Here is a 114,143-nt window from a genome sequence, read left to right as displayed (position 1 = left end):
GCGCATGCACTTGAAGGAAATCCCTTTGGGTTGATGTCGACTTTTTCTTTAGTTCAAACCAGTAGAATGCGATTACATATATCCACCAGCCTAAAAGCATACAGATCATAACATCGCTAAATAGAGGACCTTTTTCGATATATAGCGGAGTATAAAAACGGGTTTGGCCAATATATTTAGCGACAAAATGTACAAAAAACAGAGGTAAAAATTGGGTCAGGAATAATCTTTTTCTTTCAGATGTCGGCAGCGAAGAAGAAAAAACCCAATATAGCATATAACCGCTCAATATCCAAGCAATCGGCGTTTCCACGAAGAGTAGCCAGATCATTTCGGATCACCTTTCTTTCGTCTTGGTATTATTGTTTTTTCGGGTTTTTGTTTCGGAGTGGAATTTTCTCCGACAATTCTTACACTTCCAGTAGCTTCTGCTTCTCGACGTTTTCTTTTTCTTCCTTTTCTGGCTGAAAGTTCTTCTTTGCGGCCAGGCAAAACTCCTGCCAAGACTTTATCGGAATAATAAGGTTTAAGAGCATGATGCAAATCTCGCGCAGCGCAAAATTCCGCTCTATCTTTGTCCCATTTCTGCGCTCTAGGCATCTAGATTTATCTCCTCCTTCGACGTTTATATCCATTATACTTTCTCCTGGATTCATCGTTAAGTTTTTGGATTAGCTCAATCATTTCTCCATTACCGAAATTTTGAATTACCGTAGCAACCTGGCATTCTGCCCTTAATCTCGCAAATTTTTTAGAGCGCCGCATTCCTTTAGCTATCGACTTCATCCCCCTTGTTTTTAATAAGTTGTTAAAGTCCTGGAAATTATCCTAATTATACCTCAATTTAAGCACAAAAAAAAGAGCCCCGAATTTTCGGAGCCCTTTTTTTATTTGATATTTCTAATTTTTGTTAGTGAATTACGACCGGAGTACCCATTGGCGCCCAAGTGTAGATGAAGGCAGCATCGCCGTTAGTCGCGTTGATACATCCATGGCTCATGGGGTGACCGAAGTTGCTATGCCAGTAAGTGCCGTGAATTGAATAAGGGCCGTAAAATCTGTTAACCCATTGAACATTAGGTAAATAATAGTCAGGGCCAGACATTAAAACAGAACGTGATTTTGAATAGATGGCGAACATACCAACAGGAGAAGGGTGACTTGCAACTCCAGAAGAAATTAAGAACGATCTGACTAAAGTTTGTCCATCAAAAGCATATAAGGTTTGTTTAGAAAGCACAATTTCAATGTATTTGCCAGGGAATAAACCAGGAGTCCCAGCAGGGTAAATAGTGCGAACCGATGGTTGAACTGGTGATACCGCTAAAGCGATTTGGTCTGAACCCTTACCGGCTAAAGCCGCTTTAACCGCCGACACTGCCGCAGATTGATTAACTGCTTGACCAGCCGCACCTTCAGATAAAACTTGTCCAGCAGGAGTGACTTCTTTAGCAATTGCCGCTTTATCAATATGACGGGCAGCAGAACTCACAAAACCGGCAATGGTTTGGCTAGAAAGGCTTAAACTGAAATCTTCACCATTTTTAGTTAAAATTAACCAAGTGAAAATTTCACTTTTTGAAGCCACATAATTTTGATTTTCATAGGTTAAAGAAATTGTATGGGCTAAATAATTATCCGCAGTTTGGGTAATTTGAGCCGCTTGATCATCAGGAACTGCAATTTGGCTTTTGGTCACTGGAGCTTGAATCTCATCTAAAGTGCCAGCTTGAGCTTTGGTAAAAATTTGGTCTTTTAATTTATCAGTTTCTAAAGTAATGCCAGTTTGGCCTAAAACGATCTTGGTTTTACCATTGGCTAATTCTAAGTGGGGATCTTCGGCCTTTTTTTCAATTTTAGAACTTAATTGATTTAAATAATTGTTCCATTTCTTTTTACTAATATTATAGGTAGGATTAAAACTAACTTCGTTGAAAGCTAAATTCACCGTTGATTTGGCGTTTTCAAACCAATTTTGACTATGACCAACCGCAAACGCTTTATCAGCTAAGTCGCCAGGGCTATAACTAACGCCGATGTTGGTTAATTTTTCCGTCACTTTGGTATCACCAACTGCCACCGTCATTTTTTGGCTTGACCATTCTTTGTATTTTTGGCCTAAAAGCTGAAGCGCTTCGTCTTTAGTTTTTCCGCCCAAATTAATTCCGGCCACATTAACACCCGGATAAATCTTGTGTTGAAAAGCATAGGCGAATGAGCCATAGCCTAAAAGAGTGACAGCTAAAAAGGTCATAATGCCTAAAGTAGGTTTAACCGCTTTGTGATTCCAAAAAGTAACCGCTTTTTGATTTTTTACATTTTGTTTTTGAGTGATGACTTTGGAATTATTGCCAAAAGTCAAACTGCCAACTTTCACGTTCATTTTTTTCCTTTTCTATTTTTGTTTTTGACAGCCCCCTCCTTATTGAGGACCGTGTCTCAATCAATGGTTGACGAGACATTTTTCAAATTATACCATTATAGCAAAATAAAATGGGTTTGTCAAGCCCCACACCAGAGCTACGCACGGAGCGGGGCGTAGACCCCGCATATATGACGCTTGAGTCGAGAACGTAGATCTTCGCGAATATTAAATATTGTGCGGGGTCAAGGAGGTAAAATCGGGATTATCGCCATCGAGTTGAATCACCCCGCAAAGTTACCTGTCATAACGCTTGGAAGGCGGGATTATGGGCACCGAGCCTATAAAAAAATCCCCGCAGGGCAAAAAAGTGTTTTTAGCCTCACGGGGCAGGTGATAATTCTAATTATGCAGCTAGGCGATGGCGCCTAAAACCTTCATTATAATAAGCTTCGTAGGTCCGAGAAATACAAATGACCAATTGTCGAAAATCATCGGTGACAGTCAGGGTTGGGTTATGCATATAATTGAAAAGGGCCAGTTCGAATCTCTGCAGAAGTTGGGTCAGAGGTTCGAAACCATCTTTATAATCTTTGATTTCGGGACTGAATTTATTGTCAAAGGTGTGGGCGAATCTGACGAAAAACTGTATCATCTCAAAATGATTAAAGGTTGGCGGGATAGAACTTCGTTCGTTCGGATCAGTCATAAAATGTTTAAAGGCGCACCCTGAGGCAATTAGAAATTGGCAGAGAATTTCAAATTGTGGGACAACACTTTCGGGATAATCTCTAATAGTTTGATCTTTAATAAATGCCGTAGTTCGAAATATTGCCATTGCCGCTTCGTGTGTTTTCCGAATCAACTCCTCGCCATAAAGTTCTGGATACCTTTCGGGTTTATGCTTCTTCTCAAGCTCTCGCTGATCCATTTCAGCTCACCCCTCCACTCCAAGAGTTTGTTTGGCTTGGTCTCGTAATTGACTTTCAAGCGCTCCTAAGGAATTACGAAGCTCGAATAATTTAGTTATGATTTCGGGGACGGTTTTTAATATTTCAACTAAATTCAGAAGATGCCGATAAGCCTGCTCAATATCTTTAATTTCATTTTTCTCAAAAGCAGACTGAACTAATCTGAAGTTATTACAAAAGGTATTTGCTGAATCACCTTCGTATCTAGTAGCTTGGCCTGGGTCAATAATTATTTCATAACCGATTATTGCCGATTCAAGAAACGCAGTAACGTGTGATAATCTTTCCAATCGATTAGCTTCATATTCTGCCGCCCCACCTTTAGCATGTCCTTGACCGCTGAAAAGTGTCTCCCAATCTTCATAAAGAATCGCCTCGACTACTGCAGCAAGATTAAAAGCATTAGCAACTTGCGATACTGCGTCATTATCTGCCATCTCAGCTCACCTCTGCTGGTTGCTCGCGGTGCGCATCAGGCGAAATGGATAACGTATGAAACTATTTTCTGTCAAAGGGGTCAGATCCTTCCTGAATCATCGCAGTTGCCCAGACCAAGAACCCAAGAAGTCCTTCCAAGAACTCAGTTAAAATCTTAACTTCGTTTTCATCTGTTTTATCTGCTGGACGTTCCAAGAAATTGGTCAGGGCCAGTTGATAGGGCCAAATCATTTCGCTAAAATGTTTTTCCGGTAAACCAAGCGTGCCGCGGCGACCAAGCGTGCCATAAAGAATATTGTAGGCTCGGCAGGCTTCTACTGCTGGACCGATTGCCAATCTAAGTGGAGAAGTGGGCTGGTTGATGATCCGGTCGCCCTCTAAAGCTTGAAGAACCATCTCGAGCAAAGACTGATACACCACTTCGCGGTTTAAGTCAGATATTCTAAGGGACAAGGCAGGGTATTCAGGATTCAGATCGTGCAAGATGTATTCGGCCAAGTCACCAATTCCAAGCAATTCGCCAATTTGGGTTAAGGGAGTTCTTGGGTTTGACATCGCGGTTTACCTCCGGGTTTCTGGCGTTACGGCAGGTGTCGCGGGATTAAATAAATCATAGCATGATTATTTGATAAAGACAATAAAAAATTGCCTTTTAGAGCAATTTTAAGTATAATTAGGTATAAATGGGGGCCTGTAGCTCAGTGGCAGAGCGGACGTCTTATAAGCGTCATGTCGCAGGTTCGATCCCTGCCAGGCCCATTTTTTGTTTACAATTTTACCAGCTGCCGCCACCGCCACCGCCAAAACCACCGCCAGAAAAACCACCACCACCCGAAAAACCAGACGAACCTGAAGCTGCTCCGGAAACTGCCCCAGACCAAGTGCTATTAAAACCATTTAAATTACTTATAAAAACCATGGTGTTAAAAGTCGTCCAATTACCCTCATACCAGTCGGGTTGTTCTTTGTAAATATCTTTAAAAGTTTTTGCCCATTTATCACCCACGCCAAACAAAATTGCGTATGGCAGAAAATCCAAGAAAATATTTTCATCTTCTGCCCAATGCGTGCGATATTTTTCTACCTTAGTAATATATTCTTTAAAACCCAATATTTTTTGCAAAGCCGCTACACCTTTTAAGGTTTTTCTGGGCATAAAATAGCCAAAAATCATCACGGTTGCGGCAGTTAGAAATAGGGCAATGCCCAAAGTATATGATAAAAGTAACGGGCCCGCGATCGCGGCGGCAATGATAATGCCAAGGCCAATCCAAAGATATTTTTTTCGAATTTTATCTGGATTTTGGGGAAAATACTTTTCGATCATTAAATCTGTATAAATTTTTTGTGAAATTTCTCGCCACTTTTTATAAAAAGTGGTTTTTACTTTAAGTTCGGAAAGCTTCACTTTTTGTTGGTTTTCAAATAAGGCTTCAAAAAACATTTTTTCAAAAGATTTGGCATGTTGGGGCAGATCCTTGAGTTTGATTAAAGTATAATTTTGGCCCCGCAAAAAGGTTTTTTCTTCCTCTTTGATTTTAATATATCCTTTGGTGGCCCAAAAAATTATTTGCGAAGTCAAATCAGCAGGTTCGACGCGGTCATCCAAAATCGTGCCCATTTCCGGAATTGTCAAATTTTGCGGTGGCGAAAATTCCGGGGCAATGGTGGTGATTTTTTTGGGATCTCGGCCAAATTTTAATAATATATAGGAAAAGAGCAAAAAAACCACAAATGGAATTATCATTAACCACCAAGAATTAAAACCGGAAAAAACATATTCTCGAGCGGGGATTGTGACTACCCCTTTTTCCCAGCCTACCACCACGGTTAAATTTCCGCTGGCTGAAAAATCGACCAGATTTTGATTGATACTTTTTGAACAATTTTCATTTGTGGCACCTTGTGAACCAGTGAAACAGCGATCTTGAAGACTGGCGGGATTTATCACATCTGGTAAAACCACTCGCGCTTGGGCTTTTTCAATTGGTACTTCCCAGCCAGTGCCGGTGACATTCCAGTACAGCTCATCATGATCTGAAAAACTATTGATTACACCAGAAATTTGATAATGAATTTGATATTGATAATCACCATTAACCGTTTTGTTGGCATCACCGATTTTAATTTCTAAATTATCGCCATTTTGACTAGTGGTGTAGGGGATAGACTTCCCTTTTTCATTCTTAATTTTTAGAATTTTGAGCTCAGTTTTGAATTTGCGGCCAGAGCTCTCTTTGAATCGATTTGGAATATAGCGATAAATGCCATGTTTGGCAGTAGGAAAATAATAGTCAATTGTTTCCACAATATCGACTAAACCTGTTTTTTCAACTGTAATTTCGGCGTTAAGATTTCTAATCGCTTCTGTTTGGGCATGTGATTTGATAGGTAAAATTAATAAAATCGCTAAAAAAACAAAGTTTAATAAATTTTTCGCAATTTTATTCAGCATTTTCCCTCTTGATTTCATTTTAACATAAAAGTTTATAATAGTTTAAAATAACTAATTTTCGTTTTTGGTCTTAACTTTTTAACTGAGCTATGCTAAAATATGGACAATTCTCGCTAAGTGCGGGATGCACCTATAATCCCACTTTCGTGGGACAAAATCCACTCCGCCAGCTGGCGGAAGGTGGAAAAGGGGAATTCCAATCGGCAATTTAACCTCCCAACTTTTCGCCAATATTTATCTTGGCGAGCTGGATAAATTCATAAAGCACTATTTGAAAATTAAGTATTATCTTCGCTATTGCGATGACTTTGTGTTTTTAGACGCTGACAGAGATAACTTAATAAAGTTATTAAATCCTATTATAAATTTTTTAAACAAAAAACTCAGCTTGAATTTATATCCAAACAAAATCATCATTCGTAAATTAAGACAAGGTATAGATTTCTTGGGCTATGTGGTTTTGCCACATTATCGGCTCTTAAGAGCTAAAACCCAAAAAAGGATGTTTAAAAAGATTAATCATAAAAATTTGTCTTCTTATCTGGGCTTATTGGGGCATTGCAATTCTTATAAAATAAAAAATAATTTACTCAAGTTTTTTTAAAACACAATCTGGGCAGATGCCTTCAAAAATAATATCAACTTTTTGAACCTGGTAATTTTTAATCGCCAGGCGTTTTTTAATGTCAATAATTTCGGCTAGAGGCAGTTGGATCAATTTTCGGCAAAAAAGGCAATAAAAATGGGCGTGATCAGCACCAGCATGTTCAAAATGAATTTTTCTATCCGGAGTCTTAATTGAGCTAACCACTCCTTCTGATTCTAAGCTTCTCAGGTTCCTATATATAGTTGATAAACTTAGCCTGGCTAAATATGGCCTGATAGCTTGATGGATTTCTTCGGCCGTGGGGTGGTTTAAATTCGTTTGTAAAAATTCCAAAATCTGCGTGCGTTGGTTAGTCAGCTTTTGCCATTTGTATTTATTTTGAAAGTTATCCATATAGTTATCCACAGGTTAATTAATATTCTGCAAACTATTCCCAATTGCATTTTATTTGCAAAATAAGGTTTTGGCAAGTGGATAACTTGGGGATAGCCTAATTTTAGCTTCGTTTTTAGTGATCATTAAAAATTTAAAAATTGCGATAATTCATCTTGGGTTGACAAATGATAATTTTTTTGATATAATAATATAATGTTTAAAAACCCCAATGGAAGGTTGAGGGCCGATCCGGACAGGGTTTTTATGAATTCTCAAAACAAAAATAAAATTTTAAACCAATTCAAAGTCGTTGCTCTCTCGATTTCTTTTATTATTGTCGGTTTAGTTCCTCAAACTGTTTTGGCGCAAATTAGCACCAATAGTATTTTTAGTTTAACTAACTCGGCTCGCTTAGATAATAGGGTTGCTCCCTTATCAATAAATTCAAAATTAAACCAAGCCGCTGCCGCCAAAGCCAATGACATGCTTGCCAAAGATTATTTTGCCCATGCCTCTCCCGAAGGTTTAACTTCTTGGTATTGGTTTAAGCTTGTGGGTTATAATTACCGCACTGCCGGCGAAAACTTAGCGATTGATTTTGAAGATTCCAATACCGTTTTTGCGGCTTGGATGAACAGCCCTTCTCACCGTGCCAATATTTTAGATCCTGATTTTAATGAAATTGGAATTGCAGTTATGAGTGGTGAATTTTCAGGTTCTAATACCACGGTGGTGGTGCAAATGTTTGGGACTCAAATTGGTCCAGCTCCTCAAGCCGCCAATCGCGATATTACCAAATCTGTTCCAACTCATTCAAGTTCAGTATTAAATCAAAATACTTCTATCCCCACCAATCCTCAAGGTGATAATTTTAATGAATTTAAAATCTGGGGAAAATTTATGGAAAAATATGCAAATTCATGGTTAGACACTGCCACTAATTTTAGAAAAATTTTTACTAAAAACCTTTTATTAGTTTTTAAATAATCTGTGGATAAGTCAGGCTTGACAGTAGGAATATAAATAATACAATTAAATTGTAAAAAAGGTTTTATAATAAAGGGAGGGGAAACCTCTTTTTTTTGCGTCTTAGGACACCAGTCTTAGGGTGAGATTGAAAAATTTCGTGGTTTAACTTTAACCTATGATTCTTTATTCGGCCACTTGGAATTATGGGTGCAAAATAGTGAGACCAACCACAAATCAGTTTGAGCAGCCAAGGTTGCTTTTATTGATTTGTGGTTTTTGAAGCTCTGCCAAGTTGGAGCGAAAACCTCGCCTAAGCCCCCGGCTGTTAGTGGGGGACGAAGGCGGGTTAAAAATTAAAAATAATCTCTCGACTAAGCTCGAGATGAAGGAGGAAGTGGTGAAAAAATTATTATCTTATTTATTAGCTTTGAGCTTAATGAGCCAATTTACTTTTGTGGGGGTTGCGAGAGCGGCGGTACAAAATATTGGGGCTGTAAAAAATCTTGCCCAATCGGAAAATTCTGAAGCGAATTTAACAAATGAATCTCAAACAAATGATGATTTTGAAACTTTACCGCAAGTTAAAGATGTCGACAACCAGCCGACCTTACCCAAAGTTAAAGACGTACCCATCAAATCAATTACTGCCTCAACCCAACCGACCCGAACTATCTCATCAACCCTGCCAGTCAAAGCCAGCTCTTCGCAAATTCAACCCCAGGTAGTTTCTTGGGTGGGTTCGATTTTGATTGACGGCGGAGCCACTTATGCCACTGATATTAATAGGGAAGTGGTTTTAACTATTTCTGGCAGCCGAAACGACGTGACGCCCGATGAAATGAGATTTTCAAATGATGATATCCATTTTTCAGTTTTTGAGGCGTATTCGACAACTAGAAATTGGACATTAGCTGCTGGCACAGACGGGCCAAGAATTGTGTACGTTCAATTTAGGACATTTATTAGCTCAGGATATAGTTATTCACCGCATTATTCAGCGACCGTTTTTTTAGATATTACCACGCCTCAAATTAGCCAAATCACCTTTAATCCCAGTTCAGCCTTATTGGGAATTGGTGGTCAGATTCAAATTACCATTACGGCTGAAAATCTGGAAGCAGGTCTAACCGCTAATGGTTCTTTTAACGGCCAAACTTTGTCATGGACAGATAATGGCGATGGCACTTATTCTGCCACCTACACGGTCTTGGCAAGTGATTTTTCAGCAGATAATGTTGAAATTTTAGATGCTACTTTAATCGACCCTGCCGGAAATATTTCTGATGTGGGCCAATCTTCTGGTAATAATCTTGATATTGATACGGTTTTACCCGAAATTTCCAATATAATTCTTACCCCCAATACAGTTAAAGGTAATGGTTCTCAGCCGGTTTTAATTACTGCTGAAATTACTGACAATATTAGTATTGGGAGTGTCAATATTGATTTAACGGCTGTGGATAGCGGTTTGGGTATTTCGTCGCTCTATGACGATGGCACCAATGGTGATCAAACTGCTGGAGATAATATTTATTCTCTTGTTTTTTACCCAAACCTAATAAATAACACGAACCAGATTTATAGTTTGACAATTAATATTTTAGATTCAGCTAATAATCTCTCACAAAGCACCGCCGATTTAACTATTGAGGATAATGTTCCGCCGCAAGCACCACAAAATTTATTGGCTATTTCTGGTGAAGGATACATATCTCTTTATTGGGCTGATGACTTAGATGCGGCATATTATATGATTTATCGTAGCGGTAGTCCCTTTAAATGGATTGCAGACACAACCGATAATTTCTATAAAGATACCAGCGTCATTGGCGGTAAGACCTATATTTATAAAATTATTGCCTTTGATTTAGCCGGTAATAAATCTAATGAAGTTACCATCTCTGCTACTCCAAAATTAATTATAATTGCGCCAGATATGCCGGCCAGCGTCACCCGGGTTGGAACTGAAACTCAACAACCCCAAATTGCTTCAGCAGTGGTTGAAACTAAACCTGCTCCCGCTGTTGCTGAACCAACCCCGACACCCTTAGAAGACGAAGGCACAGTTGAGGGCGAAAAAACAACCGAAGAGGCACCCACAAATTGGCCACTTATTATTGGCATAATTTTAGCTGCTTTAGTAATCGCTTTTTGGGTATACTATTGGTATGTTGGCTGGCAAGAAAATAAAAAAGCCTCATCTCGAAAAAAATAATTATTTCTTCATTGCAAATTAAATATTTTGGTAAATTATAATTTCCAAACCAATTTTGGGCTTGATTTTAAATTGAAATCATGGTATTTTTAAGAGAGCGAGGGGAATTTGTCAAACAATAGAAAAGCTTTTAAAAAATTCATCCCAAAACTACGTTTGGTACCATTTTTTTTGATTATTGCTTATATTCTTTTTTTGCTGGGAAAAGCAGTTTGGCAAAACTATAATATTAATCTTGAAGTTACTAATTTAGATAATGAAATGCAGCAGCTCCGAGATCATAATCAGGAATTACAAAAGCAAATTGAATATTATCAAAGTAGTACCTACAAAGAACAACAAGCTCGTTTAAAGCTTGGCTATCAAAAACCGGGCGAAAAAGTTTTTATTGTTTCGGCAAGCAACAACCAACCTGTGACTGAAGAAAAGACTGAAATTGCTAATAACCAAACACAAAATAATCGCTCAAACCTGATTCGTTGGTGGCAGTTTGTTTTTAAATAATTTATAAATTATTAGCGCTGCGGGGTGGAGGAGTAGTACCTCGACTGTCTCATAAGCAGTAGACCCTGGTGCAAATCCAGGCCCCGCTATATACAAATTCGAAATCTGAAAAAACCAAAAATCTTTGATTTTTGGAAAGGAACGACACTATAGCTAATGAGCTATGATGTATTATTTGCACATCAGAGCGAACAATGTGGAGGTTGTCGCGACATGGCTGGGTAGCTCAATGGTAGAGCAACAGACTCATAAGCTGTAGGTTGTGGGTTCGAGCCCCACCCCAGCCACAAATTTCGAGCCGAAAGCCAATAATTAAACTTAGAGGAGATTTATAATGCAAAAATATTGTTCGGGTAGAACTATTTTATATTTTGTCGTTTTATTGCTCTCGTTATATGTAATTTATAATTTATTTTTTGTGAAAAATACAAATCAGCAAACCGTGCCTTTAAATCAAGTCATTGATGAAGTAAAAAAGAAAGAAGTTAACAAAATCACGGTTAATGGTCAAAATTTACAAATTGTTTTAAAAAATGGCAATTTGCAGAAATCGGCGATTGAACAACAATCTTCTTTTGTCCAAATTCTCAAAGATGCCAATATTAATCTTGATGCCGTCCAGCTTGATATCAAAAGCACCTCCTCAAATAGTATTTGGATCGCGGTTTTATCTGGAGTTTTACCGGTATTATTAATCGCCGGTTTTATTTATTTTATGCTCAGATCAGCACAAGCCGGAAATAATCGGGCGATGTCTTTTGGTCAATCTCGAGCCAGACTTTTAGGAATTGGCCAATCCCGAGTTAAATTTTCCGATATCGCGGGTTTATTGGAGCCGAAACAAGAGCTTTGGGAAATCGTTGAATTTTTAAAAAGTCCACAAAAATTTAAAAAACTGGGCGCCGAAATTCCCAAAGGCGTTTTGTTGGTTGGGCCTCCTGGCACTGGTAAGACTTTATTGGCCCGAGCTGTGGCTGGTGAAGCTCAAGTGCCATTTTTTTCAATATCTGCCTCTGAATTTGTGGAAATGTTTGTTGGTGTGGGTGCGGCTCGGGTACGTGATATGTTCGACAAAGCTAAGCGTAATGCACCAGCGATTATTTTTATTGATGAATTAGATGCGATCGGTCGTCTTAGGGGCGCAGGTTTAGGCGGCAGTCATGATGAAAGGGAACAGACCTTAAACCAAATTTTAGTCGAAATGGATGGTTTTGAAACCGATACTAATGTCATTATTATGGCTGCTACCAACCGACCCGATGTTTTAGATCCCGCTTTATTGCGACCAGGTAGATTTGATCGCCGAATAGTATTAGATTTGCCTGACTTTAAGGAACGTTTGGACATTTTAAACATTTATGTTAAGAATAAGCCTTTAGCTGGCAACATTCATTTAGAAAAAATTGCTCGAAGCTCAATTGGATTTTCTGGTGCGGATTTGAAGAATTTAGCCAATGAAGCCGCAATATTAGCGGCTCGCCGCAATCAGAAAAAATTAGAAATGCATGATTTAGAAGATGCGATTGAAAAAGTGATGCTTGGACCGGAAAGAAAATCCAGAGTTTTGTCTAAAAAAGAAAAAGAAATCACTGCTTTTCACGAAGCAGGTCATGCGGTTGTTGCTCATGTTTTGCCAGATTGTGACCCGGTTCATAAAATATCTATTATTTCCCGTGGTATGGCCTTGGGCTATACTTGGAATTTACCCTCTGAAGATTCACATTTGTACTCTAAGAGTAAGTTTGAAGACGATATTGCTTCATTTTTGGCAGGTCGGATTGCAGAAAAGATTAAATTTCACGAAATCACAACTGGTGCTGAAAATGATTTACGTCGGGTAACCAAGCTCGCTCGAAAAATGGTGACTGATTTTGGGATGAGTGAAAAACTAGGTCCCGAGACTTTTGGCGAAAGAGAAGAAATGACTTTTTTGGGCAAGGAATTAGCCGAACAAAAAACATATTCTGAAAAAGTTGCCGCGGAAATAGACGATGAAGTAGCAAAAATTATCCGGATTGCAGAGAAAAAATCCAATGCAGTTTTGTTGAAGTACCGATCGGTTTGGGAAAAAATCGCTAAAACATTACTCGAGAAAGAAACTATGTATGCTGACGAATTTAATAAATTTTTTCCAAAATCATTAGCAAAAAAATAAAACTAATTTGCCAAAATAAGCAATAATAAGGAATTATAAAGTTGTGATTAGATTTTTTCGTACTCTTTTTATGAGAAAAAATTCGATTAAGGGCGCGAGCTTAATATTAATGGCAACGCTGGTGAGCTCTAATATTTTAGGACTTTTTAGAAATCGTTTTTTAGCCCAAAAAATTACTCCAGCCAATTTGGATACTTATTTAGCAGCCTTTCGAATCCCAGATTTAATTTTTAATTTGCTAATTTTAGGGGCGATTTCTTCAGCCTTTATTCCGGTCTTTGTAAATTATTTGCGTCGTAAAGATTATCAAACCGCGTGGCATGTTGCCAGTTCGGTGATAAATATCGCTATCATTGTTTTAACAATTGTGCCAATTATTTTAGCAATTTTTATGCCTCATATTACTCCTTTATTGGTTCCAGGTTTTAACGAATCTCAGCAATTACAAACTACCCAGCTTTCACGTTGGTTATTGCTGACACCTTTATTTTTCGGTATCAGTTATATTATGGGTGGCATCCTAAATTCCTTTAAAAGATTCATTGTTTACAGTTTATCACCATTAATTTATAATTTATCAATTATTATAGCTACTTTATTGTTAGCGGATCACTATGGCGTCATGGGGGTAGTGTTTGGAGTCGTAGGTGGTGCATTTTTGCATATGGTAATTCAAATTCCCACGGTAGTAAAATTAGGTTTTCATTGGCAACCGGTGGCGGATTTTCGCCATAAATCAGTTCGGCGAATTGGCAAATTAATGGTGCCTCGTATGATCGGTTTGGGTGCCAACCAGTTAATTTTAATTGTGGTGACGTTTTTAGCCTCAACCTGGAAGGGGAATGTCACCTATTTCAATTTTGCCAATGATATTCAAACCTTTTTCTCGGTGGTTTTTGGCGCTTCTTTTGCAATCGCCGTCTTTCCCTTTTTAGCCGATTTTGCCGCCGATGGCGATAAGAAGAAATTTTTGGAATCTTTAAATTTAGCCGCAAAGCAAATTTTATATTTTATTATTCCTTGTTCGGTATTGCTCTTTTTGTTAAGATCAGAAATCGTCAGACTAACCTTAGGAACTGGTCATTTTAGCTGGTCGGCCACAGTGGCAACTGCAAACTCTTTGGGCGCCTTCGCGATTGGGATTTGGGCGGCTAGCTTAGTGCAGTTATTGGCTCGAGCCTTTTATGCTTATGAAGACACTCGGACCCCGGCAATTGCGGGGATAATTTCTGCAATCGTCACCATTATTTTAAGCTTTGTTTTAAGCCGAATTAATCTTGGGCATTTATCATTTGCAAATCTGAGCTTAGACTTTCCCTTAAAAGCGGTTGGTTTAGCTTTAGCCGTAAGTTTAGGTTCAATTTTTAACGTGGTAGTTTTGGCGATTTTATTGAGGATAAAATTAAAATACGCGGATGGTTTTGATTTTGCGAAAACGGTTTTTAAATATCTTTTTGCGAGCGTAGTTTTAGGCTTTGTGGCTCAGCTGATAAAATATTACATTGGTTGGCAAGTTAACATGCAGACTTTCCAGGGAGTATTATTAAAAACCACAGCTACGATTGTAATTAGTTTTGGGTTTTATTTATTAATTACCTATTTGTTAAAATGTGAGGAATTTTCCGCATTTTTAGAGGTTTTTAAAAAAAGAGTTACCCCGCCCGATGATATTGCCGTTGACCAGACTGTTGGTGCTAAACAATCCCAACAAGAATAATACGCATATAATATAAAGGAGCGTTTATGCCTACATGCCAAGATTGCCAAAATTTTAAATTCAAAGACGATTTGATGGGTTATTGTATGGCTTCGGAAGACAAATTAATCGAAAATGATCGCAGTTCTGAAGATTGTATTGCCAATTGTTTTACTCCCAAAGAAGATAATGCCGAAATGACCCCATAATTATTAATTAGAAAATTGATTGGAATATGGATCAAAATAAGATTCGAAATTTTGTGATTATTGCGCATATCGATCATGGCAAATCCACGCTCGCGGATCGTTTTTTAGAAATTACTAAAACCATTCCCGAAAATCGGATGCATCCTCAATATTTAGATAGTTTAGAACTTGAGAAAGAAAAACAGATTACGATTAAATTAGCGCCGGTCCGAATGCAATATCTTTATAATTCCGAGCCGTATACTTTAAATTTAATTGATACCCCGGGACATGTTGATTTTTCTTATGAAGTTTCTCGCAGCTTGGCTGCCGTTGAAGGTGCAGTTTTGTTAGTCGACGCCGTCAAAGGCATCCAAGCCCAAACTTTAGCCGTTCTCGAACAAGCCCAGAAACTAAAGCTTGAAATTATCCCAGTTATTAACAAAATAGATTTACCTCAAGCCGAAACTGACAAGAGACAAGCTGAATTAGCTAAATTATTAAATGTCGAAACTAAAGAAATTTTAAAAATTTCCGCCAAAACCGGCCTAGGAGTAGGGGAGTTATTAAATAAAATAATTACCAATATTCCCGCTCCAAAAATTGATTGCAGTTCAGATTTCAAGGCCTTAATTTTTGATTCAATTTATAATCCATATCAAGGCGCAATTGCTTATGTGAGGGTTTTTGCAGGTGAAATTTCCACCAATCAAAATATTAAATTTTTAGCTACGGACACTGAAACTAAAGTCGGCTCAGTGGGGGTCTTTGCCCCGGATTATTTAGAAAAAGGAAAATTATCAGCCGGCGAAATCGGTTATCTTGCCACTAATATTAAAAAAACTGAAAATTGTCAAGTGGGCGATACGATTGCCCTCTCCCCTATCCCGAAAAATTTTAAAAAATTACCAGGCTATTTAGAGCCCCGACCAAATATTTTTGTTTCATTATTTTCTGAAAAAGGGGAGTCAGAAAAATTAAAAAATGCCCTCTCGCAATTAAAATTAAATGACAGTTCTTTGCAATTTCAGCCTGAGCACTCTTCCCTGTTTGGCTCTGGATTTCGTGGTGGTTTTTTAGGCATGCTGCATTTAGAAATAGTGAAGTTAAGAATAGAAAGAGAATATCACTTAGGGATTGTCTTTACCACGCCTTCCGTGTCGTACAACGTTTTGACAACCCAAAAAGAAATCCTTAAAGTTAACAATCCAGATCAATTTCCAGACCGTTCGCAAATTTTAGAAATCTCAGAACCAATTATGGAGATTACCCTCTTGGTCCCAAACCAATATTTGGGACCGGTGGCTGAATTGTTAAAATTACAACGAGCTAAATTTTTAACCTCTCAAAATTTAGCCGAGGACCGAAGTTTATTAACCTATGAGATTCCCTTATCAAACTTGATTTGGGGTTTTTACGATCAATTAAAAACCTTAACTTCGGGTTTAGGTTCATATAATTGGCGTTTTTTGCGATATCAACCAGCCAATTTGGTTAAATTAGATTTTTTAATCTCCGGACAAAAATTCCCTGCTTTTTCCCAAATTGTCTATCAAGACGATTTATTCCGATTAAGCCGAGCTCAAGTTGCCAAGCTTAAAAAAATTATTCCCAGACAGTTATTTGAAGTTTCAATTCAAGCAGTCACCGGTGCTAAGGTTATTGCCAGGGAAAACATTCCCCCACTCCGCAAAGATGTGATTGCCAAATTGTATGGCGGGGATTATACCCGCAAAAGAAAACTTTTAGAAAAACAAAAAGCTGGCAAGAAAAGAATGAAAATGGCGGCAAATATAAAATTAGACAAAGATGTTTTTTGGAAATTTCTAAAATAGACGGACCAGGCCTCGGCTCGCCGATGAGGCGAGGCGGGTTGACAACTCAAAAGAGTTTGATAAAGTAAAAATATAGTTAATTAATAATCAACACCAATTCAGAGCTTTGAATTTTAGGTGTTAAATTAAGGAGGGCAATGTTTTCATTATTAGCGCAGTTGACAGACACTTCTACTGAAGCTACTGATGCTGCCGCGGCCGCTGCCGGTGCTACTATTTTGGGTGGAATGTTAATTTTTTGGATCATCGCCGGTTTAATAGGTCTGTTATTTTTTATCTGGTGGATTATCCTGGTAATTGATTTGAGTAAAAGAGATTTTCCTGAAAAAACCACTTGGTTAATTGTGATGATTTTGGGATTATTATTGGGTTTCCTTTGGTTAGCCGACTTACTTTACTACTTTATGGTGGTCAAGAAATATGGCAAAGTCGGTTCTGCTCCGGCTGCCCCCAAAACACAATAAATGATTTGATAAAATCTTCTTAATAAATATGGCTACCTTCGGGTGGCCATATTTTAATATCCACGAATATCAAAAAAATAGATCATAAATTTCTGTTTTGAATGATATTTTGTTTAATATATTGCTTATCGCCAGCGAGTTCTCGCCACACCTAGCATTTTTCAGAAAAACCTCAAAAGAGGTTATTCTTGAAAAAGGGCCCGGCGGGGATCGAACCCGCGACGCACAGCTTAAAAGGCTGTCGCTCTACCACTGAGCTACGGGCCCTCGTTAATAATAAAAAATCTCCAAATTCAAAATTATAATACCAAATTTGGAGACTAAAGTCAATTTATTGTTCGGATTGGGAATTAGATTTTTTGCGAAAACCAGCCACAATTAAAATAATTGCCGGCAACGCGATCCAATAATTTTGATATTTAAAAATCATTTCTGCGGCTTGGGATTGCAAAAGTAGGTTAGTTCTCGCCGCTTCATCCATAAATGAAATTATTGTCGCCACAATCAAGCCAGCATTTAAGAAACTATATAGGAATAGAAGAATCGTTGAGCCGACGGTGCCGGTTCTGGAACTAAGATACTCCCCTTTTAAGGAGAGCAAAACAATAAAAGCACCAAACATAATCGCTTTAACCGTAAAGATGCTTAAATGTGATTGAAACCAAACCTGATTAAATAAAATGGTGTTGCCGGATAAAATATTATAAACCGCTTCGCCCCAAACCGAGGTGACAGCTAAGGCGATATAAGTGCTGATTAAAGTCGCGGCGGCTTTTTCTTTTTGCAAAATAAAACCATAGCCGGTGGCAATTGCTAAAAAGATAATAATAAATAAATCCCAGCTGGGAGAGTTCAAATCCCGCTCCTTTCTTTCTCTTTTTATCTTAATCTATTTAGAATAATTGTCAATTTGTAAAAAATATTATGAAGATTGATTAATTTCACCAGTCGCCGCATCAACCTGAACCTCAAGTTTTTCGCCAGCTTTGGGTGCATTGTACTTGATAATCCAAGTCAAATAATCATTGGGGCCGCCATGTGTAAGATTGGCAGAAATTTCCAGATCATTGGGATATTTTTCTCGAAAGGCTTTTCCAGATTCTAAATCGGCTTTTTGAAAAGCCGTTATCCAATCAGTTTTCCAATATTTTGTAAAAATTTCTTTAGGACTTCCGTTTTTTAAAAAATCAGTTTTGGGAATAATTGCTCGAATATATTCTCCAGCTAAATTTTGAGCAATCGTCCAATAATTTGAGGGTGATTTTGCAGAGATAAAAACATAAGTTTCATTAGCTTTATCTGGATTTAAATTATTTGGCAAATCTATTTGTAAATATACAAATTTAGCATCACTTTGCCATTGGCTAGCTTTTTGGGAAGCGGTATCAAAATTTTTTTGAAGAGCGTTGTCATAATCTTGCGGATTGACAGTGATTATCGTTTTAATTTCAGTACTGGTTGTTGAGCTCCCATCGTTTGTAGGGGGGGTGGTGTTATCAGTGGTCGTGTTAGTCTGAGTTGTATTTTGCTGCCTTTGCATATAAAAATAATATCCGCCAAAACCGACAATCCCTATTAATAAAATCGTGATTATTATTTTAACCGTTCGTCCCAATTGCCCTCCTTTAATCTCTCTTTCATTTTAGTAAATATTCGAAGTTTCGTCAAATATGTTAAGATAATAATAATGAAAAAAATTGGCAAATCAAGATATTTGTTAATTTCTTCGGCGGCATTACTATTTGGTATCTTTGCGGCCTCTTTTTTGGGTTATAATAATTTGATTATGGTCTTGGCTCTAATTTTTTTATTGATTTTGCTAATTTCATTTTGGAAAGATCTTCAAATTCGCCTTATGGTCATTGCCGGTTTATTTTTCTTGTTTGGCATCTTTTATTCACATTTTTATGAAATGCGCCATCCAGATCAGCTTTCGAGCTGGCAAAATCAAACTGTTCAGATTCAGGGTCAAATTGTCAAAACCCCAGATATAAAATCAGACCAGCAGCAATTTGTTATTTTGACATATCGAATTCATCCAGAAAATCAAAAAGATTTTCAAAATGCTCAAGGTAAAATTTTAATCAAGCTCAGGCGATTTCCAGAATATCAACAGGGCCAGTGGTTAGAAATTTCCGGGGAAATTTTAAAGCCAAAATCATCTTCGGAATTTGATTATGGTCAATACTTAGCCAAGTCAGAAATTTATTCACTAATGTCTTATCCTAAGATTACCGAAATTGAAAAACCCGTCGATCTTAAGCAAAATTTTGTTGCCTCCAGCTGGCAAGCCTTACTGAGTGCTTTGTCAAAAGCTAAACAGAATTTTTCTCAAAAAATTAATTTAATTTTACCGGAACCGGAAAGCTCATTTTTAGCCGGCTTGCTCATCGGCGCGAAAAATTCAATTCCTGAAAATTTAATGTCTGCTTTTAATTTAACCGGTACTACCCATATTGTGGTAATTTCTGGTTTTAATATTACCATTATTATTAAAGTTTTTATGTCCTTAACCAAAAGGTGGTCGAAAAAATTGTCAATTATCACCGCGGTTCTTGGTGTTTTTCTTTTCACGGTTATGGTTGGCGCTGAGCCACCTGTAGTCAGGGCAGCGGTGATGGCAATGTTTATAATTTGGGCAGAAAGATTGGGACGAAAATCTGATATTAGTTTAGCCTTAATAATTACCGCGCTGCTGATGGTTTTAATAAATCCGCGTATTATTCGGGCAGATTTAGGTTTTCAACTTTCATTTATGGCCGTGGCAGGTTTAATTTGGTTTGTCCCGATCTTAGAAAATTATTTTTCTCGTTGGCGTTTGTATCCTAAAATTCCTAAAATTATTACCGAACCTCTGTTAGCCACATTATCTGCACAAATTTTAACTACCCCTTTGATTTTATTTAATTTTCATAGGATTTCAGTGGTCGCGCCGATTGTGAATGTTTTGATTTTACCAATCATTCCCTTAGCGATGCTTTTGGGTTTTTTGGCAGTTATGTCATCTTTTATCTTTATCAGTTTTAGTCAAGTTGTCGGTTGGTTTTCTTGGCTGGTATTGAAATATATAATTTTAGTCGTCACAAATTTTGCTAAAATTCCTTTCGCTTCTTTAGAACAAATTACAATTTCGAGTCCAATTTTATTTTCTTGGTATTTATTAATGGCTGTTTTTCTAATTTGGTATTATCAAAAAGATAAAAAAATTATTAAATTACAAAAGAAATTAAATGCCAAAAATATCTAATAAAATTATGGCGCCATTTTTTGGGTTTTTAGTGGGAATTGCAATTTTAATTTGGTTGTCGGTTTTTCAAAACCAACAATCGGAAAATAATTTAGAAATAGTTTTTTGTGATGTTGGACAAGGGGATGCAATTATTGTTGAACCTGGATTAAATGAACAAATTTTAATTGATGGTGGTCCGGATAATTCTGTCTTATCGTGTCTGGGCGAGAATATGCCATTTAATGACCGAAAAATTGAGTCAATAATTATTACTCATCCGCACGCAGATCATATAGCTGGCTTGATTGACGTTATTAATAAATATCAAATAGGAAATATCTGGTTAACCGGTGTCGCCTATTCCAGTCCAGAATACACTGAAATTTTAAGTCTTATAAAAAATAAACAAATACAAACAAAAAAAGCTCAAATAGGGCAAATAGTTTTTCAACAAAACCAAATTAAACTAAAAATTTTATATCCAATTAAAAATTTACAAGGCAAAACTATGAATAACCCAAACAATAGTTCGGTGGTGATAAGATTAGAAGATTCAAAATTTTCCGCGATTTTTATGGGCGATTTAGAACAAGATGCACAAACCGAATTTTTAAGTCATAATCAAATGGTTAAAAGTACAGTCTTGAAAGTCTCGCATCATGGTTCGTCAAACGCTCTTATGACCGAATTTTTAAGTCAAGTAAATCCTGAAGTGGCAATAATTTCTGTGGGTGCAAATAATCGATATGGCCATCCCACCAAAAAAACTTTAGATTTATTAAAACAAATTCCAAATATTAAAATATTGAGAACAGATCAAAACGGAATCATAGAGATAAATACTAACGGTCAAACTTATCAAGTTAAAACCGCCAAATAATTTCGCTCAACATACTCCACGAAAAGACGCTCCGATAATTTTTTCTTGTTTGATAAAATTTTCTCGATCATCACTTGACTTTCGCCAAACCATAAACTTTCAACTTATTTAAAAAATTCCCTCGGGTTTGGCTCGAGACACTTTTCTTAGGAGACGCCTCGCTCTATATTCTCAATTTATTTTTTGAAAACGAAAAGGAGCTGGGTCTGATTTTCTGCCGGGAGGCAGATAGCGGTTTGCCGCTAAATCATAACCTTGAGGTTATGATCATCAGATCCAACTCCAGGTAGCGAGACCGCTAATGTTAGCCGGCCTCGATGGGTCGGGCGAGGATGCACACGATGTACTCACTTGCGACGAGACGTTAGGACTTGGTAGAGGTGGGGCGTTGGAGGACGCAGATATGGTACCCGTGGTACTCGTCGGGGAGCATGCTGCTGAGTCCTTTGACCTCCCAGCCTTCGGATCCAAGCAGTGCAATATCCACGGCGAGTTGTTCGGTTGCTGCCCTGACGCCCCTACCTTCAGTTTCTACAACGACTACTCTAGTTTCGAAGTGCATTGTTTCACCTCCCTTAGGGAGAGATTGGTGGAGCTACTGCTCTATGGGGATGGTCGGGGTGAGACTGCGGGCGGAGTCGCCGGGGCGGCCAAGATCAGGAACCGAGCTGCGAAGTACTCGACAGGATGCTCGGTTGTCTGAGCGGACAAACTCGACCTCAACCTCGGCGATCTGACGATTGTCTCGCCAAATGCCGAAGCGGTCGCCCTCGGAAACTTCCTGACCATAAAGCATTAGGAAAATGTACCGGGGGGTTGACGTTTGCGCGTCAGCGCTTGTGAAAGCTGACGAACTGGTTGTGGGAGCCAGTTGGCGTGGCGCTTCAATACCCCGAAGGGCATTTTCGATGGCGCCTCGTGCGGCGGCTCGTCCGGCGTCTTGCCAATCAGTTAAACCAGCTTCGAGAGCCTGGCTTGCCAATTGAACAAGACCACCCCAGAAATTCCGCGAGGACTGGATACCCAAGCGGACGTCTTTGACAATCCGCTTCGAGCCGTAGCCCTCATAGACCGCGGGAACCTCCCGGGTCCGCGTTGACGAACGCCGGATAATCGCCTTCACCCGTAGGTCCGAGAGTCGGACCGAAGGATAGGCATCATCCAGCCAAGCCGCGAGTTCAAAATCGCGGCCGCCAAATGTGAAGGCGGAGACAAGAAATGTCTCTGTTGCTCCGGTGAAATCACCGATAGGTTGGCGATTTCTGCCGTTGATGCCCCATTCGGAGTTCTCAAGAAGCAACTCCTCCTGGGTCGGACCGACGTCCGAGGCATTGAGCAGAACCAGCCAGCCGCGCTCGCTGAGCGCAGCCTCCAGTTCCTGCTTGGCGATCTGGGAGAGTTGGGAGCTGTAATAGTAGCTCCCGTCGTACCCCCCATAACCGCCGTAGCCGTACTCGGCCTGCGGGTCAACGACGACCACGCAGGTTGGGGCCGACTGCGCCAATGTGACTGACGCAGCAACAACGAGCAACACGACGATTGCAAGTGCCAACCTCACGGTTAACACCTCCTTCTCCGCCGCAGAGGCGGAAAGTTTAACCCCGAAGGGTTTTGTTAACGAACAATATCACGAACGAAGCTAAAGTTAGCCTCGAATGCCTATATTATAACACATCAAAATCAAAAAGTCAAGTAAAAACTGGACTTTTCATCAAAAGAGAGTAAAATAAAAGAGCAAAGGGCAAAAATTAAGAGTAAATTTCAAAAATTGCATATCGTTTTTTATATTCATCTTGAATCTTTTATTTTTAATCTTTAATTTTGAGCGACTGAAGGGAGCGAAGATGTCGGGTCATTCAAAATGGTCAAATATAAAATTTAGAAAAGAAATTGCTGACAAGAAAAAAGGTAAAATTTTTACCAAATTAGCCCATCTTATTGCTATCGCTGCGCGCGAAAAATCCGAAATCAAGCTCCGTTTAGCCATTGAAAAAGCCAAACAAGCCAATTTGCCCTCAGTAAATATTGATCGAGCGATTAAACGCGGCACCGGTGAACTGGGTGATGTCAAATTTGAAGATGCCACTTATGAAGCCTTTGGTCCAGAAAAAGTGGCAATTTTAATTTCTATTACCACTGATAATAAAAATCGCACCTCTTCACAAATTAGAAACATCCTCGATAAATCCGGTGGCAAATTAGCGGGTTCAGGTTCAGTCAGTTGGATGTTTGAACAAAAAGGAATTATAAGGATTGTCCCAAAGGGGTCCCATCGGGAAGACAAAGAAGAAATAGAATTGATCGCCATTGACGCCGGCGCTGATGATGTCACAGATGAAGGAAGTGAAATCCTAATTTATACTAAACCCGAGGAATTAGAAAAAGTTAAAAATGAACTCCAAAAACAAAATCTCGCAATAATTAATTCAGAAATCAGCATGATTCCCAAAAATATTGTCAAGGTAGAAGATGCGAGTGCGGCGAAAAAAATTTTAAAACTAATGGACGAGTTAGATAATATTGATGAAGTTGTTTCTGTGGCGGCAAATTTTGATATTCCTGATGATTTAATCAAAGAGACCGAGGCTTAATATTAAAAAAAGAGATTTGATTTTAATTTTTTGATAAAATGGAGTCAGATGATAATTTTAGGGATTGATCCTGGCACCACCACTACTGGTTTTGGTTTAGTTAGACTGGAAAAACATTGTTATAAATTATTAGATTATGGGGTGATTGCCACCAAGCCGAAAATTCCCTTGCCGGAAAAATTAATTGAAATTTATCAGGATATTAGCCAAATCATTCAAGAGACTTCTCCTGATTTAGTTGCCGTGGAAAAGCTTTTTTTTCTCAATAATGCCAAAACCGCGATGGCAGTCGGCCAAGCGCGTGGAGTCGTTTTATTAGCGGCGGCAAAGGCCAAAAAAGAAATTTTAGAATTTACTCCGCTTGAAGTCAAATTATCGGTTTGCGGTCATGGTCGGGCTGATAAAGTCCAAGTTCAAAATATGGTTAAAGCAATTTTGAAATTAGATTTTTTACCCAAACCAGATGACGCGGCTGACGCCTTAGCAGTCGCTATTTGCGGGCATAATAATTGCAAATACTAAAAATTATCATGTTAGGGCTTGAAAAAAATATCAAAAAATATTAAAATAAACCAAATGCCTAGCAAGGAGACGGATGCCAGTTTTAAGACAAAATATTATTACTGGGGATTATTCAATTATTGCCCCAGAACGTGCGAAAAGACCAAGAGATTATGTTCGCGCTAAACCCCCAAAGGTTCCAACTCAGGATTGTCCTTTTTGTCCAGACAGTGCCGCCAGAAAAACTGTTATTGCCGAAGTATCAACTAAAAATGTACTCGTGATTCCCAATAAATACCCGGTTTTTACTATGGAAAAGAAAATTATTTTTCAAGCTTCAAACCTTTATTTTTCGACCAATAGTGTTGGCGCTCATGAAGTTTTAATTTTTCGAGATCATTTTCGTGACTTTTCCGAATTAAGTCCACGATCAGTCGACGAAGTTTTAATGGCTTATCAAAAGCGTATGAAATATTATTATAAAGATCCAGATATTGAATATGTGATGGTTATTCATAATCATGGTCCAGAATCTGGGGCGACTGTCGCTCATCCTCACTCACAACTTTTCGCTTCCTCGGTAATTCCTATTAATTTGACCAAAGAAATGGATGGTGCTAAAAATTATCACCAGCGACACCATCGATGCGTTTATTGCGATATTATTCAAGAAGAAAAAAAGCAAAAAGCCCGCATTATTTTAGAAAATGATGATTTTGTCGCTTTTGCCTTTTTTGCCCCCAGATTTCCGTTTGAAACTTGGATTGTTCCAAAAGATCACATCCCGCATTTTGAAGATATTAGGGATGCTAAAAGAAAAAACATGGCCAAAATTTTACACGAAGTCTTAGCCAAAATTGATATAAAATTAGGTGATCCGGGATATAATCTATATATTCACAGTACTCCACCTGATATTTTAGAAGGTAATAATTTTTATCATTTTCATATTGAGATTACACCGAGAATGTCTTTCTGGGGCGGTTTTGAATTAGGCGCCGGCATCCCAATTGATATTGTTTCGCCAGAACGCGGCGCCCTTTTCTTAAAGAAAAAATAAGCAAATTCGATTTCATAAACAAAATAGTTAATAAATTTGGAAGGAAACCTCGCAATGAAAATTGCTATTGTTTCAACTATTTGGGAAAAAGTACCGCCAGAAAAATATGGTGGGACAGAATTGGTCGTTTACAACCTCGCGGAAGGGTTGGTTAAAAATGGGCATAAAGTGACAGTTTTTGCTTCTGGCAATTCTAAAACCTCCGCACGTTTAGTTTCGGTCGTCCCTAAAACTTTACGAGAAATGGGTATTGGCTGGAATGAATTTTTATATCCTTTATTAAATTTAACCCAGGCTTTAGATATGGAAAAAGAATTTGATATTATTCATGTCCAATTTAATACCCGGGTTGACTATTTTGTTTTGCCCTTTGCCCGGTATTTAAAAACTCCAATTGTCTCAACAATGCATTTTGAAATGCCAACTACACCGGATAAAGCAAATCGAAAAATCTTTTTAGAAAAATATCGAGAGCATCCTTTGGTCACCATTAGCAATGCTCAGCGAAAAATTCCTAATCTAAATTATGTGGCCACAGTTTATAATGGCATCGAAGTTGATAAATTTGATTTTAATGATCAGCCCGAAGATTATTTATTTTGGATGGGCAGATTTTCAGAATCCAAGGGTCCCAGGGAAGCGATTCAAGTGGCCAAAAAAACTGGCCAAAAATTAATCTTGGCTGGCAAAATTGACGAAATGAACCCAGAATATATGGAATATTATCATCAAGAAGTTGAGCCGCATTTTGATAATAAGCAAATCATTTATTTTGGCGAAGCAAATCACGAACAGAAGAATAAATTATTGCGAAATGCCAAAGCTTTATTAAATTTAATTCAGTGGGACGAACCTTTTGGTTTAGTGCCGGTTGAATCCATGGCGACTGGTACGCCTGTAATTGCCACCAAGCGTGGTTCAATGCCAGAATTAATCAAAGATGGCGAGACCGGTTTTTTAGTAAAAGATGTTGATGGTGCAATTGAAACTTTAAAAAAAATTGACCAGATTGATCGAAAAGTTTGCCGTCAGCATGTCATGGAAAATTTTTCAGTTTCTAAGATGGTTGCAGATTATGAAAAAGTATATCTTGAAATAATTAATAATTTTCCGAGGGAAAAAAGGAGTTGAAATGTGGACTCTGAATTCTCTAAAAAGATTAGTCAAGGACCAGTTTAAAGATTACAATTTAATCGTTGTTTCCTTTCGAGAACCGTATCAGCATTATGTCAGCAATGGTAAAATACTTGCCCGCCGAACCCCAGGTGGCGTAGGAGCGTCATTAGATTTGGTGATGCAGGCAACCGGTGGGACATGGGCCGCAATTGGCAATGGTGAAACGGATAAAAAAGTGGTAGATGTTGATGACAAAGTTGGTTTGCCGCCAAAAAATCCCAAGTATCAGCTCAAAAGAATTTGGTTAACCAATCAGGAAATTAATGATTTTTATTTTGGTTTTTCCAACCAAACCCTTTGGCCATTGTGTCATATTGTTTATGTACGGCCGACTTTTGATGAAAAATATTGGCAAGCTTATAAAAAAGTTAACGAAAAGTTTGCCGAAATTATCCTCAAAGAAGTTGGTTCAAAAAAAGCCTTAATTTGGGTTCAAGACTATCAATTTGCTTTGTTGCCAAAATTATTAAAAGAAAAAAATCCAAAGATTAAAGTTGCCCAATTCTGGCACATTCCTTGGCCAACCTATGAAATTTTTCGAACCTGTCCTTGGGGTCGAGAAATTCTTCAAGGTTTATTGGGAAATGATTTATTAGGTTTTCACCGAAATTATCATATTAATAATTTTCTCAATAGCATTGAAAGATCATTTGAAGCTCGCGTTAACCGTGAAGATTCATACGTTAGATATCATGGTCGCCGGACGTATATCCGTTCTTTTCCAATTGGGACAGATTATAATTTATTTGCCGGAACCGCTAAAAAAATTAGAGAAAGGATAAGCCCTTTTATTAAAAATGTGGTCAAGAGTCCTTACAAACATTTAGCGGTGAGCGTGGATAGAATTGATTATACCAAGGGAATTTTAGAAAGGCTCGATTCCATTGATCGTTTCCTGGAAAAATATCCCAAGTATCAGAAAAAATTTGTTTATGTTGGTTTAGGGGCAACTTCGAGAGAAAAAATCCCGCAATATCGTCAGCTTCGAAAAGATGTCTATAATCGGATTGATAAGATTAATCGGAAATATAAAAAGGGAACATGGGTGCCGATTTACTTTATTGAGGAAAAACTTAATTTTCGAGATATTGTTTCTTTTTACAAAAGCGGCGACCTTTGTCTGGTGAATTCTTTAGATGATGGCATGAATTTAGCTAGTTTTGAATATGTCGCGAGCTGCCGACCTGAAGGGGTTTTGATGCTCTCAAAATTTGCCGGTGCTTCAAAAGGTCTCACTGAGGCGGTGATGATTAACCCTTATAATATTGAACAAACCGCCGATAAAATTAAATTAGCCCTAGAAATGCCCCGTAAACAAAAAATTGAACGTATGCAAATTTTAAAGCGATCTGCGGCGGAAAATAATGTTTTTCAATGGGCTGGGACATTTCTTGAAGAATTGTTAAAAATATAAAACGAGGGAAAATGAAAATTGTCGTTATTTCCAGTTTGCGCGAAAGAACTCCCCCACCTTTATATGGTGGTGCGGAAAGAGTTGTTTCAAATTTAACCGAAGAATTGGTTAAACGCGGTCACGATGTCACCTTATTTGCAACTGGAGATTCAATTACAAAAGCAAAATTAGTTTCAGTTTATCCGCGCGCCTTATATCGTGATGGGGTTGCCTGGACAAGCTATGCTGATAGTTTAACAAATGTGGCTAAAGCTGTTGAATATGCGATTAAAAATAAGGCTGATATTATTCATAGCCACGCTGTTAATTATAGTTCAGTTTTCAGCAAAATTAGCAACGTTCCAATTATTCACACCCTTCATGGTAATATTGATCGCGCCGAAAATCCACCTGAAAGAACCAGACTGCTCAAGACATTTAGGGATAGTTTATATGTGAGTATTTCTAATGCTCAACGTGCCTTAAAAGATTTAAATTATATTGCGACGGTTTATAATGGTGTTGAAGTTGATCAATTTGCCTTTAAAAATCAGCCCAAAGACTATTTATTTTGGATGGGACGAATAACTTACGAAAAAGGTACAAAGGAAGCGATTTTGGTGGCTAAAAAGTTAAAAATGAAATTAATTATGGCAGCCAAATTAGATCAAGAATCAAAAGCCGATGTTGAATACTATAAAAAAGAAATAGAACCCTTAATTGATGGCACGCAGATCCGCTATGTCGGTGAAGCAGATTTTGAGGAAAAAAATAAATTATTAAAATACGCAATTTGTCTTTTAAATCCGATTTTTTGGGACGAACCCTTTGGTTTAGTGCCGGTTGAAGCCATGGCTTGTGGGGCGCCGGTCGTTACTTTTAATCGCGGGGCATTATCTGAAACCGTTGTTGATGGTAAAACCGGGTTTTTAGTTGAGCCTGGAAATATTGATGCGATGGCAGAAGCAGTCAAAAAAATTGGTCAAATAGATCGAAGAGCTTGCCGAAAGCATGTTGAAGATAATTTTACTATTCAAAAAATGACTAATGATTATGAAAAAGTATATAAGCAGGTTTTGGATAGAAAGCTAAAATGAGCGAAACGTTATCAAATACTCCCGAAGGAGCGGAAAATTTTAAAGCCCCACAAAATACTAGCAAAGTCGCTCAATCAGAAAGATTTCGGACCCCAGAATTAGAAAGACCTCTCACCGTTGAAGAAAGTCTAGATAAATTTGAGCATATATTAAAAACTGCTCAAAGTTTAGTCTTTGCGACAGACTTAGATGGTACCGTGCTACCATTTGCTCAAGATCCGCGCGACTGTAAAGTTGATCCTTTAGCCAAAGACTCATTAGTACGCTTACAAAATTCAGGAATTCCAATTGTGGTTATGACTGGTCGGAGCGGGGCTGATGGTGCAGCTAAAATTGAAGTTCCAGGTTCAATAATCGTTGGGACTGCCGGTTGGGAAGTTTACAAAACAGACCCCAATAATCCATCTCAAGGCGAAAGCATAATTGATGAACAATTCCAGCCGCATTCACAACAAATTACAAATTTACTTGGCGGAATTCGAAATGAATTTTTAACCTAAACTGAGGCTATAATTGATACAGATCAGCCTGAATTAACCTCGGAAATTCAAACTAAATCCGGAAAAGTCATTCTTGAGAAAAAAGCGGTTAATACTGATTTTTCTGAGGGATTAACGCAAACCTACAATTTAAATCAAGTTGATCCAGCCAAATGGGACGAATATATTGGGATTATTCAACAAAAATATGAACACGATATTCCAGATGAATTAAAACCTTTGTATAAATTAACGATTGGAAAAAATCCAGATCTTAAAAATCCGCAATGCGGAGTATCAATTTCACCATATGGGGAACAGGGCAAGGAAAAAAGTTTGATTCAGTTATATCGCCAGGAAGACGATCCGAAGCGTAAAGCATATTTCAAAGGCACTCCAGGCGGCTTTGATGGGGCAGTCTTTATGGGAGACAGTAACCAAGATGCCAAAGCCTTGCGGGCAGCGCACTTAACTGCTGCTTTAGCTGGACGAAAAGCTGCCGGAGTATTAGTTCTCAAATCCGAAATAGTCGGTGAAAAAGGCCAAGAAAAAGCCGCCCATGTTGCTGATGTTTCAGTGGAAAAAATTGAAGGCAATGCTCAACTTTTATCAAAGTTAGCTGATTTAGCGGAAAAATATTACCACAAATAAATCTCTAGGTTGCTTTTCGTCCTCATATACAATAGAATAAAGTCAGTAAATAATTAGCTAAAAAAGTAATTATTCCTTTTTGATTAGTTTAATAAGGAGGCTTATGAACTTATCGTCTCTTAATTTTATGAGCGATTGGATAAACCAAGCCATCACGAATGGAATTCCCCGCGAAATGATTATTTTGGTCTTGATGTTTCCAATCATTGCCACTATTATTGCTTTTATTCGCCAGGTGGTGGGCCTAAAAAGCTTGGGAATTTATTTACCCTCGATTTTGTCAATCTCATTTTTAGCCACTGGCATTAAATTTGGTTTGCTTTTTTTTGCGATCATCTTAGTTCTAGGTACGGTTTTTCGCTTTTTATTAGTTAAATTAAGACTTTTATATTTACCCAGAGCCGCATTAATTTTGACTTTAGTAAGTTTTATCACTCTTTTGTTAATTGTTTTTAGCGCCAATTTAGGTATTGGCAACCTCACTGGGATTGCGATTTTTCCAATGTTGATGATGATTGTTTTGGTGGAAAGATTTATAAATTTACAGATTGAACGTGGCTGGAGTGAAGCTGGTTGGTTGACGATTGAGACTTTGATAATTTCTATTTTTTGCTATTTTTTAATGGTCTCCAAGATGGTTCAAAATTTTATTATTAGTTACCCGGCCATAATTTTAGTCTTAATAATTTTTAATTTTTTAATTGGTCGTTGGACAGGTTTGAGGTTGACCGAATATTTTCGTTTTCAACAAGTAATTAAATCTAAATAATAAATCCCAGATTGTAAAGGGGGTTTTGATGGCAAAATTCAAAAATTTATTAGGGATGAATTCTAGAAACCTTCTTTTTATTGCTCCCTCCAATCCCCGCCGCCTCAAAAGGTTGGTGGATAATAAATTGCTTACTAAACAAATTCTTAAACGAGCGCATTTGTCAGCCCCAAAAATCTATCAAGTTTTTGAATCTAAAAAAGATTTAGATAATTTTGATTGGAAAAGCTTACCAAACAGTTTTGTGATCAAGCCGGCTCGAGGTTTTGGTGGCGAGGGAATATTAGTGGTTTTTGGTAAAAAAAAGCATGGTTGGTCAAAACAAGATAGTTCGGAAATTAATATTTCTGATATTAAAATGCATATTTTGGATATTTTAGATGGAAATTTTTCCATGAATAATGCTCCAGACACGGCTTTTATCGAACAAAAAGTTAAAACTCACCGTTTTTTCAAACGAATTTCATTTCGCGGCACGCCTGATATTAGAGTCATCGTTTATAACAAAATTCCGGTGATGGCGATGTTAAGATTGCCGACTCGCGATTCTGGCGGGCGGGCAAATATTCACCAGGGCGCGGTAGCAGTGGGCGTAGAAATTGCTTCAGGCATTACCACGCGTGCTTGGTGGAAAAATCGTACAATTCGTTATTTTCCAGGCACTAAAAGAAAGTTGAATGGTTTAAAGATTCCAGAATGGGAACAAATTTTATATTTAGCCTCCGAAGCACAGCAAGCGGTGGGTTTGGGTTATTTGGGAGTGGATATTGTTTTAGATCGCGAAGATGGCCCGCAAATATTGGAATTAAATGCCAGACCAGGATTAGCGATCCAGTTAGCAAATTTATCACCCCTAAAAAGAAGGCTGGAAAGAGTCGAAGATCTTAAAATAAAAGATACGGAAAAAGCAATTCGCGTTGCCAAAGAACTATTTGGTGGGGAAATAATTAGAGAAATTCAAGATGCTTCTGGTAAAAGAGTTTTGGGGATGTTGGAACCTGTTAAAATAATTACCAAAAAACAACACTTAGATGTGGTGGCAAAAACCGATACCGGTGCTTTTAGAACCAGCATTGATCAAAAAATTGCCGCTGAACTGAGTTTAGATAAAAAGGTAATTGGTTCAAAAAAAGTTCATTCTTCACACGGTCACCAAGTGAGACCTTTAATTAATTTAATCTTTATTATTTCGGGTAAAAAAATTAAAACCGCGGCCACAATTGCTAATCGTGGTGATTTGAGGCGCGACATGATTATTGGCAGAAGGGACTTGAAAAATTTTATTATTGACCCGGCTAAAAAAACCACCCTAAAACAAGTTTATAAAAAGGAGTGATTGTGAAAATTGCAATTTTAGGAGCGGGCGGCGCGCCAGAATCTACCAGGTTGAAAGAGGAAGCAGAAAAAAGAGGGCACTCAGCCGATCTTGTCGGTTACAAACAATTTTCAATTAAATATGAACCTAAACTTGTAATAAATATTGACGGTGAAGATTTAGCCCAAAAATATGATTTACTATTACCACGCGGCGTCACTAAGCACCCCGAAGAAGCTCAAATTTTGGCTAAATATATGTTGGAAAATGGTAGATTAGTTATTGATCAACGCTTAGCCAAACAGCCATTTTTCCTAGGAAAACATTTTACCAGTTTTCAATTTGCTAAAAATCATCTCCCTCAGCCTGAGACTTGGTATTTTATGGCAAAAAAAATCTCTCCAGAAAAATTTAACAATCTCCCCTATCCAATTATTATTAAACATAATTTGGGCAAGCAGAGTAAGGATATTTATCTGATTAACAATTTCGGCGAAGCTGAAAAATTTTTCCAAAATCATTTAGTCGATAATTATCTTATTCAGGAATTTATTCCCACCAATAGTTATATTCGAATTCTTGTTGTTGGCAATAAGGTATTAGGTGCGATGGTTAGAACTAAGGCTCATGGAATTCCCTTGGCTGGTCAAAATGCCAGTTCTGGTGTGCATTCAAAAAGTTACCCGATGAATCCAAAATTAGCCAAATTAGCCATTGCTGCGAACCAAGCGGAAAAAAATGATATTTCGGGCGTTGATGTTTTAGAGCATAAAGGGAAATACTATTTATTAGAAGCTAATCGCGGGCCAATGTTCAAGTCTTTTGAAAAAATTACTGGTATTAATGTTGCTAAAAAAATAATTGAATATTTTGAAGAGCTTTGAAAAAACCATGCTAAAATTAAATCGTGAAAAATTAGATGCAAGGTGGGGAAAAAGATTAGCAGATATCGCCTCGCAGTTTTTATTATTAGCTAACGTAAAACCTAAAAATTTAGATGCTGAAAAAAAAGATTTTCTTTCTGGAAAGATTGAAAACCCGCATTTTAAATATGAAACCGATCCAAAATTAAAAGTTTATTTAAAATTAATTGATGTTTTCCTCAGTGATTTAAAAAATGAAAAAAATCGAATTATTAAAAAATTGTATGCTGACAGATTATTAGAATTAAAAATGCAAATTGAATTAGTTCAGGCAATCGGCATTAATGACGAACAAGTTTCTAAAATATCTGAAAGTTTATTCGGCAAACCTAACACCGATGATATTTTAAAGGCCCAAAAGATTTTTAAAGCTCGTAAAAAGATTAAATCTCGTAATTTTGACGCCACTACCATTAAAAAAGTTTTTGAAAAAGCACTTAGCCATTATCATCTTCGACACTGGAACGTGGTTATTGATCAAAAATTTTCACTTGCCATAACCGTAAGCGTGATTAATGAGGGTCAGTATAGCCCTCGAATTATAATCCCTTATTCTCATCGAGTTTCTAAAATTAGACTTCAACAATTAGTTGCCCATGAAATTGAAACCCATGTTTTGCGTCAACAAAATGGTTGGAATTCAAACTTATCTATTTTAAGTATGCCCTTGGGATGTAAAAATTTTTTAACTTGCGAAGAAGGTTTGGCGGTTTTGAATGGCAAATGCAGATTCCCAAAAACTGGCTCCGAGGCTTTGAGCATTTTAGCTTTTCACCTTTCTAAAAATTTAAACTTTCGCGAAACTTTTGAAAAATTAAAATCTAAAGGCATAAAAAAAGATTTAGCTTGGCGCCGGACTGCTCGAATTTTTCGCGGCATTACAGATTGTCAAAATACACATAATTTTCGTTTTTGGTATGATAATATATATTGGCAAGGTCTAAAAAAAGTTACCAATAATCTGCATCAACATCCTCAAAATTTTAAAAATTTATATTGTGGAAAAACAAATTTAGAAGATTTAGACTCAATCTTAAACTTAGCCGAAAATACTAAAATAAAATTATTACCGGAAAATTTAGAAGTTGAACAATTATTATCAAGGATATAAATGATTATTACCATGGCTGGTAAAATAGATTTTGTTGGTCCAAACTTTGTGATTCTAGAAACTGCCGATACTGGCTTTAAAATTTTTGCAAATTCCCAAACTTTGACTGGCATAAAAACTGGAAAAAGAAGTAAATTATATTTGCATCATTATCTGCGGGAAAATTGCGAAGATCTATTTGGATTTTTAACTTTTGAGGAATTGGAATTATTTGAATTATTGCTCACAGTTTCTGGAATTGGGCCAAAAGCGGCCATGGCAATCTTGAGCCGAGCCAAATGCGGACAAATTAAAAACGCAATTTTAAACAATGATTTAGAAATGTTTATGGCAATTTCTGGCGTGGGTCGAAAAACTGCCACCAGATTAATCCTCGAACTTAAAAGTAAAATCTCAGTTGACGATTTGAGCATTTTAGACGCTGGTGGGGATTATAGTGAAGTTTTAGAAGGTCTCAAGTCATTGGGTTATAAAGCCGAAGAAGCCAAAAAAATCTTAGCCAAAACTCCTAAAAACTTAAAAACCGCCGAAGAAAAAATTACTTGGGCATTAAAGCAAATGGCAAAATAAATTATATAAAATAACTTTTCCATGGTTCTGTCAGAATAGGGATTTCAAATTAGTTTTCTTTGCGTCAGACACTTTCTTTACGAAAAAGAAAGGGGGTCTGAGGCCGTAAACGTTAAGTATATCATTACCTTAAGGAGGGGAGAAAGTGAGCCTAAAATGGCAATCAAAAAAGAAAAAAAACGTTTAGTAAGTGGTAAATTAAAACCCGATGAAATCCCGGCCGATTCATCTTTGAGACCTAGCACTTTAGCGCAATTTGCCGGACAGGACAATATTAAAGAAAATTTAAAAATTATGCTCGAGGCGGCTAGAAAAAGAAAAGAGCCTTTAGAGCATATTCTTTTATATGGTCCAGCCGGAATTGGCAAAACCAGTATGGCGCAAATTATGGCGCATGAAATGTCTGCCAATATTAAAATTACTTCGGGTCCCACTCTGGATCGGCCCGGAGATTTAGCTTCGATATTAACCAGTTTGTCAGATTTTGACATTTTGTTTATTGATGAAATCCATCGACTTGGTCGTTTGATTGAAGAATTGCTTTACCCGGCGATGGAAGATTATGCCTTAGATATAATAATAGGAAAAGGACCATCTGCTAAAACCTTGCGGTTAGAACTGCCCAAGTTTACCGTCATTGGCGCCACCACTAAAATCGGCGGGATTTCTTCGCCTTTGCGCGACCGGTTTGGCGCAATTTTTAAGCTAGATTATTATAAAATCAAAGATGTCAAAAGGATCTTAAAGCGCGCCGCTAAAATTTTAAGGATTCCAATTGATAATACTTCAATCATATTAATTGCCAAAAGTGCCCGCAGGACCCCTAGAATCGCCAACCGAATTTTACGCCGTGTCCGAGATTATGCCCAGGTTAGGCACCAAGGCAAAATCACTCCAGAAATTTGTCTTAAAGCCTTAAAAATGCTCCAAATTGATAGTATTGGTTTGGATAAAGCTGATCGAAAATTATTAGAAATATTAATTAAAAAATTTTCAGGCGGACCGGTAGGTTTGGAAACATTAGCTGCCGCCTCTTCTGAAGATATTGCCAACATTGAAGAAGTCTATGAACCATATTTAATGCGTTTAGGCTTTTTAAAGCGAACTCCCAAGGGCCGTATGGCGACTAGCAAAGCCTTTGAATATTTAGGTTTTAAATGTCCTCAAGAAGTTAGCAAAAAAGCTCAAAAAGAAAAAATTAGCCGTCGTCAGAAAAAATTGTTCAAATAAAATGAAAAAAATTTTGCTTCATATTTGTTGCGGGCCTTGCGCAATTTCGGTGGTGGAAAAATTAAGGGCTGAAGATTTTGAAGTTACAGGTTTCTATTATAATCCCAATATTCAGCCCAAAAAAGAATTTCAAAAAAGACTCAAAGCCGTTAGGCAATTGGCCAAAATTATTAATTTGCCAATCATGGTGGCAAAATATGAAGCCGAAGAGCATCTTGTGGCGAACGAAAATCTCGAAAAACCCGAAAGATGTTTTGCGTGCTATAAATTACGTTTAGAGAAAACTGCCCAGATTGCGGCCGCGAAAAACTATAAATATTTCACCACCACTTTATTGGTTAGTCCTTATCAGAATTTAGACAAAGTTCGCCAAATCGGTGGGGAATTAGCTCAAAAATATCATTTAGAATTTATTGATCGAGATTTTGTTAGCCAATTTCGCCAAGGTCACCAAAAAGCTCATGATTTGGGTTTATATTGCCAAAAATACTGCGGCTGTTTTTATAGTTTAAAAAATAAATCTTAATTTTGCTTGAGTAAAAGATTTTTTTAAAGTATAATAATTGCACAGCTGGACATTAACAACTCAACACACAGGAGGCACAAACCAGATGAGAATCGATCCACACGAGCATTTAAGGGATAGAGAAGAAGCCCATAAAGAAACGATTGCGCATGGTCTGGAATTAGCCACCCAACAGGGTGTTGATGTGGTATTTGATATGCCGAATAAAAAGAGACCAATTATTTCCGAACCTGACGTTATTGATATTTTGGAACTTGTCCCAAACGATCAACATCAAAGATACTTTTTATACATGGGAGTCACCGCGGATCCTGAACAAATAAAAGAAGCTATTGAATGTTATGGACAAAGACATTTTAGCCATCGAATCGTAGGTTTAAAAATGTTTGCCGGCAGATCAGTTGGTCCATTAGCAGTTACCACTCACACTGAACAGTATCAGGTTTATCAGACTTTGACCAAATTGGGGTATAAGGGAGTCTTAGCCGCGCATTGCGAGAAAGAAGACTTAATGAAACCCGAACTTTGGAATCGCGCCAACCCCATTTCACATTCTTGGTCGAGACCTAAAGAAGCTGAAATTGAATCTATTCAAGACCAAATTAAATTCGCGATTGAGACGGGTTTTGCTGGTACCCTGCATATTTGTCATGTTTCTTGCCCTGAATCAGTTGATGTGATTAATAACGCTCGGGGCAAAATCAAAATTACCTGTGGTGTCACTCCTCATTATTTAATGTGGGCTAATGAATTTATGAAAAAAGAGGCCAATGGTTTGATTTACAAAGTAAATCCTCCCTTGCGAGTTTGGCCGGTTGTAGAAGGACTTAGGAGATGCCTTCAAGCAGGTTTAATCGATTGGGTTGAAACTGACCATGCTCCTCACGCCATTGGCGAAAAACTATTTTCTCAAGATCCGCCGTCTGGCATCCCTTCCCTTTATCTTTATCGAGATTTTGTCGAACGCTTTTTGCCCGAGGATTTAGGTTTAAGTCCGGAGCAAATTCAAGCTTTAACTTGCGACAATATCATCAAAGCTTTTGGCGATAAATTGTCAAGCCTTCAGAGCAGGTTTCCTACTTAGGGAAAATTTAGAAACTTGCTCTTTTTTTAATTTAGCCATTAATTTTTGAGCTTTTTTGTGATATGATACAGTCAAAGGCAAACTTATGATTATTTTATTATTAGCTTATTTGGCATTTTTATTAGGTTTTATTATTATTTCCGGCTTAGGTTTATATCATTTATGGAAATATGGTTTTCGTGGTGATATGACCAAGATAGTGATGATCACTTATATTGTTGTTACCGGAATTATTATCTTTTTCTCATTAGCGATTATGTTGAGTTTAAAATGGGGGAGCGTCAGTTTTCCGTCGATCGAAGAATTTATCCCCCAAATTTTTAGAGGTGGCTAAATGGAAGATCAAGATCGGTTACGTAAAATTTTTCCTAATGCTGACGTGGACGAAGAAGTTTTAATTTTCACCAGAAAACATTGGTTTATGTTTTTAATAATTTTTATCATCATTTTCGCGATGCTCATCGTGCCCTTTGCTTTGTTGATGATTTCCATTCGTTTTTATCCGCAATTTTTTGTAGGTTCAATAATTAATTTTGTGGTTGTATTTTCGTCAATGTATTTATTGTTTATCTCCGCCGCCTTTTTACTCGGTTTTGTCAATTTGTATTTTGACATCGTCATTTTAACCAATAAACGAATCGTTGATATTAATCAAAATGGTCTCTTTAATCGCACCATTGACGAATTAGATATTTTGCACGTTGAAGATGTTTCGGCCAAGGTGACCGGTTTTTTTGGAACCATGCTTGATTTCGGTTGTGTCGAAATTCAAACCGCCGGTACTGCCCGTAATTTTATTTTCACCAATATTCCCCACCCGCGCGAATTTACCCAAAAATTAACCTCTGAATATAAAAGATTAATTTCTTCTCCATCTGGAAATGTGGCACTTAAAACAATTGATACTGCAGAGGGTTTGGGTGAGAGGGCTGTCGGCGTTTTTAATCATAAAGATTTGCGCCGTCCCGGCGGAATTGCCAATTTAGGTGCTGAAAAATCAGAAAATTTATCCCCCAAATCTGCCCCAATCGAACCTGAATCAAAACCGATTTCCGAAAATATTCCAAAAACAGCCCCGCCTGATTTTCAAATTCCGAAAATTCCAGAAAATAAAAATGAACCTGTTTTAAATATCCCCGAAACCCCCGAAACCCCCGAAAAACCAATCGAAGGTGAGCTCCACGAAGGTACGATTGTGGACTTGACAGTTAAAAAGCCAGATCAAAACCAAAATCCTGATGATAAATAATTAATTATGAAAACTGCAGATTTCGATTTTGAGTTACCGAAAAATTTAATTGCTCAAAAACCAATAAAACCTCGCGAAAATTGTCGCTTGATGATTCTAAATCGCCAAACCGGCAAAATTTCAGAGGATTATTTTTATAATTTACCACTTTTTTTAAAAAAAGGCGATGTATTAGTTTTTAATGATTCCAAAGTTATTCCCGCCAGGTTAATCGGCAAGCGAGTCCAAACCGGTGGTAAAATTGAAATTTTATTATTAAGAGATTGCGGCAAGGCAGGCTGGGAAGCGTTAATTTCTGGACATCGGCGGCGGGTGGGGCAGAAAATTGAATTTTCAAAAGGTTTGGTGGGCGAGATTGTAAAACCTGAAAAAGAGGGGAAATGGCAAATTTTATTTAATCTTGGTGGTAAAAAATTTCAAGAAATATTATTTAAAATTGGCAAAACTCCAACTCCGCCGTACATTAAAAAAATGACTCCCCTTCCCGATTATCAAACTGTATATGCGAAAAATTTAGGCTCAGTCGCCGCGCCGACAGCGGGTTTCCATTTTTCTAAAAAATTAATAAATAAATTAAAAAAACAAAAAATTGATTTTGAATTTGTGACTTTGCATATAGGTTTAGGAACCTTTGCGCCAATTCGCAAAAAAAATATCAAAAATCATTATCTGCATTCAGAATGGGCAAATCTATCAAAAGAGGTCGCCAGACGCTTAAATAAAGCCAAGAAAAATGGCCAAAGAATTATTGTGGTTGGCACCACCACGGCTCGAGTTTTAGAAACTGCCGCAAATCAAAAAAATCAGCTCCTGCCCTATTCTGGACAAACGCAATTATTTATCTTTCCCTGTTATAAATTTAAATTTATTGACAGTCTGATTACTAATTTTCATTTGCCAAAATCAAGTTTATTGTTGTTAGTTTCTGCTTTTGCCGGTCAAGAATTGATCAAAAAAACCTATCAGCTGGCGATTAAGAAAAAATATCGGTTCTATTCTTTTGGCGACGCGATGTTTATTATATAAATTGGTTCTAAAAAAAATAAGAAGCGGTCCACGCAGCAGTTTTTGCTTTGTGGACCGCTTCAGGTCCGGAGTGGCTCCTCGTTAAGCGATTCGGAGCCGTGACATGGTCAGGCCGGGATGGGCGTGGTGCCGTCTGCACCAAATCGCCGCTTCTTTCACGGCTCGATCTTTCTCGGCAAGCCGCGTGAGGATGACCTCGATGGGCTGGTGGGTGATAATCGCCCTTGTCAGCCTTTTCCATGCAGCTCGGCAGAATCTGATCTTCTGACCGTGCAAGCGTTTTCCTCCCTTCTCGGTGATTATGTCGGCTTGAAGTCGTGGAGTGTGACGTTGAGTTCCACCCGGGCGAAAGAAACACCTGGATGGTACCGTGCAAGGTCAAAGATCTTCGTCATCACCACCTCCGCGACACCCAAGGAAAGATCCGACACATACGGAGGAGAAGGATTCTCCTCGTAGTAACCTTCGTCGCCGCCGTAGTCGATGGCCGGCTCGGGCACGGTGATTTCGTAGGTTTGTGTGCCTGCGCCCTGGAGACGAAGAATCAATGTGCCCTCGGCCGTACCAGGTCCATACTTATTGAAGACCTGGTCGAGTGGTGCCAGGATGCCGACCAAGATGAAGTACAACTCAACACCACTGCTCTTGTCGGCAGCGACCTGATGGATGTACTTCTCGGTCTTGTCGTTGTAGTTGACTCGAACCGTCACCGGGAACGTCTCGGGGTTTCGGTTAGGGTCAACGCGACAGCCGTACATCCGGTCCTCGACTAGAGTTCCGATTGGCTGGTTGAGTGGATGAGCTTGCTTAAACGACCCGAAGGTCGTCTCGACCATCACGTCCATCGACGCGAGAGAAACCGGCAACGCCCTTTCACCGAAGTTGTCCAGCTGATGGCCGAAGATCAGCCACTGGTCATCACCTGTTTGATGGGTGATGGTCCCGACTGCTCCGCCGGTCACCAGCGGTCCGGTGATGTAATTCACCGAGATTGACTGACCTGGCATGGGCACCGAGGTAGCCAGTCGGTTGCTCCCTGGATTCGTAGGGATTATCTGGAACTTGTCAGACACCCCTGTCCGATCCAGGGTTGCTAGCCGTTGAAGGGTGGGGATAGAGACTCCTTGCAGGAAATAGGACAGCGGGATCTCCTGCTCCTTGAATGTAATCCCGCGATCGGGTGACGCCGGGGTAAGCCGGAGCATGTCGTCGATGGACCGGGCCATGAACCGGTGGTCATCGCCGTCCCAGCCAAAAGCCAGCGCGCCAGCGAGTTGATCATCGGACGTCATCAGAGGGGATCCGGAATCCCCGGCTCCCACCGCCAAGCTGGCGGGGGTCTGGCAGACAATGAGGTGATCCGGACCTTGTGTGAACGTTGACAGGAACGCCACCTCGTACTCGCGTACCTCTGTTCCCTGTCGGTTCAGCCGGAGGTGCATGGTCGTGCCGCGGGCAAGGTTCGCAACCTCGCCAAAGGCGATGACGCGGCCGGTCGGTGGCGTGGTGACAACCTGTCCACCAACTGGTGGAATCAGACTCTCATTGCTACCTCCGCAGCCAGAGAAGACGGAGACAACCAGCACTAGCAGAACAACCGGATACAACCTAGACATTACAACACCCCTTTGCAGCAGAATCATCCACCGAAAGGCGGATTTTCGGCCTTGCTTTCGCAATTTTCACATTATATCAAAAATAATCTAATTTGTCAATAGATTTTAACAAATTTTAAAAACTTTTAACTATTAATTTGGCGTGGTATAATTAGATTAATTATTGATTTTATTTTCCCACCAAGGAGAAAATGCTCAAAAAGCGAACTCAATTTAATTTTTTTGGGCTAATTTTAATCTTTATTTTAGTATTTTTAGTTTTTCCTCAAAATTCTAAAGCCCAAGCCCAAAACTCGAGTGCTGGTCACTTGTTAATTTCTGAGGTTTTTTATGATACTCCGGGCACAGATGCTGATGAGGAGTGGCTCGAAATTTTTAATCCGCTCTCAACAGATATTAATCTTGAGAACTGGAAATTAACAGATTTGTCCGAGACTTTTATTTTTCCGGCGGGAGTAAAAATTGGTGCTCACAAATTTTTAACAATTGCCAGGAAGAAAAATGGTTTTGAAAATTTATATCATTTTACCCCAGACTTTGAAAATTCCCCACTTAGTCTTTCTAACACCGGCGATTTAGTGATTTTAAAGGATAGTGCAAATTTAGAAATTGATATGGTGGTATGGGAAAAAGAATATTGCCCAACCCCTGATACTTGTTTTGATCCCCACCCAGGCGTTCCCACAGGACATTCTTTAACAAGGATGCCAGTCAATGAAGATTCTGATGATTTTGCGATGGATTTTATAGATGAGGCAAATCCATCACCGGGAACCGCACCAGTCAATTTGGATGAAGCCGCGGAAATTACTGGTAATTCCGCAAAACTAAATTGGACAAAGAGTCTTGATGCAAACTTTTTCCAATACCAAATCTTGCAAGCTACTTCTTCCACCGGACCAACTAGTCTTATTATCACAATTGATAATCTTGACCAAACCCAATATCTACTTTCAGATTTAGATCCTGGTCAAACATATTATCTGACCATTAAAACCATTGCCCTTGAGCCTAAAAAAATTAGTATTTCTAATCAAATTTCTTTTGGCACTTTCTTTATTCCTATATATAATGTCATAATATCTGAAATTTTGCCCCACCCAGCCACTGATACAGATGATGAGTTTATTGAATTATATAATTCCGGCACAAAAACCATTGATCTTTCTGGTTGGTATTTGGATGATGGCGAGGGCGGGAGCACGCCATTTTTAATTCCCGACAATACCCAAATTTTGCCTGGTCGTTTTCTAGTTTTTTACAAAAAAGAAACCAAAATTTCCCTAAATGATTCGGGTGATGTTGCCAGATTATTATGGCCTAATTTTGGCCAAGCTTCGTCATCGGCAAAATACGTTTTAGCTCCTGAAGGCCAAAGTTGGGCAAAATCTGGAACAAGTTGGTTTTGGACGACAAAAATTACTCCAAATGCTAAGAATATCATTCAGGAAATCCAAACCGTCCCAACCATCTCCACGATTTTAAATGCTAAAAAATTAGCCAAAGGCAAACCGATCTTAGTTGAAGGATTAGTCACAGTTTTGCCGGGCACTTTTTCTAAATTATATTTTTATCTTCAAGACGAAACTTCAGGAATTCAAATTTATTTTTCTAAAAAACTTTTTCCCAATTTAAAAATTGGCGATAAAATTAGGGTCTCAGGTGAAATTTCCGAATCTGGTGGGGAAAAACGCATTAAAATTCGCGAACCTGGCGATATTATTATTCTTGGTTCTTTTGGTACTCCGGCGGCGAAAAATATTAAATCAGGTGATGTGGGAGAATATTCAGGACAATTAGTCCAAATTAAGGGTAAGATTATTTCATCATCAGGCAATACTTTTTATATAGATGATGGCTCAGGAAAAGTTCGAATTTATATTTCAACTTCAGCTGGCTTTAAAAAGCCAAAAATGCAAAAAGGAGATTGGGTTCAAATCACCGGCATAATTTCCAAAACCTCGGCTGGTTTTAGGTTAATGCCCAGATTTTTAGCTGATATTAAAATTATTTTAAATGTTCAAGGTAAAAATACAAAAGAAAAAACCGGGGAAACTAATCAAAATTCATTACTCGGGGCGAAAACTGCCAAAGCCGCACCTTCAGATCTTGCAATTGGGACTGATAATAGGGTAAAATCTAATGGTGCAATTTCAAATTTAGGCTGGATCTTGGCCATTGCAGGTTCCAGCTTATTAATTATTTTTGTCGGATTTCAAATTTGGAGAAATAAAATTGCAAAAAATTTCTAATTCCGCTAAATATACCCAGGAATTTGCCAAAAAATTTGCCAAAAAACTAGCCCGTGAAAATGGGCAAGTTTTAGCATTGGCTGGAGATTTAGGGAGTGGTAAAACCTGTTTTGTACAAGGATTGGCTAGGGGATTGGGAATTAAAAAACCAATCACTAGCCCGACCTTTATATTAATAAAAGAATACCGAGTTAGCAGTAAGCATCTTGCAGCTAAAAATCTAATTCATATTGATTTATATCGGTTAAGGGGAGTTGATCCTGTTTTCGAAAAAGAACTCCAAGAATATTTTACGCCCGAAAATTTGGTGGTGATAGAATGGCCAGAAAAAATTAAACATATTTTACCTTCAAACACGAAATGGTTCAACTTTGAATATCTTGACGAAAATCGCCGAAAAATTGTTTTAAGTGAGGAAAATTATGATTTTGGCAATTGATACTGCCGGACCAAATTTGGCAATTTGCCTTTTTTGGCCGAAAAAAATTCAAAAAGTTTTAAAATGGCATTCTGAAAAAAAATCAGAAAATTTATTAATTAGAATCGACCAGCTATTATCAAAAAACAAAGTCAATCTCAAAGATCTCAAAACCATTATTGTTAACCACGGACCCGGTTCTTTCACGGGTTTGAGGGTTGGAATTTCTTGTGCAAATGCTTTGGCTGAAAGCCTAAAAATCCCAATTATCGGCATCAAAAACGAAAAAAATATTCTCAAAATGACCCAGGCTGGATTTATTAAGTTTAAAAACCACAAATTTTCTAAAAATCGCCAAGTCTTGCCTTTTTACAATTTTAAACTTAAATAATCAAATTCTACAATTTTATTGACTAATTAAGCCTCGTGCCATATAATTAAAAATGAATGTAAAACCAATCTTTGTTAAAAAAGATCTTTTAATTTTTAAATAATATGAGGTAATTTGCTTAACCATATGAATCTTGGACCAAAACAAAAACCCAAAAAAGCTAAAAAAGCTTTAATTTGGACTTCGGTAATTTTTGGGATTATTCTAATTGCTTGGCTAGCGGCTTTTGGAATTTCCTCAATTTTTAATTTTTTCAACCAAGGTTCAGCATCAAAATCACCATTTTTAAATTTAATCTCTCGAGTGACTGGCAAATCTGATGCGAAACTTAATGGTGAAGACGCTGATCGGGTAAACGTGCTCTTGCTGGGCATGCCAGGTTCGGGTCATCAGGGGCCAGAATTAACCGATACAATTATGATTTTATCAATTAAACCCTCTGAAAATAAAGCGGCTTTAATTTCTATCCCCCGAGATTTATATGTCAAAGCTCCGGGCACAAGTTCTTATGTAAAAATTAATTCTGTTTATGCCCTAGGTAAGGAGAAAGCCAATAATGCTAAAAATTCCACTACCAAACATAGTTTATTAATTGCTAAGGCGCCAGAAAATGGTTATGAATATTTGAAACAAACTATTACAGATGTGACTGATTTGCCCATCCATTATTATATTAAAATGGATTTTGTCGGTTTTGAAAATATTGTTGATGAGTTGGGCGGTATCGATATTTATGTTGAAAAAAATCTTTACGATCCCTATTATCCAACAGATAATTATGGTTACCAAACTTTAAAAATTTCTAAAGGCCAGCAACATATGAGCGGCTCCTTAGCCCTAAAGTATGCCCGTTCCAGAGAAACTAGTTCTGATTTTGACCGCGCTAAAAGGCAGCAGCAGGTTTTAACCGCGATTAAAGATAAAGCGGTTAAATTGTCATTTTTTGATGTTGGAAAAATTATTAAATTACTCAAAATAATTGATCAGCATTTCACTACAGATTTGAGCTTTAAGGAAGTTGAGCGCTTAGTCACACTTACCAAAAATATTGATCGAAGCAAAATAATCAACAAGGTGTTTGATAATAGCACCAAGGGTGTTTTGAAATCGGCAACATATAATGGCATGTTTGTTTTAATTCCAAAAGCGGGCATTGGCGATTATGATCAAATTCAATTGATTGCCAAGAATATTTTTGAAACAGGTAATGTCGAATCCGAAGCGGCAAAAATTGAAGTTAAAAATGGCTCTACGACAGTGGGTCTGGCTACCACTACCGCCAATTTGCTCAAAAAAGAAGGCCTAAATATTATTAATGTTACTAATGCCGAAAAAACCTCAACTACTAAAATAATCGATTATACCTCTGGCGCCAAGCCCGCCACGCTTAAATTACTGCAGCAATTAATTTCTGCTCAAGTTTCCCAACAAAATCCAGCCTCGACCACCCAAGCCGATATCATCATAATTTTAGGCGCAGATTTTCAATCAATCACCTCTTCGAGCAGTTCGAGCTCAGGGGAGTAAACCAAATGAACTTTGCCGATAAAATTAAAATTACAGTTTTCATCCTTGTTCTTTTTGGTTTTTTTGAAGCTTTATATTTTAAGCAACAATTTTTTTGGGCAATCTTGATTCCAATTTCCATTGGTTTTATCCTCGCAATTTTTTGGATTTTGGGCCCGGATCTTATTAGGCGCAAACGGCTCAAAATGAAAAAATTAATCCTGCCCCTACTCTTAATTTTTGGCGTGGTTTTTTTCCTATTTTTTGAAGCTTCCGGACTTTTAAGACAAATTGTGATTTTTTTGGGTATTATTGCCAACTTACTCTTTTTTATAAATTATAAAAAAATTCCCCTCGAAAGGCCCAAAGATCCCAAAAATATATTAGTTTTTAATTTTTTATTTTTTGTTTTAAATCTCGCGGCATTTTTAGATTTTTGGGTAATTTATAGCATTTATTTTAATTTCGGCTTAGCCCTTTGGTTTAGCATGGTTTTAATTTTAATAATCAGCCTTGGGCTTTTTTATTATTTATTTTGGGCGACAAATGTTTTTTCAGATTTTATTTTACCTTTTGTTTCTCTGCTCGGTTTAGTCATGCTCGAAGTTTTTGTCGTGTTATCATTTTGGCCAGCCAGTTTTGCCACTCAAAGTATCATATTAATTTTAGTCTTTTATACTTTTTCGGGTTTGTTGCTGTTAAAAGCTAAAAAAGAATTAAAAAATCGTGATATTGCTGAATTTATTATAATTTTCATCATTATTTTTGCCCTTATACTTGCGACTTTAAAATGGTATACTGTATTTTAGAGAGATTAAATAAGGAGTTTTATGTCAAATGGTTTTGTATCTTATCATGCCGAAGAGCCAAATGAAACTAAAAAACCTAAGTCTTTACTTTCAATATTTGCTCGAATTTGGTTCGGATTTTTGAACTTTTTCAAAAACTTTTTTAAATCCTTTAAAACTATTTTTACTGGTTCAAAAGATGTTCATACTTTTCGCAAACGTTTAATTTGGAGTATTGTGATTGGAATTGTGGCAGTTTTTATAATTTTAGTGGTAGTTTTTGGAATTGGATTATATAAGTACCATTGGAATAATACAGCCGCAAAATGGGCGCAAAAAATTGTGCCATATCCAGCCGCAACCGTGGGCGCTAACCCAATTTTACTCAAAGATTATAATATCAGATTGGGATATTTGGAACATTATTATGAAAAAACCAAACAAAAACCAAGCCAAGATTATAAAGCGGCGGCACTCGAAGATATGATTAACCAAGAAATTTACAAACGTGAAGCTGCCAAATATGGCATTAAAGTCACCGACAAAGAAGTTGAAGATACTTATCAACAATTAGTCGTTGGAGAAGGTGGCGAAGATAAAGTCACCAAACTTCTTGAGGAATTGTGGGGTTTTGACATCCAATATTTTAAAAGCTTAATTCGTGATCGTTTATTGCGTGAGAAATTAAATGAAGAAATACCCTTAAAAGTTAACCTCAAGCAAATCCTACTTCAGATTCCAGATAAAGCTGATAAAAAAACCAAGGATGCTTTATCAGCAAAAGCTGAAGCCTTTAGAGCCGATGCGAGCAAAAATAATAACTTTGCCACTTTAGCCACAAAATACTCTGAAGATGTCAATTCCAAAGATAAGGGTGGCGATTTGGGCTGGGTATATATGAAAGATGTCGCTGCCAAATTAGGCACAGAATGTAATGATAAAATTGGCAAAATGGGCACTAACGAAATTGTGGTTTGCAAAAGTAAGCATGCCTATCATGTGGTGATGCTGACCGAGCGCAAAGGCAAGATTAATGACGCTATAAATGTTTGGTTTGAAAATGTTAAAAAGAAAACGAGAATTTGGCGTTTTGTAAAATAATAATGATTTTTTATACAAATTATAATTAATTTTCCTCAACTAATTTTCGAAAAACCCGATAACAAGTCATCACGTCGTCAAGCGCGGCGTGTTCTTTTTCTTGAACAATTCCGAGCCTCTCAGCCAATCTGGATAATTTTAAACTTTCCAGATCCTGCAATTTGCAGTAAGCAAATGAGATTGTGTCTAAACTATGGTAATGCCAGCGTACCGGAATTTGCCAGCGTCGAAAATGATCTTCTAAAAATGGTCGGTCAAAAGAAATATTATGTGAGACCAAATAACTATCGCGGGTTTTGCGAGAAAATTCTTCCAGGGCCGCTCGGGGTTCTGAAGCTTTTTCCCAAATTTTCGGGTCGAAATGATTAATTCGCAAAGCGACCGGATCTGCGCCGCGCAAATTATAAGGTTTAATTCTTTTATGCCAGGTTTCTAAAATCTCAAAATTTTCAGGATTGACTATCAATAAACCGATTTCGATAATTTCGTGTTTGTGTCTGTCAAGACCAGTAGTTTCAATATCGACAAAAGCTAATTTGCTATTATCTTTGGTTTTCATTTTCTCCTTTGGTTTAATTTTAATTTCCGCCAAGCAAGTATTTTTTCACTTGCGTCAAAATCGCTGGCGCGTCAATTTTATCAATAATCGTAATTTTAAATTTGTTGTTTTTTGGAAAAATAAATTGATTTTTTCGAATTTTAGGAGCTGGAATTTTTTGTTGAGAAACTATCCCATAATTTTTACTCACCGCCACGGCGGCTAAGTCAAAAAATACCCAAAATCTTTTTAGTACGTGTGGTAAAATTTTACTAATAATTTTGGGTTTCGTCCAATTATTATCAATAATTTCTCCTAAATAATTTGCAAGAGGCGATTTTTGTGATTTTAACTCTTCGCTCAAATTCTTCGATTGTAAGACCAAATCATCAGCTGTTCCCCATGCTGGTATAATAATTAAATTTGCTTCAGTCTCAAACAAAATTTTTGCAGCTTTAATATCGCCCAAAAAATTTTCCTCTCGACATTTAAATTTTTCAGCTTCCTTTTGATTTTTAAAACCACCCAACCAAATCATGCGACATTTTTTTACTAAGTCTGGTCGTTTTAGGATTAAACTCGCTAATTCAGTGGCAGGACCAGTGCAAACCAAATCTATTTTTTGTGGGTTTTTAGTGATTTCTCGAATAATAAAAATTAACCCCTCGGAATTTTTAGGCTTATCTGCTAAATTTAGTGGGGAATTAGCGCCCCTAAAAACTGGAATTTTCGCCTTCGCCAATTTAATAATATTTTTAGCTTCAAGGTAATTTGTTTCCAGCGATTTTTTGCCTTGCTTGCGATTGTTTTGGCTAGCCACTATGCCTAAAAGATTAATCTCGGGAGATTTTAAAGCATAGGCGATCGCAAACTGGTCATCAATTTCATTTTTGGTGTCGCAAATTAAAATAATTTTTCTTTTCATTTTTTAATCCCTTGTTCTATTTTATCAAAATTTACTCTTAAAATAAAGAAAAATCTTTCGAAAGAAAGATTTTAAAACCGGGGCCGACCAGATTTGAACTGGCGATCTCAAGCTTGACAAGCTCGCGTGTTAACCAGGCTACACCACGGCCCCATGATTTGTAATCTTATTTTACCATAAAATTCGTATTTGTAAATATGATTTGGCTTTATTTTATGTCTTGTCTTTGATAAAATTAAATCAAGAAAGAGTGAGGGAAAATGGCTGAATATCGCCAGAAAATAAAAGAAATTATTGACTATCCTGTTAAAACTTATCAGGGTTGGCAATATAAAAATACAACCTTGTTGGTTATTAGTATATTTCTCTTATTTTATTTTGCCGAATCTGATTTGATTAAAAATATTATTGAAAAAATTGGGGAAATGGGGTATTTCGGAGCAGTTATTACTGGGATGTTTTTCGTCTCTACCTTTACGGTTGCACCGGCAATGGTGATTTTGTATAATTTGGCTGATATATTAAATCCTTTCGAAGTTGCAATATTAACTGGAACTGGTGCGGTAATTGGTGACTATTTAATCTTTCGTTTTTTTAAAGATAAAATTTTTGGGGAGTTGAAACCATTTTTTGAAAAAATTAAAGGATCATATCTTTTTAAAATATTTAATACCCCTTATTTTGCATGGTTTACTCCTTTAATTGGTGCTGCAATTATTGCTTCGCCAATGCCAGACGAAATGGGAATTGGCATTTTAGGAATCTCCAAAATGAAAAATTGGCAATTCTTGCTACTGTCTTTTTTCCTCAATGCCACCGGAATTTTTATTATCGTAACTATTGCCCGTTCGTTTTAATTTATATATTTTTTTATCAAGATTTAAATGATTTTTTACCCTTTATTTAGGGTATTTTTTAATTTAATCTTGACATTTCCAGAGTTTTTTGCTATAAATAAAGCAGTTTCAAGGGATTTTCTGCTGACTTCAGCCTGGGGGACAGCCACAAACCAGTCGCAAAACCCGCCACACAACTGAAGGGAGAGTCGCAGAAATGGCAGGATCTGTTGCACCGAGTGCAGTAAAGTCATCGTCGTCCCCGCGGCAAATGTCAAACGGCATCCTCAAGGTCTCGAGCAAGTCCAATACCAATTTAGTCGCTGGCGCAATCGCCGGTACCATCCGTGAAAAGGGTCGGGCAGAAATCATGTCCATCGGCGCCGGCGCCTTGAATCAGGCCGTTAAGGCGATCGCTGTCGCGCGCGGCTACTTGGCTCCCTCAGGGATTGACTTGATCTGCCGGCCGGCTTTCGCTAATCTGGTCATTGATGGCCAGGAACGCACCGGGATCAAGTTGTCCGTCGAACCACTCATCCGATAGACCGCGACCCAACCCATCCCAACCAGCAGAAAACCCTACCAACAGGCGAAAAGGCCGTGTTCGGAAGATGGATAGCAGATTTTTGCTATCACCCCCGCATCATCCGAGTATGGCCTTCCTTTTTTATTAGCCTTGAATTTGCTAATATATAAGAAGTGCGGTAGTAGTTCAGTGGCAGAATGCTTCCTTCCCAAGGAAGAGGTCGCCGGTTCGAATCCGGTCTACCGCTCATTCTATCGATGGCGGGCAGGTAAGGTGGAGGCGCCAGTTCGATCCCGGTATCCCGCTTTTTAAATTGTGAAGATTGCCAAAAAGTGCTAAAATAAGATTGAAATTACTCAGATTTTGCCGTCTTAGCTCAGCGGTAGAGCAGCACTTTCGTAAAGTGAAGGTCCCCGGTTCAAATCCGGGAGACGGCTAGGAAATAAAAATGGATTTTACCAGTTTATTAAATCAAATTCTTCCCAAAAGATCCTTTTCTTTTTGGAAAAATAAAGTAATTTTGTCAATTAATTTGGCAAATTTAGCCATGCTAGTGGTGATTTGGATTTTGTGGATTTGGAAAATGCGCGCAATTGGCCAAATTTATTCGCCGCTGATTACCAACCGCTTGTTAGCCAATTATACTTTATATTTACTGCCAATTTTTAACACTTTGGTTTTAATGATGAATTTATATTTGGCGCAAAAAGCTTATCTTCGGGAAAAAATGGCAAGCTATTTTTTGATTTTAATTATTACATTTATTGAAATTTTAACTTTAGAACTAATTAGATTTTATCTTTCTCAAGGTTTTTAAATGATCAATTATCTCTATTATAAAACCCGCTTTTTGGATTATATCCCGGGGACAATTTCCTGGTTAGTCCTAATCGCCCCAATCATTATTGCCGCCACATATCCGACTTGGATCGCAATTTTTGTGATTATTTTTGATTTTTACTGGCTGGTCCGTGCCATTATTTTTGGCGGTTATTTGATTTCAGGGTATTTACGAATTAAACGGGATTGTCGCGTTAATTGGATAACACGTATGAAAAAACTTAAGAAAAATCCCAAACTTTATTTATGGAGTTTAATAGAACAAAAAGAAAAAGCAGGCTATTTTGAAAGAAAAAGATTAGCTATTGAAATTCGCAAAGCTAAAAAAGCCCTCAAAATTGGCTTTTTAGATTGGGAAAAAATATTCCAAGTCGTAATTTTACCAACCTTCAAAGAACCGTTGCAGGTTTTGTCAGCTTCAATTAATTCTTATCTCAATGCTGAGTGGCCAAATAATCGTTTAATTGTGGTCGTGGCCATGGAAGAAAGAGAAGGCGAAGAAATCCACCCAAAAGCCAAAGCCTTGCAAGAAGAATTTGGCGGGAAAATGCATAAATTTATGATTACCTATCATCCTGCCGATATTGTCGGCGAGCTCAAGGGCAAGGGTGCTAATTCGAGTTGGGCCGCCGGAATTTTAAAAAAATATTTGAGCTCGCAAAAAATTGCCGATGAAAACATTTTAGTTTCTAATTTTGATGCTGATACCCGAGTCCATCCGAAATATTTCTCCTGTTTGACTTATAAATATATTATTCATCCCAAACGCCGTTTTCGCAGTTTCCAACCAATTCCTTTATATTCCAACAATATTTGGCAAGTGCCCTCGATTAACCGTTTGGTGGCATTTTCAAGCAGTTTTTGGCAAATGATTGAATCGACCCGGCCTTATCGAATGGTCAATTTTTCCTCACAAGCGATGAGTTGGCGGACTTTAAAAGATATTAATTTTTGGGATAAAACCATTGTTTCTGAGGATTCAAGGCAATATTATCGCGCCTTTTTCAAATATGCTGGCGATCATCAAACGGTGCCAATTTCCTGTCCGGTTTATATGGACGCAGTTTTAGGAAAAAATTGGTGGCTGTCGTTAAAAAATCAATATCTTCAAAAAAGACGCTGGGCTTGGGGAATTGAACATTTTCCTTATTTTGTTAGAGAATCACACCGTCATAAAGATATCCCGAGATGGGAAAAATTGGTGCAGATTTTTCGCATGATTGAGGGGCATATTAATTGGGCGACCGCTTCTTTGCTGATTGCTTTTACGATTTGGTTCCCTTTTGTTTTCCACCCCGAATTTCGAACCGATGTTTTGGGTCATAATTTGCCAATTTTCGCCAGATATTTATTGATGTTGACTTGGGCCGGTATTATTATTTCCGCCACAATTTCCACCTTGTTATTACCACCTCGGCCAAGGCATTATTCACCGGCTAAATATATTGAAATGGTTTTGCAATGGTTTTTAATTCCCATTTCTGCGGTTATTTTTGGTTCTCTACCGGCTATTGAAGCTCAAACTCGATTAATGATTGGCAAATACTTAGGTTTTTGGGTAACACCAAAAGACACCGTCGCTAAAACGGCAAATCCGGCTTCCCGATAATTTTTAAAATTGATAATAATTTGATAAAATGAATAAGATGACTTTATTATAAAAAGGTGCTATTTAAGGAGGGTGATGAAATTATTAGAAAAAGACAATTTTATTCAATTTCTAAAATTTGCCGTGGTGGGCGTTTCGAACACTTTAGTCGATTGGCTAATCTTTTTTCTATTGACGCATTTGACCTCTTATTTTGCCTCGAATGAGGTTTTTGCCAAGGTCATTTCTTTTGCGGTGGCAGTGACCAATAGTTTTATTTGGAATAGTTTGTGGACTTTTCGCAAGGAATACAAAGCCGGCTTGGAAGCTGAAGATAAACGCACGGTCGGCGCGATTTATTTTGGCAGATTTATCGCTGTCAGTGTTGTGGGTTTAATTTTTAACACTTTGGTTTTTATGATTATTAGACCAGCGGCCGGCATGATTTTTAGCCAAACAGCCTTAGCACAATTATCAGCTTTGTTGGTGGCGACTTTAGCAGTTTTGATTTGGAATTTTCTGGCGAATAAATTTTGGACCTACAAAATTAATCCTGAATCTTTGGCAAAAGTGCGCAAAGACCAAAATGTATATTTAGTGGCAATGCTAATGTTATTGGTTATGTTCACGGTTTCTTTAGTTGTTTCTAAAAATGATTCAGGTATTGTGGATGAAATTGCTCATATTCCCGCCGGCTATGGTTATCTCGAAAAACAGGACATGCGCTTAAATCCTGAACATCCACCATTGTCTAAAGCCTTTGCGGCCCTGCCGTTAACCTTTGTAAAGCTGAATAACTTTTTTGATGATTGGAGCTGGAAAGACGCTAATCAGTGGGAAGCAGGCTGGCAATTCTTGTATCGAGCTGGCAATTCCGCAGATTTTATTCTGTTTTGGTCAAGAATTCCCATGATTTTATTAACGCTTTTAGTGGGTTGGCTGGTATTTATTTGGGCTAAAAAATTATACGGCACCAGAACAAGCTTATTTGTCCTATTCCTATATATATTAAGTCCAAATATTTTAGCTCATGGCCATTGGGTGACGACTGATATTGCCGCGACATTGGCTTTTTTGGCCGGAATATTCTTTTATGATCGCTACTTACGTCACGCAACTCGGAAAAATTTAATTATCGCCGGCTTGATTTTTGGGGTGGCGCAATTACTAAAATATTCCGCCTTTTTATTAATCCCAATGATGGGGGTTTATTTAATTTTTTGGGTAATTTTAATGCGCAAAGACCAAAAATTTTGGGCATTTTTTGGCAAGCAAATGTGGGCGTTAATACAAATTGTGGTAATCGGCTTTGTTTTGGTTTGGTTGGTGTATCTTGCCTTTTATTGGCGAACTCCGCTCGACGTCGAAAAACATTTAATCGATGTTTCCTTGCCAACTGTCGGCCAAGCGCCTTTTAACCATTTCTTGAAAACTTTAGCTGGCATTCCGGTTGTCTCAGCCTTTGGACATTATTTATTAGGGTTTATAATGGTTTTTGCCCACGCCGAAGGAGGTCACACCGCCTTTTTGCTGGGTAAGTTTTCGCAAATGGGCTTTAAGTTATACTTTCCACTTGCTTTCTTATTCAAAGAATCTTTGCCAGTTTTGATTTTGCTTTTTGCCTCTTTTGCGGGAATAATCATTGGATTAATAAAGAGAAAAAGTAGTCTAATTTCTCCTGACGAACGGCGCGAAGATGCTTGGAACTTAGTATTGTTTTTGGTGATGCCAATAATATATTTTGCCGTTTCCATTAATGGTAATTTAAATATCGGCATTAGGCATTTGATTCCAACCTTACCATTTTTATATCTCTTGATTGGCAGATTTGTCCGACCAGTCTTAATTTCTAAAATTAGCTGGAGAACATTTGCCGTTTCTGGTTTGAGTGTATGGCTATTATTGGAAACTGCTTTTACTTATCCGCATTATATGGGATATTTTAATGAAATTAGACTGGTTTTGGGCTTAAAAAAACATCAAATTTTGGTAGATTCTAACTTAGATTGGGGCCAAGATCTTAAACGCTTAGCCGAATATACGAAAGAAAATCATATTTCTGAAATTAAAGTTGATTATTTTGGCGGTGGCGTACCAACATATTATATTCCGGGTGCAGTTGAGTGGCATTCTAAATTTGGAGAAACCAAGGGCTGGTTGGCAGTTTCCGCAACTTTTTATCAGATGTCAAAATATTTTGGACCAAAAGAAAATCAACCAGATTATTCATATTTGGATAATATTAAACCGACGGCGGTGATTGGTGATTCGATTTTAGTCTATGATTTGAAATAAATAGAGTGGAGAAAAATGAATAAACCTTTTTTATCAATTATAATTCCTTGTTATAAAGAAGCGAAAAATTTAGAAACGACATGGGCTGTTTTTGAAAAATTTGCCACCTCGCAAGATTATTCCGTGGAATTAATTTTTGTTGATGATGGTAGCCCAGATAATACTGCCGAGGTTTTACAAAAATTAACTGCCGGCAAGGATTTTTGTCAGGCAATTATTCAAGATAAAAATCATGGCAAAGGTTTTGCTGTTAAAACTGGCATGCTCAAGGCGACAGGTGATTGGCGTTTATTTGCTGATGCCGACAATGCCACCCCAATTGAACAAGTGGAAAAATTATTAGCCTACAAAGACAAATTTGAGGTGATGATTGGCTCGAGATATTTAGAAGAGGGACATTTAAAGAAAAAACAACCCTTATACCGCATTTTGGGTGGTCGGTTTTTGAATTTCTTTTTTAAGATTTTTACTGGTTTAAAAATAAAAGATTCGCAGTGCGGCTTTAAACTATTTTCCGCCAAAGCCGCGCAAGAGATATTTCCCAGGCAAACCTTTGCCCGTTTTAGTTTTGATATTGAAATTTTAACGATCGCCAAATTTCTAGGATACCAAATTGCTGAAGTCCCGGTTGACTGGTTTGCGAGAACCAAAGGCACAGTGAATCCGATTCGTGATGGCATTCGCTTTTTATGGGCTTTAAAAGTGGTGAGATGGAATTTGATTCGCGGCTTATATAAAAAACCAGTTGCTAAAATGCGCGAAGTTTAATTTAAATTAATCTGGATTTTTTGTCAATTTTCAAGTATAATTAAATAAATTCGAAGTTCGAATATTATTTTGAATTTATAATTTGAATTTTTAACGGGGTGTGGCCTAGTGGCTTAAGGCGCCACGTTTGGGACGTGGAGATCGTGAGTTCAAATCTCACCACCCCGACCAGTTTGCGGGTATCGTATAGTGGTTATTATGTCAGCTTTCCAAGCTGAAGACACGGGTTCGACTCCCGTTACCCGCTTATTTCTTTGTACCGTCTAAAAACGGCAAAAAGAAATAAGTAAGTGTGTCGAACCCGAAGCGTTAGTCACTTATTAAAATCAACGTGATATTTTAGCAAAAACATTAAATAAATTTTAATTCAATTGCGTTGAGACGGGCTTCAGCCCTTCGACTCTCGTTACCCACTAGAAGTTATTACCCTAATGATAAAAATTATTGAATCAAATGAGCCTTTGGTTAATCTTAAAAAATTATGTCCTAATTTTGTGATTGATTTAGATGCTTCAAGAATGAAAAAAGAAAAAACCGCATATTTAAGAAAAACTGTTGCTAAAATGTTGCAAAAAGCAGAAAAATTTTTACCAAACGGAATGACCTTTATTATTGGTGATGCGTGGCGGCCACAATATGTTCAAAGAAAAATTTTTAAAGACTTTATCTGTAAATTTACTAAAAAATATCCCAAATGGTCAGAAAAAAGAATTATCAAAGAAGTTGAAAAATATGTTGCCCCCGCTGATGGCAAATATGCCTCCGGCCATATGACTGGTGGAGCCGTAGATTTGAGGTTGTGGAAGAATGACCGAAAAGTACCGATGAAAAGCTCAAAATTATCTTATCAAGAAAATGCCAAATCCATTCAATCTAAATTGCCGGTGTATCTTCAAAATAATCGGAAAATAATGTTTACAGCATTGGCTAAGGCTGGTTTATCAAATTATCCAAGTGAGTATTGGCATTGGTCATATGGTGATATTTGGTGGGCAGAAAGAAATCATCAAAAAATTGCCAAATATGGGGTGATAAAAGAAGTATCAAATAAATGAAAAAAAACATCAAACATCTAAATAATTTATTACTTTTAATCTTGGCAGCAGGATTTTTTTGGCTCGGTAGCAGTTTTTTGGAATATGAATACGCTAAAATCAGAAATCCACAAGCCACTTGGATCGCAAGCCCCAAAACCTTTGATATGACAATGGGTTCACTCATGCTGGTCGGCAGTTTAACAATTTTTGTGATGCTTTCTTTAATCTATTATAAAAAATTAGAAAATCGTACTTGGTTGTGGGGAGTAGTTATTGTCGAAGCCGGACTTCTAATTGTATTATCAGCAGTCCTTGGGTATAATAGATTTATCTGGATTTTATTGCCAAATGGTTTTTAAATTTTAAATAATAAAATAGGTTATAGCTTCTATGTGATAGCTTCTAATTTTAACTAAAACCTCGAACCTGAAACCTATAACCTAATTCTAAAAGGAGGGGGAATGTTCAAGATTAAAAAGATTTTTAATATCTTGGTTAGTTTTGCGATTTTTACCTTGGTTTTTGCCTCAAGCGGGACGCTTCAGGCGGCTGATGGTACCTTAGATCAAAGTCATGAAGTGACCAGTTCAGATGGCTCATTGGCAATTAAAAGCCATCAGCGGATCGGGCAAACTTTTAAACCCACCATGGAAAAATTAACCATGGTTGTGGTCTATATCACAAATGCTGTTGGTACCCTCGATCTATATGTTCGTTCGGGTGAAGCGGGTACGGTTTTGACGCAAATGTTTGGCCAAGCCGCTATTAATGGTTGGAATAGTTTTGATATCACCAATATTGATGTTGTTCCTGGACAAACTTACAGTATTTATTTAAATGCTTCAACCACAAACACGCAATGGTCATATACTGATAGTAATAAATACGTCAATGGCCACGCTTATTGGGATTCAACTGTTGATAATGATAAAGACTTTGGTTTTAAAACTTTTGGAATTGATACCACGCCGCCTGCTGCGCCTGCTGATGCTGATGATACTCCAACTGGTGTCGATACTTCTACTAATGCTGGGGCTTCACCCGCTGCCAATACTACCACCACCATTAAAGCTCCAACCGCCGTCAGAGCCGAAAAAATCACCTCAGACTCAAAAACCGCGGCAAAAATTTCTTGGACAAAATCTGTCACCACCAATGTTGATGGTTATCGAGTTTTTCGCAAAGGCGGCGAGGTTAAAGATTTTAAGCAAGTTGCACAAACCACATCTGCTATTACTAATTTTATTAATTCTAATGTAACCACAGATATAAAATATACTTATATGGTTCGAGCCTACAAAGGCACTAAAGAATCAGTTAACTCCAACGAAGCCGAAATTACCCTAGCTAAAAGTAGCACGAAAAAATCCACGTCCACCAATGGTTTATCTATTGACCAAATAAATTGGACAGATCCAATTTATTTAGCATTTTTTGGCTTAGCCGGAGTAGCAATTTTGGGCTTTTTGCTTTGGTATTTGATTCATCGCCGTAAAAAACTTGAAGCCGGACTCTAAAAACAATTTAGCTCTTTTTTAAAAATATAAACTCAAAATAAAAGTTTAAATCACTTCTATTTTGTGTTATAATATGCTTGATTTAGGTATTGAAAATTGTGCCCTCGTAGCTCAACGGATAGAGCAACACCCTTCTAAGGTGGAGGTTGCCAGTTCGATTCTGGCCGAGGGTGCCAAGCCAATATTAGGAGGCAAAATGCAAACATATGAATATTTAATCAGCAAATTAGAAGAAGAAGCCGCCATGCAAAGAATTCCCATTATTAGCCGCGAAGAGGCCATCTTTTTGGGCGAAACCGTGCAAAAAAATCAACCTAAAAATGTTTTAGATATTGGCGCCGGTATTGGCTATGCCAGTTTATTTTTAGCGGCGGCAATGCCCGAAGATGGTCATTTGTTTGCCGCGGAGAGCAATTTTCATGCCATCCAAATATTAATGCAAACAGTTAGATCCGCCGAATTAGATCATATTGTTGAGGTTATTTCTGGCGATATTTTAGAAACTTTACCCGTCATGGATATTAAATTTGATTTGGTTTTTTTGGATGCTAACCCCGAAGAAAATTCAACATATCTAAAAATGTTAGAAAAAAAATTACACCCAGGTTCAATTATTTTAGCCTCAAGAGCCCAATCTGAAAGCCATGTCATGAAAGATTATTTGAATGAAGTTAGAAAATCAGAAAAATATGATTCAAATCCGCATCATTTTCTCGACGATTCTATAGAAGTCAGCATTGTGAAATAAAATATGGTGGCTGTAGCTTAGCGGTCTAAAGCGCCAGTTTGTGGTACTGGAAATCGTGGGTTCAAATCCCATCAGCCACCCCATTTGCCAAGATTTCGAAGGATAAGTTTTTTAAGCACAGAAATATCTTGAAATAAAAAAATAATTTTAAGGAGGAAAATGGATTTAAAAGAGATTTTAAAAAGTTCAGTTGAGGGGACTGGCGAAGTCTCAGAAGCTTTAATGAAAACCACCGCCGACATTGTCAAAGAAGGCACGCATGACATTGGCGATATTTTTGGCGCCATTATTGATCTTGGCAAAGAGGGTGTAGTTGATGTTACCGAAGGCGTTAAAGGGGTTTTTGTTGGGGTCGTAAAGGCTTTGGAGGGTTCGGGAAAAACTACCGAAGAAGCGGTTGAGGAGGTTTCTAAAAAAGCTGTAACGGCTATTGGCAGCACCGCTAAAGAGGGTGCCGAGGAAGTTGGCGAAGCCGCCCGCAAAGGCGTTGAAGAAGCCAAAAAAATTATTAAAGAACCTTTCGAGAAATAAAAAATAGGACTCACCTCCAGGGCTTATCTTTCGCGTTGTATTTTTTACACGCTGATTATGGCTGTAATATGATTAATGTTTAAAATCAAGACTTTAATATTTGAGATTGATTGATTTTTTGGTTAAAATGGAATTATGGAAAAATTTTGGGCCGGCGGGTTTTTATATAATCCGAAAAACAAAACCATCCTTTTACACCAAAGGGATTTTAAAACTAAATTTAATCCTGGAAAATGGGCTTTTTTTGGTGGTTTAAACCAAAAATCAGAATCACCAAAAGATTGTTTTATTCGTGAATTAAAAGAAGAATTAGGTATCAATATCCAGACTGAACAAATCAAACCAGTTCGAGATTATTTAAACAAAGAATTTAATACTTATCGTTATGTTTTTTATGTTGAAAGTGATTTGGCGAAATCAGCCATGACTTTAAAAGAGGGAGCAGATTTTAGCTGGATTGATATTTCAAAAATCGCTCAATATGATCTTACGCAAAAAACTAGTTTAGATTTGAAATTTTTTCTGAAAAATATAATAAATTAAATATAAATAGGTTAAATATTATTCTTAATATGGTATGATAAAGTTATCGCAAGAATTTTAGCGTTAAAAAAGGAGGGGAAATGGTAGATTCTAAAACTGAATCTACACCAAAACCGTCTCCAGTGCCTGCTTCGCCCACACCATCAACACCTGCGCCAAATAAAGGCAGCAAGACGCTGTTGATTATTATTTTAATAATTGTTTTTGCTCTAATCTTATTGGGAGTTGGCGGATTTTTCGGTTGGCGATACTTAGCCGCTAAATTAAAAAAGACCAGCACACCCACTACCACCACGACCCAGAATAGTTCCCAAACTTTGCAAAATCTCGAAGAGGCTCTAAAATATCCAGCTTCAGTTGTTACTAAATCCGAAAAGGGAACCGGTACTAATGAAAGTATTGAAAAAACAATGGAAACCACCGATAGTCTGACTCAAGTTTATTATCATTATATGCTTTTAGCCTCTGACCAAAAATGGGGTTTGGGTAGCCGCGGATATTCTACGGGTGGCGGCGCAGCCCGGATAAGGATTGAAGAAAAAGATTTTCAAGCTTATTTAAATTTTGAAAAAAATAACGCCACCAGCAAGGTCAATATTAAGCTTTCTTTACAACTTGGTCAATTTACTGCCAGTACCGATTATGATTATGATCTGACTCCTCCGACTAACTCCTCTCAATCAACTTCGTCAGCTACTAAATCTGGAACTACTCCCACGAATAATTATGTGATTAGTGATTCAAATACGCGAATAATTTCAGAATCTGAATTAATTAATTTAACCCCTTGGTTGCTAAAAGTCGCCAGAAATGAAATATATGCCAGACATGGCCGAGCTTTTGTTCATAAAGATTTACAATGTTATTTTGCCCAACAGAATTGGTATAGTGTAAATACGAGCTATTCAAATTCGTTATTGACGACAATTGAAAATAAAAATATTACCACGATCTTAAATTATGAAGAAAAAATAAATAGCCCTCTTTTAAGAGTAGATTCTGGCTGTTAAATTCTGGCTGTTAATTTGGGTTTTGATTTTTAGTTAAAAGTAGAATATAATCGAAATATTGGTTTGGTTTTTCCAGAACTCATGAAGGAGGGTTAACCTCTTGAATAAGTGCCAAATCATAAGATGGATATTAACATCGGCGAGCTTATTATTTATTGTTGTTGTTGCGGGAAAAATTACCTCAGCCTATCTTAACGGTTTTAAATTATCGCCAATAATCCCTTTAACAATTTTAGCTCTTTTAGCTTTCTTTATCTTTATCCGTATTTTTATTGATGAAATTACAATCTCCATTAAGGTTACAAACAGGACCTTCCATATTAATAGCACAACATACTCATGTGGCGTCAATCAAGCAAGGCTTTCCTTCGAACAATATTTGCGCAGCAAAGGCGCCAAGATTTGCCAAAACCCAGCTGAGGCAGAATATTTAATGACTTTTAAGATGGGACCAAGCGCAAGTTTGCATTGCTTAATTGAAGATAAGCACAACCATCAAGGATCAATCATTTGTTCTGGTGAGGATTGGCCATTTTCAATTGTGGAAGCAATTTGTGTTTTCATCACCTATAACCAACCACCACCCCGATCTTTTAGCCAGAGGCACGGCTAATTCTAGTTGGAAATTATTTTCCGCCGGAATTGCCTATCGCCTCTTTTTTATTTTTAGTATAATTTGTGGTATAATCAAATTACAAAGGGGATGCGATGACAATTAAGGGAATAGTCGCAAATCCAGGCAAATATACTGGGATTGCAAAAATTATTGGCACCAAAGCTGATTTAACAGGTTTTAAAAAAGGTGAGATTTTTGTCGCCCACTCGATTAATCCTGGTATTGCCTCCACGCTTAAAAAAGCCGGCGCCATTATTACTGATGAAAGCGGCTTGACTTCACATGCGGCGATTATTTCCAAAGAAAAAGATATCCCTTGTTTGGTTGGCACCAGAAATGCCACCCTGGCAATTCGAAGTGGTGATAAAATTTTAGTCAATGCAGTTGACGGTTGGATTAAGATTTTATAATAATCTTGAAATAACATTCAAATATAATTAGCCATTATTAATCGGCGATTAGTTTTTAATATTGAAAATGAATTTATCATTTTGGAAAGGCTTTTATGGCTGTCCCAAAAGCAATTTATAAAAAAATCCTTGTGGCTGATGATGAAAAATCCTTAGCCAGAGCTCTTGAATTAAAATTATCAGATGCGGGTTTTAAAATTGTGTCTGTAGATAATGGCATTAAAGCCATGCAAATATTAGAAAAAGAAAATTTTGATTTAATTGTTTTAGATTTAATTATGCCTGATATGGATGGATATGAGGTGATGGAAAAATTAAAAGTGATGCATAACCAGACCCCAATTATTGCTCTTTCGAATTTAAGTCAAGAAGAAGATATTCAAAAAGCCAAAGATTTAGGCGCAAATGAATATTATATTAAATCTGATGTGCCGATTGTGGAAATTGTTAAACACGTTCAGGATTTTTTCAAAAAATAAAAATACCGCCAGTTCTAATTTCAAAGGAGGGAAATGAAATTAGGAATTCTTGAAGAAAAGATCAAAGAAATCCTTTTAAGCGAAAAATATATTACCAAAGAAGATCTCAAGCAAGCTGAAAAAAATCATAAACTCAATCGTGTTTCAGTGATTGAATATTTATTAAATACCGGTATTATTAGTAAAGCTATCCTGGGTCAAGCGATCGCTGAGCAATATAAGGTCGCTTTTGCGGATTTAAATTATTATCAACCGACTCGCGAACAAGTTTTGCGAATACCCAAAGAAATTGCCAAAAAATTACACCTTTTGTTGTTTAAAGAAACTGAAGATCAAGTTATTTTAGCCACAGATTATCCAAGTCAGATTTTAGATGAGAAAACAAAGACAATTTTCAAAGATAAAAAAATTATATTAGCTTATGCTTTTGGTGAAGAAATTGAAACTGCCTTTATCCACTATAAGGCGCCTCTTAAAACTCGTTTTAGCGAAATTATCGCTTCAGAAAAAAGAATCGCTCCAGAAATCATTCAAGCGATTATTGAAGATGCTTTGATTTTTAGAGCCTCAGATATCCATTTTGAACCGCAAAGCAAAGAAGCAGTTATTAGATTTCGCATTGACGGTGTTTTAAGAGAAGCGGGCAGATTACCTAAATTAATTTATGAAAATATTTTAAACCGCATCAAAGTTTCCTCTAATATGCAAATCGACGAACATTACGCGGCGCAAGACGGCACCATGCGTCTTATTCATAAATCAGAAATAATTGATATGAGAATTTCGGTCGTGCCAACCCTGGATGGAGAAACCGTAGCGATTCGTTTACTTTCCCAATATGTGAGGAGTTTTACCTTAGAAGATATAGGACTTTCTCCGACTGATCAGGAATTAGTAAAAAAAATTGCCAAAAAACCTTTTGGGATGATTTTAGCCACTGGTCCGACCGGTTCTGGTAAGACTACCAGTTTATATGCTTTGCTCAAAATATTAAATGCCACTGAAGTGAATATTACCACTATCGAAGAACCAGTTGAATATCGAATTGTCGGTACCAGTCAAATTCAAATCAATCCTCGGACTAATTTAACTTTTGCGAAAGGTTTGCGTTCAATTATCAGGCAAGATCCAGATATTATTTTGGTTGGCGAAATTAGAGATCGTGAAACTGCCGAAATTGCCGTTAATGCCGCTTTAACAGGACACTTATTACTTTCAAGTTTTCACGCCAATGATGCTTCGACCGCAATTCCGAGACTTTTAGATATGGGTATTGAGCCATTTCTCTTGGCCTCGACTTTGGAATTAGTGGTTGCCCAAAGATTGGTACGCCAGATTTGTCCAAGTTGTCGTCACTCAAAAAATGTCAAATTAGCCAGCCTTAAAAAAATTCTTCCAAATGCTGAAAAATATTTTCAAGAGAATCAAACCCTTTATGAGGGCAAGGGTTGTGCAAGTTGTAACCAAACCGGCTTTAAGGGACGAACGGCAATTTTTGAATTAATCCCAAACTCTGGCGAATTAAATAGCTTGATTTTGAAAAATCCTTCTTCAAATCAAATTCAAGCCTTAGCTCGAACTCAGGGGCACAAATCTATGTTTGAAGATGGTATTCAAAAAGTCAAATTTGGACTCACCACTTTAGAAGAATTGCTCAGGGTTGCTTCGCCCGAAGGATAAAATTATATGAATCAAACTGCTACCAAAAAACCTCCACAAAAACGTTCTCGTTCGCCTTTTAATATCGGTTTTCGTCAAGAAAAAGATTATTTTATTGAAAATTTAGCCATGCTTTTGACTTCTGGCATGACCATGATTCAAGCGATTGAAGCGGTCAAATCTGAAACCAAAACTGCTAAAATGTTGAAAATTATGACTGACCTTGAAGAAGAAATAAATTCCGGTTCCGCACTTTGGCGGGCCTTAGCTAAATTAAAAATATTTCCAGACTATATTATTTCTTTGGTGCGGGTTGGTGAACAATCTGGTCGTTTAGCTGAAAATTTAAAAATGATTGTCGAGGAACGTCGCAAAGATCGAATTTTCAAATCACAAATTTATTCCGCGACCATGTACCCAATCTTGATATTACTTATGGCGTTAGTAGTTGGAACCGGGATCGCTTGGTTTATTTTACCAAAATTAGCCTCGGTTTTTAAACAATTAAGAATTGATTTGCCAATCACCACTAGGGCTTTAATTGCGCTAGGCGAATTTTTAGGTCAATATGGTATTTATGTTGTCCCATTTTTTTTACTATTTACAATTTTTTTAGTCTATTTTTTATTTTTTAATTCCAAAACCAAACATTTAGGTCAAGGGTTATTATTTAGATTGCCTGGCACCAAAAGATTAATTTTAGAAATTGAAATTTCTCGGTTTGGTTATATCTTGGGAAATTTATTAGAGGCAGGTTTACCGATAAGTGATGCTTTGAGTTCTTTGAAGGGGGTGGCGACTTTTCGGGCTTTTAAAAAACTTTATGGGTATTTTGAAGTTAGTATTGCTGAAGGCAATTCTTTTAAAAAAACTTTTGCCAATCTTCCCAAGATTAATAATTTAATATCAAACCCTTTACAGCAAATGATTGTCGCCGGAGAACAGTCCGGAAATTTATCAGATGTTTTGTTAAAAATTGGTAAAATTTATGAAGAAAAAATTAATCTTACCACCAAAAATTTAGCCATTATTTTAGAGCCAGTGCTGCTCATTATCGTTTGGGTGGTAGTTTTATTAATTGCTTTATCGGTAATTATGCCAATTTATAGTTTAATCGGCGGCATGAACAAATAAATAATGAACTAATAATAGAAGCTGATAGATTTATGAAAAGAGATCATCGAAAAACTAAAAATCGCTTGGGTTTTACTCTTTTGGAAGTTTTATTAGCCATTTCGGTTTTTGCCGTTATGGTTGGTTTAACAGCTCCCATTTTTCAATCTTTTCAGGTAAAAAATGATTTGGATATTGCCGCTGAAATCACCGCCCAAACCTTGCGTCGTGCCCAAGCTTTATCTAGATCTGGCGAAGGTGATTCAAGCTGGGGATTTAAAGCGCAAATTGGAAGTTTGGTGCTTTTTAAAGGTAACAATTACCTTGGACGCGAGAGCAGTTTTGATGAAGTTTTTGAATTGCCCTCGACCATCAGCTGTTCAGGAAATGCCACCGAAGTAGTTTTTGATAAATTAACCGGCTTTCCAATCAATATTGGTAATATTATTTTGTCCACCTCTAATAATACGAGAACGATTATATTAAACGAAAAAGGCATGGTAAGTTATTAAAAATGACTAAATTATTTTTCCTAATTTATAACAAACAATCTTCAACTGGTTTTTCGCTAATTGAAGCTTTATTGTCAGCCGCCTTATTTTCACTAATCACCGCCACTCTTGTCGGGACGATTATTTACGGTAAACAAACTACCATGATCGCGGGCCAAAAAGCACGTGCCGCAGATTTAGCCGAAGAAGGCTTGGAAGCGACAAGAAACATTAGAAATGCCAATTTTACAAATTTAACTGATGGAAATCATGGTTTGGCAATCTCGGCAAATGTTTGGACTTTTTCTGGAACTCAAGATGTGACAGATATTTTTACTCGTCAAATCGCCATCTCAACCGTTGATGTCAATCGAAAGCAGATCACCTCAACTGTCACCTGGCCGCAAAATTTGCAGCGTCCAGGTACCATTTCTTTGGTAACCTATCTGACTAATTGGCAAAAAACGATACAAAACAAAAAAGGCGGTTTTTTGGTTTATGGAGATGGTGGTACAACTGCAGATACAATTATGTATAAAACTTTTGATGCTAATTCTGGTATTTGGGGGGCTGCGACCGCGGCTGCTGATATTGATTTGGCAACTGCTAATAAGGCTTTGCGAGCCGCTCGAATTTTTGCCTCGGCGACCAGAAATGAGAAAATTTTAGTTTCTCGTCACTTTAATAGTACCACTCAATTTATTTACGCTCAGGTTTTTAATGGGACTGGTTGGGGAAATGTAAATCTTTTATCAAGCTGGTCTGCAAACACCTTTTTGGACGTCCAGAATTTTGATGGTGCATATTTGTCAAACGGTGATTTTATGGTGGTATATACTGATAATACTAATATTCCCAAGTTCAAGATTTGGAATGGGATTTCCTGGTCAGCTTCAAGTATTTCCTGTCAATTAATTGGTGCGGCGACGGCGAGGCCTAATTATATTGTTTTGAAGAATCGACCAAGTTCAAACGAAGTGATGTTGGCAATTTATGACCAAGCGAAAATTATTACCACTCAATATTTTAATGGTTCAAGCTATGTTCAAGATAGTTGGACCCTTTTTACTACCCATCCTAGTCGATCAAATTTGAATTCCAACCGGGTTGTTGATTTTGATTGGAGCCCAAATAATAACACTAAAGGTGGTTTAGTTTATACCAGCAACTCCTCTAATAAACGATTAAGTGTTAATGTTTTTACCGCCAATGGAAGTGGTGGGGGAGGCTGGGCAACTGCGGCAGTTAGCCCAACACAACCTGGTGCCGTCGGACCAGTTTCAATTATTGGTCAACCCGGAGCAGATTATTTTCTCGCCTGCGACAAAGATTCTACGACACGAAATGTTCAAATTAATTGTTACCGGGCTAATTATACCCCTTTATTAACCGCTACCACTAATGGTCGAATCACCACCTCAGCAGATCTTAGAATTTCCCGAAATTATCAACCTGGTTTTGAACCGGTTAGCGCCAGCTTAGCATTAATAGTTTTTTCTGAGTTATCTGGAAATTATGCCCCTAAATTTAAAACTTATAATCCCGCCACAAATACTTGGGATTTAACCTCAACCGCGATCAATACGGCGCCATATTCTTTGGGTGATGTCTCAAGTGTGCGAATGATTTCAGAAACTGATACCGATGATATTATGGTTTTGTTAGCAGATTCTAATTTAGATTTATATTCATTGGTTTGGGATGGCGCTAATAATGCTTTTTATGCCGCACCTGCAGGCGATGCATTTAGCCAACACGGCACCAATGGTTCCGCAGTTTTAGATTTTTGGTATGATTTTGCTTGGAGTATTTTTTAACGAGTAAGTTTTAGGAGTCTAAATTAATGAAAAATAATCAATCTCTAAAATCTGCCCCAAAAACAAGCTTTAAGGCTGGTTTTACCATGATTGAATTATTACTTTATACGAGTTTAGCTTCTCTATTACTTTTGGCTATTTCAATCTTTATTTCTTTAACCTTAGAATCTCGAATCAAAAATCAAACCATGGCTGAGGTCGAAGAGCAAGGTTCGCAAGCAATGCAAATTATTTCCCAAACTATTCGCAACTCAGCCGGAATTAATTCTCCCAACCAAGGGATTTCGTCTCCCACCTTATCTTTAAATGTGCCAGATGTTAGCAAAAGTCCCACAATTTTTGATCAATCTTCGGGAATTTTGAGGATTAAAGAGGGAAACTTAGCGCCAGTTTCCTTAATATCATCACGAATTACAATTTCAAATTTAACCTTTCAAAATCTTACCAGAACCGGCACTAAAGACATTATTAGAATTCAAATGACTATTAGTTATGTTAATAATAATTCGAGAAATGAATATGATTATCATAAAACTTTTTATACCAGCGCCAGTTTAAGATAAAATGGGGATTAAATGAAATCTAATTGTAAAGTAAAATTTTCAGGCTATATCACCCTAATTAGTGTTTTAATTGCCGGCGCCGTGAGTTTATCGGTGGCAATTTCCTTAATTTTGCTCGGCTTAGGAAGCTCAAGGACTAGTTTTTCCAAAGAGCAATCTGGTCAGGCCAAATCATTAGCCAACGCCTGTGCTGAGGAAGGTTTACAAAAAATTAGAGACGCCACTTCGTATGAAGGCTCTGGTAGTTTAATTTTAGGCCCGGGAACGTGTAATTATACTGTCACCATACAATCTGGTCAAAATCGAACCGTGACCGCGACTGGTACGGTTAAGTCAGTTATAAAAAAAGTCCGAGTTACTCTTGATACCATTTCTCCACAAATTCATCTTACCTCATGGCTGGAGGTAGCAAATTTTTAAACAAATATGTTATAATAAAATTAAAATATAACAAGGAGGTATCAATGTATCAGTTTTCAAAAAAAGGCTTCACTCTTTTGGAGATTTTATTGGTGATTGCTATTATTGCCATTTTAGCGGCAATTGTCATTGTTGCTATTAATCCTGGCAAACAATTAGCAGACTCCAGAAATGCCCAAAGATGGACGAACGTCAACACCGTTCTCAACGCCGTTTATCAGTATTCTCTGGATAACAATGGCAATTTACCAGCTTCAATTACCGCAGTCAACACAGAAATTTGCAAATCAGGCGGAACCTGCACTGGCTTGATTGATTTGTCAGTTTTGACCACCAATGAAGTTTATTTAACCTCAATTCCTACCGATCCCCAAGGGGTCTCGACTAATGGCGCCGGCTACGAAATTGTTAAAACTGCAAATGGGAGGGTAACAATTTCTGCACCTGATGCGGAAAATAATGTTACGATTTCAGTCACGCGCTAATTATTAAAAATAAAAACCATCAAATTTAATTTAACCGGTTAAACACAGGCTGATATGTTTTTGTTCTCAAAAAATAAAAAAGAAACCGCTAACAATCTTGGCCAAAATCACCAAAACCAAATCCAAGCGATTTTACCAATTCTTAAGAAAATTTCTCAAGGTGATTTTTCGGAAAAATTGTCCGAACTTGATAATTCTAATCCAGATTCCGAGTTTATTTTAGCAATAAATTCAATGATTGATAAATTACATCTGGAGAAAGAGAATCAAAAAAAGTATGCCCAGAATCGATTGGCAAAAATAATTCCTATAATGGAAAAAGCCATCCGAGGAGATTTTAGCAGTCGAATTGAAGTACCTAATATCAAAGATGAATTTACCGAATTTATTGTCACTCTAAATTTAATGATTGATGATTTAAAGGAATTAGACAACGAACGGCGAGAAAATACCAATAATTTGCAAAGAAAAGTTAAGGAAAGAACTGTTGAGCTTAAAGATACGGTAAGCTATATTACCAAAGAAAAAGAAAAAACCGATGCGATTTTGCACAGCATTGGTGACGGGGTTTTTACGCTTGATCGGGATTTAAAAATTACGATGTTTAACCGGGTTGCCGAAAAAGTGACCGGATACACCGCCGATCAAGCGATTGGCAAGCAATATCAAGAAATTATTAAATTAATTAATGAAATTGATGAAGCAATTTGCGACCAATTCATTAAAAATTCATTAACCAGTGGTGAAATTATTGACGCTCCTAATCAGACAGTTTTAATTCGTCAAGACAAAAATCGGATTCCAGTTTCGGGATCAGCCGCTCCTCTTAAAAATAAATTAGGTTTGGTAACCGGCTGTGTGGTAGTTTTGCGAGATGTCACCAAAGAAAGAGAAATCGATCGGGCAAAAACTGAATTTGTCTCTTTAGCGTCCCACCAGCTTCGCACCCCACTTTCTTCGGTTAAGTGGTATGCTGAATTATTAATGGCCGGCGATGCGGGCAAAATAACCGATAACCAACAAAATTATCTTCAGGAAATTTATAACAGCAATGAAAGAATGATCGCTTTGGTGAATGGTTTGTTAAATGTTTCACGAATTGAAATGGGCACTTTGATCATCAAACCCGTGCCTGTAGATTTTCCTTTAATTGCTAAATCAGTTCTTGATGAATTAGGTCCAAAAATTGCTGAAAAGAAATTAAATATTAAGCAAATATATGAAAAAGGCTTGCCAAAAATTAATGCCGATGAAAAAATTGTCCGCGTCATTCTGCAAAATTTAATTACTAACGCGATTAAATATACTCCAAATAAAGGGAAAGTCAGTATTACTATTAAAGAAGATAAAACCAATGTTTTAATTAGAGTGGCTGATAATGGTTATGGGATTCCCAAAAAACAGCAGGCCAATGTTTATAATAAATTATTTAGAGCTGATAATATCAAAGAGCGAAGCACCCAAGGTGCCGGCTTAGGTTTATATTTGATGAAAGCGATTTTAGATCAGGTCGGTGGCAAGACTTGGTTTAAATCAAAACAAAATAAAGGCGCCACTTTTTATGTCAGTTTGCCGCTTTCTGGGATGAAAGAAAAAGAGGGTACAAGAAATTTGACCTAAAAATTGAATTTTGAAATTATTTTTGAGTTGGCAAATTATCTTTGGCCAATTTATTTTTAACTTTTTCAACAACGTCGTCAAGTTTCCAGTCACTTTTGACCAAATATTCTGACGATTCGCCAATTATTTTTCGAAAAGATGGCTCTGGCGGACTCGTCAGGTTGGTTAATAAGATCACGGGAATTTGATTACCTTTTGGCATTTCGCGCATCTTAGTTAACATCTCAATTCCATTCATAATCGGCATAATAATGTCTAGTAAAACCAAGTCTGGTGTTTTTTGTCCAAATTTGTCCAAGCCTTCTTGGCCATCAGCGGCCCTCATCACCTCAAAACCTTCTTTAGTAAATTTTTCCTCGAGTACGTTTAACAAAGAAGGCTCGTCTTCAACAATTAAAATGATTTTTTTAGCTTCTTCCATAATTCCTCCTAAACCCAGTATAAACTATTATTTAAAAATCTCAAACCAATATTATGAACAACCCATTATTGATCTTTTATTTTCCAAAACAACTTGACAAATTGATTATTAAAGACTATATTTAACCCAATATTAGATAATGAATTCCCGTTCTTTAATAAATTGAAAAAAGACCTCAAGGAGGTGCTCGAGATGAAACTGCAAACTGCAAAGATTTTCAGATTTGTGCTTTGGTTGGTGATTTTCTTGTTTCTGGGCTTTATGTTAATAGGCTGTGGTAGTGTCACTAATGATTCAAATAATGATCCTCACTATTTGGGACCAAAGCTCAAGCCTTTGCCTGTTGGATTTATAGCTTATAATGTATCTTCCTCAAATTTTGCCTCAACCTCCATGATGCTTTACAAAGCTAGTGGTGAACCTTGGTTAGGATTAGTGATGAGCAATGTTGCTCCAGAAGCCTTTATGTCCTGGTCGCCATCATCCAAGCTTTTGTCCTATATGTGTCGAGTCGGCGACGATTTTCACTATTTGGCGGTGGTAGACGATCATGGTCAAGATCAAGTCGTTTTTTATAATGCGACTCCGGGATCTTGGTCACCTAAGGAAGATTTGCTAATTTATGGAGTAGAAAATGATGGTCTTTATCGATATCGACTCAGTTCTGAAACTGAACGATTTTATCAATCTGATGAAAACTGCACTGATCAATTTCCAGTCTTTTCTCCGGATGCTACCCAAATCGCTTTTGTACGTTGGACCTCGGAAAACCATTACCAGATTATGATCATTGGGGCTAACGGTGCTGATCCTCGCCTGATTTGTCAGGGAGACAGTTTCATTGAATTTGAACCATTATGTCTGCAATGGCTTCCAAGTGGCGAACAGCTTCTCTTTAAGGTTAATAATATTGGCGCTTTTGTAGTTAATGCTCAATCCGCACCAGCTCAGCCACACTTAGTGATTAATAATGGTGATATTGACCGAATTTATCTTTCGCCTGATGCAAAAGTAGTAATGTATTTTGGGAATCGAATTATTGCCAATCCTCGCAAATTATATCTGGTGAATTGTGACACCTGGCTTGAAAACCAAATCATAAAGGTTAATGAAAGAATTACTGATGTGTGTTGGTGTCCAAAGACCAACCCTCGAGATTTGGCAATGCTCGCCCCTTCAGGAATTTATATTTATCGCTTGCATGAATCGAGCTATGAACAAATGAAAGCCACGGAAAATGGTGGTTGGTACGGTAATATTTCTTGGACCACAAATTATCAGCCATCATAATTTTCGCGATTTTAAAAACCCGTTAGGGGAAAACCCTGTGCTTTTGACTCCTAACGGGCTTTTTTTATTTACTTTTTTTAAGTTTCGAGGTAAAATTTAATAAGTCGCGAATCCCAACCAAACGGTATTTTCGGAAAGGAGTCAGCAACTTGGTAGCATCGGTTGAGCGCCGGGTTACTATTGGTTGTTTTTCAATCGAATATGAACAACCAGATAAATTTACCTCCAAAATGGAAAGATTTGCCGTTGATTTTGGACATCAGGGGAAACAATGGAGTGGATCCCATGACGTTGGTGGTTCAAGACCATGGGATGTTATTCGTGAAGGTTTAGACCATGAATCATGGAAAGTGATTATGAATCACTTTGGTTTAGTTCCAGTTCAACATCTATATCCCCTCGAAATTATCGAAAAACTCACTCCCGGACAACTCGTTTCAATTCGCCGGAAAATCGAAGAAAAATATCATCTTGCCAGCCAAATCATTCTCGATGCAAATGGTGAGCCTGTTCTTGCTGAAGATCTTCCCGAAGATTTTAATTTTAATGAGATTCCAAACCTATCTCCAGCCCGTTAGGGTAATTCATTTTTTACCTTTTCGGGCTCTTTTTTTTGCCCTTCATATTAGTTATAATAAAATTGTCTCGAATCTATTTTAAAAATTAAAGGAGGACAATGCGCCACTCGTGTTTAGGGTTTTTTTTAGCATTTTTAGTGGTTTTAATTTTTTCAGTCGTAATTTATATGGTAAATTTTAAAGCCACTTTTTTAAATGCCAATTTTGTTAAAAAGGAACTTAGAAAAGCTAATTTTTATACTAATTTAACCAAAACCATCCCCAGCTTTTTAGAGTTGCTCAAAGTTGAAACTAAAGATCCAAAAGAAGCGGCGCAATTCGACCGCCTGATTGATTTTGTTAAAAAAGACATCAAGCCCGAACTGCTCCAATCTGAAATAGAAAAAAATATTGATAGTTCTTATGCTTGGCTTTATGGCAAAACTGACAAATTTGAAATTAATCTTGCCTCAAGTGAATTGACTAAAAGTTTTGAAGATTTTTTCTTCCAGGGCTTAGAAGCTAAATATCCGAGTTTACCGGTATGTACTCAAGCCCAAGTTACAAATTATAATATCTTTAGCGAAAATGGACTTGAATGCCGAATTTCTGGCAAGTCTTTTGCTGATTTAAAAACTGAATTTATAAGCCAATTTCAAACCGAAAATTCCAAATTAAATGATTCATTTACTTATTCCTTTCAGCCCACTGCCACGAGTGGTACGGCATTATTTTGGGCAAAAGGTGGTTCATGGTATTTAGTTTTTCGAATCGTTTTCTATAGTTTAAGTTTTTTGTTAATTTTATTTCTATTTGTGATTGGGTTGATGGCTCGAGTTTCTTGGCGATCTTTTTTCCGCTGGTTGTCAATACCAATTATGATTCCTTCTGGGTTATTGCTAATTTTAAGTTCAACTGCAAATTTAATTTATCGGTTTATCCCTAGTCTTACTTCAGTTTCTGATACTAAAGAAAGCAAATTAATCGCCAAAATTATTGATCCCTTAATTCGCAACATTTTTAACGAAATTAATAACCGAAAAATTATTGAGTTGGCAATTATTTTTGGAATATGTGTGGTGATGATTATAATTTCTTTTTTCTTAAAAGGTATCAGTCCAACTGCCACGCCAGCTTCTGCCACGCCCGCCCCAGCTACCCCTGCTCCTACACCCACAAAAACCGCCCCCTCTTCCAAAAATTTTAAAAATTAATATTAATATAATGAAAGGAAGCTTAATGGCAAAATGTAAAAAATGTACTATGCCAATTGACAAAGACTGTGAATGTTCTTGCGAACCGGGCATTTGCTGTAAATGCTGTACCTGTGACAAGGGCTGTCAGTGTGGCTGTCAAAAAAAAGATAAAAAATAATCTTAGACCTTAAGATATAAAGAAGAAGAGGCATTTTTATGCCTTATCTTTGATTTTATCAAACTTTCTGATATAATATTTTCAGTCCCAGAATCATATCTCAAGGAGATGGTTGAGTTGTTGGATCCTACTCTGGATCGAACCATTATAAAACCGCAGGTATTTTATTATCAACCCGAAGATATTAAGATGGATGATCGTGGCTACGGAATTTATAATGTATATGCGCCACTTGACCGGAACAACATCTATTTTGATAAAAACTCAGGACAATCCAACGAAAGCAAAACTGCTTTTGGGGTTAAGAGGGCCTGGCACCTTCACAAGTTGCAAACAGATTGTATGCGCGTGAGCCATGGAAACGCTAAAATAGTAGTTTTCAGATTGGATGGTAGTGGTCGCCGTACCAAATCCGAATTATTAGAGCTTAATTGGTATCTTGAATATTATATTGGTGACCTAAAACCGGGAATTGTTGTTATCCCACCCGGTTGGTATCATGGTTTTACACCCCTATACAACAAACCTTGCGTCTTGAATTACTACGTCAGTCATATATATAATCCAACAAAGCCCGACGAACATCCCATCCCCTATGACCAATATCCCTTCCTGGAGGTCGAGAACCGATGAGAATCCCAAAACCGTCCAAGATCCTCGTTACTGGCGCAGCCGGTCTTTTGGCTTCAAAGTTGGTTTATCGGCTTGATAGTCACAAACTAATGTTGACCGATGTTGTCGAAATTGATAGTAATTGCATAGGCGAATTTCCTGCAGCTGAATTTCAAATCATGGATATTTGTGATATTGATCAAGTGAGAAATGTATTTTGTCTATTCCGGCCCGATGTCGTTTTGCATTTAGCTGCTTTTACAGATGTTGCCGGTGCTGAAAAAGATCGAGAACTTTGCCATAAGATTAATGTTAGAGGTACGAATATTCTTTCGAGGATAGCTGCCGAAATCAGAGCGGCGCGAGGAGCTGAATGTTATTTCGTTTACATTTCTACCGATTATGTTTTTGATGGGGAGCGAGATTATCCGTCCGATTATGATGGCAAGCGCGGGTTGTATTCTGAAAAAGATTGCCCTAATCCTATTAATTATTATGCTGAAACTAAGTTAATGGGCGAAAAGATATTTTCGAATCACAACAACTCACGTAATTATTTGATTATTAGAACTTCATTCAAGCCGGTTCCCTTTGAACATCCTCAAGCACCAACAGATATGTGGACTTCGGCAGGCTATGTTGATCAAATTGGCCCAGAAATTGCTTTGGCAGTTGATGATTATGAGTTTGTAAGAGATTACTTGTATGAATCTGGTCGACCCTCAATTATCCATATTGCTCAAGAAAGAAAATCAGTTTTTGAATTAGCTCAAAAAACCAACCTTGATGTCAAACCGATTACACGAGCCGATATTCCGGTTAGATTGCCCAAAGATACTTCTTTGGATATTAGCTTGTGGCAAGAAATTAGCCGGAACTTTATTCGTTCGTAACTTTGAGTTTATTTGATTTATTTTCATTTGTTATTTTTGGCGAAAGCCTATTTGAATTGTCAGTAGGTTTTCGCCTTTTTTTGTGGGGTCGATCCCCACAATCCCGCCCTCTAATCGTTACGATAGAAAATTTTATAGGGTAATATTAAAAAATCCTCCTAATTTGGAGGATTTTTGGTCTCTGCCCGCGGAGGGACTTGAACCCCCATGAGCTTTCGCTCACTAGGTCCTAAACCTAGCGCGTCTGCCATTTCGCCACGCGGGCACATCGCGGTAATCTCCGTTATCAATAAATTAATTCAAAGAATTAATTTTATTCCGATTTGGTGTCGCTCTTTTTCAAAAATCAGAGATTTTTGGCTTGGATAGTATTTTCAATCAGGGACATTCGGGCATTCATACAATCGGATATTCCCCCTTTTGCGATTAATATATTTATCATTTTACTAAAATCAACTTAATAACACGCCGCCGTCAACCACGATTTGCTCGCCAGTCAGATACGAGGACATGTCCGAAGCCAAAAACAAAGCAACTTTGCCGATGTCGTCAGGGTCTCCCATGCGGTGCATCGGGATTTTCGCCAGAAAAGCCGCCATAAATTTTTTCATATCAACGCCTGGCGCTGGCGGCATTTTAGAAACCCCGGGGGTTGTAATACCGCCCGGTGCGATGGCGTTAACCCAAATTTTATGTTGAGAAAGTTCAAGGGCCGCATTTTTAGTAAAGCCCCAGACACCATGCTTGGAAGCGTCGTAATGGGCAAGACCAACCATCGACGGATGTAAAGCATCTATTGAAGTAATGTTAATAATTTTACCGCCCCGGCCTTGGGAAATCATCTGTTTTGAGGCTGCTTCCGTGCATAAAAAAACTCCGCGCAAATTAACGGCAACAACTCGATCGAAATCTTCCTTAGTCATTTTGGCAAGCGGCATCTGGGGGTAAATGCCGGCATTGTTGATGATAATATCGAGACCACCAAAATCCTGAACAGCAGTTTGAACCATTTTGTTAACCTCGGTTTCGTTCGAAACATCGGTTTTAACTACCCTAACTTTGAATCCTTGTGTGCTTAAGCCCTGAGCACTTTTATTAGCGGCGTTTTCGTCCAAATCCGCAATTAAAACAGAGGCTCCTGCCTCAGCCAAACGCGCGGTGATTCCTAAACCTATTCCCATCGCTCCGCCGGTAACAATCGCTGTTTTGCCGGTCAAATCAAGCAATTTATCAAACGGAGTCAATTTTGTCTCCACATTTCTCCTTTTTTAATATATGATTATATCTTAATAATACCACAAAAAACCTCAGGTTTAATATGCTCGTTTGAACCTTACCTCGGATTTTGATATAATTAAACAAAGAGGTAATATGCACGCATTGTTTCTTATCCTGCACATCGTTGGTGCCGGAGTAATTATCGGTGTTGTTGTTTTTTCTGTTTTACTTAATATCAAGGAGGGAGTAAGTCAGGAACGGCTCAAAATTTTTCAGATGATGCGATTGACAGGTACAATTGCCGCCGGTTGGCTCTTGGCAACCGGGTTGGTGCTTTATTTTCAGGAAGCGGAAGAACTTAAGGGTAATATTCTGTTCTGGATAAAAATGGGACTTTTTGTTCTTGATGGGATAATCGCGGTTTTAATAATTGACCGAAAAATAAAAAAGGTACCCACTCCGAATTTAACCGTTTTGACAATAATCAACGCGATAGTTCTTTTTGCTATCGTTGTCTTGGGTAAACTAATTTAAATAAAATTAGCTAAAAAATAAATTAATTAGTGGGAGGGTTTATGGACACCAAGAAAACGCCTTTGGCGGTGGCAACATTTTTAACCTTGGTCTCGCTTTTTTGCGGCTTATTAGTTTGGTTGTTGCCCGACATTAGCCGGTCTATCTTTCAAACATGGTTTCACGGAGTCAATCTAAGTATTATTTGGGATACGACCACCATGTCGTTTGGTAAACTGCTTCTCGGACTGGTTTCCGCTTTTATTGCCGGTTATATTGCTACTTGGGTCTTCGTTAAAATCTACAAGGTTGTTGTTAAATAACTACCTTATTTTTGGTTTTTACCTTGCCGCTAACGGCTTCTCGCATCTTCCAAGCAATAATCGCAAACCTCTCAAAAAGAGCGCTTTTGATTATAGGGCCTGGAGGGGATCGAAGGGGTAAACCCCGTCCCGATGCAACAACATTTTGATTTATATTAAGTCTTTGCTAAAATATCAACTTTTTACTCAATTGTTTATTTATCGCCTGTGGGTTCTTACCACCACAAGCCATTTTCCGAAAAAAACCTCAAAAGAGTTTTCTTTCCGGAAAAGGGCCTGGAGGGGATCGAACCCTCGACACTCTGCTTAAGAGGCAGATGCTCTACCACTGAGCTACAGGCCCACTCGCCCCTGGCAGGAGTCGAACCCGCAACCTCTTCGTCCGAAGCGAAGCGCTCTATCCATTGAGCTACAGGGGCTTAGCTATGATTATAGCAAATTTTATGGTCAAAATACAGAGGTGAAATAAATTTATCCACTTGCAATTAATTACTGAAAATGTAAGATAAAAATTAAGGAGGGTTTACCCAAATTCAAATGGGCTTAAACTCTATTTTTTATAAGTGAGTTCCTTAACAAGGAGATGAGCGAATGATGGTTCGAGGGCTGAACAAACTTGTCATGGGGTTGGTGGGGATATTAATTATAGTTGGCGCGGTTGTAATTGCTGTTGTAGCTGAAACGATTTTATTTGGCTGGTTACTCTCCGGGAGGTGAGTCGAGTGGACAAAGACCAAGAAGATATTTTCGAACCCGAACGTCCGTCTTGGGACGAAACCTTTATGGATATTGTGGCTATATTTGCAAAAAGACCAGTCTGTATTAATAATCGGGTCGCCTGCGTTTATGCCAATCCCAATCATCATATTATTGATACCGGCTATAATGGACCATTGCCTGATCATCCGCATTGTAATAATCCTCATGTTGGTTGTGCAAAAAAGCATGGAAACGCTTGTAGGGGTTTGCACGCTGAAGACAACGCCACGCTTTCTCGTTCGCGAAGTGAATTTGATGGTAGCACTTTGTATATTTCGAGATTATGTTGCACTCAATGCATGAAAAGGCAAGCCGCTTATGGGGTAAAAAGGATTGTATTTGCCCAAGAATATGCTCGGGTTAAAAGAGTTGATGAGGCTGAAAAAGGAGAAGAAAAAACCGATTTTGAGCTTGCGATCCAACTGGCGATGGAATCAAATATTGCCGTCGAACAATATAATTATGAAACCAAAACAACCCGCAAGGTTATTTAAGGAGGTCGGTACCCATGGCAACTAAAGATTCACCTGAATTTTTTCCTTACCAACTTGAAGTCAGAGAAATGTTAGTTATCGATGAGGCGGCTCAAGAGCTATTAACTCCGGTAGAAATTAGTCAAATCCAAGAATTAGGTTTAATGTTTGGGCTGCGGCCAGCAGAGCGGGCAAATATATTTTTTGTTGTCAGTCCTATTCCCAAACCACCTCGAGAAACAGAAACGAGTTATCAGGCATTAGTTAATGGGAAAATAGATTGCGTGTTTTTTACCAGAGAAATGGTAGCTGCATTACAAGCCAGTGGAATGGATGTGGTTGAGGATATTAAATCAGAAATTCAGAATATTGAAGCCGGTTGGCGCGATAGCCCGTACTGCCGTTGAAATCCCATCTATAACTCCGCGCAAAACCCGAGGAGGTCGATCAGTAATGGCGAATCAGCAAGAACGCGCTCTTATCGAAGACTTAACACAATTACCACAACAAGGTACGCTCCCGTTCATCGGTATTGTTGGAGATTATGTCCCTGAAGTCTGGCACAAACTTTGTTTAGCTTGCTGGTTTTTGGGATCAAGGGAACGGACCCCCAAACATCAAGAAGGCTTTCCGCTCGGATTTGATGCGTGCATGGGTTACACAATCCGAAAGCCGCTTAATGAACCGAGATTGCATAGCTTTGGTTGTTGTGATGCCCCCGAGGGTTTGTTAGTTTATCGAGATGAGGTTTGTTTTGGAGTTCATGATGGCTGGGTGAAAGATATTACCATTAGAACCGAAGAGGATGAAAAGGAAGCTTATTGGGATTATTCTTACCATCAGCGCTTAGAAAGAGAGGTACAAGTTGTTTTACCGGCCACGACATATTTTGAATCGCAAGACAAGTTAATGATTGAGAAAATGCAAAAAGACTGGATGTCAAAACATCGTTTTGGTCGCGACTACATGCTGCATACTTGGATTCCACAAATTGATAACTTTTCTGAAGATGCCCCCTGTCTGCAAATGATCCAATTCCGGCTTTTGCAGGATCCGAATTGTGAAGAAGAAACCTATAATCTAGTTTGGGTCATAATATTTCGGTCCCATGATCTTTTCAATGGCTGGCCTATGAATATGTATGCTTTGTCGGAATACCAAAGGTTATGGGCAATTAGGCTCACGAATGCCTTGGGAATTCAAATTGTACCGGGCGAGATGAATGGACTTTCAACTAGCTTGCATCTTTATGGCGCCTATTTCGAAACCTTAGATTTAGCAGGATATTTAAAGCGGATGCGAGATAATCCTTGGACTGACTTTGCTTGGTCAACCGAGAAGTATTTGCCAAGAGAGGATTGGCCAGCCATTCACCGGCGCCTGGCTGCCCAATTAGATTTTGAAGCCAAAACCGGTATTAAAAGAGCTATTGATCGTGATTTGGTGGAGGTCGGTTACGATTTAGACACTTTTCCTTATCCTCCCGAATGGGACGATTAATTTTGGACAAAGATTGTTATTCAAATCTACATCAAGAAAAGGGGTGATCTGATTGGCGACTGACCAACTTGTTAATAGAGAGATGATTTCCATTACGGCATTGTTAACAATTAGGGTGAAAACTGCCTTAGTTAATATTGAAAGGGGCAACCGTGATCAAAAAACTCTTTGGGCAATTGGCAGAGCTCAAGAATTTCTAAATTCTGTTGTTCAAGAGATTGAAGATATTGAAACCCTAAGGATTCATACTCGGCATTTTAAGAATGAGCCAAATTATTTATTGGCTAAAGGTGCCCGGGATGACTTGCAGGCAAGTGATGGTGTTGAGACTTTTTCTGGACAGGATGCGTTTCGGGAAGAAATGAAAATGTTAAGAGGGTTATGTTCAAGCATTATAACCAATCAGGTTATTATAGTTCAAGATTTTGACAAACTTCAACAATTCTTTGAAGCCCTTTATGATTATACGCAATATCAAAAAGGTCAGCATCGAGCCACTCGTCAACATTAATTAATTATTTCAATATTTCTCGTTTGCGGTTGACCCCGTGCTTTTCCCAAGGTACGGGGCTTTTTTTGTCCTCAGAATTTGGTATGATAAATATGGTTATAAGATTCTATGTAATAAGTACCCAAAAATTTGAAAATTAGATATTAAAAATTGTAACTTATTTATGATTTAGATATTCGAATTTCGGATTTGCGACTAGAAGGAGATAACATGTATGATTTGATTATTGTTGGTGGGGGACCAGCCGGCTTAGCCGCCGCTCTTTATGCCGCCAGATACGATTTAAAAACTTTATTAATTTGTGTCGCCTCTGGTGGGGCAATGGAAAATGCCTATGAGATCGAAAATTATCCAGGTTTTGAAAAAATCTCAGGGGCTGAGTTAGCCTCGAAAATTATTGCCCAGATTAAAAAATTGGGCGTGGAGATGAAAAACGACAAAGTTACTAAGATTAAAAAAACCGAGACTGGTTTTGAAGTCGAAACCGAACAAGCTGAAAAAATCCCCACTAAAACCGTAATTTTAACTACTGGTATGGAACGCCGCAAATTAGGTGTGCCAGGCGAGGAAGAACTTTTGGGTCGGGGCGTCAGTTATTGCCCCACTTGTGATGGCCGCTTTTTTAAAGATCGTATTGTCGCTGTGATTGGTGGTGGCGATGCCGGTTTAGCCTCGGCAAATTTATTAGCTGACATTTGTCCAAAAGTTTATATTATTGAAGCTGAGGATAAATTGCGTGCGGAACCTTATTGGCAAGATAAAATCAAAGCTCGAAAAAATGTTGAAATTATTCTTTCTACCAAAACGACCAAAATTAACGGCAAAGAGGTGGTTGAAAGTTTGAGTTTGCAAAGCCCGACTGCCCAAAAAGATCTCAAAGTTGATGGTGTTTTTATTGAAATCGGCTCAACCCCAAATGCCACTTTAGCGAAAAATTTAGGCATTAAATTAGACGAACAAGGTTTTATTGTGATTGACCCGGGTGGTGCGACCAACCTTAAAGGCGTTTGGGCGGCCGGTGATATTACTACCGGTTCTGAGCAATTTTGGCAGATTTTGCCTTCAATGGCAGAGGGCGCCATCGCCGCTCATTCAGTTTACAAATTTTTAAAATAATAAAGGAGAATTATGGCCGTTGTAAAAATTGTCGAACTAATTGGCACTTCCGAAACCAGCTGGGAAGATGCCGCCAAGCACGCGGTTGATCAAGCCGCAAAAACCATTAGAAATATTACCGGTGTTGATGTCGTTGGACAAAACGCGACTATTCAGGATAATAAAATCACCGAATTTAAAGCTAATGTCAAAATCGCCTTTTTAGTCGAAAGATAATATATCTATTTTAGGTTTTTGGATTTTGAAGTAGGAGAAATTTAAATGTTCAAACCAGTTCGAAATCAATCAATTAATGATCTTGATGCGCTAAATTATGAAGACTGGAAAGGCAAGACCAAAGCCGAAAAAAGAGAGGTAAAACATCGTAAAAAAATGCCAGTTGAGGGCGCTGGCTTATTTGAAGTTTGGAAAATGAAAGCGGAAATGGCGGAAAAAAATAAAGCCAAAAATAAACCTAAAAAATAATTTAAGGAGTAATAATGTTATCTTCAAGGCGCGATAAAATAATGGCCGGATTAATTGTGATTTTGCTTTTTTCAGCTTTTATCACGCTTGCCTGGTTATCAAAAACCGGTGGTTTTATAATTTTAGCGGATGTTTTACAAAAAGGTTTATAAAGATAAATGACTATCGAAAAACCGTTAATTGTAATTTTAGGACCAACCGCCTCGGGTAAAACTTCTTGGGCAATTCACCTTGCCAAAAAATTTAATGGTGAAATAATTTCTGCAGATTCGAGGACCATTTATGAAAAAATGGACATCGGAACCGCCAAGCCTTCAAAAAAAGAACAACAAGTTGTCCCGCACTATCTGTTAGATATTATCAAACCAGATCAAGAATTTTCCGTAGCTGATTTTCAAAAATTAGCCCAAAAAACCATAAATCAAATCCATAAAAAAGGTAAATTACCCTTTATGGTTGGCGGCACCGGTTTATATATTGATGCGGTTTGTTATAATTTTAAGCTTCCACCCATTAGCTTGGATTCAAAATTACGCCTCAAATTAGCCAAAAAATCGCTCGCAGCTTTACAAAAATTACTCAAAATTAAAGACCCGGATACTTTTGGCAAGATTGATTTAAAAAATAAACGGCGTCTAATTCGCGCCTTGGAAGTATGCATAACCTCTGGCAAGAAGTTTTCAAAACTTAAGACTGCCGATAAACCATGTTATCGGATTTTAAAAATTGGCGTCAAAGTCTCGCGGGAAAAATTATATGAAAAGATAAATCAGCGGTTAGACGAAATGGTTAAAAAGGGATTGGTTGAGGAAGTTCAAAAATTATATAAAGCCGGATATGACTTTAATTTACCGGCCATATCAGGTTTAGTATATCGGGAAATAGGTGAATATGTTCGCAGGAATATAAGTCTTGAAGAAGCCTTACAAACTGCTAAAACTCGAACCAGAAACTTCGCCCGTAGGCAAATGACATGGTTTCGTCGAGATAAAAATATTATCTGGATAGAAAATGTCCAAAATGCAGAAATTGCAATAAACAAATTTTTAAAAAGAGGGGCAGGAGGAGCCACAATTGTCCAAAACTAAGTATATTTTTATTACCGGCGGCATTGTTTCCGGTATTGGTAAGGGGATTACGGCAGCATCGTTAGGGTTATTGTTAAAAAAATCAGGTTTCAAAGTTGGAATGCTAAAAGTTGATCCGTACTTAAATAAGGATGCTGGCACCATGAATCCTTTTCAACATGGTGAGGTTTTTGTGACCGAAGATGGTACCGAAACCGATTTGGATTTAGGTCATTATGAAAGGTTTGTTGGCGAAAATTTATCGCAACTTTCAAATTTTACTACGGGAATTATTTATTCCGCTGTTACCGAAAAAGAACGGCATGGTGATTTTTTGGGCAGCACCATCCAAATTATTCCTCATGTTACCGAGGAAATTAAACGTCGCATCAAATTAGCCGCCCAAAAATCTCAGGCGGATTTTTTAATTTGTGAAATTGGTGGCACGATTGGTGACATCGAAGGTTTGCCTTTTATCGAAGCTGCCCGCCAGTTTCGTCATGACGTCGGCGAAGAAAATGTTTTATATATTCATGTGGTAAAAATTGTTTATATTTATCCGTCTGAAGAAGCCAAAACCAAGCCGATTCAGCAAAGCGTTCAACTTTTACGCAGCGATGGCATTCAAGCCGGTCTTTTAGTCGTTAGATGTAAGGAAAAATTAAGTGATTCAATCCGTAAAAAAATTGCTCTTTTTTGTGATGTTGATGAAAAAAATGTCATTGAAGCAATAAATGCCAATTCACTTTATGAAATTCCTTTAAATTTAGCCAAAGCCGGATTAGCTCGGCAAGTGGCTAAAAAATTTAAATTAAGATTTAAAAAACCTAACCTTAATGATTGGCGGCAAATTGTCAAAAAATGTCACGATGTTAAAAAAACGATTAATATTGCTATGGTTGGAAAATATTTAGATCATCCTGACGCCTATATTTCCGTGGTGGAAGCTTTGCGTCATGCCGGCATAGCTTACCAAACGAAAATAAATATTATCGGGGTAGATAGCGAAAATACCCTTAAAATTAATAAAATATTATCTAAAGTTGATGGCATTTTAGTGCCTGGAGGTTTTGGGATTCGTGGCATCGAAGGTAAGGTCAAAGCGATTCAATTTGCCCGTGAAAATAAAATTCCTTTTTTGGGTTTATGTTTGGGTTTGCAGGTTGCTGTAATCGAATTTGCTCGAAATATGTGTAAATTGCATGATGCAAACTCCACCGAGTTTAACCCAAAAACTAAGTATCCAGTTATCGAATATTTACCAGAGCAATTAAAAATTAAGTCAATGGGCGGCACGATGCGTTTGGGCTCGTATCCGGCAATTTTAAAACCAGATTCTAAGATCAGAAAATTATACGGAAAAAATCAAATCGCAGAAAGGCATCGACATCGTTATGAAGTTAATCCGGAATATCATCAAATTTTACAAAAAAATGGCTTAATTTTTTCCGGCAACTCACCTGATAAAAAATTAGTCGAATTTATTGAGTTGGCGAATCATCCCTATTTCGTTGCTACCCAAGCCCATCCCGAATTCAAATCAAGACCAATTAAACCTCATCCATTATTTTTGGGTTTTATTGGAGCGGCGATAAAAAATAGAGATTAACTCTTGACAATTGCTATAAATTATAATAAAATATCTTTAGTACTCTTGGGACGACATCTCGAACCAGGTGAGGTGTGGAATATGCAAAGCCTGCAAGACATTCTTGTGCGTAAAGCCGGACCTACCGGATTTGATGATTGGGGTCAAGATATCATTGTACTTTCCCCACCATTTAGGCTTGACCCGGAGGTAAGCAGATTTCTAACTACAGATGCGGGTTTAGACCATATCGAAGGTAGAGTGAAGGTTTACCCGGATCTTCCCTTTATGTGTATGGGGAATGATTATTTGCCCTGGCTGGGCAAAGACAGCGACTATTTCTTAGAGCAGGAGCTTCATTTAGCGGGTCTTGAAGTCTGGCGGGAAAGGACATCTCCAGAAGATCAGGAACGCATTTATAACTTTTTGGCAGATAAATACAAGGAAAGGTACACAAGGCTTCATCGTGAGGGAGGACATCCCCATTCAATTAACCATTGCGCATTCACATATGCCATTTATCTCTGCCAGATTACAACAAGGCGAGAAGAGGGAAGAAAGATAATTACTGCCAGGTTGAAAGGAATGGCCTCAGGTCATATTTGGAAGGCTTGCACTCTAGGGATGGGTAAATCGTTAGGTCTCTCAGATGAAGAAATTACCACCATCCTAAAGGACAAAGGGGCGTGATCGTCAATGTGGAAAGTCAGCAAGAGTGGCATGATTGTGGAATTTAAAAGATGGATTCTTATTACCCTATGCTATTTTGCCCCAAGAATTATTAGAAGGAAAGCCATATTTTGGTTGCGTCGTTTTCCCACCTATCCTGAAGAATTAGGTTGTTTTCGGACAGATGTGGCATTTGCCGCCCTGGGATTATTGAGGGCTGGAGACATCCAGCTTTTTGAAGATCAAGTTGCCGCCTACCCCTTTGCCGAAAGATGGAATGGGCTCAATTCAAGAATTCAGGTTGCGCATTTACGCAGTCACGGAGGTTGGAGGGTTTTTACAAGTTTTGCCAATAATAAAATTGGAAAATCTTCGCTCCCATACATTGAAAGAGGAGGTTCGTACTAATTTTTTTCAAGCCGTTGCACGGAACTGATCCTTCGAGATCAATACCCTGTCACGGCTTTTTTAAATAACAATTTCAAATTTGTGGTAGAATATAGTTAAGATAAAACAGAGCTAAAAGATTAGGAGAAAATATGGCTGTGGCAAAGATCTTAGCCGCATCAGTGGTTGGACTCGAAGCTTTACCAATTGAGGTCGAAGCCGATATCTCTTCTGGTTTACCTGCTTTTAATATGGTTGGTTTACCAGACAAAGCCGTTGAAGAATCAAAAGAGCGAGTCCGAGCGGCGATCAAGAATTCATCAGCCAAAATGGCGGATCGTCGGTTAACAGTAAATTTAGCGCCGGCTGATTTGCCAAAATCTGGACCAGCTTTTGATTTAGCGATTGCAGTTGGGATTTTAGCAGCCTCAGAGCAAATCCCGACTTTTTTAAATTCGCACGAGAATTTATTTTTGGGTGAATTATCATTAGATGGCAAATTGCGCCGGATTTCTGGGATTTTACCCATGGCTTTAATGGCCAAAAAATCAAGCATTCAAAAAATTTATCTGCCGGAATCAAATTTAGCCGAAGCCGAATTAGTGGCTGGCCTAGATTTGTATCCAGTTTCAAGTCTTAAACAACTCATATATCATCTTAAAATGGAAAAACAGATTTCCAAAATCAAATCTGCCGGTAAATTAACTTTAGATAAGGATGAATTATATGATTTTGATATGGCCTATATCGCTGGCCAAGAACAAGCCAAGCGCGCTTTAGAAGTCGCCGCCGCTGGCGCACATAATGTCTTAATGTCTGGACCGCCAGGATCTGGCAAAACCTTACTGGCACGGGCCATGCCTTCGATTATGCCCAAAATGACCCCCGAAGAATCATTAGAAATCACCAAAATTTATTCGGTGGCAGGAATTTTGCCATATGATTCACCATTAATTTCTTCTAGGCCATTTCGCTCGCCTCACCATACTGCTTCTAACATCTCTTTGGTGGGTGGTGGCGCACATCCTCGACCAGGTGAAGTCACTTTAGCGCACAAAGGAGTTTTGTTTTTAGATGAATTGCCAGAATTTGGCCGGGCAGTTTTAGAAGCTCTCAGGCAACCCTTGGAAGATCGAATCATTACCATTTCCAGGGCCCTAGGAACCCTGCAATTTCCCGCCCATTTTACCTTAGTGGCCGCCATGAATCCATGCCCGTGTGGTTATTTAAATGATCCCAAAAGGCAATGCGTTTGTGGACCAAGCCAAATTATGCATTATCAGAAAAAAATCTCAGGGCCTCTCGTAGATCGAATCGATATTCATATTGAAATCCCCGCGGTAAAATTAGAAAAATTAACCTCGGAAAAAGTTTCCGAAGAATCTGCCAAAATTAGAAAACGGGTTGAATCAGCCAGAGATAGACAACGCACTCGCTTTTCAGATTTAAAAATCCTCACCAATTCAGAAATGAAAGTTCAAGATATAAAAAAATTCTGCCAATTGGACGAAAAATCGCAGAATTTACTTAAAAATGCCGCTATGCAACTTAATTTATCTGCTCGAGCATATCATCGGGTTTTAAAATTAGCCAGAACCATTGCCGATTTAGAAAATAGTACTCAAATTCACCCTCAACATTTAGCTGAGGCTCTCCAATATCGTCCCAAAGACCAAAACATGTATTAACTTTTGACTTCTTCAATAATTTTCTTAAGAATCCCGGATTCATTTTGGGCGAGTTCGGCTAAAATTTTTCGATTAAGTTCAATTTTATTCTTTTTCAAAAGACCCATAAATTTTGAATAACTAATCTCGTTGGCTTTCAAATAGGCATTTAATTGGCTAATCCAAAGTCGGCGCATTAATCTTTTCTTGCCTCGGCGATCTCGATAGGCGTGTTGTCCAGCCTTCACCACCGCCTCTTTGGCTTTTTTAATTGAAGCCTGGCGGGTTTTCATGTAACCCTTGGTCAGCTTTTTAATTTTTTTATGTCTTTTTCGAACCATTACGCCGCGCTTGATTCTTGGCATATTTACTCCCTTTGGTCGTTCAAAATAAAAGATTAGAGAGAAAAGATAAAAATACTATTAGATTTTTAATTTTTACTCTGCATCTTTAATTTTTTCAATTTTATTTTTAATCTTATTTATTATATGGGACTAATTTTCTCACCACTTTTCGATCTGCCATGCTTACGTCTTGTGACACAGCATGTCGGCGTTTGCGAGCCGCTGATTTTTTACTTAATAAATGCGAAATAAAGGCTGATCTGCGTTTAATCTTGCCAGTTTTAGTTTTTTTAATTCTTTTTGCTAATCCTCGATGTGTTTTTAACTTCATTTCATTCCTTCAAATTATTCATCAATATCAAAATAAATATTTTCAAATTTAAATTTTATAATCTTTTTAGTTTTGGCTTTTGGCCGGTTTTAACAAGATGTTAAATTGATTGCGTTCTTTGCTGGCTGGGGATTCAATGGTGCTAATTTTTGCTAATTTTTCGGCAAATTTTGCCAGCATTTCATAAGCTCTGGGTTGAAATTGCATTTCCCGTCCCCTGAGCCTTAAATTTACGCGAACGCGATGGCCTTTGACAATAAATTTTTCCGCCCGTTTGATCTTGATGTCCAAATCGTGCTCGGAAATTTTAAAGCCAATTCGAATTTCTTTTAATTCACCTGTTTTACCTTTTCTTTGTTTGCGGGCAATTTTTTCCTGTTCATACTGGTACTTACCAAAATCAATTAATTTGGCCACTGGTGGATTAGCATTTTCAGCCACGATCGCCAAGTCAAAACCGCGGTCTTTGGCAAAAAAAATCGCCTTATCGCGCTCTAAAATTCCCACAAACTCACCATTTTCATCAACCAAACGCACTTTGGGGGATTGGATTTGCCAATTTGAGATTAATCTTTTCTTAATCGAAACCTCCTATGTTTTTATATTATATAATAGGAAAGCAAAATAATCAAGCCTTAACCTTATTGATGTTTCACTGGAGCCTTTACCCCAGATGATTTTTTAATAATTACTTTAATCGCGCTCGGAACGATTGAAAATTCGATTGGAGTTTTCGTCAAAATTCTATCGTCAGGTCCCAAAACATTTAAAATTTGTTCCAGGCCCGAAACTCTAAATCTATCGGCGTGAAATAAGCTTGAAAAGGTGGTTTTTTGTTCTGTTTTGAAGATTGAGGAGATAATTGAACTATTGGTTTGGCCAACTTGAGTGGTGACATAGATATCCAAGAGACTATCCGAAAAACCTTGGCGCATTAATTCAGAATCAGCATCTCCCAAAGGACCATTTGCCACGGTCATACTTAAAGCCGGTACCTCAGCTTTAAAGTCCGCAATCTCCAACAAAACTTGCGATGGTTTTTTAGCCTTATCAGGGGCAATTTTAACATAGGTTAAAAAAAATCGTTCTGCCCCAGCTTGTCCCATGTCAAAAGTGGCAACCCTTCTTTTTGGCAATGCGAGGCAGGCTTGTTCCCAATTTGTGCAGCCAATTAAATTGTAAAAACTGCTTTCCGGATCAATCGGCACAATTCCCAAAGTGGCACCTTGTTTAGCAATCAGAGCGGCCAAAGTGCTGATAGTGGTGTCGGTGCCAATAATCACAATCGTATGATACCCTTTTTTCAAACCGAGCTGGCAGAGTTCTTCGACTTTTTGAATTGGATTTGCCTTCGCAATTTCACCCACAATCTGCAAATCATCCAAAAAGGCTGCGATGCGATTTTGAAAACCGGCTTGCCAACGATTTTTCGCTTGCTCTAAAACAAAATAGTACATTTTAATTTATGAATTCTTTATATGGTCCTTAGCTTTGAGTTCTTCTAATTCATAAATTGGTTTTAATTCTTTTTTGCCGTTTTCGCCCATCGTACTTTTGCCGGTAAAAGAAGCGCCTTTTTTCACAATTAAATTTTTGGTCACTAAATCGCCAAAAACTTTACCAGTCGGCGAGATTTCCAAATCTTCCAAAGCCTGTAAATTTCCACGCACCTGTCCAGTGACAACCACATTTTTGCCCTTGATTGAACCTTCAATGACTGCTTGGTCACCAATAAATAAATCGCTTTTGGTGTCCACTTCTCCTTTAACCTTACCGTTAATTTGGATGTCGCCGTCACTTTTCAAATTACCAGTTAAATTCACATCCACGCCGACAACCGTTTCCGAGACCTTCTTGGTCACCGGTTTGTTTTGATCGAACATTGCCATAATAGACTCCAATCTATTTAATTAAACTCTTTATATTAAAGCTGATAATTTAACTCTATTATATATCAAATGATTTAAAAATTCCAAAAAATAAATTTTAATTTTCAAAAACGCAATTTATAACACTTTTATTCTCTTGACATTCGTGATATAATTGTTCATTGGTATATATTTTTGACATATTATTATAATATTATAAATTTGAACTCATAGAAAGGCTTCAAGATGCCAAAAACTCCAAAATTTGCTGGCGGAAAAATTAAAATAATTGGTGCTCGTGAACATAATTTAAAAAATATCAGTTTGGAAATTCCCAGAGATAAATTAGTCGTTTTTACCGGGTTATCCGGGTCTGGAAAATCATCTTTAGCTTTTGATACAATTTATGCCGAAGGCCAGCGCCGTTATGTCGAGAGTTTATCTTCATATGCGCGACAATTTTTAGGGGTGATGGAAAAACCAGATGTGGATTACATTGAAGGTTTGTCTCCGGCTATTTCCATTGACCAAAAATCAGCCTCTAAAAATCCTCGTTCCACGGTCGGCACCATTACCGAAATTTATGATTATCTGCGCTTATTATTTGCCAGAATCGGCGAACCGCATTGTCCAAATTGTGGCAAACCCATACAAAGCCAAACCCCAACCCAAATTGTCAAACAAATTGCCAACTTAATTGCCAAATCTAAAAAACCCGAAAAAAAAGTGATGATTTTATCGCCGATTATTTTAGACCAAAAAGGCGAGCACAAAAAGGTTTTTGAAGAAATTGCTAAAGCCGGTTTTGTGCGGGTCCGGGTTGACAAATCAGTTTACGATTTATCGCAAGTCCCAAAATTGGATAAAAATAAAAAACATTCAATCGAAGTCGTAGTGGACCGCTTGATGTTATCTAAGGGTTTAGATAAAACCAGGCTCTCAGGATCGGTGGAAACAGCTTTAGATCTGGGTGATGGCATTATTTATATTCATGATTTTGAAAATGACCGAGATATAATTTTTTCTGAACATTTTGCCTGTCCTGATTGTGGGATTAGTTTGCCAGAAATTCAGCCTCGGCTTTTTTCTTTTAATTCCCCACATGGCGCATGTCCGGATTGCCAAGGATTAGGGACAAAATTAGAGGTTGAACCAAATTTGGTAATTCCCAACAAAAATTTAACCTTGGCTGAGGGCGCCATTCGGCCATGGGTCAGAACTGTTTCCCATTCTACTTGGTTTCAAAGAATTTTAGATAAGGTCGCCGTTGTACATAAATTTTCCGTTAATGTCCCGGTTCGAGAATTAAGCGGCAAGACCCTGAATTTGGTTTTATATGGTACCGGCAACGAGGTTTATCAAGTCTCATCCGGTGCCGGATCCGTTCGAGAATATGTGACAAATTTTGAAGGTGTTGTTCCTAATCTTCAGCGTCGATATATGGAAACTGACTCAGATTTTATTCGCTCGGAAATTAGAAAATATATGGTAGAAAAAATTTGTCCAACTTGCCATGGTCAGCGCTTAAAACCCGAAGCCCTAGCTATCACTTTGGCCGATAAATCAATTATTGAAGTGGCGCAATTATCTGTCGAAAAACTAATTGAATTTTTTAAAAAACTTGACGCGAAATTAAGCGAAAAAAATAAAATTATTGCCAACCAGATATTAAAAGAAATTAAAGCGCGTTTAAAATTTTTGGAAAATGTCGGTTTATCCTATTTAACCTTAAATCGTAATGTTGCCACTCTGGCTGGTGGGGAAGCGCAGCGAATCCGGCTTGCCACGCAAATTGGTTCTGGTTTAGTCGGCGTCGTTTATATTTTAGATGAGCCTTCGATTGGTTTGCACCAGCGCGATGTCAGCAGATTGCTCAAAACTCTCAAGGATTTGCGTGATTTAGGCAATAGCGTGATTGTAGTTGAACATGATATGGAAACTATAATAGCTGCCGATTATATTTTTGATATTGGACCTGGAGCCGGCGATTTAGGTGGAAAAATTATTGCTCAAGGCACCGTCAGCCAAATTTCAAAAAATCCTAAATCAATTACTGGCCAATATTTATCTGGTAAAAAAGCCAACCCCATCCCTGAAAAACGCCGCCAACCTAATCATAAATTTTTGGAAATTATTGGTGCCGAAGAATTTAATCTCAAAAAGATCAATGTTAAAATTCCAATAGGTTTACTAACTTGTGTTACTGGCGTTTCTGGATCGGGAAAATCAACCTTGATTTGTGAAATTTTAGCCAAAGCCTTGGCGAAAAAATTCCATCGTTCAAGAGTCGCGCCCGGCAAACACCAAGAAATTCGCGGCCTTGAATATCTCAACAAAGTCATTATGATTGATCAATCGCCGATTGGCCGCACTCCTCGTTCAAATCCGGCTACCTACACCGGTTTGTTTACACCAATTCGCGAACTTTTTGCCTCAACTCCAGAAGCGAAACTTAGAGGATATCGTGCCGGTCGTTTTTCCTTTAATGTTAAGGGCGGCAGATGTGAGACTTGCCATGGCGAAGGTCAGATAAAAATTGAAATGCATTTTTTACCCGATATTTGGATCACCTGCGAAGAATGTAAAGGCAAAAGATACAACAAAGAAGCTTTGGAAATCCATTTTCGAGGCAAAACTATTGCGGATGTTTTGGAAATGACGGTGGTTGAGGCTCTTGGATTTTTTGAAAATATTCCCCAAGTTCGAGAAAAATTAAAAATTTTAGACGACGTTGGTTTAGGCTATATTCATTTGGGACAATCGGCAATTACCTTGTCTGGTGGGGAAGCGCAGCGGGTTAAATTAGCCACGGAATTATCGCGCAAAGCCACCGGTTCAACCCTGTATATTTTAGACGAACCTACCACTGGTTTGCATTTTGAAGATATTACCAAATTAATGGGTGTTTTAGATCGCTTAGTGGAGATGGGAAATTCAGTTTTAGTCGTCGAACATAATATGGATGTCATTAAAGCTGCCGACTGGCTAATAGATTTAGGCCCAGAAGGTGGCGAAAAAGGCGGCTATGTGACAGCCACCGGTTCCCCTGAAGCGGTTTCCAAAGTGGCCAAATCCTACACCGGCCAATACCTCAAAAAACTCTTGAAAAATACTTGACAAAATAGGCTTTATTTGGTAAAATTAGGCTGTCTTGAGTGGATTAGATAATCGCTCCACCGATGAGGTGGAGAGGAAAGTCCGAGCACCACAGAGCAGGATACCCCGCACCCTTCAGATTAACATTTGGGGATGAAGGGCCGTGCGAACGAGGGAAAGTGTCACAGAAACTAAACCGCCCGCCGATGAGGCGTGGTAAGGGTGAAAAGTGAGGACCTAAGAAGCCTCTCTTTCCAATGGTAACATCGGAAAGTGGTAAACCCTATCCGGTGCAAGGTGGAATGGACTGAAATGTCACCATATGGTAATGAAGCTGCTCGTTTTGGACATTTTGGGACCCACCGCAAAGATAGATGATTATCTTCCGCCAATTGGCGGAACAAAACTCGGCTTATTATCCACTCAAGATATTTAAAAATCGTCCCAGTTTAGGACGATTTTTTAAATTATAATTTTTGATTTAGATCTTATTGTTTTTTTATTTTTGATTGACGCACTAATAACAATGAAAGGTAAGCCAATTCTTGGCGTGAAAAACTCATTTCATCTCTTTCCCAAGGCTCAAGACCTCGAATTTTCATGTCTTCACGAGGAGTAGCGACATCAAATGGGACTATTAAATATTTTTTCAATTCGGTTAAACCTGCAACCGCAAATTCATCAATTTCTTTTAGAAATGGCCTTTTTTCTCTCATGGAAGAAAGATTAGAATTGAGAAGTTTAACTCTTTTAGGGAGATCTCTAAGTATTTTTCTAAATTGTGGCAATCCCTCTCTGCGATCCCTAGATTGAGAAGGTCTTTCCCCGACACCGAGATAACCTCTTTTCGCTTCGCCAACGGCAACTATTACTGCCGATTTTCCTTCACGTCTAAGTGCAATAAGATCAGGAGATGCAAGACTATGAGAAGGATTATAAAATTTAACCGGTCTTTCGCGAATATAAGCTTCTAGCCAACTTTCCAATGGTGAATTTTCTTTAAGTTTAGCAATTTCTAAGCCCTGATCATAATCAGCTAACAATTCAACAAATGGCGAAGGACAAGCAAACGACGGAGTAACAAAGGGTGCTTCTCGCGACAACTCTCTCGCGACTGTAAAAGTTTTGGCTGTCTTTTGCCACTCTTGATCTGCTTTCTGGGTTGCTTTATTAACTCTGAGACGCCAGGACTGGTCTTGGAATAATCTCATTAAAGTTGCATCTTGTAGCTCTGGATTACCTCTTTTTTCTTTAGAAATGTGAGCATTATGCAAAAAGTCTATCGTTAAACTTGTAAGTTCTCGGGCTTTAGTATTTTCCTCTGAAATTTCTGGGTCTATTGGAATATTAGAAAATTCGTTGTGATCATGTTCTCCATTTGATTCCGAAAATATTTCTGGTCCATTCATTATTTCCTCCTGGTTGTATTATATTATTAATTCATCTTATTATCCACTCAAGATATACAAAATCACCCAAATTGGGTGATTTTATTTTAAATAAGCATAATTTGTGATAGAATTAAAGCAGATTCCGGGATCGTCTAATGGCAGGACGTCAGGTTTTGGTCCTGAAAATTGGGGTCCGAATCCCTATCCCGGAGCCAACTCAAAATTTTTCAGTTTTATAGGAAGATTTTGAGTTGTCCGTGATCTGGCGAGAACCCCGTTGCGCAAACCACAAAATTATTTATGCTGAAATTATTACACAAATCGTGAAATAAAAATACCACGACTGCGTTGAGACGGGCTTTAGCCCTTCGAATCCCTGTCCCGGAGCCACGAAAAATGGCTCAGCCATACTTCGCCATCTCGTGGCAAAAGAAAGGAAAAAAATGATTAAACTTGGTCAAAAAGCCCCCAATATTATTCTTGAAGGTTTCAAAGCCAACCATATCAAGAAATACAACTTAAAAGATTATCGTAAAAAGTGGGTAATTCTCTTTTTTTATCCCTTGGATTTTAGTTTTGTCTGTCCGACGGAAATTATCGCTCTGAATAAAAAATATCAGGAATTCGCAGATAGCCACACGGAAATTTTAGGAGTCAGTGTCGACAGCGTTTATGCCCATCAGGAATGGTCAAGACAACTAGGCGATATAAAATTCCCGCTCTTATCAGATATCAACAAAGAAGCCATTCAAAAATATGAAATAGATTTAGCCTCCGGAATTTCCTCAAGAGGCACTTTTATCATTGATCCCAAAGGAATCATTCGTTATATTTTAGTTTCCGATAATAATGTTGGCAGAAGTGTGACCGAAATTTTGCGAGTTCTCAAAGCCCTACAAACCGGCGAAATGAGTCCGGCTGGCTGGAAACCTGGCCAAAAAACTCTTGGCAAAGGTTGATTAAAAAATTAATTTGAGTTCACTTTTTTGGCTTTTGCGCGCGATACTGCGTCTAAAATTATTTTTCGAAGCCGCAAATTCTTCGGTGTTACTTCCAAAAATTCATCGTTTTCCAAAAAATCCAAACATTGTTCGAGCGACAAAAGGGTTGGCGGGGTTAAAATAACCGCGATATCAGAAGTCGAAGAACGAATATTGGTTTTTTGTTTTTCTTTGGTGACATTAATTTCAAGATCTTCGCCACGATTATTTAAACCAATAATTTGTCCCGCGTATACTTGGGCATTAGGTTCAATTATGGTCATGCCGCGACCTTGTGCGATATTTATTCCATATGCAACCGCCTTTCCGCCAGCCGAAGCAATCAAAACCCCGTTTCGAAGTTTCGGCAGCTCAGCGCCAGCAGGCTGAAAACGAAGAAAAATCGAATTCAAAGTTGCCGTGCCGCGAGTAATTCTCAGCAACTGGTTTCTCAAGCCCAATAAACCTCTGGTGGTAATTTCGTACACCAAACGGGTTGTCCCATCACTGTTTTGGTCATGAGAAAGTAAAATACCTTTTCTTTTACCAACTTCGGCTTTAACAACCCCAATTTTATCGCAATCAACATCGATCGTTAATTCTTCAACCGGTTCCGAGATTGTGCCGTCAATTCCTTTGGTGATAACCTGTGGTTTTTTCACTTGAAGTTCAAAACCTTCACGCCGTAAAGTTTCGATAAAAACCGACAAATGTAATTCTCCGCGGCCAGACAAAATAAATTCGGTCCCATTTTCTTCGAGCTTTAAGGAAATATTGGTTTGCAGCTCTTTTTTAATTCGTTCTAAAATTTGACGGCTGGTCACAAATTCGCCTTCCAGACCGGCAAAAGGCGAGGTGTTAGCCGAAATCGCCATTTTCAAAGTTGGCTCTTCGATTTTAATTGGCGGCAGGGCGATTGGATTTTTAGAATCCGCAATCGTGTCGCCGATATTAGCATTCGGTATTCCGGTAATAGCCACAATATTGCCAGCCTCCGCCTTTTTTACTTCAACTTTTTTTAAGCCCTGGTTGACATAAATTTTTTCAATCCGAGCAGTTCCTAAAACCCCCTCGGAATTTACAATTGAAACCGCGAGTTTTTCCTCAGTTTTACCATTCGTAATTCTACCAACCGCATATTTGCCTTGAAAATTATCCCAATCCAAATTAGTCACCTGCATTTGGAAAGGTTTATTGCTATCTGTATCAGGAGCTGGGATATATTTTAGAATTGCTTTAAAAATTGGCGTCAAATCCGCCGCTTCTTGGCAATCCTGGGGCAATTCATCCCAAGCTTTGCCTTCACGGCTAATACAAAAATAAACCGGAAAATCCAGTTGAGATTCATGAGTCGCCAGATCTAAAAATAAATCATAAGTTTTATTAAGGGTGTTTGCCACTTGGACATCGCGCTTGTCGATTTTATTAATTACCACAATTAATTTTAAGCCAATTTCCAAAGCTTTTTTGAGAACAAATTTGGTCTGGGGCATCGGTCCTTCCTGGGCATCAATTAGCAAAATCGCCCCGTCTGCCATATTCAAAGTGCGTTCCACTTCACCACCAAAATCAGCATGTCCGGGTGTATCAATAATATTGATTTTGACATCTTTGTAATGCACCGCCGTATTTTTAGCTAAAATGGTAATCCCGCGTTCCCTTTCTTGATCATTTGAGTCCATAATTAAATCCTGAGACATTTCTGCCTCATTATCTCGAAAGGTGTTCGATTGTTTTAAGAGCCCGTCAACCAAAGTCGTTTTGCCGTGATCAACATGGGCAATAATTGCAATATTTCTTAATTCCATACTTTGTTATTATACACATTTTTTTGTCATTTGTAAACCCTTTGTATAGTTAATTATTGACAAGTAAAATTTTCTGTTGTAAAATACAGACAATCCAAGAAAGGCAAGGAGGTCAGCTAGTATGAGCGCAACCGAAGAACTGTTTTTCAAGTTTCCAGATCACATGCGACTAAAGAACGCAGTTTGCACGGTCATTAACGCGGTGGTAATCGGCTGGAAAGAGGCTCGAAGAAATCAACGCTGGTTTAATGCTTATCTTGAAGCTCCACAAGACTTAATTGATACCGGAAGAGTCGTTGTTGGAACAGGATTACAAATTGCTCGTTTTAACCATACGGATAGCCCGATAATTGAAGGTGGATATGATGCAGATACACAGAATTACAAGCCAGCGAATTATTATGCTATTGCAGTTGACAGGATGTGGCCGGATTTTGTCTCCTTTAGCCAGGTAGGCCATGATTTCGGGATGAAATTTGAGGAAGCGATCAAGATTGCTCAAGGATTTGTGGGACTTGAATATTCAGGCCGGTTCACTTTCTATAGCGATGCCTGTGACAATAAGGAATTTGATAATCCGGAACGTTGCGAAATCAATATGGGTGAGTGGCGTTATCATCTTCTAACGGGTGGTTTTGGACAAGATATTATTGTAACGTCGCCAGCAGTGCGTTTGGAATACTTCGAGCAAAATGGCGGTAAATTAGAGAACCTCCAATACATAATCAAAGTTTGTCAGCAACTAGGCTATGAACAATTTGAACCAGAAATTCCAGCCGAACCGGAAGTTCCAGAGCCAACTGTCGCTACATAACCAACTTAATAATTAATTTCTAATCTTTTTCTGCCCGAGGCAGTTCAAATTACAAAATTTGCACCGCCTCTTTTTTTCCTGACTTTATTTAATCAAAAAAGTATGATATATCTGTTTTTTCAGTATATCACCCCAAAGGAGACGATCAGCTTGACCTACGAAGAGATCTGTGTCTGCATTGAAATTTTTGTCGAACAACGAGCAAATGCTTGGCGACAACATCCAATGATTTCCGAATTATTTAATGGAATGATTACCGGCGGGATAACTAACGCGATGTTTAATCGCGAAAAAAGCAAAATGATTGATGACTTTAAGGTTTATTGTCGCGAACATCCGGATGAATACGCTCATCTTGAAGATATTAAGGAAGTCTTTAGTTTCTTAGGCCAGATTGAAAATAAATTGCTCGAAGGTCGAGAGAGTGAGACTGTCAAAACAATGGAAGATTTGGGGATTAGGGTAAAGTCAGTTATTTCTCTTTTGGTCAGTGCCCCATGGGGAAGTATTATGGTTCATATTCCCGCCGAGGCCATGACGCCAGAACTTAAGGATAAACTTGATCAGGCTAGCGATCTTTTCTTGCCGACGATTCGGGAGGTTCTCGCTAATTATGGTATTGATATTGCTCAAATCAACAATCTGTCATCAGAGGAAGCTGCGATCTTTGAGCGTTTATTTGAGGGTTTTGATCCCGAAGACGATATAGATTTGGGATAATAATTATTCCATTTTCAAATGCCGCGCCCGGCTCATCCAGCCCAAGTGCGGCTTTTTTATTGCGTCGTTTACAAGGCGAAGCCGCAGTCCGAAAGGGTAGCGCGTAAGCGAAGCAATAAGGTTCTCGTGCAAAGCGAGAGGTTCTTATTGACAAAATTATACTATAAGTGTAAAATTTAACTAATTTGAACATTAACAACCTACCCCGAGAGGACGAGATCCAGATGAAACACGTGTTGGCTGTGCTCGCCATTTTGGCACTAATCACTATCTTCGTTGCCGGTTGCGCATCTTCGGAGCAACGCGGTTATAGTGTCGGTTATGTTTATAGTAATTCGTCAGTTAGGGAAATTACCTTATTGCCGATATACAAAATCAGTATTTCGCCAATATCGCACACACCCTCAGATCAACCCGAAATCATTATCGACGGCACCCAAGCCTATTATGGCAATGTCCATGTTGATGATACTAACATTTACGAACCAATTGTCAAAGTAGTTGAGGGGCGAACCTTTAATGTTAATCCTGATCAGCATGACGTCGCTGTTTATGCGTTTGCTGGCGGACAATATTGGATTCAACCATTGTATGATGCTCGCATTCCCATTGGGGAAGAACCTTATTGGCTGACTGCGTCGCACGAAGGTGCAATTTCAGCCATAATTGTCAAGAAGAATTATCAAATTCCAAACAATTGTCTCCAACTACCATTAGTCGGTGGCATTAACATCTTGGCTTCTGCCACCGAATAACCTTGTCACTATTTTTTTGCCCACCCAGGGGTACCAAACCTAAGGTGGGTTTTTTCTTGACAATTTTAGGCAATAAAGCTAAAATAATGTCAATTGAACAAAAGGCAAGACCCAAGCGCCTTGTACCTTACCAACCCGAGGTGAAGACAAGTGAAACAAGCGCCACGCAGCATTTTCCTCGCACTCTTTGTCCTATTAATATTAGTATTCTCCAACATAATTTATGCCGAAGATAAGTTTGTAGTATCAGATTACGAAATGTCCAGAATTATTTCACTAGCTCTTATGAAGGGATATTTTGATGAAGGGAAATATATAGATGCCGTAAATATGTTAAATATTTTAGAGAAAGAAGACAAAGAAAATGATATAGAATTCAATGAAGATTTTGAATTAATAAGATGGTCGGCGAAAATTTCTAATGCTTTAGGAAAAAAAGTAATGGCTTATACTCTTTCTGCGTCGATATATTTGGCCAATAATGAAAAAAATGAAGTCTGGGATGCCAAGTCTTTTTTATTCTCTAAAGATCCAGACTTTAGCCAACAATATCTTGCTGATTCAGCTGCAACCGAAAAAATAATTATAGATGAAGGAGTTTTCTCTCACCCCAAAGAGACTACAGAAGTTGTAAAGATGATTTCTCTTTGTGTCGCTTGTCAACGCAAGCTAGATGAAGCTAAGCTTACTAGTTATCGAGATGTTGGATCTGAGGCATTCGCATCATTTAAACAACAATTTTCTAAGATATCAGATCCACAAGATTTAACAGTAATAGGGTGTCTTATTAATATATGGTTTCTTGAAATAAGCATGGAAGCAGATGAATTATATATTCAAGAAGAAAAAACTTTTAATTGGGATCCCTTCGTAGGGGTACCTGATAGTATCAAACAACACTTAAAAGACCTCGAAGAAAGCTTCAATAAATATAATATTTCTCGATACCAATTGATAAATGTTTACTGTAAATCTTATGTTGAAAATTATAAAAAAACACCCGATATCTATATGAGATATGGTCGTTCACAATTTCGACTCGGAGTTTTAACTCAAGATAAGGCAATGATCAAGGAAGCTCTCGGCAATCTCGAGAAAGCATATCAACTCAAGCCAATATCACTAACTCAAGATCTTATTAATCAAGCCAAACTAATCCTCGGCATCTAATTTCAACTTTTCTTTATTATCCACCCGTTTCGGGTCTCACCACCCCCAACGGGTTTTTTTATTATAAAAAAAGCCCTGAAAGGGCGAAGCCTCTTAGGGCTTAACTGATAATTGCGCTAGCAACTTCTGGGTCAAAATTCCGCAATTCTTCGATGGTTGCCGCTTGAACCAATGGATCAAAGACATTATTTTTGTACATTGTCCTTGCTCCTCGGAGAGTTTCTTGAGTAAAAAGGATGCCAACCGCAATTATTTTGCCGGCTCTTTTGATTCTTTCTTCTTTTGACTCAATAACCTCCATAAGTTCTGGATTTTCTTTGGCAAATGATAGCCGGATTATTACGCCTCCCGGATACAACGATTCAATTTTTGATAAAGCAACCATTATCGTGCCAACCGGGATAAATCCGAGCTGTGGGGTAAAATAGTCAAAATAATTTACAATTCCATAAGCTACTTCCGAAGGATAAGTCATTAGGTCAAAAGCAATATCAGTAAATTGTGCGGGGTGATGGGCTTTTCTTATAATTCCACAAGCAGTACCAATATTAATTGCTTCTGTTTGTGGGTTAATCTGGTGCTGTTGAAGATATTCTCGGCATTTTCTACCCAATTCATCGGCGATCTGTTTAACTCTTTGATCTAAAGGATTTGAACCGCCAAACAACCTGTTCAGGATGCCCACATTTCTCATCTCCTTTTTGAGCCACTTTATTTTACAAAAAATAAGCTCTTTTGTCAAAAAATAACATTGCTTTTCGGCTGATTTTGGAGTAGGATTAAAGCTGGAGAAAAAATATGAAAAAAAGATTTCCCATAATTTATGCTTTCATTGATAGCCAAAACTTAAATCTTGGGACGAATAAAGACCTTTTTAATAAAAAGGGGAAGAAAATTTATAAAGGTTGGCGGCTCGATTTTAAAAAATTCAGAATTTATCTAACTGACAAATTCCGTGTTTCAAAAGCTTTCCTTTTTATCGGCTATATTAAAGAACAATCAAAAATGTATCAACAGCTTCAATCTTGCGGGTATAAACTAATTTTTAAACCAACCACCAAAGATAATTTAGGCAAACCAAAAGGAAATATTGATGCTGAATTGGTTTTATATTCCGCCGCGATCGAATACAACAATTACGATAAAGCGGTAATTGTCTCGGGAGATGGAGATTTTCGTTGCCTTTATAAATACTTGATCTCAAAAAGAAAATTGCGAAGAATTATTATCCCAAATCTAAAAGCACAATCTTCTTTATTAAAAGATTTTCAATCGTATAAGACTTTTCTTGAGTATGAAAAGGAAAAATTAGAGTATAAAAAATGAGAGGCGTTGCTTGCAGCACGCAGTTGCAAGTTCGTTTCTCTCTTATGATATTTATATTGTAGCAAATTGTGTCAAACTTTGTCAAGTTTTGTAATATTTTTTTGTCGCCTCGATGGTGACTTTTTTATTGCATCGCTTGCAAGGCGAAGCCGCAGACCCGAAGGGGTAGCGCAAGCACGCAACAAGGTTCTCGAGCGAAGCGAGAGGTTCTTATATTATTTTTGTGAGGGTAAAAGATACTTATTTTTTGTAAAGATAAGGGGATTCGAAGTTGCAAAGGCCATCCCCTTACCTCTACGACTCCATCCCCTGCCACGCTCAGAAAAATTAAATTTGCTGATCTGTCAGACACTCTGGTATTTACGTTTTTCTTTTAAATCGAGCTTGTCGCTTATTAAATTTATCAATTTCCAATGTTTTCAGGCTCCGAATCAGTACCAACTTCTAACAGGCAAATTTAATTTTAAAAACCTAGGAATTATTTGTATCAAAAAGTGGATTTTGGAATTCGTGGAAAGCCGAAACTCCGTTTTCGGAAGGACTGTTCCACTGAATGAAAAATTCACTTTTGGCGTGCCGGGAGAGGGATTGTTAAGGGCAGAGGGCGGGCCTCGCCACTCCGAGTCCTCTACGCCTTAACATAACAATTTTAGAATAATTAGACTAATTAGGTTAATTTCCTATTGTGCCCACAACTTCTTGCTTTCCACCCAATTTAAGAGTAAACTTGAAGCAAATAGATTTTCTTTTGGAGATTAAAAAACAAAACTGAATGAATAATTTAATGCAGATTGAAAAATTAATCAAGTCAGTTGATTGGCAATTTGCTAAAACGATGCCCGAAATTCCCCACGAATATATTGTTACAGACTTATATCCGGAAAAATCGGAAGAAATTAATACTTTTATTGCCGAGATCGATAAAAATGGTTATAAAAAATCATTTTATGGCAAAAAATACAAATATCTAAAAATTTATGGTTATAAATATTGGGTAATCGAAAATATTATCAATAGAACAAAAATAAAGGAATAGCGATGAGAGCATATTATAGAATTATGCTAGGGCAAAATAGTATTTATGCAGAAGAAGCCCATGTTGGTAATTTTATTGGTGTTGGGTGGATTAAAAAAACAGATTTATCAAATAAACTACCCGAAAATTGGCGCGAATTTAATAAAGTGATGATTCCTAAATATCTCAAAGAAAATCCAGGGAGATCAAGAGTCGCGGCTGGTCTTGCTTGTGGCATGCTTTGGACTATTGCAAAAGGAATAAATGTTGATGATATCGTTCTTTGTCCTAATGGTAGAGCCGAATATATGGTTGGCGAAATCACAACTAACTACGAATATCAAAAAGGTGAAAAATTACCCCATCGTCGAGGAGTACGTTGGTTTCCGGGGGTTATTGAAAGAAATCAAATGAGTGAAGCTCTTCAAAATTCAACAGGCGCAGCCGGAACGGCTATCAATATCTCAGGATATGCAGAGGAGATTGAAAAACTCATTTCTGGCAAAAAACCCGCAGATATTATTGCGACCGATGAAACCATTGAGGATCCTTCGGTTTTTGCGCTCGAGCAGTATTTAGAAGATTTTTTGGTCCAAAACTGGGAACATACAATTCTAGGGAAAAAATATAATATTTTTAAAGAAAAGGGTGAAATTATTGGTAAGCAATATCAAACAGACACCGGGCCGCTTGATATTCTCGCAATCAGCAAGGACAAAAAGGAATTATTAGTCATAGAACTTAAAAGAGGAAGAGCGAGTGATGTTGTTATCGGTCAAGTGCAGAGTTATATGGGTTATATTAAAGAAGAACTTGCCGAAAAAGGTCAAAAAGTTTGCGGATTAATTATTGCTCATGAAGATGATATTCGTCTGCATCGTGCCTTGTCTGTAACCCAAAATATTGACTTTTACACATATAAAATCAGTTTTAAGCTAATAAAAGGATAAAAAAGTACAAAAATCATTTTAAAGAGTAAACTTGAAGCAGAAAAGGAATATAAAATGGATCAAAAGAATACAATAATAAAACGTCGTGCAATGACTTCTGAAAATGCTAGGATGGTAAGACAGCGTGGTCATGATGCCGAAAAAGAATTTGCGTGTATAATCGGGGGTAAAACGCATGGTAGTGGCAAGAAAAAAGATGTAATAGACAAACGTGGTGATATACATTCCGTGAAAAGTGGAGAGAAAAAATGGCAAATATTCTTATATGGTTATAATAGGTTAATGACTGATATTGATTTCCAAGGATCAAATTTTCTTCGTGATTGTCTTAATTGTTTCCCCTCATCTAGAGATAAATATTTACTAAATAAAATAAAGTTTAAGGAATTACTGACTATTGCAATGAAAAATTTAAGTAAATATTTAAATAAAGGGCAAAACAAAATTATTTTTTTCAAAAAAGCATTTTTGAATAATGGAGAAGTTGATTATTTAACCATTAAAGAAAATCATCAATTTCATGTTTTTGATGGGTATGAAGCTATCGAAGCCCTTGATAATTCTACCACGATTTCAAATTCAAAAGCAAAAAGAATTGGGCAGATGGATGCTCAAAAAGTTATTTTTATATTGATTAATAAGGGTGTAACTATTGGCGAAATTGAACTTAGAAATGATAGTGATGTGCATTATAGAGAAATCAAATTTTGGATGAGTCGAGAAAAAACACTAAATTTATTAAAAAATAAAATTAATAAAATAAAAATTAAATATAATAATGTTTTAGTCCACGGTAGAGCGATTTCTAAATTTCAAGAATTATAAAATTTATTCTTTGGCAAATTGTAAATAATTATTTCATGAGATGACTTTATATGATTTTTACTCCCATTATTAATGCGATTTTGGCCTATTCTTGTTTCTCCTTGTCCCATTGTGTACTGCCAACTTGGAAATACTTGTTGGAACTCTTTGTAGTATTCCCTTATTGTCGAACAATTGTTATAGGATAAAATAAAGCCACCCTTGTGTTTCTTCAGCAAATCTCTTAATGCCTCATGTGGGAATCCATTATGATGGACAGGAATATTCCTCATCGGATATATTCCTTTAAACATTTTTGAATCCTTTCCAATATAATATGGAGGATCACAATAAAGAAAATCATTTGGGTGATTCTTGATTACTTTTTGGAAATCTTCACATTTAACCCGTAAATTTTTAGGATCAAAGTCTCTAATTTTTTTAATTACTCTATTATATTTTTTCTCATTTAAATAAATATCAGAAGCCCAACCCATAAATCCTGGGCCATATGATAAGTTAAAGTTATAAACATAATAAACCGCTAATGTTATAGGGTCTAACTTTATTCTTTTTTTCCATACTTTATTCAAGATTAATCTAATTTTCTCAAAAGTTTTTTTATTTGGTTCTAGTACTTTTAATTTTTCATAAAGAAGTTTCGGTTTTTCTATCTGAAATTTCCAATAATTGCAAAGGATATCAAATATATCATAACCTACTACTTCCAAATCTAGCTCTTTGCTCATAGCTATTTCAATTGAACCACCACCAAAAAACGGAGAAATAACCTTTTCGATATTGTCTGGCAACAATTCAATCACATGTCCAACTGCCAAGCTTTTCCCACCAGCATATCTTATTGTTGAAAGAGCAACTCTTTTATATTTATTGCTACTATTAGGATTAGAACTTCTAATGCGATTTAATAATATTTTCTTTTTATAAGCCAGTGTATTATCCTGAACGCTATTTTCTAAGTTTCTGATGATTTTAACCACTACACCACGAATTTTTACCTCTTTTCGAAAGATAGGTAGCATAACCTGATTCGCTGGCTGTAATTTAATTCTTTTATTTTCTTTATAAATTTTTTTAAGGGTAGCTTCGTTATCATCAATAATCGCCACGACCGTCTGTCCATTATCAGCAGTTTCTTGTCTGCGAATTATTACAAAGTCACCATCAAATATACCTTCGTCGATCATACTATTGCCGTCAACTTTCAGAGCATAAAAATTTCCGAATTTTCCAATTTCATCTCGTGATAGAGTCACTGACTGACCAGGAACTTCTATCGCTTCAATCGGTTGACCCGCAGCTATTGTTCCCACAATAGGGATTTTAATTAAATTTAGTTTTTTAGTCTCAACAAGTTCGATCGCTCGTGGATTATTTTTTAATCTATTAATAAATCCTTTATTGTATAGTTTTGAAATATGATGATGGGCAGTAGAAACAGAAGAAAGATTGAGGTGCTTTTTAATTTCTTCTAAAGAGGGAGCGTAGTCATGCGTTCTAATGAATTTTTTAATAAATTCGAGAACTTGTTTTTGGCGTTTAGTGATCATTTGACACCCCCTTTTTTACGCATTATAATTAAAATATAATCGAAAATAAATCGAAAGTCAATCTGTGGATAACTTATATAAAAAGGAGTATGGAATGAAGAAAAGAAAACTATCTAAAAAACAAATTAAAAAAGAAAGAAATCCATTAAAAATTAAAAAAGTTCTTAAACAAAAAGGTTATAATAAAGGCAAATTACCCAAAGGTAAAGTTTTGCACCACGTCAAACCTATCGTTGAGGGAGGAAAAACTACTTCTAAGGGAACACGTGTTGTGACAAAGATAAAACACATGAGGATTCACAAGGCAAGGAGAAAAATCGGCAAAATTTAATTAAAAAATTTAAGGAATAGTTATGATAAAAAAATTTGGCATAAATAAAAAAATAATAGCAGCGAAGTCAGTAGAAGTAATACTGGAAAAGATAATTATTCCGGAATTATTAAAAAATCCGGATATACTCTATTCTTCAAAAAAAATAGAGAAAATGGATTTATTATTTCGTGAACTTTTTGGACTTATTATAGTGTGCTGTGTGGGTCATTATATCTCCGGTGTTAGTTGTACCTTCATCAGATCCCGACGGTCGAGATGGAAATATTATTGGATTCGATAAAAATAATATCCCGGTTGGTATTGCATTTGAACAAGTTTTTATACCTAGATTTATTCAAGGTGATCTTGAAATGGCAATAATTGATGCAATAAATAAAAAAACCAAAAAGGGAAAACATTATGCCGAGGGATATGGGTTAATAATTTTTTCTGATAAAAATGGTCAAATATTAATTCCTTCGCTATCTAAAAAAATAGATTGCAATTATTTTGAATCTTGTTGGCTTATATCAAAATTGGATAAGAATAGTTTTGCCTATCTTGTTTGTTTAATGAAGAGTACTGCAGGAGATCCCATTGGAGAATATATCGTTGATATAAATATCCGGGATAAAAAAATTACAATTGGCCATGCTGTTGATGTAATGGAAAAATTAAACAAAAATTAGTGAGAAAATTTAATAAGGAAATCAAAAATGAGTAATGATGACCAACAGCTTTTGATGGAAATGCAACGTCATGTTATTGAATTACGAAGAAAATATTATTCTGTACCATCAAAATCACGAATTAATATAGCTAATCAACTTTATCAATATTTTGATGTTGGGATAAAAGATGTGGCATTATTATGTTCTTTGATTGAGGCAGTTTCTCGAAGTATTATTATCCATTCTGATGATAATTCATTAACTGTAGAAGAAAAATATGAAAAATATCGTAATACAAAAGTAATCCGATTAGTCAATCTGGTTTTCGGGATTAAACATGTGAATATTAAAAATGAATTGGGGATAGATTGGGATTTTTTTAAAATGTCAGTAAAGTATAGAAATTTATTTGTACATGAAGCAACATTTTTAAATCAAGAATATTCATCAAAATTAATTTCGGCATGCGAGAAAGTATATAAAATTGTGTCAGAATAATTAACTATTTGATGTGGATAGTTCTCATTAGATTTTACTCACGGCAAAATATTTGGGAGTTAAAAAATAATTGAATAAAATTAAGAAATTAAGTGATTTCTATAATGCAATAGTTTATTATGAATTAAATTCGGACGACGATTGTAATTGGAATAATATTAAAAAACTATTAAAGAAAAAACAGGTAAAGATTATAGGGTTCAAAATATTCAAGATACGGCAAAATTTTTTAATAATAATTTTAATTGGGGAACCGATAATTGTATTGTTTGTAAAATTAAAAAATTATATAAAAAATTTACTATTAAAGAATTTAAAAATAAACAGAATAATATTTGTAATGGAATCGAAGCTTGTGTAAGAGAAGATACGAATAAAGGAATATTTATTAGAAATGGTAATAAAAGTTTAATAGTTTATGCAATGAAAATTCTTAAAAAGGAATTGCCATTCAAGCCAATAAAACTAACTGACTGGCGCGATGAATATATTAGGAGTGATTTAATGAATCTTTGCAATAAAAATACAATAAAAGGAATATAAATAAAAATAAAAGTTGAAAGTTTAATTAAAGAGGAGGGTTGAGATGATGGGTGTAAAAGTCAAAAGTAAGTACGGGGACGGGTTAGTAGAAATGGAAAATTGGGCGAATCCTAAAACCTATTTATTTGATATTTGTCTTGAAAATGGCGACACGATGCCGGTGGAAAAGGAAAATTTAAAGTTCATTAGAATCGAAGAATTATAGCGCGTCAAAAATCCAAAGAATTACTCGAACAAGCCAAATCCAAAGTCGAAGATTTAATTGAACAAGGAGAATAAAAATGATTTTGGCATCGAAAGAAATACTTGAAAATGTAAAAAAGCAAGCTAATTGTTTTCGCGAAGATTTGGAAAAAGAAAAAGACGAGTTGGAAAATTTGGAAAATCAATTTAAAGTTGAAGAAAGGATATTGGTCGAGCTTGAGGAGAAAAATGATGAGCTGGCGGAAACTCAAAAATATATTGTATTAGCAGTTAAAGATGAAATTGAAATACAAAAAAATAAAATCGTCGAGCTTGAAACTGACCTTAAATTACTCTGTAAAAAACACGAGGTTTTAAATAGAGACACATGGAATTTTTAAGGCTTCCGAAAAACTTGAATATTCCGAGGGTGTACAGATTTTAGAAGTGAAATAATAAATTTCTCAAAAAGTGGATTTTGGAATTCGTGAACATTGATTCTTAAAATTAAATAAATTTTTTCAATAAAAAAAGCCAGGCAAATTCCTATGGAGGATGTGCCTGGTTTGGCATAAAGATGAAGATTCTCACCGGCCGTAATATCTGTTATTGGCAGGAGCGGCTTCAATAATAATAATGATTGGGCGTTCTTCGTATCGCTCCAATAAAGACCGACGCGGCCCGTAATAAGATTCATCAACCCGCCGATAGCGAGGTTCATAACAAGGCGCATAGTAACGAGGCGTGTAATCATAAGATGAAGGGTAATAGTATGAAGGCTGACGGTAGTAACTATCATAGCCACCACCATAAGAATAGGGATGGGGACGCGGTCTGTGCCTGCCATATGAGTAATCTTGCTCTCGCGAATCTCGATATCGTTCGTTGGCAACAATAGTAGCCAGTCCAAAAGTTAATGCTTCATTGTCGTGCCCTTTGAGGGCGTGATAAACGGTGAGACCGCCAAGAATAGCGGCAGTGTTACGCCGACCCTTGGGGCCAGCAATGGCGACTTGGGTCAAAATCAGAGAAAGCAGCATAATAGTCACAAAACCGACAACTCTCTTTGCCGACATCTTACACCACTCCTCGCGTTTCGGGGTTATTTATATTATAAACCTAATTTTTAATTTGTCAAAGTTTAATTGAATAAACTATCTTTAGTTTTTAGATAAAATATCTGGAAATCTGGTAAAATAAGATAAAAAGAAAACCCCGCGTGAGCGGGGTCAGATAGCTTGGTAGTCCATAAAAAACGGATTGGATTGGGGGACGGTTCTCAAATGAACAGGAAATTAGGCGTTTTGGCTGATATATGTTATCATTAAATTATGCCAAGACCACCTCGTTTTATTTTATCTCAATCTTATTACCACATCATAACAAGAGGTAATAATCGAAATGTTGTTTTTAAAACAAAGGAAGATTATCTCCATTTTTTAGATTTAATCAATAAGTACAAAAAAGAACATTTGTTTGATATTTATCATTATTGTTTAATGCCAAACCATGTCCATTTCTTGATTCAAACCAAAAAAGCTCCTGATTTCTCTATCTTTATGAAAAAACTCAACCTTGCATACTTTCATTATTTTAAAAAAAGATATGGCTGGACAGGACACTTTTGGCAAGGTAGATTCAAGAGCCAACCGATAGGAAAAGATGAGTACTTCATCCAATGCGGGAAATATATTGAATTAAATCCAGTAAGGGCTAGACTTGTAAAGAGCCCTGAAAAATATCGTTTTTCAAGCTACAACCATTATGCTCAAGGTCAAAAAGACAAACTTTTAACTGATGATTTCTTTTGCAGGGCATTAGGAGATAATTCAAAAGAGCGCCAAACAAACTATCAACGGCTGATGGTAGATCAAATAATTAAAGAATCGTATAATAAAGATATCTGGGGAAGTGATAATCAGAGATATTTGGAAAGGCAAAAGATAAACCGAAAACTAAAGAAAGATGGAGGAAGCTAGTAAGAAAAGCCAAAAAGTCTATTTAAAAGAGAACCGTCCCCCACCTCGCTCAAAGAGAACCGTCCCCCACCTCGTCCCCCACCTCTGGCTGGGATTTTAGAATTCGTGTTATGTATTTTTAAAATTAAATTTATCTGTTAAAGGCTAGCATTTATATTAAAAAGTGTTAATTTGACAGATACGATTGCAAATAATATAATTAAGATGAATATGGTATAAAACTGGAGGAAAAAATGACTCGAATAATTTCTACAAAACAGGTTTTAAGTGGCAAAAAAAGAATTTCAAATACAAGAATATCAGTTGATGTAATTGCAGATTATATTGTTATGGGTTATGGAATTAAAGAGATACAAAAAGATTATCCTCATTTGACTAAAGAACAAATTATATCAGCCTTAAATTATATTGAAAAGCGGGCAATAAGGGAAAGGATAAAGCTTGAACCCAAGAATGCCTAAATTTCATTTTTACTGCGACGAAAACTTCCCCATTCCAACGGGGAAGTTTTTAAGTTCGAAGGGACATAATATAATCTATACTCCCATAAAAAGAAAGCCAAGAAAATTAAGTGATTTTGCTCAAATTAAAGAAGCTAATAAACATCAAAGAATTTTTGTCTCTCTGGATAAGGATTTCAAAGCAAATAAAAATTTATCTGAAATAATTAGCAAGAGTATGGGCATTATTCTTATCCAAAGTAGTGATCCGCGTTCTACTAAATTAATTACCATCTTAAAACGTCACCTCAAAGCTATTTCTATTAATAAATTAAAAGGTAAAATTTGTCGTGTTTCAATTGATAAAATTAATTATATAAAACCAAAATAAAAAAATCCTCCGCCAAGTTGCAGGGCGAAACCTGCGGCCGAGGATTTTATAAATCGGGGATTGCTTAAAGCTGGCCTTGCCTCCACCAAAGGTGAAGCGCCAAACAATCGGCAACCCACCCGATCTCTACTCGAGTAGAGCAAATCACTATATATTTGTCAAGTAGCAATTATCCACAAATTTAATAAATAATATTCATTACCCTCACAAAAAAATAAAAAATCTTGACTATTTCAGGAGATTAATGGTATAATTTTATTAATCATAGATCCCGAAACGAGGTGACCAGCATGTGTCCGAGGATAGAAGATCTTCTTCCTGAAGGAGTTAGGAAAGCTATTTTGGCATTGGAAGCCGTCGGTTTGGACATTCCTGACGCCACTCCTGAAGAAATTCAAGAATTTGAAATGGCGAGAGCTTTAGAAAACGCCGTCGGGTATACTTCGCAAGACACTGAAGAAGATTTTGAATTAATGGAAGCTATTTCGAATCTCCCAACTCAAGAAATGGAAAATGGGTTTTGCGTTGGAACGATGGCTAATATTTTAGCTGATGAATTAGCAGCACTTTTTGCCCGAAATGTCATTCGGCCTGAGGCAGTTTTTCTCGTCTTTGCAATTGCTAAGCAACCTGCCGTCGAGATAGTCGATGATGTTGAGTATAATCTTCAACGGGAATTGCTGCGAGAAACTCAGCAAATTGATTTACCGGATGAGGTTGTCGATTTGGCCAAATACATTGCCGAAAAAAACGAATTTTCCGAATTGGACAAATGGTGGCGCAAACACCAAACTGAACCAACCCGGAGGTGATAGAGCATGAACTGCGAGAAATGCGAAAAAGATGCTAATCTGCTTGTTATTTTACCTCTTCATCGACCTGATGGATGTTTAAATACTATTGCTTGTTTGGAATGCGCCAAGAAATCCGGAGTCTATTGCCTGAAACACAAAAAGCCCCATTTGGGTTTTGATGACGGCACCACTGTTTGTATCTATTGCATCGAAGCAGAAGTTGAACAACACAGGGTTGAACTCACAGACCTGGTTAATACGGAAATATTTTCGCAAATTGACGAAGCGTCTATTGAACGTTATTACGCCTGGTTAGCCGATGTAAATGTGAAAGTTGGGGAAATTAATAAAACTGCCGGTATTCGGGCAATTGTCACCTTGGCTCTGAGGCGCCGCGTTGAACCTAAGGCAGTCATTGAAGCGATCAAAAATGAAGGTTTGGAC

Annotated in this window: 125 protein-coding genes, 15 tRNA genes, 1 other RNA gene and 1 pseudogene (2 of these 142 cut by a window edge); 110 read left to right on the top strand and 32 right to left on the bottom strand. The window is 37.5% G+C overall.

Annotated features, from left to right (window positions below):
* The 6 genes from VJJ80_01645 to VJJ80_01620 all read right to left on the bottom strand — a co-directional run.
* On the bottom strand, positions 1-331 hold the 5' portion of the coding sequence (locus tag VJJ80_01645; GenBank protein ID HLC38808.1) for a hypothetical protein. Its footprint begins 167 nt before the window's first position; only the first 331 of its 498 coding nucleotides appear in the window; it begins with the start codon at positions 329-331; the stop codon falls past the left edge of the window.
* Positions 328-600 (bottom strand): hypothetical protein, encoded by a 273-nt coding sequence (locus tag VJJ80_01640; GenBank protein ID HLC38807.1) that lies wholly within the window; start codon positions 598-600, stop codon positions 328-330. Before VJJ80_01640 ends, VJJ80_01645 begins: the two co-directional genes overlap by 4 nt.
* Before the next feature lie 310 nt (positions 601-910).
* Entirely contained in the window at positions 911-2,383 is a 1,473-nt protein-coding gene (locus tag VJJ80_01635; GenBank protein ID HLC38806.1) for a L,D-transpeptidase/peptidoglycan binding protein, read from the bottom strand.
* Positions 2,384-2,768: 385 nt separating this feature from the next.
* The gene (locus VJJ80_01630) at positions 2,769-3,293 is read right to left on the bottom strand and encodes a hypothetical protein (GenBank protein ID HLC38805.1); all 525 of its coding nucleotides are present in this window, start codon (positions 3,291-3,293) and stop codon (positions 2,769-2,771) included.
* A 6-nt stretch (positions 3,294-3,299) separates the two neighbouring features.
* On the bottom strand, positions 3,300-3,770 hold the full coding sequence (locus VJJ80_01625; protein ID HLC38804.1) for a hypothetical protein: 471 nt from the start codon (positions 3,768-3,770) through the stop codon (positions 3,300-3,302).
* 61 nt (positions 3,771-3,831) lie between these two features.
* A complete protein-coding gene (locus VJJ80_01620) occupies positions 3,832-4,326 on the bottom strand; it encodes a hypothetical protein (protein ID HLC38803.1) in 495 nt (164 codons plus the stop codon).
* Between the two features lie 132 nt (positions 4,327-4,458).
* Between VJJ80_01620 and VJJ80_01615 the strand changes: the two genes are divergently transcribed.
* Positions 4,459-4,530: transfer RNA gene (locus VJJ80_01615), tRNA-Ile, on the top strand.
* 16 nt (positions 4,531-4,546) lie between these two features.
* Here VJJ80_01615 and VJJ80_01610 read toward each other — a convergent pair.
* Both VJJ80_01610 and VJJ80_01605 read right to left on the bottom strand, forming a co-directional pair.
* Positions 4,547-6,226, bottom strand: coding sequence for a DUF2207 domain-containing protein (locus VJJ80_01610; GenBank protein HLC38802.1), 1,680 nt, complete (start codon positions 6,224-6,226; stop codon positions 4,547-4,549).
* Between the two features lie 586 nt (positions 6,227-6,812).
* The gene (locus VJJ80_01605; GenBank protein ID HLC38801.1) at positions 6,813-7,226 is read right to left on the bottom strand and encodes a transcriptional repressor; all 414 of its coding nucleotides are present in this window, start codon (positions 7,224-7,226) and stop codon (positions 6,813-6,815) included.
* Between the two features lie 246 nt (positions 7,227-7,472).
* Here VJJ80_01605 and VJJ80_01600 point away from each other — a divergent pair, with 246 nt between their 5' ends.
* The 10 genes from VJJ80_01600 (at position 7,473) to VJJ80_01555 (ending at position 17,234) form a co-directional block, all read left to right on the top strand.
* A complete protein-coding gene (locus VJJ80_01600) occupies positions 7,473-8,195 on the top strand; it encodes a CAP domain-containing protein (GenBank protein HLC38800.1) in 723 nt (240 codons plus the stop codon).
* A gap of 379 nt (positions 8,196-8,574) precedes the next feature.
* Positions 8,575-10,392 (top strand): choice-of-anchor X domain-containing protein, encoded by a 1,818-nt coding sequence (locus tag VJJ80_01595; GenBank protein HLC38799.1) that lies wholly within the window; start codon positions 8,575-8,577, stop codon positions 10,390-10,392.
* Between the two features lie 108 nt (positions 10,393-10,500).
* Positions 10,501-10,896, top strand: a complete 396-nt coding sequence (locus VJJ80_01590; GenBank protein ID HLC38798.1) for a septum formation initiator family protein — start codon at positions 10,501-10,503, stop codon at positions 10,894-10,896.
* An 18-nt stretch (positions 10,897-10,914) separates the two neighbouring features.
* Positions 10,915-10,985, top strand: a tRNA-Met gene (locus tag VJJ80_01585).
* Positions 10,986-11,111: 126 nt separating this feature from the next.
* A tRNA-Met gene (locus VJJ80_01580) sits at positions 11,112-11,183 on the top strand.
* Positions 11,184-11,230: 47 nt separating this feature from the next.
* A complete protein-coding gene (gene ftsH, locus VJJ80_01575) occupies positions 11,231-13,051 on the top strand; it encodes an ATP-dependent zinc metalloprotease FtsH (protein HLC38797.1) in 1,821 nt (606 codons plus the stop codon).
* Positions 13,052-13,121: 70 nt separating this feature from the next.
* Positions 13,122-14,768 carry a murein biosynthesis integral membrane protein MurJ gene (murJ, locus tag VJJ80_01570; GenBank protein ID HLC38796.1) on the top strand — a complete coding sequence of 549 codons (1,647 nt, stop codon included), beginning with the start codon at positions 13,122-13,124 and terminating at the stop codon, positions 14,766-14,768.
* A 26-nt stretch (positions 14,769-14,794) separates the two neighbouring features.
* On the top strand, positions 14,795-14,956 hold the full coding sequence (locus tag VJJ80_01565) for a hypothetical protein (GenBank protein ID HLC38795.1): 162 nt from the start codon (positions 14,795-14,797) through the stop codon (positions 14,954-14,956).
* A 26-nt stretch (positions 14,957-14,982) separates the two neighbouring features.
* Positions 14,983-16,770, top strand: a complete 1,788-nt coding sequence (gene lepA, locus VJJ80_01560) for a translation elongation factor 4 (GenBank protein ID HLC38794.1) — start codon at positions 14,983-14,985, stop codon at positions 16,768-16,770.
* Between the two features lie 137 nt (positions 16,771-16,907).
* The gene (locus tag VJJ80_01555; GenBank protein HLC38793.1) at positions 16,908-17,234 is read left to right on the top strand and encodes a hypothetical protein; all 327 of its coding nucleotides are present in this window, start codon (positions 16,908-16,910) and stop codon (positions 17,232-17,234) included.
* A gap of 195 nt (positions 17,235-17,429) precedes the next feature.
* Here VJJ80_01555 and VJJ80_01550 read toward each other — a convergent pair.
* The 3 genes from VJJ80_01550 to VJJ80_01540 form a co-directional block, all read right to left on the bottom strand.
* Positions 17,430-17,501: transfer RNA gene (locus VJJ80_01550), tRNA-Lys, on the bottom strand.
* Positions 17,502-17,565: 64 nt separating this feature from the next.
* Positions 17,566-18,090 (bottom strand): hypothetical protein, encoded by a 525-nt coding sequence (locus VJJ80_01545; GenBank protein HLC38792.1) that lies wholly within the window; start codon positions 18,088-18,090, stop codon positions 17,566-17,568.
* A gap of 66 nt (positions 18,091-18,156) precedes the next feature.
* Positions 18,157-18,849, bottom strand: a complete 693-nt coding sequence (locus VJJ80_01540; GenBank protein HLC38791.1) for a hypothetical protein — start codon at positions 18,847-18,849, stop codon at positions 18,157-18,159.
* Positions 18,850-18,921: 72 nt separating this feature from the next.
* Between VJJ80_01540 and VJJ80_01535 the strand changes: the two genes are divergently transcribed.
* Entirely contained in the window at positions 18,922-20,481 is a 1,560-nt protein-coding gene (locus tag VJJ80_01535; protein HLC38790.1) for a ComEC/Rec2 family competence protein, read from the top strand.
* Positions 20,465-21,343 carry an MBL fold metallo-hydrolase gene (locus VJJ80_01530; GenBank protein HLC38789.1) on the top strand — a complete coding sequence of 293 codons (879 nt, stop codon included), beginning with the start codon at positions 20,465-20,467 and terminating at the stop codon, positions 21,341-21,343. The genes VJJ80_01535 and VJJ80_01530 overlap by 17 nt, the downstream gene beginning before the upstream one ends.
* A 595-nt stretch (positions 21,344-21,938) precedes the next feature.
* On the opposite strand, the gene VJJ80_01525 is transcribed toward VJJ80_01530, so the two are convergent.
* Positions 21,939-22,895, bottom strand: coding sequence for a hypothetical protein (locus VJJ80_01525; GenBank protein HLC38788.1), 957 nt, complete (start codon positions 22,893-22,895; stop codon positions 21,939-21,941).
* Between the two features lie 292 nt (positions 22,896-23,187).
* Between VJJ80_01525 and VJJ80_01520 the strand changes: the two genes are divergently transcribed.
* From VJJ80_01520 to queA, 19 genes are all read left to right on the top strand, one after another.
* On the top strand, positions 23,188-23,934 hold the full coding sequence (locus VJJ80_01520) for a YebC/PmpR family DNA-binding transcriptional regulator (protein HLC38787.1): 747 nt from the start codon (positions 23,188-23,190) through the stop codon (positions 23,932-23,934).
* Positions 23,935-23,982: 48 nt separating this feature from the next.
* Positions 23,983-24,456 (top strand): crossover junction endodeoxyribonuclease RuvC, encoded by a 474-nt coding sequence (ruvC, locus tag VJJ80_01515; GenBank protein HLC38786.1) that lies wholly within the window; start codon positions 23,983-23,985, stop codon positions 24,454-24,456.
* Positions 24,457-24,529: 73 nt separating this feature from the next.
* Complete coding sequence (galT, locus tag VJJ80_01510; protein ID HLC38785.1) at positions 24,530-25,495, top strand: galactose-1-phosphate uridylyltransferase; 966 nt, start codon at positions 24,530-24,532, stop codon at positions 25,493-25,495.
* Positions 25,496-25,549: 54 nt separating this feature from the next.
* Positions 25,550-26,626, top strand: a complete 1,077-nt coding sequence (locus VJJ80_01505; protein HLC38784.1) for a glycosyltransferase family 4 protein — start codon at positions 25,550-25,552, stop codon at positions 26,624-26,626.
* 1 nt (position 26,627) lies between these two features.
* Positions 26,628-28,085, top strand: coding sequence for a trehalose-6-phosphate synthase (locus VJJ80_01500; GenBank protein ID HLC38783.1), 1,458 nt, complete (start codon positions 26,628-26,630; stop codon positions 28,083-28,085).
* Positions 28,086-28,096: 11 nt separating this feature from the next.
* Complete coding sequence (locus VJJ80_01495; GenBank protein HLC38782.1) at positions 28,097-29,161, top strand: glycosyltransferase family 4 protein; 1,065 nt, start codon at positions 28,097-28,099, stop codon at positions 29,159-29,161.
* Positions 29,158-29,661, top strand: coding sequence for an HAD hydrolase family protein (locus tag VJJ80_01490; GenBank protein HLC38781.1), 504 nt, complete (start codon positions 29,158-29,160; stop codon positions 29,659-29,661). The genes VJJ80_01495 and VJJ80_01490 overlap by 4 nt, the downstream gene beginning before the upstream one ends.
* 219 nt (positions 29,662-29,880) lie before the next feature.
* Complete coding sequence (locus VJJ80_01485) at positions 29,881-30,291, top strand: hypothetical protein (GenBank protein ID HLC38780.1); 411 nt, start codon at positions 29,881-29,883, stop codon at positions 30,289-30,291.
* Positions 30,292-30,394: 103 nt separating this feature from the next.
* Positions 30,395-31,060, top strand: coding sequence for a 7TM domain-containing protein (locus VJJ80_01480; GenBank protein HLC38779.1), 666 nt, complete (start codon positions 30,395-30,397; stop codon positions 31,058-31,060).
* Positions 31,061-31,088: 28 nt separating this feature from the next.
* Positions 31,089-32,396, top strand: coding sequence for a sugar-transfer associated ATP-grasp domain-containing protein (locus tag VJJ80_01475; protein ID HLC38778.1), 1,308 nt, complete (start codon positions 31,089-31,091; stop codon positions 32,394-32,396).
* Positions 32,397-32,398: 2 nt separating this feature from the next.
* Positions 32,399-33,259 carry an ATP-grasp domain-containing protein gene (locus VJJ80_01470; protein ID HLC38777.1) on the top strand — a complete coding sequence of 287 codons (861 nt, stop codon included), beginning with the start codon at positions 32,399-32,401 and terminating at the stop codon, positions 33,257-33,259.
* Positions 33,246-34,409 carry a tyrosine/phenylalanine carboxypeptidase domain-containing protein gene (locus VJJ80_01465; protein ID HLC38776.1) on the top strand — a complete coding sequence of 388 codons (1,164 nt, stop codon included), beginning with the start codon at positions 33,246-33,248 and terminating at the stop codon, positions 34,407-34,409. The genes VJJ80_01470 and VJJ80_01465 overlap by 14 nt, the downstream gene beginning before the upstream one ends.
* Positions 34,410-34,979 carry a Holliday junction branch migration protein RuvA gene (ruvA, locus tag VJJ80_01460; GenBank protein HLC38775.1) on the top strand — a complete coding sequence of 190 codons (570 nt, stop codon included), beginning with the start codon at positions 34,410-34,412 and terminating at the stop codon, positions 34,977-34,979.
* Between the two features lie 156 nt (positions 34,980-35,135).
* Positions 35,136-36,209, top strand: coding sequence for a Holliday junction branch migration DNA helicase RuvB (gene ruvB, locus VJJ80_01455; GenBank protein HLC38774.1), 1,074 nt, complete (start codon positions 35,136-35,138; stop codon positions 36,207-36,209).
* Between the two features lies 1 nt (position 36,210).
* A complete protein-coding gene (locus tag VJJ80_01450) occupies positions 36,211-36,735 on the top strand; it encodes an epoxyqueuosine reductase QueH (protein HLC38773.1) in 525 nt (174 codons plus the stop codon).
* An 85-nt stretch (positions 36,736-36,820) separates the two neighbouring features.
* On the top strand, positions 36,821-37,819 hold the full coding sequence (locus VJJ80_01445; GenBank protein HLC38772.1) for a dihydroorotase: 999 nt from the start codon (positions 36,821-36,823) through the stop codon (positions 37,817-37,819).
* Positions 37,820-37,904: 85 nt separating this feature from the next.
* On the top strand, positions 37,905-38,153 hold the full coding sequence (locus VJJ80_01440; GenBank protein ID HLC38771.1) for a hypothetical protein: 249 nt from the start codon (positions 37,905-37,907) through the stop codon (positions 38,151-38,153).
* On the top strand, positions 38,154-39,068 hold the full coding sequence (locus VJJ80_01435; protein ID HLC38770.1) for a hypothetical protein: 915 nt from the start codon (positions 38,154-38,156) through the stop codon (positions 39,066-39,068). It abuts the gene before it with no gap.
* Between the two features lie 6 nt (positions 39,069-39,074).
* Positions 39,075-40,094, top strand: coding sequence for a tRNA preQ1(34) S-adenosylmethionine ribosyltransferase-isomerase QueA (gene queA / locus VJJ80_01430; GenBank protein HLC38769.1), 1,020 nt, complete (start codon positions 39,075-39,077; stop codon positions 40,092-40,094).
* A 299-nt stretch (positions 40,095-40,393) separates the two neighbouring features.
* On the opposite strand, the gene VJJ80_01425 is transcribed toward queA, so the two are convergent.
* Positions 40,394-41,710, bottom strand: coding sequence for a hypothetical protein (locus tag VJJ80_01425; protein ID HLC38768.1), 1,317 nt, complete (start codon positions 41,708-41,710; stop codon positions 40,394-40,396).
* Positions 41,711-41,901: 191 nt separating this feature from the next.
* Between VJJ80_01425 and VJJ80_01420 the strand changes: the two genes are divergently transcribed.
* The 6 genes from VJJ80_01420 to VJJ80_01395 all read left to right on the top strand — a co-directional run bounded on the left by VJJ80_01420 (position 41,902) and on the right by VJJ80_01395 (position 48,166).
* A complete protein-coding gene (locus VJJ80_01420; GenBank protein HLC38767.1) occupies positions 41,902-43,962 on the top strand; it encodes a lamin tail domain-containing protein in 2,061 nt (686 codons plus the stop codon).
* On the top strand, positions 43,946-44,401 hold the full coding sequence (gene tsaE, locus VJJ80_01415) for a tRNA (adenosine(37)-N6)-threonylcarbamoyltransferase complex ATPase subunit type 1 TsaE (GenBank protein HLC38766.1): 456 nt from the start codon (positions 43,946-43,948) through the stop codon (positions 44,399-44,401). The genes VJJ80_01420 and tsaE overlap by 17 nt, the downstream gene beginning before the upstream one ends.
* Positions 44,385-44,771: a tRNA (adenosine(37)-N6)-threonylcarbamoyltransferase complex dimerization subunit type 1 TsaB gene (tsaB, locus tag VJJ80_01410; protein ID HLC38765.1), complete on the top strand. Its 387-nt coding sequence runs from the start codon at positions 44,385-44,387 to the stop codon at positions 44,769-44,771. The genes tsaE and tsaB overlap by 17 nt, the downstream gene beginning before the upstream one ends.
* Positions 44,772-44,897: 126 nt before the next feature.
* Positions 44,898-46,298 (top strand): LCP family protein, encoded by a 1,401-nt coding sequence (locus tag VJJ80_01405; GenBank protein ID HLC38764.1) that lies wholly within the window; start codon positions 44,898-44,900, stop codon positions 46,296-46,298.
* 5 nt (positions 46,299-46,303) lie between these two features.
* On the top strand, positions 46,304-47,086 hold the full coding sequence (locus VJJ80_01400; GenBank protein HLC38763.1) for a hypothetical protein: 783 nt from the start codon (positions 46,304-46,306) through the stop codon (positions 47,084-47,086).
* A 21-nt stretch (positions 47,087-47,107) separates the two neighbouring features.
* Positions 47,108-48,166 carry a peptidylprolyl isomerase gene (locus VJJ80_01395; protein ID HLC38762.1) on the top strand — a complete coding sequence of 353 codons (1,059 nt, stop codon included), beginning with the start codon at positions 47,108-47,110 and terminating at the stop codon, positions 48,164-48,166.
* A 25-nt stretch (positions 48,167-48,191) separates the two neighbouring features.
* On the opposite strand, the gene VJJ80_01390 is transcribed toward VJJ80_01395, so the two are convergent.
* From VJJ80_01390 to VJJ80_01380, 3 genes are all read right to left on the bottom strand, one after another.
* Entirely contained in the window at positions 48,192-48,725 is a 534-nt protein-coding gene (locus VJJ80_01390; protein HLC38761.1) for a 3'-5' exonuclease, read from the bottom strand.
* 19 nt (positions 48,726-48,744) lie between these two features.
* Positions 48,745-49,629, bottom strand: a complete 885-nt coding sequence (locus VJJ80_01385) for a nucleoside hydrolase (protein HLC38760.1) — start codon at positions 49,627-49,629, stop codon at positions 48,745-48,747.
* Positions 49,630-49,707: 78 nt separating this feature from the next.
* Positions 49,708-49,782, bottom strand: a tRNA-Asp gene (locus VJJ80_01380).
* Between the two features lie 107 nt (positions 49,783-49,889).
* Here VJJ80_01380 and VJJ80_01375 point away from each other — a divergent pair.
* The 30 genes from VJJ80_01375 (at position 49,890) to VJJ80_01230 (ending at position 71,541) form a co-directional block, all read left to right on the top strand.
* Positions 49,890-50,486, top strand: a complete 597-nt coding sequence (locus tag VJJ80_01375; GenBank protein ID HLC38759.1) for a hypothetical protein — start codon at positions 49,890-49,892, stop codon at positions 50,484-50,486.
* A 250-nt stretch (positions 50,487-50,736) separates the two neighbouring features.
* A complete protein-coding gene (locus VJJ80_01370) occupies positions 50,737-51,009 on the top strand; it encodes a stage V sporulation protein S (protein HLC38758.1) in 273 nt (90 codons plus the stop codon).
* A gap of 157 nt (positions 51,010-51,166) precedes the next feature.
* Positions 51,167-51,238: transfer RNA gene (locus VJJ80_01365), tRNA-Gly, on the top strand.
* A gap of 118 nt (positions 51,239-51,356) precedes the next feature.
* Positions 51,357-51,428: transfer RNA gene (locus VJJ80_01360), tRNA-Thr, on the top strand.
* Positions 51,429-51,439: 11 nt separating this feature from the next.
* Positions 51,440-51,808, top strand: a complete 369-nt coding sequence (locus VJJ80_01355) for a hypothetical protein (protein ID HLC38757.1) — start codon at positions 51,440-51,442, stop codon at positions 51,806-51,808.
* Complete coding sequence (locus VJJ80_01350; GenBank protein HLC38756.1) at positions 51,809-53,440, top strand: glycosyltransferase family 2 protein; 1,632 nt, start codon at positions 51,809-51,811, stop codon at positions 53,438-53,440.
* A gap of 75 nt (positions 53,441-53,515) precedes the next feature.
* Positions 53,516-55,714, top strand: a complete 2,199-nt coding sequence (locus VJJ80_01345) for a GtrA family protein (protein HLC38755.1) — start codon at positions 53,516-53,518, stop codon at positions 55,712-55,714.
* A 15-nt stretch (positions 55,715-55,729) separates the two neighbouring features.
* Positions 55,730-56,482: a dolichyl-phosphate beta-glucosyltransferase gene (locus VJJ80_01340; protein HLC38754.1), complete on the top strand. Its 753-nt coding sequence runs from the start codon at positions 55,730-55,732 to the stop codon at positions 56,480-56,482.
* Between the two features lie 94 nt (positions 56,483-56,576).
* A tRNA-Pro gene (locus VJJ80_01335) sits at positions 56,577-56,653 on the top strand.
* 4 nt (positions 56,654-56,657) lie between these two features.
* A tRNA-Gly gene (locus VJJ80_01330) sits at positions 56,658-56,729 on the top strand.
* A gap of 184 nt (positions 56,730-56,913) precedes the next feature.
* On the top strand, positions 56,914-57,537 hold the full coding sequence (locus VJJ80_01325; protein HLC38753.1) for a M15 family metallopeptidase: 624 nt from the start codon (positions 56,914-56,916) through the stop codon (positions 57,535-57,537).
* Positions 57,534-57,878, top strand: coding sequence for a hypothetical protein (locus VJJ80_01320; protein HLC38752.1), 345 nt, complete (start codon positions 57,534-57,536; stop codon positions 57,876-57,878). The genes VJJ80_01325 and VJJ80_01320 overlap by 4 nt, the downstream gene beginning before the upstream one ends.
* A 102-nt stretch (positions 57,879-57,980) precedes the next feature.
* Positions 57,981-59,036: a fibronectin type III domain-containing protein gene (locus VJJ80_01315; protein ID HLC38751.1), complete on the top strand. Its 1,056-nt coding sequence runs from the start codon at positions 57,981-57,983 to the stop codon at positions 59,034-59,036.
* A 100-nt stretch (positions 59,037-59,136) separates the two neighbouring features.
* Positions 59,137-59,212, top strand: a tRNA-Arg gene (locus tag VJJ80_01310).
* Between the two features lie 20 nt (positions 59,213-59,232).
* Positions 59,233-59,784 carry a methyltransferase domain-containing protein gene (locus VJJ80_01305; protein ID HLC38750.1) on the top strand — a complete coding sequence of 184 codons (552 nt, stop codon included), beginning with the start codon at positions 59,233-59,235 and terminating at the stop codon, positions 59,782-59,784.
* Positions 59,785-59,790: 6 nt separating this feature from the next.
* Positions 59,791-59,867 (top strand) — tRNA-His (locus VJJ80_01300).
* Between the two features lie 76 nt (positions 59,868-59,943).
* Entirely contained in the window at positions 59,944-60,315 is a 372-nt protein-coding gene (locus VJJ80_01295) for a hypothetical protein (protein ID HLC38749.1), read from the top strand.
* Positions 60,316-60,450: 135 nt separating this feature from the next.
* Positions 60,451-60,858, top strand: coding sequence for an NUDIX domain-containing protein (locus VJJ80_01290; protein HLC38748.1), 408 nt, complete (start codon positions 60,451-60,453; stop codon positions 60,856-60,858).
* 80 nt (positions 60,859-60,938) lie between these two features.
* Entirely contained in the window at positions 60,939-61,868 is a 930-nt protein-coding gene (locus VJJ80_01285; protein HLC38747.1) for a YARHG domain-containing protein, read from the top strand.
* Between the two features lie 100 nt (positions 61,869-61,968).
* Positions 61,969-62,481, top strand: a complete 513-nt coding sequence (locus tag VJJ80_01280; GenBank protein ID HLC38746.1) for a hypothetical protein — start codon at positions 61,969-61,971, stop codon at positions 62,479-62,481.
* Between the two features lie 95 nt (positions 62,482-62,576).
* Positions 62,577-62,894, top strand: a complete 318-nt coding sequence (locus VJJ80_01275; protein HLC38745.1) for a PEP-utilizing enzyme — start codon at positions 62,577-62,579, stop codon at positions 62,892-62,894.
* Positions 62,895-62,989: 95 nt separating this feature from the next.
* A complete protein-coding gene (locus VJJ80_01270) occupies positions 62,990-63,373 on the top strand; it encodes a response regulator (GenBank protein HLC38744.1) in 384 nt (127 codons plus the stop codon).
* A 33-nt stretch (positions 63,374-63,406) separates the two neighbouring features.
* Positions 63,407-65,053, top strand: a complete 1,647-nt coding sequence (locus VJJ80_01265; protein ID HLC38743.1) for an ATPase, T2SS/T4P/T4SS family — start codon at positions 63,407-63,409, stop codon at positions 65,051-65,053.
* A 6-nt stretch (positions 65,054-65,059) separates the two neighbouring features.
* Positions 65,060-66,166 (top strand): type II secretion system F family protein, encoded by a 1,107-nt coding sequence (locus tag VJJ80_01260; protein HLC38742.1) that lies wholly within the window; start codon positions 65,060-65,062, stop codon positions 66,164-66,166.
* Between the two features lie 32 nt (positions 66,167-66,198).
* The gene (locus tag VJJ80_01255; GenBank protein HLC38741.1) at positions 66,199-66,657 is read left to right on the top strand and encodes a type II secretion system protein; all 459 of its coding nucleotides are present in this window, start codon (positions 66,199-66,201) and stop codon (positions 66,655-66,657) included.
* A gap of 2 nt (positions 66,658-66,659) precedes the next feature.
* Entirely contained in the window at positions 66,660-68,453 is a 1,794-nt protein-coding gene (locus VJJ80_01250) for a hypothetical protein (protein ID HLC38740.1), read from the top strand.
* Between the two features lie 26 nt (positions 68,454-68,479).
* Positions 68,480-69,016, top strand: coding sequence for a hypothetical protein (locus VJJ80_01245; GenBank protein HLC38739.1), 537 nt, complete (start codon positions 68,480-68,482; stop codon positions 69,014-69,016).
* A 12-nt stretch (positions 69,017-69,028) separates the two neighbouring features.
* The gene (locus VJJ80_01240) at positions 69,029-69,436 is read left to right on the top strand and encodes a hypothetical protein (GenBank protein HLC38738.1); all 408 of its coding nucleotides are present in this window, start codon (positions 69,029-69,031) and stop codon (positions 69,434-69,436) included.
* A gap of 44 nt (positions 69,437-69,480) precedes the next feature.
* Positions 69,481-69,921, top strand: a complete 441-nt coding sequence (locus tag VJJ80_01235; GenBank protein ID HLC38737.1) for a prepilin-type N-terminal cleavage/methylation domain-containing protein — start codon at positions 69,481-69,483, stop codon at positions 69,919-69,921.
* Between the two features lie 54 nt (positions 69,922-69,975).
* Positions 69,976-71,541 (top strand): ATP-binding protein, encoded by a 1,566-nt coding sequence (locus tag VJJ80_01230; GenBank protein ID HLC38736.1) that lies wholly within the window; start codon positions 69,976-69,978, stop codon positions 71,539-71,541.
* Between the two features lie 16 nt (positions 71,542-71,557).
* Here the strand turns inward: VJJ80_01230 and VJJ80_01225 are convergent, their stop codons facing one another.
* A complete protein-coding gene (locus VJJ80_01225) occupies positions 71,558-71,962 on the bottom strand; it encodes a response regulator (GenBank protein ID HLC38735.1) in 405 nt (134 codons plus the stop codon).
* Positions 71,963-72,154: 192 nt separating this feature from the next.
* Between VJJ80_01225 and VJJ80_01220 the strand changes: the two genes are divergently transcribed.
* From VJJ80_01220 to VJJ80_01200, 5 genes are all read left to right on the top strand, one after another.
* On the top strand, positions 72,155-73,252 hold the full coding sequence (locus VJJ80_01220) for a hypothetical protein (GenBank protein HLC38734.1): 1,098 nt from the start codon (positions 72,155-72,157) through the stop codon (positions 73,250-73,252).
* Between the two features lie 149 nt (positions 73,253-73,401).
* The gene (locus VJJ80_01215; protein ID HLC38733.1) at positions 73,402-73,830 is read left to right on the top strand and encodes a hypothetical protein; all 429 of its coding nucleotides are present in this window, start codon (positions 73,402-73,404) and stop codon (positions 73,828-73,830) included.
* A 98-nt stretch (positions 73,831-73,928) separates the two neighbouring features.
* Positions 73,929-75,023 carry a hypothetical protein gene (locus tag VJJ80_01210; GenBank protein ID HLC38732.1) on the top strand — a complete coding sequence of 365 codons (1,095 nt, stop codon included), beginning with the start codon at positions 73,929-73,931 and terminating at the stop codon, positions 75,021-75,023.
* A gap of 277 nt (positions 75,024-75,300) precedes the next feature.
* Positions 75,301-75,816, top strand: a complete 516-nt coding sequence (locus VJJ80_01205; GenBank protein ID HLC38731.1) for a hypothetical protein — start codon at positions 75,301-75,303, stop codon at positions 75,814-75,816.
* Positions 75,813-76,688: a sugar nucleotide-binding protein gene (locus tag VJJ80_01200; GenBank protein ID HLC38730.1), complete on the top strand. Its 876-nt coding sequence runs from the start codon at positions 75,813-75,815 to the stop codon at positions 76,686-76,688. The genes VJJ80_01205 and VJJ80_01200 overlap by 4 nt, the downstream gene beginning before the upstream one ends.
* A gap of 182 nt (positions 76,689-76,870) precedes the next feature.
* On the opposite strand, the gene VJJ80_01195 is transcribed toward VJJ80_01200, so the two are convergent.
* Positions 76,871-76,953 (bottom strand) — tRNA-Leu (locus VJJ80_01195).
* A gap of 187 nt (positions 76,954-77,140) precedes the next feature.
* Positions 77,141-77,944: an SDR family NAD(P)-dependent oxidoreductase gene (locus VJJ80_01190; protein HLC38729.1), complete on the bottom strand. Its 804-nt coding sequence runs from the start codon at positions 77,942-77,944 to the stop codon at positions 77,141-77,143.
* 115 nt (positions 77,945-78,059) lie between these two features.
* Here VJJ80_01190 and VJJ80_01185 point away from each other — a divergent pair, with 115 nt between their 5' ends.
* Both VJJ80_01185 and VJJ80_01180 read left to right on the top strand, forming a co-directional pair.
* Positions 78,060-78,440, top strand: coding sequence for a hypothetical protein (locus VJJ80_01185; GenBank protein ID HLC38728.1), 381 nt, complete (start codon positions 78,060-78,062; stop codon positions 78,438-78,440).
* Between the two features lie 41 nt (positions 78,441-78,481).
* Positions 78,482-78,742, top strand: coding sequence for a DUF5676 family membrane protein (locus tag VJJ80_01180; GenBank protein ID HLC38727.1), 261 nt, complete (start codon positions 78,482-78,484; stop codon positions 78,740-78,742).
* Positions 78,743-79,013: 271 nt separating this feature from the next.
* Here the strand turns inward: VJJ80_01180 and VJJ80_01175 are convergent.
* Both VJJ80_01175 and VJJ80_01170 read right to left on the bottom strand, forming a co-directional pair.
* Positions 79,014-79,085, bottom strand: a tRNA-Lys gene (locus tag VJJ80_01175).
* Positions 79,086-79,088: 3 nt separating this feature from the next.
* Positions 79,089-79,161 (bottom strand) — tRNA-Arg (locus tag VJJ80_01170).
* 303 nt (positions 79,162-79,464) lie between these two features.
* Here VJJ80_01170 and VJJ80_01165 point away from each other — a divergent pair.
* The 13 genes from VJJ80_01165 (at position 79,465) to VJJ80_01105 (ending at position 88,965) form a co-directional block, all read left to right on the top strand.
* A complete protein-coding gene (locus VJJ80_01165; protein ID HLC38726.1) occupies positions 79,465-79,995 on the top strand; it encodes a hypothetical protein in 531 nt (176 codons plus the stop codon).
* Positions 79,996-80,009: 14 nt separating this feature from the next.
* On the top strand, positions 80,010-80,381 hold the full coding sequence (locus VJJ80_01160; protein HLC38725.1) for a hypothetical protein: 372 nt from the start codon (positions 80,010-80,012) through the stop codon (positions 80,379-80,381).
* 46 nt (positions 80,382-80,427) lie between these two features.
* A complete protein-coding gene (locus tag VJJ80_01155) occupies positions 80,428-81,474 on the top strand; it encodes a hypothetical protein (GenBank protein HLC38724.1) in 1,047 nt (348 codons plus the stop codon).
* An 82-nt stretch (positions 81,475-81,556) separates the two neighbouring features.
* Entirely contained in the window at positions 81,557-81,985 is a 429-nt protein-coding gene (locus tag VJJ80_01150; GenBank protein ID HLC38723.1) for a hypothetical protein, read from the top strand.
* A gap of 210 nt (positions 81,986-82,195) precedes the next feature.
* Positions 82,196-83,101 (top strand): FAD-dependent oxidoreductase, encoded by a 906-nt coding sequence (locus VJJ80_01145; GenBank protein HLC38722.1) that lies wholly within the window; start codon positions 82,196-82,198, stop codon positions 83,099-83,101.
* 12 nt (positions 83,102-83,113) lie between these two features.
* Complete coding sequence (locus VJJ80_01140; GenBank protein ID HLC38721.1) at positions 83,114-83,317, top strand: dodecin family protein; 204 nt, start codon at positions 83,114-83,116, stop codon at positions 83,315-83,317.
* A 45-nt stretch (positions 83,318-83,362) separates the two neighbouring features.
* A complete protein-coding gene (locus VJJ80_01135; protein ID HLC38720.1) occupies positions 83,363-83,566 on the top strand; it encodes a hypothetical protein in 204 nt (67 codons plus the stop codon).
* Positions 83,567-83,580: 14 nt separating this feature from the next.
* Positions 83,581-83,718: a hypothetical protein gene (locus VJJ80_01130; GenBank protein HLC38719.1), complete on the top strand. Its 138-nt coding sequence runs from the start codon at positions 83,581-83,583 to the stop codon at positions 83,716-83,718.
* Between the two features lie 6 nt (positions 83,719-83,724).
* Positions 83,725-84,654 carry a tRNA (adenosine(37)-N6)-dimethylallyltransferase MiaA gene (miaA, locus tag VJJ80_01125; GenBank protein HLC38718.1) on the top strand — a complete coding sequence of 310 codons (930 nt, stop codon included), beginning with the start codon at positions 83,725-83,727 and terminating at the stop codon, positions 84,652-84,654.
* Positions 84,641-86,242: a CTP synthase gene (locus VJJ80_01120; GenBank protein HLC38717.1), complete on the top strand. Its 1,602-nt coding sequence runs from the start codon at positions 84,641-84,643 to the stop codon at positions 86,240-86,242. The genes miaA and VJJ80_01120 overlap by 14 nt, the downstream gene beginning before the upstream one ends.
* A gap of 81 nt (positions 86,243-86,323) precedes the next feature.
* Positions 86,324-86,911 carry a hypothetical protein gene (locus tag VJJ80_01115; GenBank protein ID HLC38716.1) on the top strand — a complete coding sequence of 196 codons (588 nt, stop codon included), beginning with the start codon at positions 86,324-86,326 and terminating at the stop codon, positions 86,909-86,911.
* Between the two features lie 6 nt (positions 86,912-86,917).
* Positions 86,918-87,298, top strand: a complete 381-nt coding sequence (locus tag VJJ80_01110) for a hypothetical protein (GenBank protein ID HLC38715.1) — start codon at positions 86,918-86,920, stop codon at positions 87,296-87,298.
* Positions 87,299-87,429: 131 nt separating this feature from the next.
* Positions 87,430-88,965 carry a YifB family Mg chelatase-like AAA ATPase gene (locus tag VJJ80_01105; GenBank protein ID HLC38714.1) on the top strand — a complete coding sequence of 512 codons (1,536 nt, stop codon included), beginning with the start codon at positions 87,430-87,432 and terminating at the stop codon, positions 88,963-88,965.
* Here VJJ80_01105 and rplT read toward each other — a convergent pair.
* The 5 genes from rplT to VJJ80_01080 form a co-directional block, all read right to left on the bottom strand.
* Positions 88,962-89,309: a 50S ribosomal protein L20 gene (gene rplT / locus VJJ80_01100; GenBank protein HLC38713.1), complete on the bottom strand. Its 348-nt coding sequence runs from the start codon at positions 89,307-89,309 to the stop codon at positions 88,962-88,964. The genes VJJ80_01105 and rplT overlap by 4 nt on opposite strands.
* A 112-nt stretch (positions 89,310-89,421) precedes the next feature.
* Entirely contained in the window at positions 89,422-89,619 is a 198-nt protein-coding gene (rpmI, locus tag VJJ80_01095) for a 50S ribosomal protein L35 (GenBank protein HLC38712.1), read from the bottom strand.
* 66 nt (positions 89,620-89,685) lie between these two features.
* The gene (gene infC / locus VJJ80_01090; GenBank protein HLC38711.1) at positions 89,686-90,186 is read right to left on the bottom strand and encodes a translation initiation factor IF-3; all 501 of its coding nucleotides are present in this window, start codon (positions 90,184-90,186) and stop codon (positions 89,686-89,688) included.
* 74 nt (positions 90,187-90,260) lie between these two features.
* Positions 90,261-91,076, bottom strand: a complete 816-nt coding sequence (locus VJJ80_01085; protein HLC38710.1) for a hypothetical protein — start codon at positions 91,074-91,076, stop codon at positions 90,261-90,263.
* Between the two features lie 6 nt (positions 91,077-91,082).
* Positions 91,083-91,508 carry a polymer-forming cytoskeletal protein gene (locus VJJ80_01080; protein HLC38709.1) on the bottom strand — a complete coding sequence of 142 codons (426 nt, stop codon included), beginning with the start codon at positions 91,506-91,508 and terminating at the stop codon, positions 91,083-91,085.
* A gap of 225 nt (positions 91,509-91,733) precedes the next feature.
* Between VJJ80_01080 and uvrA the strand changes: the two genes are divergently transcribed.
* Both uvrA and rnpB read left to right on the top strand, forming a co-directional pair.
* A complete protein-coding gene (uvrA, locus tag VJJ80_01075; GenBank protein ID HLC38708.1) occupies positions 91,734-94,604 on the top strand; it encodes an excinuclease ABC subunit UvrA in 2,871 nt (956 codons plus the stop codon).
* A gap of 35 nt (positions 94,605-94,639) precedes the next feature.
* Positions 94,640-95,013, top strand: an RNA gene (rnpB, locus tag VJJ80_01070) — RNase P RNA component class A.
* 58 nt (positions 95,014-95,071) lie between these two features.
* Here the strand turns inward: rnpB and VJJ80_01065 are convergent.
* Positions 95,072-95,992: a hypothetical protein gene (locus VJJ80_01065; GenBank protein ID HLC38707.1), complete on the bottom strand. Its 921-nt coding sequence runs from the start codon at positions 95,990-95,992 to the stop codon at positions 95,072-95,074.
* A gap of 123 nt (positions 95,993-96,115) precedes the next feature.
* On the opposite strand from VJJ80_01065, the gene VJJ80_01060 reads away from it, so the two are divergent.
* Both VJJ80_01060 and VJJ80_01055 read left to right on the top strand, forming a co-directional pair.
* Positions 96,116-96,189 (top strand) — tRNA-Gln (locus tag VJJ80_01060).
* A gap of 228 nt (positions 96,190-96,417) precedes the next feature.
* On the top strand, positions 96,418-96,933 hold the full coding sequence (locus VJJ80_01055; GenBank protein ID HLC38706.1) for a peroxiredoxin: 516 nt from the start codon (positions 96,418-96,420) through the stop codon (positions 96,931-96,933).
* 8 nt (positions 96,934-96,941) lie between these two features.
* On the opposite strand, the gene typA is transcribed toward VJJ80_01055, so the two are convergent.
* Positions 96,942-98,762, bottom strand: coding sequence for a translational GTPase TypA (typA, locus tag VJJ80_01050; GenBank protein HLC38705.1), 1,821 nt, complete (start codon positions 98,760-98,762; stop codon positions 96,942-96,944).
* A 163-nt stretch (positions 98,763-98,925) separates the two neighbouring features.
* Here typA and VJJ80_01045 point away from each other — a divergent pair, with 163 nt between their 5' ends.
* The 4 genes from VJJ80_01045 to VJJ80_01030 all read left to right on the top strand — a co-directional run bounded on the left by VJJ80_01045 (position 98,926) and on the right by VJJ80_01030 (position 102,221).
* Complete coding sequence (locus tag VJJ80_01045) at positions 98,926-99,576, top strand: hypothetical protein (GenBank protein HLC38704.1); 651 nt, start codon at positions 98,926-98,928, stop codon at positions 99,574-99,576.
* A gap of 150 nt (positions 99,577-99,726) precedes the next feature.
* Positions 99,727-100,296 carry a hypothetical protein gene (locus VJJ80_01040; GenBank protein HLC38703.1) on the top strand — a complete coding sequence of 190 codons (570 nt, stop codon included), beginning with the start codon at positions 99,727-99,729 and terminating at the stop codon, positions 100,294-100,296.
* A gap of 224 nt (positions 100,297-100,520) precedes the next feature.
* Complete coding sequence (locus tag VJJ80_01035; protein HLC38702.1) at positions 100,521-101,051, top strand: hypothetical protein; 531 nt, start codon at positions 100,521-100,523, stop codon at positions 101,049-101,051.
* Between the two features lie 150 nt (positions 101,052-101,201).
* The gene (locus VJJ80_01030) at positions 101,202-102,221 is read left to right on the top strand and encodes a hypothetical protein (protein HLC38701.1); all 1,020 of its coding nucleotides are present in this window, start codon (positions 101,202-101,204) and stop codon (positions 102,219-102,221) included.
* A gap of 100 nt (positions 102,222-102,321) precedes the next feature.
* On the opposite strand, the gene VJJ80_01025 is transcribed toward VJJ80_01030, so the two are convergent.
* Positions 102,322-102,915, bottom strand: a complete 594-nt coding sequence (locus VJJ80_01025; protein ID HLC38700.1) for a hypothetical protein — start codon at positions 102,913-102,915, stop codon at positions 102,322-102,324.
* Between the two features lie 104 nt (positions 102,916-103,019).
* On the opposite strand from VJJ80_01025, the gene VJJ80_01020 reads away from it, so the two are divergent.
* The 4 genes from VJJ80_01020 (at position 103,020) to VJJ80_01005 (ending at position 106,337) form a co-directional block, all read left to right on the top strand.
* Positions 103,020-103,547 carry an NYN domain-containing protein gene (locus VJJ80_01020; protein ID HLC38699.1) on the top strand — a complete coding sequence of 176 codons (528 nt, stop codon included), beginning with the start codon at positions 103,020-103,022 and terminating at the stop codon, positions 103,545-103,547.
* 784 nt (positions 103,548-104,331) lie between these two features.
* On the top strand, positions 104,332-104,583 hold the full coding sequence (locus VJJ80_01015) for a hypothetical protein (protein HLC38698.1): 252 nt from the start codon (positions 104,332-104,334) through the stop codon (positions 104,581-104,583).
* A 2-nt stretch (positions 104,584-104,585) separates the two neighbouring features.
* The gene (locus VJJ80_01010) at positions 104,586-105,512 is read left to right on the top strand and encodes an endonuclease NucS domain-containing protein (protein HLC38697.1); all 927 of its coding nucleotides are present in this window, start codon (positions 104,586-104,588) and stop codon (positions 105,510-105,512) included.
* Between the two features lie 54 nt (positions 105,513-105,566).
* Positions 105,567-106,337: a hypothetical protein gene (locus tag VJJ80_01005; protein ID HLC38696.1), complete on the top strand. Its 771-nt coding sequence runs from the start codon at positions 105,567-105,569 to the stop codon at positions 106,335-106,337.
* On the opposite strand, the gene VJJ80_01000 is transcribed toward VJJ80_01005, so the two are convergent.
* Positions 106,325-107,269: a DNA adenine methylase gene (locus VJJ80_01000; protein ID HLC38695.1), complete on the bottom strand. Its 945-nt coding sequence runs from the start codon at positions 107,267-107,269 to the stop codon at positions 106,325-106,327. The genes VJJ80_01005 and VJJ80_01000 overlap by 13 nt on opposite strands.
* 36 nt (positions 107,270-107,305) lie before the next feature.
* Positions 107,306-107,887, bottom strand: a pseudogene (gene lexA / locus VJJ80_00995) (transcriptional repressor LexA).
* Between the two features lie 94 nt (positions 107,888-107,981).
* Between lexA and VJJ80_00990 the strand changes: the two are divergent.
* The 5 genes from VJJ80_00990 (at position 107,982) to VJJ80_00970 (ending at position 110,496) form a co-directional block, all read left to right on the top strand.
* Complete coding sequence (locus VJJ80_00990) at positions 107,982-108,218, top strand: hypothetical protein (GenBank protein HLC38694.1); 237 nt, start codon at positions 107,982-107,984, stop codon at positions 108,216-108,218.
* A 221-nt stretch (positions 108,219-108,439) separates the two neighbouring features.
* Positions 108,440-108,889 carry a hypothetical protein gene (locus VJJ80_00985; protein HLC38693.1) on the top strand — a complete coding sequence of 150 codons (450 nt, stop codon included), beginning with the start codon at positions 108,440-108,442 and terminating at the stop codon, positions 108,887-108,889.
* Between the two features lie 27 nt (positions 108,890-108,916).
* Complete coding sequence (locus VJJ80_00980; protein HLC38692.1) at positions 108,917-109,369, top strand: hypothetical protein; 453 nt, start codon at positions 108,917-108,919, stop codon at positions 109,367-109,369.
* Positions 109,370-109,955: 586 nt separating this feature from the next.
* Positions 109,956-110,117 (top strand): hypothetical protein, encoded by a 162-nt coding sequence (locus VJJ80_00975; protein HLC38691.1) that lies wholly within the window; start codon positions 109,956-109,958, stop codon positions 110,115-110,117.
* Between the two features lie 76 nt (positions 110,118-110,193).
* The gene (locus VJJ80_00970) at positions 110,194-110,496 is read left to right on the top strand and encodes a hypothetical protein (GenBank protein HLC38690.1); all 303 of its coding nucleotides are present in this window, start codon (positions 110,194-110,196) and stop codon (positions 110,494-110,496) included.
* Positions 110,497-110,682: 186 nt separating this feature from the next.
* Here VJJ80_00970 and VJJ80_00965 read toward each other — a convergent pair whose 3' ends face one another.
* Complete coding sequence (locus tag VJJ80_00965; protein ID HLC38689.1) at positions 110,683-111,171, bottom strand: hypothetical protein; 489 nt, start codon at positions 111,169-111,171, stop codon at positions 110,683-110,685.
* Positions 111,172-111,426: 255 nt separating this feature from the next.
* Between VJJ80_00965 and VJJ80_00960 the strand changes: the two genes are divergently transcribed.
* The 5 genes from VJJ80_00960 to VJJ80_00940 all read left to right on the top strand — a co-directional run.
* Positions 111,427-112,074: a transposase gene (locus VJJ80_00960; protein HLC38688.1), complete on the top strand. Its 648-nt coding sequence runs from the start codon at positions 111,427-111,429 to the stop codon at positions 112,072-112,074.
* 233 nt (positions 112,075-112,307) lie between these two features.
* The gene (locus VJJ80_00955) at positions 112,308-112,535 is read left to right on the top strand and encodes a DUF433 domain-containing protein (GenBank protein HLC38687.1); all 228 of its coding nucleotides are present in this window, start codon (positions 112,308-112,310) and stop codon (positions 112,533-112,535) included.
* On the top strand, positions 112,516-112,905 hold the full coding sequence (locus VJJ80_00950) for a DUF5615 family PIN-like protein (GenBank protein ID HLC38686.1): 390 nt from the start codon (positions 112,516-112,518) through the stop codon (positions 112,903-112,905). Before VJJ80_00955 ends, VJJ80_00950 begins: the two co-directional genes overlap by 20 nt.
* 290 nt (positions 112,906-113,195) lie before the next feature.
* Positions 113,196-113,717 (top strand): hypothetical protein, encoded by a 522-nt coding sequence (locus VJJ80_00945; GenBank protein ID HLC38685.1) that lies wholly within the window; start codon positions 113,196-113,198, stop codon positions 113,715-113,717.
* 6 nt (positions 113,718-113,723) lie between these two features.
* A protein-coding gene (locus VJJ80_00940; GenBank protein ID HLC38684.1) for a hypothetical protein crosses the window boundary here: on the top strand, positions 113,724-114,143 show its 5' portion. It continues 39 nt past the right edge of the window; only the first 420 of its 459 coding nucleotides appear in the window; the start codon lies at positions 113,724-113,726; its stop codon lies beyond the right edge, outside the window.

This window comes from Patescibacteria group bacterium, from assembly GCA_035288465.1.
GTDB lineage: Bacteria > Patescibacteriota > UBA1384 > DATEAH01 > DATEAH01 > DATEAH01.
This window is presented reverse-complemented; position numbering and strand designations above follow the sequence as displayed.

Excerpts from the sequence above, each read along its gene's own strand:
- VJJ80_01640 (HLC38807.1), bottom strand. The coding sequence starts at position 600 with ATGCCTAGAGCGCAGAAATGGGACAAAGATAGAGCGGAATTTTGCGCT.
- VJJ80_01635 (HLC38806.1), bottom strand. The coding sequence starts at position 2,383 with ATGAACGTGAAAGTTGGCAGTTTGACTTTTGGCAATAATTCCAAAGTC.
- VJJ80_01630 (HLC38805.1), bottom strand. The coding sequence starts at position 3,293 with ATGGATCAGCGAGAGCTTGAGAAGAAGCATAAACCCGAAAGGTATCCA.
- VJJ80_01625 (HLC38804.1), bottom strand. The coding sequence starts at position 3,770 with ATGGCAGATAATGACGCAGTATCGCAAGTTGCTAATGCTTTTAATCTT.
- VJJ80_01620 (HLC38803.1), bottom strand. The coding sequence starts at position 4,326 with ATGTCAAACCCAAGAACTCCCTTAACCCAAATTGGCGAATTGCTTGGA.
- VJJ80_01610 (HLC38802.1), bottom strand. The coding sequence starts at position 6,226 with ATGCTGAATAAAATTGCGAAAAATTTATTAAACTTTGTTTTTTTAGCG.
- VJJ80_01605 (HLC38801.1), bottom strand. The coding sequence starts at position 7,226 with ATGGATAACTTTCAAAATAAATACAAATGGCAAAAGCTGACTAACCAA.
- VJJ80_01600 (HLC38800.1), top strand. The coding sequence starts at position 7,473 with ATGAATTCTCAAAACAAAAATAAAATTTTAAACCAATTCAAAGTCGTT.
- ftsH (HLC38797.1), top strand. The coding sequence starts at position 11,231 with ATGCAAAAATATTGTTCGGGTAGAACTATTTTATATTTTGTCGTTTTA.
- murJ (HLC38796.1), top strand. The coding sequence starts at position 13,122 with ATGAGAAAAAATTCGATTAAGGGCGCGAGCTTAATATTAATGGCAACG.
- VJJ80_01565 (HLC38795.1), top strand. The coding sequence starts at position 14,795 with ATGCCTACATGCCAAGATTGCCAAAATTTTAAATTCAAAGACGATTTG.
- lepA (HLC38794.1), top strand. The coding sequence starts at position 14,983 with ATGGATCAAAATAAGATTCGAAATTTTGTGATTATTGCGCATATCGAT.
- VJJ80_01555 (HLC38793.1), top strand. The coding sequence starts at position 16,908 with ATGTTTTCATTATTAGCGCAGTTGACAGACACTTCTACTGAAGCTACT.
- VJJ80_01535 (HLC38790.1), top strand. The coding sequence starts at position 18,922 with ATGAAAAAAATTGGCAAATCAAGATATTTGTTAATTTCTTCGGCGGCA.
- VJJ80_01530 (HLC38789.1), top strand. The coding sequence starts at position 20,465 with ATGCCAAAAATATCTAATAAAATTATGGCGCCATTTTTTGGGTTTTTA.
- VJJ80_01520 (HLC38787.1), top strand. The coding sequence starts at position 23,188 with ATGTCGGGTCATTCAAAATGGTCAAATATAAAATTTAGAAAAGAAATT.
- ruvC (HLC38786.1), top strand. The coding sequence starts at position 23,983 with ATGATAATTTTAGGGATTGATCCTGGCACCACCACTACTGGTTTTGGT.
- galT (HLC38785.1), top strand. The coding sequence starts at position 24,530 with ATGCCAGTTTTAAGACAAAATATTATTACTGGGGATTATTCAATTATT.
- VJJ80_01505 (HLC38784.1), top strand. The coding sequence starts at position 25,550 with ATGAAAATTGCTATTGTTTCAACTATTTGGGAAAAAGTACCGCCAGAA.
- VJJ80_01500 (HLC38783.1), top strand. The coding sequence starts at position 26,628 with ATGTGGACTCTGAATTCTCTAAAAAGATTAGTCAAGGACCAGTTTAAA.
- VJJ80_01495 (HLC38782.1), top strand. The coding sequence starts at position 28,097 with ATGAAAATTGTCGTTATTTCCAGTTTGCGCGAAAGAACTCCCCCACCT.
- VJJ80_01490 (HLC38781.1), top strand. The coding sequence starts at position 29,158 with ATGAGCGAAACGTTATCAAATACTCCCGAAGGAGCGGAAAATTTTAAA.
- VJJ80_01480 (HLC38779.1), top strand. The coding sequence starts at position 30,395 with ATGAACTTATCGTCTCTTAATTTTATGAGCGATTGGATAAACCAAGCC.
- VJJ80_01475 (HLC38778.1), top strand. The coding sequence starts at position 31,089 with ATGGCAAAATTCAAAAATTTATTAGGGATGAATTCTAGAAACCTTCTT.
- ruvA (HLC38775.1), top strand. The coding sequence starts at position 34,410 with ATGATTATTACCATGGCTGGTAAAATAGATTTTGTTGGTCCAAACTTT.
- ruvB (HLC38774.1), top strand. The coding sequence starts at position 35,136 with ATGGCAATCAAAAAAGAAAAAAAACGTTTAGTAAGTGGTAAATTAAAA.
- VJJ80_01450 (HLC38773.1), top strand. The coding sequence starts at position 36,211 with ATGAAAAAAATTTTGCTTCATATTTGTTGCGGGCCTTGCGCAATTTCG.
- VJJ80_01445 (HLC38772.1), top strand. The coding sequence starts at position 36,821 with ATGAGAATCGATCCACACGAGCATTTAAGGGATAGAGAAGAAGCCCAT.
- VJJ80_01440 (HLC38771.1), top strand. The coding sequence starts at position 37,905 with ATGATTATTTTATTATTAGCTTATTTGGCATTTTTATTAGGTTTTATT.
- VJJ80_01435 (HLC38770.1), top strand. The coding sequence starts at position 38,154 with ATGGAAGATCAAGATCGGTTACGTAAAATTTTTCCTAATGCTGACGTG.
- queA (HLC38769.1), top strand. The coding sequence starts at position 39,075 with ATGAAAACTGCAGATTTCGATTTTGAGTTACCGAAAAATTTAATTGCT.
- VJJ80_01425 (HLC38768.1), bottom strand. The coding sequence starts at position 41,710 with ATGTCTAGGTTGTATCCGGTTGTTCTGCTAGTGCTGGTTGTCTCCGTC.
- VJJ80_01420 (HLC38767.1), top strand. The coding sequence starts at position 41,902 with ATGCTCAAAAAGCGAACTCAATTTAATTTTTTTGGGCTAATTTTAATC.
- tsaB (HLC38765.1), top strand. The coding sequence starts at position 44,385 with ATGATTTTGGCAATTGATACTGCCGGACCAAATTTGGCAATTTGCCTT.
- VJJ80_01405 (HLC38764.1), top strand. The coding sequence starts at position 44,898 with ATGAATCTTGGACCAAAACAAAAACCCAAAAAAGCTAAAAAAGCTTTA.
- VJJ80_01400 (HLC38763.1), top strand. The coding sequence starts at position 46,304 with ATGAACTTTGCCGATAAAATTAAAATTACAGTTTTCATCCTTGTTCTT.
- VJJ80_01395 (HLC38762.1), top strand. The coding sequence starts at position 47,108 with ATGTCAAATGGTTTTGTATCTTATCATGCCGAAGAGCCAAATGAAACT.
- VJJ80_01390 (HLC38761.1), bottom strand. The coding sequence starts at position 48,725 with ATGAAAACCAAAGATAATAGCAAATTAGCTTTTGTCGATATTGAAACT.
- VJJ80_01385 (HLC38760.1), bottom strand. The coding sequence starts at position 49,629 with ATGAAAAGAAAAATTATTTTAATTTGCGACACCAAAAATGAAATTGAT.
- VJJ80_01375 (HLC38759.1), top strand. The coding sequence starts at position 49,890 with ATGGCTGAATATCGCCAGAAAATAAAAGAAATTATTGACTATCCTGTT.
- VJJ80_01370 (HLC38758.1), top strand. The coding sequence starts at position 50,737 with ATGTCAAACGGCATCCTCAAGGTCTCGAGCAAGTCCAATACCAATTTA.
- VJJ80_01355 (HLC38757.1), top strand. The coding sequence starts at position 51,440 with ATGGATTTTACCAGTTTATTAAATCAAATTCTTCCCAAAAGATCCTTT.
- VJJ80_01350 (HLC38756.1), top strand. The coding sequence starts at position 51,809 with ATGATCAATTATCTCTATTATAAAACCCGCTTTTTGGATTATATCCCG.
- VJJ80_01345 (HLC38755.1), top strand. The coding sequence starts at position 53,516 with ATGAAATTATTAGAAAAAGACAATTTTATTCAATTTCTAAAATTTGCC.
- VJJ80_01340 (HLC38754.1), top strand. The coding sequence starts at position 55,730 with ATGAATAAACCTTTTTTATCAATTATAATTCCTTGTTATAAAGAAGCG.
- VJJ80_01325 (HLC38753.1), top strand. The coding sequence starts at position 56,914 with ATGATAAAAATTATTGAATCAAATGAGCCTTTGGTTAATCTTAAAAAA.
- VJJ80_01320 (HLC38752.1), top strand. The coding sequence starts at position 57,534 with ATGAAAAAAAACATCAAACATCTAAATAATTTATTACTTTTAATCTTG.
- VJJ80_01315 (HLC38751.1), top strand. The coding sequence starts at position 57,981 with ATGTTCAAGATTAAAAAGATTTTTAATATCTTGGTTAGTTTTGCGATT.
- VJJ80_01305 (HLC38750.1), top strand. The coding sequence starts at position 59,233 with ATGCAAACATATGAATATTTAATCAGCAAATTAGAAGAAGAAGCCGCC.
- VJJ80_01295 (HLC38749.1), top strand. The coding sequence starts at position 59,944 with ATGGATTTAAAAGAGATTTTAAAAAGTTCAGTTGAGGGGACTGGCGAA.
- VJJ80_01290 (HLC38748.1), top strand. The coding sequence starts at position 60,451 with ATGGAAAAATTTTGGGCCGGCGGGTTTTTATATAATCCGAAAAACAAA.
- VJJ80_01285 (HLC38747.1), top strand. The coding sequence starts at position 60,939 with ATGGTAGATTCTAAAACTGAATCTACACCAAAACCGTCTCCAGTGCCT.
- VJJ80_01275 (HLC38745.1), top strand. The coding sequence starts at position 62,577 with ATGACAATTAAGGGAATAGTCGCAAATCCAGGCAAATATACTGGGATT.
- VJJ80_01270 (HLC38744.1), top strand. The coding sequence starts at position 62,990 with ATGGCTGTCCCAAAAGCAATTTATAAAAAAATCCTTGTGGCTGATGAT.
- VJJ80_01265 (HLC38743.1), top strand. The coding sequence starts at position 63,407 with ATGAAATTAGGAATTCTTGAAGAAAAGATCAAAGAAATCCTTTTAAGC.
- VJJ80_01260 (HLC38742.1), top strand. The coding sequence starts at position 65,060 with ATGAATCAAACTGCTACCAAAAAACCTCCACAAAAACGTTCTCGTTCG.
- VJJ80_01255 (HLC38741.1), top strand. The coding sequence starts at position 66,199 with ATGAAAAGAGATCATCGAAAAACTAAAAATCGCTTGGGTTTTACTCTT.
- VJJ80_01250 (HLC38740.1), top strand. The coding sequence starts at position 66,660 with ATGACTAAATTATTTTTCCTAATTTATAACAAACAATCTTCAACTGGT.
- VJJ80_01245 (HLC38739.1), top strand. The coding sequence starts at position 68,480 with ATGAAAAATAATCAATCTCTAAAATCTGCCCCAAAAACAAGCTTTAAG.
- VJJ80_01240 (HLC38738.1), top strand. The coding sequence starts at position 69,029 with ATGAAATCTAATTGTAAAGTAAAATTTTCAGGCTATATCACCCTAATT.
- VJJ80_01235 (HLC38737.1), top strand. The coding sequence starts at position 69,481 with ATGTATCAGTTTTCAAAAAAAGGCTTCACTCTTTTGGAGATTTTATTG.
- VJJ80_01230 (HLC38736.1), top strand. The coding sequence starts at position 69,976 with ATGTTTTTGTTCTCAAAAAATAAAAAAGAAACCGCTAACAATCTTGGC.
- VJJ80_01225 (HLC38735.1), bottom strand. The coding sequence starts at position 71,962 with ATGGAAGAAGCTAAAAAAATCATTTTAATTGTTGAAGACGAGCCTTCT.
- VJJ80_01220 (HLC38734.1), top strand. The coding sequence starts at position 72,155 with ATGAAACTGCAAACTGCAAAGATTTTCAGATTTGTGCTTTGGTTGGTG.
- VJJ80_01210 (HLC38732.1), top strand. The coding sequence starts at position 73,929 with ATGCGCCACTCGTGTTTAGGGTTTTTTTTAGCATTTTTAGTGGTTTTA.
- VJJ80_01200 (HLC38730.1), top strand. The coding sequence starts at position 75,813 with ATGAGAATCCCAAAACCGTCCAAGATCCTCGTTACTGGCGCAGCCGGT.
- VJJ80_01185 (HLC38728.1), top strand. The coding sequence starts at position 78,060 with ATGCACGCATTGTTTCTTATCCTGCACATCGTTGGTGCCGGAGTAATT.
- VJJ80_01180 (HLC38727.1), top strand. The coding sequence starts at position 78,482 with ATGGACACCAAGAAAACGCCTTTGGCGGTGGCAACATTTTTAACCTTG.
- VJJ80_01160 (HLC38725.1), top strand. The coding sequence starts at position 80,010 with ATGGCAACTAAAGATTCACCTGAATTTTTTCCTTACCAACTTGAAGTC.
- VJJ80_01155 (HLC38724.1), top strand. The coding sequence starts at position 80,428 with ATGGCGAATCAGCAAGAACGCGCTCTTATCGAAGACTTAACACAATTA.
- VJJ80_01150 (HLC38723.1), top strand. The coding sequence starts at position 81,557 with ATGATTTCCATTACGGCATTGTTAACAATTAGGGTGAAAACTGCCTTA.
- VJJ80_01145 (HLC38722.1), top strand. The coding sequence starts at position 82,196 with ATGTATGATTTGATTATTGTTGGTGGGGGACCAGCCGGCTTAGCCGCC.
- VJJ80_01140 (HLC38721.1), top strand. The coding sequence starts at position 83,114 with ATGGCCGTTGTAAAAATTGTCGAACTAATTGGCACTTCCGAAACCAGC.
- VJJ80_01135 (HLC38720.1), top strand. The coding sequence starts at position 83,363 with ATGTTCAAACCAGTTCGAAATCAATCAATTAATGATCTTGATGCGCTA.
- VJJ80_01130 (HLC38719.1), top strand. The coding sequence starts at position 83,581 with ATGTTATCTTCAAGGCGCGATAAAATAATGGCCGGATTAATTGTGATT.
- miaA (HLC38718.1), top strand. The coding sequence starts at position 83,725 with ATGACTATCGAAAAACCGTTAATTGTAATTTTAGGACCAACCGCCTCG.
- VJJ80_01115 (HLC38716.1), top strand. The coding sequence starts at position 86,324 with ATGCAAAGCCTGCAAGACATTCTTGTGCGTAAAGCCGGACCTACCGGA.
- VJJ80_01110 (HLC38715.1), top strand. The coding sequence starts at position 86,918 with ATGTGGAAAGTCAGCAAGAGTGGCATGATTGTGGAATTTAAAAGATGG.
- VJJ80_01105 (HLC38714.1), top strand. The coding sequence starts at position 87,430 with ATGGCTGTGGCAAAGATCTTAGCCGCATCAGTGGTTGGACTCGAAGCT.
- rplT (HLC38713.1), bottom strand. The coding sequence starts at position 89,309 with ATGCCAAGAATCAAGCGCGGCGTAATGGTTCGAAAAAGACATAAAAAA.
- rpmI (HLC38712.1), bottom strand. The coding sequence starts at position 89,619 with ATGAAGTTAAAAACACATCGAGGATTAGCAAAAAGAATTAAAAAAACT.
- VJJ80_01085 (HLC38710.1), bottom strand. The coding sequence starts at position 91,076 with ATGTACTATTTTGTTTTAGAGCAAGCGAAAAATCGTTGGCAAGCCGGT.
- VJJ80_01080 (HLC38709.1), bottom strand. The coding sequence starts at position 91,508 with ATGGCAATGTTCGATCAAAACAAACCGGTGACCAAGAAGGTCTCGGAA.
- uvrA (HLC38708.1), top strand. The coding sequence starts at position 91,734 with ATGCCAAAAACTCCAAAATTTGCTGGCGGAAAAATTAAAATAATTGGT.
- VJJ80_01065 (HLC38707.1), bottom strand. The coding sequence starts at position 95,992 with ATGAATGGACCAGAAATATTTTCGGAATCAAATGGAGAACATGATCAC.
- VJJ80_01055 (HLC38706.1), top strand. The coding sequence starts at position 96,418 with ATGATTAAACTTGGTCAAAAAGCCCCCAATATTATTCTTGAAGGTTTC.
- typA (HLC38705.1), bottom strand. The coding sequence starts at position 98,762 with ATGGAATTAAGAAATATTGCAATTATTGCCCATGTTGATCACGGCAAA.
- VJJ80_01045 (HLC38704.1), top strand. The coding sequence starts at position 98,926 with ATGCGACTAAAGAACGCAGTTTGCACGGTCATTAACGCGGTGGTAATC.
- VJJ80_01035 (HLC38702.1), top strand. The coding sequence starts at position 100,521 with ATGAAACACGTGTTGGCTGTGCTCGCCATTTTGGCACTAATCACTATC.
- VJJ80_01025 (HLC38700.1), bottom strand. The coding sequence starts at position 102,915 with ATGAGAAATGTGGGCATCCTGAACAGGTTGTTTGGCGGTTCAAATCCT.
- VJJ80_01020 (HLC38699.1), top strand. The coding sequence starts at position 103,020 with ATGAAAAAAAGATTTCCCATAATTTATGCTTTCATTGATAGCCAAAAC.
- VJJ80_01015 (HLC38698.1), top strand. The coding sequence starts at position 104,332 with ATGCAGATTGAAAAATTAATCAAGTCAGTTGATTGGCAATTTGCTAAA.
- VJJ80_01010 (HLC38697.1), top strand. The coding sequence starts at position 104,586 with ATGAGAGCATATTATAGAATTATGCTAGGGCAAAATAGTATTTATGCA.
- VJJ80_01005 (HLC38696.1), top strand. The coding sequence starts at position 105,567 with ATGGATCAAAAGAATACAATAATAAAACGTCGTGCAATGACTTCTGAA.
- VJJ80_00990 (HLC38694.1), top strand. The coding sequence starts at position 107,982 with ATGAAGAAAAGAAAACTATCTAAAAAACAAATTAAAAAAGAAAGAAAT.
- VJJ80_00980 (HLC38692.1), top strand. The coding sequence starts at position 108,917 with ATGAGTAATGATGACCAACAGCTTTTGATGGAAATGCAACGTCATGTT.
- VJJ80_00975 (HLC38691.1), top strand. The coding sequence starts at position 109,956 with ATGATGGGTGTAAAAGTCAAAAGTAAGTACGGGGACGGGTTAGTAGAA.
- VJJ80_00970 (HLC38690.1), top strand. The coding sequence starts at position 110,194 with ATGATTTTGGCATCGAAAGAAATACTTGAAAATGTAAAAAAGCAAGCT.
- VJJ80_00965 (HLC38689.1), bottom strand. The coding sequence starts at position 111,171 with ATGTCGGCAAAGAGAGTTGTCGGTTTTGTGACTATTATGCTGCTTTCT.
- VJJ80_00960 (HLC38688.1), top strand. The coding sequence starts at position 111,427 with ATGCCAAGACCACCTCGTTTTATTTTATCTCAATCTTATTACCACATC.
- VJJ80_00955 (HLC38687.1), top strand. The coding sequence starts at position 112,308 with ATGACTCGAATAATTTCTACAAAACAGGTTTTAAGTGGCAAAAAAAGA.
- VJJ80_00945 (HLC38685.1), top strand. The coding sequence starts at position 113,196 with ATGTGTCCGAGGATAGAAGATCTTCTTCCTGAAGGAGTTAGGAAAGCT.